This window comes from Pseudoalteromonas luteoviolacea NCIMB 1944, assembly GCF_001625565.1.
GTDB lineage: Bacteria > Pseudomonadota > Gammaproteobacteria > Enterobacterales > Alteromonadaceae > Pseudoalteromonas > Pseudoalteromonas luteoviolacea_F.
The window spans coordinates 1-115,343 of sequence record NZ_AUXS01000013.1 but is presented as its reverse complement, the minus strand read 5'-3'; the positions used below and the strand labels follow the sequence as shown (position 1 = coordinate 115,343).

The window sequence follows — 115,343 nt, the reverse complement described above, 5'->3', positions numbered from 1 at the left end:
CATCACCTCTGCACCTTTGAGCTTTTCAACCCAGATATTCAGTTGTTCAGACGTTAAGATGGTTTCGTAATTACCAACAATTTCAGGTTGAGGTGCCGAAGTTGCTGATGGTGCCGCACTTTGCGGTGCCGCTTTGCCGTCAAGCAACTCTGCAAGCCAGCGTTTAAACTCGCATTGACCATACAGCTCAATCAAGCGATCTTTATCCACTGGCTGGATCTTAAATGTGTCTAGATCTTCTTCTACGTCACAATCGAGCTTGATGGTAGCCAATTCATAGGACAGCTCTAACTGTGCTTTATGCTCTTCTAGTTTTTTCGCCATGCTCTTTGAGCCGCGAAAGCCTAGCGGCGCAATTTGCTCTAGGTTGGCATACAACTCTTTGATGGAGCCCAAGCCTTGCAACATCGCCAGCGCGGTCTTTTCCCCTACACCAGGGACGCCTGGGATATTGTCGACTTTGTCACCCATGAGAGCTAAAAAGTCGATGATAAGCTCTGGACCGATGCCAAATTTGCCTTCAACGCCAGCCGGATCCAACACTGTATCTGTCATGGTATTGATTAAAGTAACGTGCTCATTAACCAGTTGAGCCATATCTTTATCGCCAGTACTGATCAACACATGGCGTTTTTGTTCCGTAGCAATACGGGAAAATGTACCGATCACATCATCAGCTTCAACGCCAGCAATGCTGACCAAGGGCAGACCCATCGCTTTAATAATTTCATGAATAGGCTCAATTTGGGTACGGAGATCATCAGGCATCGGAGGTCGATTGGCCTTGTACTCTGAGTACATGTCGTTTCTGAAAGTTGGCCCTTTAGCATCAAAAACAACCACCATATGGCTAGGATCAAACTGCTTAACCAAGCTTTTCAGCATATTGATTACGCCATAGATCGCACCAGTTGCTTCACCCTGAGAATTCGTCAAGTGCGGTGGCGCATGATAGGCGCGGAATAAATAGGAAGAACCATCCACCAAAATTAAAGGGTTTTCTGGGATCTGAGGCATAATATTTGGGATCCTAATTAAAGAGATTTAAAAACTCGCTAAGAATGCCACAAGGCTTAGCATAAAACGAGAGGAGTGCAATGAAACTTTACAAGGAAAAACTGTGGATAACTTTGTAGATAAACACAAGAAAAGCACCGGCGATAAAATAAAGCCAGTGAAAAGAAATCATAAAACTCTGATTTTTATAACAAAATACATAAGCTAATTTTTATTCTTTATAAAATGAGTTTGTGGAAATCTCACAACTCATGTATTTTTCACCATTGAAAAGTGGTGATAAAACGACCCGTTTTTTCGAGCGGACGCGTATACTAACATAAATGATCAAAGATCAAAGCAGATCCTTTATATTTTTTTTCACACTCGACATTCTTACATTGAATATAGCAGGCAGAATCAGCCTTAGGAGATTAATAATGAAACAAGTAGCAATCATTTTTAGTGGTTGTGGGGTTTTTGATGGTGCAGAAATTCATGAATCTGTACTGACCATGCTGCACCTTGAGCAACAAGGTATTCAGTACCGCTGTTTTGCACCCGATATCGAGCAACATCATGTTATCAATCACTTAACGGGAGAAGAACAGGCTGAGACACGCAATGTCTTGACTGAAGCGGCGCGTATAGCGCGCGGTGATATTCAAAATCTTGATCAACTTAACGCTGATGACTTTGCAGCACTTGTTATCCCTGGCGGATTTGGTGTGGCTAAGAACTTATCTGACTTTGCCTTCAAAGGCCCTGAGTCTCAGGTGCTAGACGCTTTGAAAAGCGTTTGCCAACAGTTTAATACTCAACAAAAACCAATCACCTACCTGTGCATCGCACCAGCGCTGATTGGTCATATACATCAGCCTGGCACTAAAGCAACAATTGGCAATGATGCCGACACTGCCGCAGCGGTTACGGCACTGGGCGCAGAACATGTGGAGTGTGCAGTCACTGATATCATTGTAGATGAACAGCAAAAAGTCATCAGTACACCGGCCTATATGTTAGCTGGCAATATCAGCGAAGCCTCTGCGGGTATTGAAAAAGCGATTAAACGTCTAGCTCAACTTATCGATTAACAGCTCGATTGACTGCTCATAGATAATTTACTTGATTTTAAGCACAAAATGCCAAATCTTTGCCCTAACGCAATAAAAGATGTTTTTTATACGCTTAAGATCAAGTTTAAATTTTAACTAATTTGGTGGTGACGTTATACTCAATTAGGAACCGTCATCCGTCGTGCTTCGTGATCGAAGACATTAAATTTGAAGTGAGCAAGGTAAATGAAGAAACTGTCAGCAGCACTCTTAATGCTATCCACGGCCGCCGTTGCCCAGCCGTATGATAATTCTCTAACCGAAGAAGCCATCAAAAAGCGCTTAGCCCCAATAGGTTCTGTGTATTTGGCTGGTGCCGAAGATACTGCTGCCGCGGCTCCAACTGGACCACGCTCTGGCGAGCAAGTATACCAAGCATCTTGTTTTGCTTGTCATGGCACTGGGGCGCTCGGTGCACCAAAGACCGCAGATGAGTGGGCTACCCGTTTGTCTAAGGGCTCAGACGTCTTACTTGATCACGCAATTAAAGGATTTAATGCGATGCCGCCAAAAGGCACCTGTATGGACTGTAGTGATGAAGAGATCGCAGCTGCTATCGAGTTTATGATCAAATAGCTGTCGTATAAAAAACGGAGACAAATACTCGCTTATTTGTCTCTATTAAGGCAAAATGTTTATCCAAGAACTGAATTAACATTTTACACTTGACCCTCCAAGTCAAAAGTGAAAATATAAAGTTTAATAAATAAACAATAATAGCCTTTGGTTTAATCATTGGAAGATCCAAACGACGTTGCAATTCGCAAGCTTACTCGTAAGAATCGCCGCTTAGAGTCCTTGCTGAAAAAATACAAACAAAACTATCACTTGCAACATGCCTTGATCCAGCTCTCTGAACAGGCTAGTACGGTTGCCGAGCTAACTCTTCTATACCCCGCAATTCACAGCATACTTGAGCAACATTTGCCGAGTAAGAGCTTTTATGTTGTGTTGCAAAATCAATTTACTCAAACTCTAGAATTGTCTTATTTTGTCGATGAAAAAGATGGCATCTCCGTACCACTTCACGAATCACACCATTTTGATCAAGGTGTTACAGGGTATGTCTTTAAGACTAAAAAAGTGCTGTATTTAAGCAAAGATGAAATGCAGCTGATGATTGACGACAATAAATTCAAAGCCTTGGGTAGCCCTGCTGAACACTGGGTTGGTGTGCCTATATTCAGAGATAAAAACATCATTGGCGTCATGGTTTCCCAGAGCTATCAACCTCAACAAGCTTATAACGAGCATCAAATAGAGCTTCTTGAGGTGATGTCTCTATATTTGGCAACCGCCATAGAAAGAGTTAAAAAGCGAGAGTTACTTGAATCAGAAGTCAAAATCCGCACACGTGCTTTGATGCAGAGTAATGACGCGCTTAACAAAGAAATAGAACAGCGTAAACGCGCCTTAGAAAGACAGCAAATACTGTTTAAGATTTCTGAATTAGCAACACAATTCAGTGACATTGACGATGTTTACAAGCAGGTTCATAAAATCATTCGCTCTATCACGTTTGCCAATAACTTGTACATCGCGCTACATGATACCGGCTCCAACTGGCTGAGCTTCCCCTATTGTGTGGATGAAGTGACGGAATATCGCCCTCGACCCTTTGCCAAAGGCTATAGTGAACTGGTGATAACCACTGAGCGAAGCCAACTTATAGACACCAATCGCGCTGATATACTTATCGATGGCGGTGTGGTGAAACGCCCTCCTGATTACGATGACTTAGAAACGGCAACAAGCTGGTTGGGCGCACCTCTAAAGACTGCGAAAGGGGTAATAGGGCTAATTGCTTGCCAAGCTTACAATCATGAATACGAATACAATCATGAAGATGTAGAACTTATTTCTTTTGTCTCCAATCAGATTGCCTCTGTTTTACAAACACATCTGGCTAACCAAGCGCTCAAAGCAAGTAACCAAGAGCTCGAACACCGGGTTGCTGAAAAAACCAAGGCATTGCGACAAACCAATTTACATTTGCAAATGCAAATTGAAGAGCGTAAAAAAATCGAGCAACAGCTCTATCACGACGCACATCATGATCCACTCACCTCATTACCCAACCGAAGTCTGTTTTTGACTCAACTAGAAAAAACACTGCAAAAATATCAGCGCTACCCTGAGCACAACTTTGCGGTATTGTTTATCGACCTTGATAAATTTAAAGTCATAAATGACGAATTAGGGCATCAAGCTGGCGATCAATTTTTAATTTGGGTTAGCTCTGCGTTTTCTGAGTGCATTCGAGAACACGACTTATTAGCGCGCTTGGCTGGTGATGAATTTGTGATCTTGCTCGATCACCTTACCGACAAACAGCAAGCTGAAGACGTTGCCAAACGCCTTATTCGCGTCATGCAACAGCCATTCTGCATGAAAGGAGTATGCATGCAAAGTGGTGCCAGTATTGGTATTACGTACAGTAATAAAGAATATAAAAATACCGATGAGATCATTCGTGATGCTGACGCAGCCATGTACTATGCAAAAAATGCAGGCCGTGGTCGCTACGAGTTTTATCATCCATTGCTCACAGCTTCGTCTGGTAGTGCAACAAAAGCAGAAGAGCAACACCACTTGACCGCGCTGCCAACCCACTTTAGAAGCACAGAAATCGTTGATTTTGGAAATCAAGCCACACAAATCGTGACGCTGGAAGCCTTTGGCGAGCACCCCGTATTGGGCAGTACTAGCTTCGATGTCTTGAAAAAGTTTGCCGCGGCCAAAGATGAGCAATTGGATATTGAATTAGGGTTACTAGAAAAAGCACTTAAGATTGCACAAAGTTACAATCAAGATGTCCTACTTGCTTGTTCTACCATCGTTTTAGAGTCTTCTGCCTTCGTTACCTTAAAACATATGCTCAGCCAAAGTAACACACAGCTGTGTTTAATGTTTGATGAAAATGAAGTGCGATACGCCTCCAGCGTGCAATTAGAAAACCTCAAAGAGTTACCTCTGCTGGGCGTAAATATTGGCCTCAACGACTTTGCCAAAGATCGCTGTGACTTAGCCTTTTTAAGCAGCATTGATTTCAAATACGTATTGTTGAGTTCGGTATTTAGTAAACGCGTATTGCAACAAAACAGCTATGATATTCAGCTACAGGGGATTTTGGCCATAACCCATTTGAAATCAATTCAGGTCATTGCTAAAGGGCCCGCCATCTTGAACTTTAGAAGCCTCTTAGAAAAACATGGATTGCAGTTATTTTTTGGCAAGCAACAAAATTTAAAAAGTGCTCGTCAAAGCAGCAACTGCGTCAACGAGCACGAAACTCTAACGTTTTAACATCGCACGTAGATTAGCGACTCTAGCTTGTCCTTTTTCCATTCTCTCTGATTGCGACACAACTGCTTTTTTTCCTTCGAACTGCAAGTCATCTTGAGGTAGCTCTTGTACAAAACGGCTAAGTTCTGGCGTAATTTGCTCGCCGAATTGGCGGCGGCTTTTCGCATATGTTAACGTCAGAGTCTGCTGAGCACGAGTGATCCCAACATAAGCTAGACGTCGCTCTTCTTCGACGTTATCTTCATCGATGCTGGTTTGATGCGGCAACAAGCCCTCCTCCATGCCAACCATAAAGACATGAGGGTACTCCAAACCTTTCGAGGCATGTAACGTCAACAGTTGAACTGCATCACTCTCATCTTCCTCCTCGTTGCGCTCAAGCATATCTCTAAGTGTCAATTTGGTCACTACCTCAGACAGTGTCATTGGCGGATTGTCAGCATCGCCGGTCAACATATCGCTGATCCAACGGTATAACTCAGAGACATTTTTCATTCTCATTTCTGCTGCTTTCGCGCTAGTCGATGACTCATATAGATACGTTTCATAATTGATCTCACGGATCATATCTTTAACTGCTTCCAGGGTATTTCCGCGCACGGCTCGATCACTCAACTCCACAACCCAACGCGCAAAGCCCGCTAATGCATTAAACCCTTTGCCTGTCAGACGTTGAGTCAAATCTGGATCAAAGCATGCCTCAAACAAACTAATGTGCTTGTCATTGGCCAAGCTTCCCAGCTTTTCAAGGGTGACAGGGCCTATTTCACGTCTTGGCGTATTCACTATGCGCAGAAACGCATTGTCGTCATCTTGATTCACCAACAGACGTAAATAAGCCATGATGTCTTTAATTTCACTGCGCGCAAAAAACGACATCCCCCCGCTTATTTTGTAAGGAATGCGGTTCGCCATCAAGGCCTTTTCAAATACCCGTGCTTGGTGATTGCCACGATACAAAATCGCATAATCTTTATAGCTAGTGCGCTTCATAAATTTGTGAGAAATGATCTCTGCAACCACGCGCTCAGCTTCATGTTCCTCGTCACGAGTGGCTATGACGCGCAGTGGATCCCCATATCCCAATTCACTGAATAACTTTTTATCAAATTCGTGAGGGTTATTGGCTATCAAAATATTAGCGGATTTCAAAATACGCCCTGCACTGCGATAGTTTTGCTCTAATTTTATTAAACGCAGTCCAGGGTAGTCTTTGCTCAAGAGTACTAAGTTTTGTGGCTTTGCCCCCCGCCAAGAGTAAATTGATTGATCGTCATCACCTACCACTGTAAATCGTGCACGTTCGCCAACTAATAGCTTTACCAGCTGATACTGGCTGGTATTGGTATCTTGATATTCATCCACCAACAAATACCTAAACTGATTTTGCCAGCGCTCTCTCACGTCTGCTGAGCTACCAAGTAACAACGTAGGGATCATGATCAGATCATCAAAATCTAGGGCATTGTAGGCTCTAAGCTGAGTTTGATAACGCGCATAGAGCTGAGCAAACAACGCCTTTTGCGGCTCTCGCGCTTCTCTAATTGCACGTTCAGGTAAAATCAGGTCATTCTTCCAGTTGCCTATTTGCATCTTGAGTAAGTTCAAAAGATCTTTGTCTTTCTCTAGCTCTTTCTCTGTTAACTCAGCCAGTAACTGGTTGGTATCTTGATCATCAAAAAGTGAAAAACCAGGTTTAAAACCGAGTGTTTTCACCTCTTTTTTAATGATATTCAATCCCAAAGTGTGAAATGTAGAGATCCACAACCCTTTGGCATCTTGTTTTCCTAAAGTTTGCGATACACGTTCGCGCATTTCCTTTGCGGCTTTGTTGGTAAATGTCACCGCAGCGATATTGCGCGCTTTATATTCACAATGCTGCACGAGATAAGCGATTTTATTTGTGATCACGCGAGTTTTTCCGGAGCCTGCGCCCGCTAATACGAGGCATGGACCACTAATATACTTAACGGCTTCATCTTGTTTGGGATTGAGTTTCATAAAAGGCGTGTATCCTGACCAACTGGAACCGCCTAGTTTATCTTATTCATACCATAATACCAATTTGCAAAGTTTTGATTATGATTAAACAACGCGGTTGATCCCGATGCCAAGGGCACTAAAATACTTTTATAGAGCCAACGGTTTACGGTAAGATATCCGCAATAACTAGCTATAAGGCACTGACATGATAAACCCAGCAAAGATCGAAGAGATCGCAAAGCAGATCTCAAGTAACATGCCACAAGGTGTGCGTAATTTAGCAGAAACATTTGAAGCGAAAACCAAACAAGCCATTCAAACAAAATTGACAGAAATGGACTTTGTAAGTCGCGAAGAATTTGATATTCAAAGTAAAGTTTTGATCAGAACCCGTGAGAAACTGACTGAGTTAGAGGCCAAAGTTGCCGAGTTAGAAGCTAGACTGGAAAAGCAAAACGACGCAGAATAATCGCTTCATCTTTACTTCATGTAAAAAGCACACAACTCTGTGTGCTTACATCCAATCGATTAAACTGCTTGTTGATCGCCACGGTCAACGTACCGGGTCACTAGTGACAGTAGTGCTTGCTCATAGCTTGATGACAAACCAGGGTCTGAACTGACGCCAGGAACAAGCTCATGTAGTAGTCCATCTTCAAGTCCATATACCCATCCATGAACTTCTAGCTTTTGTCCTCTGTGCCATGCATCTTGCACTATGCTTGTGCGACACACATTGCGAACTTGTTCTATGACATTAAGTTCACATAAAACATCACTACGCACAGAGGCGCTTACCTCTCGTAATACTGCTTGATGCTTCTCTTTAATATCAACAACATGTCTAAGCCAGTTGTCGATTAACCCAAACTTAGCACCGTCCAATGCTGCTTTTACTCCACCACACCCATAGTGCCCAACAACCATGATATGGCTCACCTTCAATACTTCTACAGCGTATTGCATGACCGAGAGACAGTTGTGATCCGTATGAACAACCACATTTGCAACGTTGCGATGAACGAATAACTCGCCAGGAAGTAAGTCAACGATCTCATTGGCCGGCACTCGGGAATCAGAGCAACCAATCCATAAATAATCTGGGTTTTGTTGCATTGACAACGTTTTGAAGAACTCTGGGTCACGTAATTGTGTTCGCTCGGCCCACTGGCGATTATTTTCCAGCAAGTGCGCTAGATGACTTTTTTGTTGTTGGCACATATCTATCCCCTTACCTACTGGCGCTTTGTCGCCTGTATCAATAAATTCCTTGGTGTCAGTGACTTTTCACAGAACTGTTCAAGTGTCACATCATACCCAGCCGATTGTAAATATAACACTCTATCTAGCACCAGCCACAATTCTATTGCACGCCTAAAACCATGGCGAACTAGCTCGATGCGCTCGGTGACTTTTTGCCGTTTTTGAGCCTGAGCCAAGTAATGTTGATAATCAATTTGTTGGGGCAGCTTTAGTTCTTTTTGTTCAGCCGCCCAGTGACAAAACTCGTGGAATTCACCAGAGAATATTGCTTTATTTACCGAAGGGACACTAACATAATTTGTACTTTGTGTAATATCACGCCTCAGCGCATCAAATGCTAATCGCCATAAAACTTCTTTTTTACGCACTTTTGCCACCCGAGAAGGCGCAGTAACCGTTTCTTGAAGCGCAAGTTTCATGTCGTTGTGAGTTAATCGCAGTTGGCTCTTCTTGCCCACATCACTCATAGCTTGATATTCATCACTGGTGAATAAATGATAACAACAAGGCGATAAGCTAATTTTTTCACAGCCCACTTGCGTAGCTTCGCGCATAAAGTTTTGATGCAACTTACCACATGCATGCAGTGCGACCGCGTGCTGGTGCGGTTTAAAGTGGTGACCCACCGGCTCTGTCAAGACATTCGCGCAGTGGAACGTCATCGCTAGCTTTTGATGCGCAGCACTGTGCGCGCCCTGCTCACACAAATGCACCTGTAGCTCAATGCTATCGACATGAGGCACCCCTCGATACGCCAATATCCTGCCTAAATGCCCCTTGCCAGCGCACCATTCTAATATTGGCAACTCTCGCTCATCTAGCGCAGCGACAAAGTCTTGCAATTGTCCGACTTTGCGCCCTTTAATGCCATTACTTAACCAAAATGGGAGTTCTGGACGGTCCCGAAGTGGCATATTAATTTTCGTTAATTCACTGATCTGCGTCAGCTGTGGTATATGCGCTGACAACGCTTGCTGCAGTGCTGTTTGGTCCCTATCCAATGCACTCAACGTGGCTTCATCGAGTTGCAATAGATAATCATCCAATTCTGGCCACGGCGTTGTCAGGTGATCAAAAGCCAATAGCTGCCAGTATTGTCGGGTTTCATAGAGTAGTCTATCCAGTGACTGAAAATGCGAAGTGTAAGACGAGATCATAAGCAATAGAGGTTACTTCAAGTCACGCTATTGTAATCTATCCGAGGCAGATTAGAAAATCCTCACGCCTTCATTTCAATCTTGCAAACTATAGCTTTTCCGCTGCAAAACTAAACTAATGTACATTGGCACACACAAAATGCTTAGCACGATAGCTAGGATCAACATCCAAGACCAGTTAATTTCTGTTTTGCTACCATCTGAATACAAAAAAGCATTTTTGTGTTCATGAAAGCTCGCAAGGTCAAGATGGTACAACTGTGCGATCCATTGCCATCTTGCCAATGACATATTGCCAACCGGTATCCCTGGCGCCTTAATAAAAGGCAGTAATTTATCTGCTTCATTAGCTAGTTCTTCATAGCTTTTATGCTTTGCATATAGCTTAGTGATCTGTAGCGCTTCATCTAAGTTTGCCAAAGCGTATCGCCATCCGCGCAAACTGGCACTGCGAAATTTCGCGACCATTTCCGGTCGATATGTGTATACATCTTCAGACGTAAACAATATATCCGCATACACATTGATCCCGTAGTGCTTTGGACAGATCTGCCTGGTCGCTATACCCTGCTGCGCCATTTTGAACGGTTCATTGGAGATATATACTTGCAATGCATCAAACTTACCCATTTTGAAGTCCTGTAAAGGTGACAGTCCTGAGTAAATTGGCAATTGACTTACATCTATACCCGCACGCTCTAAAATGAGTACAAGCTCAGCCCCCTCTGAACGGCCTAAATGACTAATTCTCTTACCTTGAAAATCTTTGGGAGAGTAGATATCACTATCGGCGTGTACCATCCAGCAATAAGGGGAAGATTGAAACACCGCGGCAAGAGCGACAAGCGGTTTTCCGGACATGCGCTGTTCCAACAAACCTGAATGTGTCACGCCAAATTGTGCCTGACCGGTGAGCACTTTGAATTGTTCATCAGGTTGGTGCATTTGAGCTGGCATGATATTGACATCTAGCCCAGCCTCTCGATAAAAACCTTTTTGTTTCGCAACATAGTAGCCTGCAAATTGAAATTGATGCACCCATTTCAATTGCAGAGTCACAGGCTCTAGCACGGTGGCATGTGCACCACCACAAACAAATATAAGTAAAATGAGGCAACGGAGCATAAGCTATCCTTAGTCTTTCTATATTGAATATAGAAGGCTAAGGACAGAAAAGACAGTCAGAGCATCAAACTCAACTTACTTTGCGGGCGTAGTCCTGATCTGATTTGAGGTATTGGCTAAAACAGGGGTTATTGGTCTCATCTTGATAGTCATAACCCAAGCGGCACAAGTGCTCTTCAAATTTAGCATACTCTTGCGGAGCCATTTCAAACCCGGCTAAAACATGCCCTTTTGCAGCGCCATGATTGCGATAGTGAAATAGCGTAATGTTCCACTCACAACCCAGCATTTCTAAAAACCTCAATAATGCACCTGGGTACTCTGGGAATTCAAAGCGCAATAACCTTTCCTGAATAGCCACAGGCGGTTTTCCGCCAACCATATACCGAATATGTAACTTGGCCAACTCATTGTCTGACAAGTCGGTAAATTCATATTCATTCTCTTCCAAACTCGCTTTTAACTCTTGCAACTCTTCATCTGCACTGCGCAGCCCTATCCCGACAAAGATCTGGGCCTTATTGCCGCCAGCAAACCGATAATTAAACTCTGTAATTGAACGCCCGCCAAGCGTATTACAAAACTGCTTAAAACTCCCTTTTCGTTCATCTATGGTCACACCGAGTAGAGCTTCGCTTTTTGCACCAAGGGCGGTTCGCTCTGCAATATAGCGCAGCCGATCAAAATTGAGATTTGCCCCCGACAATACTGCAGCCAATGACATCGATGACTGAGAGTGCTCGGCACTCCATTTCTTTAATCCAGCTAGAGCAACCGCACCTGAAGGCTCAGCAATTGCGCGCGTTTCGATAAAGATATCTTGCACTGCCGCACAGATCTCATCTGTTGTCACCAACATCACTTCATCACAGTATGTTTGTGCTAGTCGAAAAGTTTCCTCTCCAATACGTTTGACGGCAATACCATCGGCAAAACATCCGACTTGTTCTAACTCAACAGGTTCACCTTCCTGCATTGCTGCGTACAAACAAGCACTTTCCGTGGCTTCAACACCAATTACACGAATATCTGGACGCAGGGACTTAATATATACCGCCATTCCCGCTAACAGACCACCGCCTCCCACTGGGATAAATACAACATCCAGTTTATCCAGTTGCTGCATCATTTCTCGTGCCACAGTGCCCTGCCCAACAATCACATCTTTGTCGTCAAATGGCGGTACAAACACACCGCCTTGTTGCTGACACAAAGCTTGTGCATGAGCGTTCGCCGCATCGAAGTGATGGCCATGCAATACAACGTGACCACCCATATTCCTCACTGCGTTAACCTTAATTTCTGGCGTAGTCACAGGCATCACAATAGTTGCTTTATGCCCCAAATGAGCTGCACTCAGTGCAACCCCCTGAGCATGATTTCCCGCAGATGCGGTTACCACATGCGAATTTGTAGGTAGTTGACGCAACTTATTAAACGCACCTCTGAGTTTAAATGAATAAACAGGCTGCTGATCTTCACGTTTTAGCCAAACTTGATGGTTGAGCCGCTCAGACAACCCCTTTAAGTGACTCACATCCGTTTGCTTCACCAGTGGTGCCATATTTGCTTGAATTATAGCCCTAAAGTAGTCTAGCTCTTGTGCCACCATAGCTAACTGAGCTCCTCTAATTTTTCCAGGTCTCTTACAGCGCCTTTATCAGCACTGGTTGCCAATAGCGCATATGCTTTTAGTGCTGGCGTAACCACGCGCTCGCGATTGAGCGGCTTATAGGCTTCTTTACCACGTGCACTTTGCTTTTCACGGCGCAGCGCTAACTCAGTATCATCCAACAATACATCGATTGAGCGCGTGTGAATGTTAATCGCTATCAGATCTCCATTTTCTACTAGTGCTAATGTCCCTTCGCTCGCCGCTTCTGGTGATACATGGCCAATCGATAATCCTGATGTACCACCTGAAAAGCGTCCATCAGTTAAGAGCGCACAATCTTTATCTAATCCCATCGATTTAAGGTAACTAGTTGGATACAGCATTTCTTGCATCCCGGGCCCACCTTTTGGACCTTCGTAGCGGATCAAAACGACATCCCCTTTTTTGACATCGCCGCCTAAGATCCCTTCTACCGCATCGTCTTGTGATTCATACACTACCGCAGGTCCAGTAAATTCCAGCATTTCATCAACCACACCGGCACTTTTCACAATGCAGCCATCTGGTGCTAAGTTACCAGTTAAAACCGCTAAGCCTCCGTCTTGACGAAATGCATGTTCGACACTGCGAATACATCCACCTTCGCGGTCTAGGTCTAACGTATCCCAGCGATACTCTTGGCTCATTGCTGTCGTTGTACGGATCCCCGCAGGGCCGGCACGATAGAATGTTTGAGCCTTTTCATTTGTGCTGTCATTGGCATCCCAGCGCGCCAATACATCACCGAGTGTGCCACCAGCCACATGACCAACAGAAAGATCCAACTTACCGGCTTTTGCCAACTCGTTTAGAATCGCCATAATGCCACCAGCTCGATGCACATCTTCTATGTGGTATTGCTGAGTCGCCGGTGCAACTTTGCACAAGAATGGCGTATTTCTCGACAACTGATCGATATCTGCCATATCAAAGTCGACACCCGCTTCTTGTGCTGCGGCTAAAATGTGTAGTACCGTATTTGATGAACCACCCATCGCAATATCCAGCGTCATTGCATTATTAAAAGCGGCTTGGTTGGCAATATTTCTCGGTAGCACTGCTGCATTATCTTGTTGATAATACTCATCACATAGCGCGACAATGCGTTTTGCTGCGCCATCATATAGTTGCCGTCTATCTTTGTGCGTCGCAAGTGTTGTGCCATTGCCAGGCAAAGCAAGCCCAAGAGACTCAAGAAGACAGTTCATTGAGTTCGCAGTAAACATGCCTGAGCACGATCCACATGTCGGGCAAGCAGAACGTTCAACCTGTTCTGAATCTTCATCGCTCACAGTTGGATCAGCGCCTTTTACCATCGCATCGACCAAGTCGAGCTTCAAATCGATATCTGCTAACCGGGTTTTGCCCGCTTCCATCGGACCACCTGAAACAAAAATAACTGGGATATTGAGTCGTAAAGCGGCTAACAACATGCCTGGAGTGATTTTGTCACAGTTAGATATGCACACCATCGCATCGGCGCAGTGTGCGTTTACCATATATTCAACGGAGTCAGCTATTAGATCTCGTGAAGGTAAAGAATACAGCATACCCCCATGGCCCATGGCGATCCCGTCATCAATGGCTATCGTATTAAACTCACGCGGCACACCGCCTGCTTCTCTGATGGCATCAGCCATTAAATCACTGAGCTGATTAAGGTGTACATGACCAGGTACAAATTGCGTGTATGAATTGACTACCGCGATCATCGGTTTATGGAAATCTTCGTCCGTCATACCTGTCGCACGCCAAAGTGCTCTCGCGCCTGCACGTTTACGACCTTCTGTCGTTGTTTTACTTCGTAACTTAGCCATGTATACCCCTTTTTCTCATTTTTACCGATACCCGGTAATACCTCATTCCCAAAAATAAATAATCTACAAAGTTTTAGCTATTCACGTAATCTAGCCAACCCTCTGGATCTTTCGCTTGCCCTTTGACTAAATCAAAATAAGCTTGCTGTAGCTCTGCCGTGATTGGTCCGCGTTTACCTGCTCCAACTTGGATCTTGTCAACGCTGCGCACAGGGACTACTTCCGCCGCAGTTCCCACCATGAAAAACTCGTCTGCCAAGTACAACGCTTCACGAGCAATTGGCTCTTCTCTGACTTCATAGCCACGCTCTTTTGCTAAATGAATAATGGTATCGCGGGTTAAGCCAGGTAATATACACGCTGTAGTTGGGGGTGTATAAAGCACGCCCTTTCTAACCATAAAGAGGTTTTCACCAGCACCTTCACTTAAGTAACCGTTCACATCCAGTGCAATGCCCTCTACATAGCCATTGCGTTTTGCTTCACCTGAAATCAACTGTGAAGAAAGGTAATTTCCCCCCGCTTTTGCGGCAGTTGGCATGGTGTTTGGCGCAAGGCGACTCCAAGATGACACGCACACATCCACCCCTTCAGCCAAGCTATCTTCACCAAGGTATGCCCCCCACTCCATCGCCGCGACTGTTACATCAGCAACATGTGATTTAGGGTTAAGCCCTAGCCCGACATGGCCTAGAAACGCAAATGGTCTCAAGTAAGCATTGCTGAATCCATTTTCTTTAACCGCCTGCTTACAAGCTGCTTTAACCTCTTCTTGAGAAAACGGGATCTCCATACGATAAATTTTCGCGGAGTCAAACAAACGCTGAATATGATCGTCCAAGCGAAATATGGCAGGACCATTTGGCGTATCATATGCTCTGATCCCCTCGAATACCGAACTGCCATAGTGTAGTGCATGGCTCAATACATGCGTTGTCGCCTCTTGGTAAGGGATCATTTCACCGTTGTGCCAAATAAGTTCTGATGTTTGTGTCATTCTTTAAAACCTTAATATTGTTATATTGCCTGCTGCTGTAATGTATGCAAATCAACCGACTGCACATCCACTAGCTTATTTAATTGTGATGTTAATAGATAGATAGGTTTCTCACTATCTACTGTCATTTTGACGAGAAACAACTCATCCTGCCCCTCTAATTGCAGTTGCATTAGACGAAATCCACGGTGTCGAGCCACACGTAGAAAACGCTCAACAGCAACGCTTTGATTTTTTACAGCCACAGTTAATTGATGTTTCATTGTGTGTTCTCCGTTAACATTTCATCATTTGCCGCACCCGGCGGTACAAGAGGCCAAACATTTTCTTTGTCATCAATACAGGCATGTAAAATGTAAGGACCAGAGCTATTTACTAGTTTTTCAATTGCATCATCTACTTCCGATGCATGTGTGATAGTTTGTCCAGGGATACCAAACACAGCGGCCAGCTGCACAAAATCAGGGTTATCCGACAAGTTTGTTTCACTATATCGCGCCGAGAAAAATAACTCTTGCCACTGTCTCACCATACCTAGCCTTTGGTTGTCTAGAATAACTATCTTGACGGCAAGGTTATTTCTTCTGATGGTCGCTAACTCTTGGATATTCATCATGATGGAACCATCGCCTGAAACCGTGATAACCATATTGTCCGGGCGAGCAATTTTCGCCCCAATTGCCGCCGGTAGGCCAAATCCCATAGTACCAGCGCCGCCACTGCTGAGATGGTTGCTCGGATGACTGAATTTCATATGCTGTGCAACCCACATTTGATGCTGGCCCACATCGCAACAAACAACCGTATCTTGAGGTACATCTTGGCTCAATTTATTAAGCAAATAAGGCGCAAAAACTTTCTCCCCAGGGTAGTCATAGCGCCAAGCATACTCTCGCTGCATATGGCTGATATGCTCACGCCAATCCGCAGGCGCCAAAACTCCCTGTAATAGAGGCAAAGAGACATTTAAATCAGCCACCAATGAAGCCGCTGCTGGCTTGCGTTTGCCTATTTCTGCAGCATCAATGTCTAAGTGGATCACTTTTGCTTTCGCCGCAAACTTGGCCAAATTTCCCGTCACCCGATCGTCAAACCGAGCACCGATACATACTAGTAAGTCACATTCTTGCACAGCCAAGTTCGCCGCCTTGGTCCCGTGCATACCCAGCATGCCCAAATCGTACTCGTATTCAGGTAAAACACTGCCAAGCGCTTTCAAAGTGGACACTGCAGGCATCTGGGTTTGCTCCAAAAATGCCATCAATGCAGGTTGTGCATCTGCGCTATGAACGCCACCACCGACATACGCCACTGGCTTTGAGGCTTTTCTCAATAGCTCATTAGCCAAAGCTAGATCATTTAATATCGGTGCTTCTTGCGTCTGAGTGTCTGCACTCCAAGGAGAAAAAGGCACTAGTGCTTGTTGAATATCCTTTGGAATATCAACTAATACAGGTCCAGGTCTACCAGATACCGCTAAGTGCATCGCCTGTTGCAGTACTTCAGCCAAATCCTCTGCACGCTCTACCATAAAACTATGTTTCGTACAGGATAAGGACATCCCCAAAACATCAACCTCTTGGAATGCATCTGAGCCAATCGCCGCAGTAGGAACTTGTCCAGTGATTGCCAAAAGCGGAACCGAATCCATCATTGCATCAGCCAGTGCCGTCACTAAATTCGTAGCGCCAGGCCCCGAAGTAGCAAAACAAACACCTAACTTACCCGTGCTGCGTGCATAGCCAACTGCCGCAAACCCTGCTCCTTGCTCATGGCGAGTTAAATAATGCTTGAGTGGCGCACCATACAACGCATCGTAAATCGGCATAATTGCCCCGCCTGGGTAGCCGAATACGTCTGAGATCCCCTGTTTAACAAGGATATCGATTACCATTTGTGCGCCTGTCATTGTTTTGCTCATTGCCCTTTGCTCTGTTTTTTTGCCCTAAAACGAAAAAGCCCCCCGAACTTTTCAGTGCGGGGGGCTTTTAGCTGATTCTTTTCTTACAGCACTACAAAGCCCCCGCGGTAATAATAATCACCACGTTGATAATCACGACTAGTAGTTTTGCTGTTAGTAACATAAATCCAAATCCAAAAAATTGTACTGTGCTTGATTGCATCCACTGGCAGACGAATACTGTCTGCCTGTTCTTTATTCTATTAGTAACCTGCGACAGGTGACATGTCAACCATAAAAACTATGCCATTTCATTGTAAAAAAACAGAAATAGAGAAGTAAAAAACCCAAAAACAACCCATTTACGATATTTTAATTCAAAACAATAGGGGCAAACTTACATTAGGGTAAACTACCTCAATATATCGAAGACAATTATGCATGTCAGATTTCTGTATTAAATTTTTGTGATTTACTTATTCAATTGATTATGATGTTTAATCCAAGACATAAAAGGACCACCGCAGTGAAACACATTTTGTTTTTTAAATTAGTCTCGTCATTTTGCTTATTGCTGTTTTTTAGCACACTAAGTCAAGCTGCTCCAGCACTGTGGAGCGTAGAAAAAAACGGGGTGACTTCCTATTTATTCGGTACTGTTCATGTTGGTGATCCAAGTATGCAAGGATTGCCTGGCAAGGTTAAAAGTGCCATTGAGCAGGCTGAGAATACCGTTGTAGAGCTCAATATGAGCGCGCTGTCAGCATTTGAAATTCAGACTAAAACAGCCGCATTTATTGCCAATTCCAATAGCCGCCCTCTGCCACTGGCAGTCTCCCAAAAAGTTTATAAACAACTCGAAGCCTATTTTACCAAGCGGGGGATCAATATCGCACTATTCAACAGTACGCCAGCGTGGGCTGTTATGCTCACAATTGTGCAACTTGAATATCAAAAAGCGGGATTAACTGATACTTATGGCATAGATAAACAAGTTATTGCACACGCAATTAAACATAAAAAAAACATTAAAGAGCTGGAGTTATTTGAGCAACAATTAGAAATGTTCAGCCAGATCGCGATTATGAGCGATGAGATGGTGACGCAAACTCTCTCTCAAATGGAAGAAGCTGATAAATTCATTAAAGATATGATAGAAGCCTGGAAAACAGGTGATGATGCTAAACTGGGCAAGTACTACGAGCTGAGCTTTGATGACTCAAAATATGCACGGCTTGCCGAACAAGTTCTCGTAATTGATCGCAACCATACCTGGGTTCGCACTCTTGCCCCCAATATGGGTAAAACATCGCATTTCATTGCCGTAGGTGCACTGCACTTGCCCAAACAACACGGCCTGATTGAATTGCTAAAAGCGCAAGGCTTTAAAGTGAAGAGAATATAAATTGGTCGGTGTAAGGATGCCTTGCACCGCTCCTTTTATCTACCAAGAAAACTCCGCCACCTAACCTAACCATCTTAAAAACCGTTAATTATTACAGTGAGTCGTTCACTACCGAGGGGGTGATTAGCAGTTCGACCTTTTCTCGTAAGGTTTTTAAATCCACAGGTTTAAATAAATGGGCATTCGCACCTAATTCATACACTCTATTAATAGCCTGCTCCGTGGTATTTGCGGTAAGCACCAAGATGGGCAACTCTAGTCCAAGGTTATGGCGGATCATTTTTATTGCCGTGAAACCATCCATCACAGGCATATTTAAATCCATCAATACCAAACTAAACTCTTGCTTTTGTAGCTCAGATAGCGCTTCTTGCCCATTTACTACATGTATTACTGACAGGCCCAACTTTTCCAATAATGTCACGACAACACGCGCATTTAGTAAGTTGTCCTCCACCAATAAAGCCGGATTTTCTCGACTCAATTCAAACGGTGTCAATGCAGCTGATTTAGCCACTTTCACCGGGATCTCTAATAATACCTGCGTACCGCTTGGTATATTATCCGTAAAACTCATTTCGCCACCGAGCATATTGATGATGAGCTGTGCGCGAGTCAGCCCCAACTGCATACCTTGATAATTCTCCTCTTCATCAATTTTGGCTTGGGTTTGACTTATACCTGGCCCGGTATCTGTGATCAGGCAGTGAAAGATGGCTTCTTCTTCACTCCTTTGATGACAATCCGCTTCTAGCCTCACTTCTCCGTATTCAGTGTATTTCACAGCATTATCTAATATTTGCCCAACCAACCAAGCTAACCGATTGTGATCACAATCGACAACTTGAGATAAACCAGACCCTAAGTCCGTTGTAAAATTTAATGATTTTTGCTGTAGCAGAGGCTTATAAATTGCTAACGAGTGAGACAAAGTATCAAATAGACAAGCGGTTTTATTGTCTAACTTAATTTCTTTATTCTCTGATAGAACATTGTAATCATCTATTGCTGAGAGCAGAATATTGAGCTGCTTTGCAGCGTGCTCGACAACCTCTAAATGAGCAGGTTGAGCTGATTCTTTAAACAGCGCAAGATACCCCATAACGGCTTGCAGTGGTGTACGCATCTCGTGACTTGCTCGCGCCAAGAACTCACTCTTACTACGCTTCAAGCGATTGGCTTCAATGCGCAGTGTCTGAAGCCGCGTAATTTTATTTTGAATGCTTTTTTCCATCGGATAGAAAATCCAACGCGCTTCAATAATGAGGATCAGCATGCCAAATAGCCAAATAAATAACTCGACATTTTGCAGCTTCTTTACTTTGTTAGTAGCAACTAACTCATGTAGTGTAACCGCCTGATCTAGTGCAACTAAAAGTTCGTTAGCTCGAGATTGCACTTGGATTAATTTTTCGACTTTCAAATTGCCGACAAGGGCTAGGCTATGCGCAGTTTTGACTAAATCAATGTACTCTTCAACCCGTGCTGCCAATGCAACCGGGGGGTGAAAATAAAACTGTTGCAGGTCAGAAGATAAATGACTATATCTACCACCCGACTTTGCTAATAAAAAAGCTTGGTTTTCAGCCATTTTATCTAATGCATCACGCAGCATTTGCTGTTCATCAAACGTACCTGGATGCTCGCGTATGTACTCAGCCCCTAATAGTAACGCCGTTTTTTGCGACAGCATTCTCTGCATCCCCGCCGTATTGATCACGTAAGTACTGGCAGCTTGCTGAGACAAGAGTATCTGCATTGTTGCCATCGCCGTAGTGATGACAATGATCATAATAGAAATCGCTAAAATATACCTGAAGCGAAATGTTTTCAATATCTTAAGCAACCGGCTGCCTCCGTGTTTGGCGCAAAATAATAGAGATAAAATTGAGCTGTATACAAACAGAAGTGTAGCTTAATTTCAGTCTTTTACAGATTGGAGCTTGACACCTAGACGGCCAAAATGTTTCAATCCCGTCTGACCCTATTATCGCAAAATAGCTGTAATGGCTATTTTGAGGGCTGGAAGAGGTGCGTTATTCAGGTAGCTAAATTGAGGAGAGCAAACTCCGATGACATTTAGTGAGGGGAATTAACGCCGAGAAGAAATCATCTTTGCTAATTGATTTTTTCGGGCGCATGGGCTGAATCCCAGCGACTGTCACCAACATATTTGGTGGAGAGCTTCTGGTCTTAGAAAGATAAGGCCATGCCTTATGCTATTTTAAGTCCATTGCTCTTCGAATTTTAATTGTTCGGAAGCTGGATTTGCACTTCAAGTCACCTTCCGAGCTGCATTTAAGTTCGGTAGAGATGAAATCTAAATACAACTTATCTGACTACCCGTTATGGACAGCGCTTGTTACGCCGTTCGACGATAACAACCACGTTGATTTTCACACGTTAGCGCAACTAGTACTTGCACAACAACAAGCTGGTAATGGCATACTTTTACTCGGTAGTACCGGTGAAGGGCTTGCACTGTCACAGCAAGAGCAGCGCGACATTGTGCGTTATGTTTGTGAGCTGTCGCCAACGGTGCCATTGATGGTTGCTATTGGCGGCCATGATCTTGCGTTACAACTCGACTGGGTTGAATTTTGCAACACCCAACCGATCGATGCCTTTTTGGTTGGCTCACCGCTCTACGCGAAGCCAGGTAACGTGGGCCTGACACACTGGTTTAAAACATTATTGGATGCCAGTAATCACCCATGCATGTTGTACAACGTTCCTGGACGCAGCGCTGTTTCAATAAGCCCAAATGTTATTGAAAATCTTGCTTCCCATCCCAAACTATGGGCGCTCAAAGAAGCCAGTGGTGATATTGCTACCTTTGAATCTTTCCGCAAAGCATCACCTGATCTCGCTATTTATAGTGGAGACGATGGATTGATGCCGTACTTTGCACAAGCGGGCGCAGCAGGCCTTGTCTCTGTTGCTGCCAATGCTTGGCCTCAGCAAACAGCAGAGTTTGTAAAGCGCTCGCTTGCTGGCACGTTTCCAAATTTATTTACCACTTGGACAGACGCGGTAAACAGCTTGTTTAGCGTAGCCAACCCGATCCCCGTCAAGGTCTTAATGCACTTGCAAGGACAGCTGGCTTCGCCGCGTCTTCGCCCACCACTGACCCACTTAGAGCTCAGTGACACAACGTTTATCAAAACCGCAAATTCAACTATTTTATCTTGGAGTTAAGGAAGTATACATGAGCTGGTTAACCCTATTAAACAACCTAGAAAATGGCACTGTTCGCGCAGCGACACAGGATGAACAAGGCAACTGGCATGCCAATGTCGAGGTCAAAGAAGGTATCCTAGAAGCCTTTAGAAACGGTACAAATACAGAATACCCAGGAGGCTTTGTCGACAAAGATAACTTAGCACCTCAAGGATTCGCGGCTGAAGCCGGTGTGAGAATGGTCCCAGGTGGAAGCAGCGTTCGACGTGGCGCATATGTCGCTTCAGGCACAATTATTATGCCACCAGCTTACGTGAATATCGGTGCGTATATCGATGAAGGTACTATGGTAGATAGCCATGCTTTGGTTGGCTCTTGTGCACAAATTGGTAAAAATGTGCATCTCAGCGCGGCCGTACAGGTAGGCGGTGTATTAGAGCCGGTCGGGGCAAGCCCAGTGGTCGTGGAAGACGATGCTTTCATTGGCGCAGGTTGCGTTTTAGTTGAAGGCGTTGTAGTGAAAAAAGGCGCTGTATTGGCACCTGGCGTTCGTCTCTCTGCAAGTATTCCTGTGTATGACTGCGTTAACGAAAGGGTATTAGAAAAAGGCGAAGCAATCCCTGAAAATGCCATTGTTATCCCAGGCTCTCGCCCTGCAAATGGTGAATGGGCACAACAGCAAGGTCTAAGCTTGTCCTGTGCTCTTATCGTCAAATACCGCGATGAGCAAAGTGATGCAGCCCTTGAGTTAGAAGAGGTGCTGCGCTAATGTCTGCTTTGAGTACGCCAGTAAAAACAGCGATTTCTGCTCTGGCGCAGAACCAGCATGAACCGTTCTATTTTTACGATTTAGATGCGTTGCACGCTCACCTGAGACAATTAAGTGAACAAACCGTTGTGAAACTTTGGTATGCAGTCAAGGCAAACCCATTGTCTAGTATTATTCAAACATTAGACCAAGCGGGATTTGATTTTGATGTTGCCAGTAGCGGCGAATTGCAACAGGTTTTAGCACAAGGCATCGATGCGAACCGCGTACTCAATACAGGACCAGCTAAGTCCAAACGCCAAATTGAAGAATTCTTAAACTCAGGTGTAACCACCTTTGTAGCGGAAAGCCTCAATCAGGTTGCTTGGCTGCAAGATGCAGCCAAGCGTCATAATGCTCAATTACGTATCTTGCTACGCGTTCAGTTACGCTGGCCCGATAATGAAAAAAACCCATTAGGCGGAGATAGCTTAACGCCATTTGGTTTAGGAACACAGGAATGGTCATCACTGTCTATCAGTGAATATGATCATTTGGATTTTGTCGGTCTGCATATCTTCCAGTGGGGTAATATGCTAGATGCGGCAAAATTAGCTTCTCTATGGCAGCAAATGATAGACCCACTCGTGACTTTAGCCGAACAACTCAATATCAATTTGCGTGTTTTAGATTTAGGTGGAGGCTTAGGCATTCCTTACACCGCATCTCAATCTGCGATTGATTGGTGTGCTATTTTAGACAGCTTAGAAAACATTAAGAAACAAGCCAATGTAGATGAGCTGTGGATGGAGCTAGGTAGGTATGCGGTGGGTGAATGCGGCTATTATATTAACCCTGTTGTGGAACAAAAGCGCAACTACAGTAGCAATCAGTTGATACTAGCAGGCGGCATAAATCATATTTTGCGCCCGGCCGTAACCGCACAGGCATTTCCCGCCGAACTGTTACGTGACAGCAGCTCTGCGCCGAAGACGTTTACCCTGCACGGCCCACTATGCACAGCCTTAGATCACTTGGGGGAACATACACTTCCAAGCGATATATCCGAACAAGATTGGATTGTATTTAGTCAGTGTGGTGCCTATGGTTTCACTGAAAGTATGCCCTACTTTCTCTGCCATACCCTGCCAAGCGAGTACACCTACCAGTCCGGTCAAACACGCTGCGTTAGACCCCCACTGACACCGCAGAATTATTTGAGGTAACCATGAATCAGATAACCCAAACATCCATTCAAGTTGCAGAGCTGGCTAACGGCCAAGCTATGTCGATCCCTGTTTTTACTGTTGGTGATCAGTGCGAAGGACCCAAAGTCTACATTCAAGCAAATATGCATGGCGCCGAAGTGCAGGGCAATGCCGTGATCTATGCTTTACTAGAAAAGCTAAAAACCGTTCAATTGCGCGGTTCAATTACCTTGGTTCCCTATGCAAATCCGATCGGATGTAATCAAAAGTCAGGAGAGTTTACACTGGGCCGCTTTGACCCCATCACCGGAGAGAATTGGAATCGCCTGTATCATGATCATACTCATCTGGTCGCTGACTTTGCCGAAAAGTACGTTGATGCTTCTGAGCAAGTGATCCGCAGAGAATTTAAACAGCTATTAATTAGTAAAACGGATGAGATACTTACCCAACCGTTACACCAGCTCAAAACCGGCAAGCGCATTGCAGTCAATCTTCAACGCCTTGCTCATGAGGCTGACTTAGTCCTTGATTTACATACGGGACCTGTTTCTGCAAAACACTTGTACTGCCCAGAATATGCACAGGCGAGCGCTAAATACTTTGACATTCCTCACACATTACTGATCCCTAATGAGTTTGATGGTGCAATGGACGAAGCTTGTTTTTGTCCTTGGTGGCAACTCAGCGAGGCGTTCAGCGCACTAGGTAGAGATTTTACAACGGCAAATGAGGCATTTACTGTAGAGCTTGGATCTCAGGAGCACATTGACCTGAGCGAAGCACAACAAGATGCCAATAGCCTCCTGAGCTATCTAACTCATAAAGAAGTGATCCTAGACAGTACGTACCAACCTAAACCAATACAACGATATGCTTGCTATTTGCAAGACTATGTAGCCTTTTACGCCCCGATAGGCGGTATGGTGGAATACCAAGCTGCGCTTGGTGGACATATTAAAGCCGGAGAGACACTCGTCAATATTTTGCGTATGGACAAATATGCGCAAGGCGAGGCTTTAAACCCGATTACGTTTGACAGTGATGCCATTGCCATATTGCACTTTGCTTCTGCAAGTGTAAACCAAGGTACCGAACTGTATAAGTTATTTACTAATTACTTTGAACTCTAAAAAATTGCGTGAGAGTAGGTAGGTCTGAGACTTACTTGCTAAGGTGTGGTGACATGGTCGCCACCCTTTTTTTAATTTTTCACCATATCTCTAGTGCCTACCATCTTTAGAAATCCTTTTGCGTATTTGAATTTATCTCACTTTACAAGCGGTTGAATTTTAAACAACCTATTAATTCGTTAATGCAGATTTTTAAAAGGAAATAATGATGAAAATGCAAATAAATAAAAAACACCTAAAAACCCTGTCACAAGATAAACAATTGCTACCTAATGAAAACACGCCCCATGTAGCTGGCGGTACAGGGTCATGGCCGACACCTGCAACTACTACAGTTAGACAGAGAACTTGCCCGACTGGCGATGCTTGTAAGACTAATCAGGGGATTTACTGCGTTACACGTTAGGCCCCCCCCCCTTAAAAGTAAAAAAGCCAACGTGTGCACACGTTGGCTTTTTTGTCATTTACACTCGGTAAGCTATGGGCGAGGAATAAACCCTAATGCGTCATAAACCGATTTCAGTGTTTTTTCGGCGCGTTCACCTGCTTTTTCTGCACCACTGCGCATAATATTGTCAAGAAGCGCCTGATCAGCTCTAATTTCTTTAAAGCGCTCTTGGATTGGCGTTAACATTTCAACCACAGCAGCAGCCGTATCCTTTTTCAAATGGCCATACATTTTATCTTCGTATTCTGGCACAAGTGCTTCTACTGAACGGCCCGTTGCAACTGACAGTAAAGTTAGCAGATTAGATACACCCGGTTTCTCTTGTCGGTCAAAATAAATACGCGCCTGTTCGTCCGAGTCCGTCACGGCTTTTTTGAGTTTTTTCTCAATCTTTTTTGGTTCGTCTAATAGCAAGACAAACGCATTTGGATTGTCATCAGACTTTGACATCTTTTTCAACGGATCTTGCAAGCTCATTACGCGCGCGCCTAGCTCAGGAATGTACGGCTCTGGTACTTTGAATACATCACCATAAATATTGTTGAAACGCGTCGCTATGTCACGTGTGAGCTCTAGGTGTTGCTTCTGATCCTCACCCACTGGTACTTGATCTGCTTGATACAATAAAATATCGGCAGCTTGTAACACTGGGTATGAGAATAAACCGACGTTGACATTATTCGCATGCTTCGACGACTTATCTTTGAATTGGGTCATGCGATTCAATTCACCCATTTGTGCATAGCAGTTTAGTACCCAGCCTAACTGCGCATGTTCAGGTACTTGAGACTGAACAAAGAGTGCCGACTTCTCAGGGTCGATACCACATGCTGTGTACATAGCAATGCCATCTAATACACGCTCGCGCAAAGCGGCAGGGTCTTGGCGCACAGTAATGGCGTGAAGATCAACTAACATAAAGAAACAATCGTGATCTTCTTGTAGCTTAAGCCACTGGTTTATGGCACCTACGTAATTGCCTATTGTCATACCACCGGTTGGCTGAATGCCACTTAATACTACTGGTTTTGTCATCTTGTTCCTTTATCTCAATTATGGTTTGTTAAAATGGGAATTATATCTGAGAACTGCTCACAGAGGTACTGTGGATTAAATTGCGAGAGTGCTTCCCCCTGATTATACCCATAGTTCAAAGCGATCACAGGCATATCCGCACTGTGTGCCGCTAAAATATCACTTTTGGAATCACCTATCATAATGGCTTGAGAAGCGCTCACACCGAGTTGTTCACACGCTTTCTCAAGCAATTGAGGATCTGGTTTCTTGTTTCCATCATCACCACATACGATAACATCAAAATGCTTGGTAATGTTAAGTTTTTGCAAAAGTTGTAATGTAAATACTCTATCTTTGTTCGTCACTAATGCTTTTGGTACACTCCCGAGTTCATATAGGCCTAATTCTACACCGGGGTAAAGCTCGGCATACTCACCGACTAACTCTTGGTAGTGTGATTTAAATCTCTCTGTTGCTTGTTTGACAAGCGTCGCTGAGAGATCAGGGTTAATCTCACTATCACAGCTCAGTCCACGCTGGACGAGCTTGTCTATGCCATTTCCAACCCATTGTTGTACCTGCATTTGTGAAACAACAGGAAAAGCAACATCTGATAGCGCCAAATTGAGCGCTAAGTGCATATCTTGAATACTGTTGACTAAGGTGCCATCAAGATCGAATAAAATCCCTTCGATATTCATTAGCGTACCTTAGCGAGCTCTTGACGCATTGCATCAATAACCGATTTATAGTCAGGTTGATTAAAGATAGCTGAACCCGCCACAAACATATCTGCGCCAGCTGCTGCAATTTGCGCAATATTGTCTACCTTCACACCGCCATCGACCTCTAAGCGAATTTTTTTACCTGATGCTTCGATACGCTCTCTTACTTGTTTTAGTTTATCGAGTGTATTGGGAATAAAGCTTTGCCCACCAAAACCTGGGTTCACTGACATCAGTAATATTTGATCAACTTTGTCCATAACATAGTCAAGGCAATGTAATGACGTAGCAGGATTAAGTACCAAGCCTGCCTCACACCCCTGCTCTTTGATCAAAGCAAGACTGCGATCAACATGTTCACTCGCCTCTGGGTGAAATGTAATGATGTCAGCACCTGCTTTGGCAAAGCTTGGGATCAACGCATCTACCGGTTTAATCATTAAATGCACGTCAATTGGCGCTGTAATACCATAATTTCTTAGTGCCTCACAGATCATTGGCCCAAATGTCAGATTTGGTACATAGTGATTATCCATCACATCAAAATGCACGACGTCTGCACCTGCATTAATTACTTTTTCAACATCGCTACCTAGACGTGCGAAGTCGGCTGACAAAATAGATGGTGCAATTAGAAATTCAGGTTGTGCATTTACTGAAGACATGAGTTCCCCTTAAAGTTAGCTTCCGCCGCTACTTTAACTTAAATTGCCCGGAAATACACGGGCAAGCAATTGCCAATTTGCGAGCAACTTACAGAGAAAAGAGATAAATCGATTGTTTAATAAATATCCATAGTGTACTATTTAAGGATAGCTAATCGCTGAGGGGATGGTTATGGTAACATGGCTTCAAACACGGACAGTATTGTTGGCAATCGCAGCTGTGGTTTCGGTAGGTGTATTTTCATTTGGAGATAACGATATTGAAACGGCTCAGTTTAGTCAGTGTGAGTGTGTCGACTCAACTTACAATTATAATGAACAGCACTGCAAACGCGAAGCACATACAAGTTGGTATGCGTGGTTAACTGGTGGTAGCAGCAATGCACAGTTTCACTACCTAGATTTATTAGAGCTTTTAATTGGCTCTGATGACCAACAAGACAGTTCGAGCATTTCTAAAATTTAATTGACAGCATAAAGGACGCATCATGATGGTTTTCTTAAGCATCTTTCAGAGCGTCCTCGCTGCTATGTTTGGCGTACAGAGCAGCAAAAAATACCACCGCGACTTCAAAAGTAGTCACTTTTGGCCATACGCCGTCATCGCAACCCTTTTCGTAGTCATCTTCGTTGTTAGCTTAATTTTTCTTGTTGATGGTGTTATTGCTACCGCACAAAATCATTAATTACGTGATGAATGTGCGCTATACAGCGCCATCAGTTCATTGACTTTATTGCGCCCATTCCCTTTTGGACTGATTGTCCTTTTTACTTGAATTACATCCAAATGCGCCTCACTGTATATTTTTCTCGTCCATACAGTTTCATGATTTGAGATAAGTACAGGTTTGTTGTTATCAAATGCGGCACGCTCAGCTAGATTTGCCAGCTGGGCTTGATCATCAAGGTTAAATCCACCCTTGGCATAGCTTGTAAAAGAGGCTGTTTTGCTCAGAGGTACATAGGGAGGATCACAGTAAATCACTGAGTTTTTAGGTAACTGTTTAAACACTTGTTCATAGCTTAAACAGGTGAAGGTTGCATTTTGGGCCTTCTCGGCAAAATGGTATAACTCATTTTCTGGAAAATAGGGCTTTTTGTACTTACCAAAGGGCACATTGAATATCCCCTTTAAATTATATCGACACAGCCCGTTATAGCCATGGCGATTCATATAAAGAAACAAAATGGCCCGTTCATAAACATCAACGCACTCGTTAAATTGCTGACGATATTCATAGTAAGCATCCGCACAGTTATTTTGCTCAACAAATAACTTTTTCGCATCTGCGATAAACTCATCCGGTGCACGCTGAATTTCTTTATACAAGTTAATTAAATCGGCATTGATGTCATTCAACACATAACGCTTAAAATCGCTATTTAAAAACACAGAGCCAGCACCCACAAAAGGCTCAACCAAAGTTTCTGCCTCACTGTTTGCACTGCGCAATCGTTTAGTGATCTCTTCCACTAAACTATATTTTCCGCCTGCCCATTTAAGAAAGGCTCTGGTTTTTTTCTGCATGATCGATCTAATTACTCAAAAGTAGCGGGATTTTACACTATTTTTTTTACTGTGACTGTTGGATTTGCTGCTTTATTTGGGAGATCCGTTTAAAAAAGGGCTTAGCAGCCAATAATTCAGCATTTAAATTACCTCGAGCCAATTTAGCGTCATCTAGCTGAGCAAAAGGTGCCAAAGTAACAAACCACCAAACCTTGCCATTTTTGTTCACTTCAGCCACTTTAATGTTAGGCAAAGCATGTTTAGCAATGAAATCATCGGCCACTTTTCTTTCCGTCACAGCCAACAACTGAATGCTCCACTCCGTATCAGATCTTAATAAAAACCACTGATTATCATGAGATATATCTACTCTGTGATCGGTATTTTCAGACACTACTTGAGCGCTTGCTTCTGTTTGAGTCTCTGCGCGTTTGTTCGGCTGTAATGCTGTAACAACTTGCGCTACATCTTGCTCGCCAAGTTCAGGACCGAGCTCTGTGGCACTAGTTTCACTGCGCTGCATAGTATCGACTGCCACTTCACTATTAGTTACACTGCTCGACGGCGCTGATAACAATGCATTCAATACAGCTGAGACTTGTTCTTGCTCTGGCTTATTTTGTACCTCAAGTTCGCTTCGAGCAGACTTAGATACCGCCTCAACTTCTGGTTGCACTTGCTTTGCTTCAAGCACATGCTCTGCCTCAAGCACAGTCGGCTCAGATAAAATAGCGGTCTGTTGCTTCGCTATTTCTTGCTTTGTTCCTAATAGATCAAGTAACTGCTTATTGTACAAAGCAGCTACCAAACACAAAGTGAGGATCAGTGAAAAGGCAGCAATAAAAAAGTGCTTTTGTTTCAACCTTGGCTGCAAACCCGCTCTTAAATCAAGCTGCTGCTCTTCTTGTTGCCAATCAAGCAGTACACTTGGGTTGCCCCGAGCTTCGGTTAAGAATGTTTTAAATATAGGATCATCATCAGGCGGCAACTGCGTAAAAAACATTTTCATCAATTGCTTGGATTCAGCATGCGACAGCGGCTCCAAATGAATATCCAATGCATTCGGCAACATATTGGGTGCTTGTGCAGTGACTAATATGTAAAGGGTGTTTGGCGCTCTTACTGCGAGATTTTGCAGCTCCTGGATCAGTTCATCACTGAGGTGTCTTGCACCATCAAGTACCCATAAACACGGCTCTGCTGGTTGCTCGCTGTTTAAAACGAAAAAATTTTCCGTCAGTGAAAGTTTTTGATCTACCAGAGGCGCTCGAAAAGTGTGCTCCATCAGCTGTCGAACAATATCGACATCTTTGGTGTGTGCACTTAATTGAATAAAGGCTTTCGAAAAATCACTGTATTTATCTGTTATAAAGCTTTCAGCCAAATAGCTTTTACCCAAGCCTGAATTGCCGACCAGACAAATTAAGCTCTGCCCATATTCAAATTGCATTGCAATTCTATCGACCAAGGCAGAACGGCTTGGCAATATTTGAGACTGCATTACTGCCCTATTAAATGACCTACATTAGCATCAGACACGTCATCTACCAGCTCACATACACCTAGCGAAGTTGGTACTATAAATCTGATTTTACCTTTTTTATTTTTCTTGTCTTTGCGCATATGGTGAATAAACTGCTCAGACGTCATTTCTGTTGGGGGTGAAGTTGGCAAATCATATTGAGCCAGCAAGTTGCGAACACGTGTTACTTCTGCTTTGTTAATGTCACCTCGCTGTTGCCCAAGCTCCATGGCCAGTGCAATGCCCGCCGCAACCGCTTCACCATGCAGCCAATTGCCATAACCCATTTGCGCCTCTATAGCGTGGCCAAAGGTGTGTCCCAAATTAAGCAATGCACGCAAACCCGCTTCTTTTTCATCTTTAGCAACAATTTCTGCTTTGATTTCACAGCAGCGATAAATAATTTGATTAAGGCTCTCAGTATTGAGCGATTTTAATTGGGTCGCATCACTTTCTAACTTTGTTAGAAAATCAGCATCATAGATAAGACCATATTTTATCACCTCAGCCATGCCGGCAGAAAACTCCCGTGCGGGCAAAGTATTTAACGAGTTGGTATCGATAAAAACGGCTTTAGGTTGATAAAACGCACCAATCATGTTTTTCCCAAGAGGGTGATTAACTGCCGTTTTACCACCCACAGATGAATCTACCTGAGAAAGTAATGTTGTTGGTATCTGAATGAATGGCACACCACGTTGGTATGCTGACGCAACAAACCCAGTTAAATCTCCGATAACACCGCCGCCTAAAGCGATTAAACAAGTATCTCTGCCACAGTTATTTTCGAGTAGGAAGGCGCAGATTTTCTCAAACCAATCTAAGGATTTGTACTGTTCGCCATCTGGAATAACAAAGTGTAGTGGAGATAAGTCGCTGAGTTGAGATTCAATGACTTCGAGATAAAGAGGTGCAACTGTTTCATTGCTAATGATCACAGGGCGACTTTGACCTACGTGTTCAATTAATCGCCCTTTGTCCGATAGTAGATTTTCTCCAATATAGATGGGATAGCTCCGCTCGTTTAAATCCACATTCAATTCAAGCATCACTACACCCTCCTTTTTATATTGGCAATTAAAAATCTAATTTATCGATAATTTGATTTGCTACTACTTTGGCACTTTGCTCATCAGTGCGTACAACAATGTCAGCCACTTCGCTATATAAGTGGTTTCGTTGCTCAGCCAAATCTTCTAAAATTTTTCTTGAGTCTTCACCAGTCTGCAATAAAGGACGGCGCTTATCTCGCTGTGTTCGAGCCACTTGTTTTTCAATGGGTGTTTCTAAATATACTACAATCCCACGAGCTGACAGTTTGTTGCGCACTTCTTTACTGATCACCGAACCACCGCCTGTCGCCAGTACGATACCCTGCTTCTCAGTTAAGTCTGAAATTACAGTTTCTTCACGCTTACGAAAACCTTCTTCTCCTTCGATATCAAAGACCCAAGCAATATCAGCACCCGTGCGGCGCTCTATTTCCTGATCCGAATCAAAAAACTCAAGGTGTAACTGATCGGCAATGTGACGACCAATTGTGCTTTTACCAGCCCCCATAGGGCCTACTAGAAATATATTACGTTTCTCAGCCATATCTATTTAGTACAAACGAACTCTAAAATTTGAAATAAAACCCCGCCTAACGACCTGGCCCCAAAATTAAGGAGGGGATTATCTCAGTATTCTATTCAACATTTCAAGTCAAAAGGCGTAAAATCCGCCTTTATTTGTTAATTTGTCACCATTACAAATTGTCATTCATAATTCTGGGCGTGACAAAAATCAATAACTCTCTCTTTTCATTAATCTCTTTGGTGTTTCTAAACAACACCCCAAGATACGGCACATCTCCAAGAAGTGGTACTTTACTCACCGCATTTGTTGTTTCTTGTTGGTAAATACCGCCCAGAACAACAGTTTGGCCGTTGTCGACCAACACTTGGGTCTGGATTTGTTGGGTGTTAATTGCCACAGCAGGACCATTGGCGGTTTGTACTGTATCACCTCGCGTATCTTGAGTGATAATTAAATCTAAAATAATTTTATTATCTGGTGTAATTTGCGGTGTTACTTCCAAACTTAACACGGCCTTTTTAAATTCAACAGACGTTGCCCCACTAGAGGACGCTTCAACAAAGGGGATCTCGGTACCTTGCTCTATTCGGGCCGTTTTCTGGTTGGCCGTTGTGATACTCGGCGTGGCAATGATTTCACCTTTATTTTCTTGCTCAAGTGCCGACAACTCTAAGTCTATTAACGTGCCGTCAGACAGCTTGGCAATGTGCATACCAACACTCGCAGCAGTAGCAGGCGCGGGTAAATTCACATTCAATCTATCTTCCAGTCCCGGGATCGTCCCGCCAGACAGTAAATCAGCAGCAGTTAAATTACCAGATAATGCATCATTGCCCTGCTGATCGCTAAATCCCCAACGGATCCCCAAATCTTCTTGAATATTATCCGTCACGGTCACCATACGAGACTCAATACGTACCTGTTTGACAGGTACATCGAGTTTCTCAACCATCCGCCTGATACTTTCGATACTACGTGCGGTATCTTTAATTAATAATGTATTTGTTCTCGCATCGACAGAGACGCTACCACGTAAACTGATAATTGAGTTTACGTCAGTTTTAAGCAAGTCGGAAAACTCTTGTGCCTTTGCATAGTTCAACTGAATATATTCAGTATACAAAGGCTCTAGTTCCTCTACTTGTTTTCTCGCTTGCAACTCTTTTGCTTCTCGCGCACTCAACTCCTCAGAAGGTGCAACCATCAAGATAGAGCCTTCCATGCGTTTATCAAGGCCTTTAACCCGTAACACCACATCTAGCGCTTGATCCCACGGAACACCATCTAAGCGCAACGTAATATTACCCGATACAGAGTCACTGGTTACCAAGTTAAAATTATTGGTATCCGCAATTATCTGTAACACAGAGCGAACCGGGATATCTTGAAAGTTTAAGGTGATAGGCTGTCCCTGATAGGATTTGCTTTCACCAAATTGAAATTCATTACTGTCTTTCTCAACTGTCAAAGTGAAAATATTTTCTAGCTGCTGATAGTTGAATTTAAACGCAGAATTTGGCTCAATCACTATTCGCGTTTTAGTATCTTCTCGGAACGTTTCAATTTTACCAACGACTGTGCCAAAGTCTGTTACGTCCAACTCATATAAATGTTCATCCGGAATACTTATATGATGGAAATCAGCGATGATCTTATCACCCACTTGTTGCACATCTATTGCACTTTGCGCCGAATCTAAAAATGCGAGGATCTGTGCCGCCCCCTCTGAGGTGCGTTTAAAGTCAATACTCTGAATCCCATTAATATATTGACTTGCTTGCTCAACTGAACTCTCGTCTGGAATTGGTTGATCTGACACCTGCAGATACACCAAGTTATTTTTGACCGTTGTCTTATATAACTTTAGCTCTTCCAACATGATAGTAATTTTAAAGCCGTCAGACTCCATATTACTTTTAATTGCTCGGATCCCAGCTTTGTTAATTGCCAATTCCTTGAGGCTTTCTTCGAATTCCGCACCGACAAAAAACAGTTCCAATCGCGCTGGTTCACTCAAAACTTGTACTTGAGGCTCGGTTTCAAGCTGCTCATCGAACACCAACTGTAATTCAGTCTCTCCCGAGGCAATTGGGTTGTAACGTACATCATAGAGCATGGGGATAGCATGAGAGAGCATAGAAGCTCCTAAAAATGCACCGCCAATTAATGTTTTCGCAAAACTATTTGCTAGGTTGCGCGTCATAGTCGTATCACCTTTTTATTATTCACTCGCGCCCATTTCTTCAGCTTCAGGCATCTCAACTGTTGTGAGTCGCTCTTTCCAACAACCAGTACCGTCAGGGATAAGCTCCATTAACTCAATTCTATCAGAGTGCACACCTACTACTTCGCCATGATAGAGCCCCATATATTGCCCCTCTCGGATCCTATACAAACCTTGGTCAGCCGCTTTGATCAATGCCCAAGTTGTTACTTCTGTTGCAATTATGCCTTTCATAATAAGGTTGTCCAATGGGTATTTTTCCAGTGGATCTCTCAGTCTTTCGGGATCAGGATGAAGACAATTTTTAATTTGTACTAACCGACTCTCAATCACCTCAGGCTGCGGGGCAACAAAAGGACTTCGCAGATCAGATGCCTGATATTGGAAATGTTCAAAGCTCATCATTTCAGGAATTGGCTCTATATAAGGCGTTGCACTGGCTTGGACCCGATCAATAAACTCTTTTTGTTCTGCGGTATCATCATTGCATCCGGCAATAAGCAGTAAAGTGAGCAAGGTTGGCGCAAGCCGAATCATTGACTCTCTCCTTGCTCATATCGATAGGTTTTGGCGACCACACCAAAAACCAATGCGTTATTTCCCGCGTTTTCAATTCTAAAATCATGCAAGCTCACTATTCGAGGTAGCTGCGCAACTTTACTGACGAATTCGCCAAATTCATGGTAAGTACCGACAACTTCAAGATTTATTGGCAGTTCTGTATAAAATTCTTTTTTAACTTCTGGCAACCAACCTATTTTTAAAAAGGTTAAACCACTGGAAGTACCCACATAGGTTAAATCATCCAATAAGCCGGGAGTTTCATTAGAAGTCGGTAATTTTCTAAGCAATTGGGAAAATTGGTCTTCCATATCCAACATTTGCTGTCGATACAACTCTAAATTATTTGCTCGGCCATACTTGATGCGGTAATTCTTACGTAGCTCTTGTTCTTTGCTTACTGCCGATTCGTACCTGTCTATCGACGTTGAAACCAACATAGTGTAACCAATAATCAGCATCACCAATACAACCAGCGAACAACAGATGATTTTAACGGGTAGTGGCCACTCACCTATATTATCTAGCTCAACTTCATTCCAGTCGATTTCTTGCAATGCTTTGATATCAAGCTTCACGATTTAGGTACTCCTGATTCGGCGCTGCTATTTTGTTGACGCTCAAGCTCCATCTGTTCAAAAGATTTAACGTAAAAGTGCATCATAAAATCACTCAGTAATCTGTCGTCATTACTGCCTGCCACGATGCCTTGAATAACCGGTTTTTCTAATAAGTAAGATGACTCCACTGCGCGAAGCATTTGCGATAAACGATTATTAGATTCACTGCGCCCGACAACTTTAATCATATCTTCAGTGCGCTCCAAGCTTGTCAGATAAACACCAGCTGGCACTACCCGAGCCACTTCATCAATAATCTGAGTACCTAAGTTTCGGTTGCTTTGTAATACTTCGATTAATCGAATTCTGCGCTGCAAATTTTCTTTTTGTTTATTCAGTCCTTCAATCTCGCCAATCCGCTCATCTAATTTAGCTATTTCACCTTGGAGGTAACGATTTTTTATTTCCTGACCCTGTCTTAGGCCATCGTAAAACGTGCCCATTAGATACATAAGTGCCAAACTGGTCGCGACAATGACGGCTAAAATTGTCAAAAACTTTTGTTGTGATGCCTGTCGTTGCTGCTCTCGCCAAGGGAGTAGATTTATATGTGGCATGCAGAAAAGCTCCTCAATGCCAGTCCCGTCGCTATCGAGAATTGCGCACTATGGCGGTTAAGTACACTTCTATCTACTTTAGGAGCAATTTCCATATTCGCAAATGGATCCCCAATAATGCTATGCACACCCAACTCATCAACTAGTAGTCTGTCCAAGCCTTCAACGAGTGCAGTTCCACCAGTTAAAATAATGTAGTCCACTTGGTCATGCCCACTGGTGGTCATAAACATTTGCAGCGCTCTCCTTATTTGCTGTAAGAGAGAAGTTTGAAATGGCGCTAGTACTTCAAAAGTATAGTTTGGAGGAAGATCACCTGTTGTTTTTGCAAGTTCAGCCTCATCAAAAGTTTTATTATAGTAAGCAACAATGCTGTTAGTATATTGTTCACCGCCGAAAACTTGGTCTCTTGTATACAAAGTTTTGCCCGACTGTACCACACTAATCAAGGTAACAACCGCACCGATATCAATAATCCCGACAACTTTGTCATATGCATCTGAAGGCAATTGCTCATAGAGTACATCCACTGAGCGTGCCAAGGCATAGCTTTCAACATCAACCACCTTGGCTTTGAGCCCAGACTCTTCGAGTGCACCAACCCGGGCCTGCACACTTTCTGTTCGAGCAGCAGACAGCAGTACATTCACTTTTGATGGATCCGCTTCATTTACTGACAGCTTTTCGAAGTCCAAACTGACTTCATCCAGTGGATATGGGATCAAGCTATCCGCTTCAATTGCAATTTGAGACTCTAGTTCAGCATCAGTTAACGAAACATCCATAAAAATCATTTTCGTGATGACTGTTTGACCAGATACAGCAACCGACGCAAACTGTGTGCCTTTGGGAAGACGCTTTTTTAGTTTAGCGATAACACGACCAATTGCTTCGATATCTTGAATAGCGCGCTCTTTCATTGCACCTTTTGGTAAAGGCTCTATCGCGACAGCTTCGACTCGGTAACCTGCACTGGACTCGGCTAGCAACACGGCTTTTACACAGTGTGAGCCAATATCTACTCCAACCATCATTGGTGCGTGCTTTTTAAATATTTGATCGAACATGCAATTTACCCAAGTATTTAAATTAGTCGTTATTTTGGCGCTCTCGGTTAGAAGTTAACATTTGATACGCCTTAAGTATTATGCATTATACTTACCAAACAACAACGGTGCATTATTTAACACCTGTTCGGGTTGAAGAATTTACGCAAAAGTTATTAATCGTTTTTTAATCAGGATATACTAACAGCGTCCACTTGCAATTGGGAGTCTCACTAGGGATAAATTCGTGAATTTATTAAAAAGATTATTACAGACTGTTTTCGTTTTTGGCCTTTTTGGCGTACTGATTCTAATCGGCTTGTATTTCTATGTGAAATCCGATATTCCCAGCGTCAAAGTACTCAAAGATGTTCAGCTACAAACTCCAATGCAGGTCTTTACACGCGACGGAAAACTCATCAATCAATTTGGTGAAAAACGCCGTATACCAGTTAAAATCACTGATGTCCCAGAGCCTATGCTCAATGCATTCTTGGCGACCGAAGACAATCGTTTTTACGAGCACTTTGGTATTGATCCTATTGGGATTGTGCGTTCGTTTATTGTCTTAGTTAGCACAGGGCAGAAAAAGCAGGGGGCAAGTACCATCACCATGCAGCTTGCAAGAAATTTCTTCTTGACCCGAGAAAAGGCTTATATACGTAAAGTCAAAGAAATCTTTATTGCATTGCATATTGAACGATTGTTGAGTAAAGATGAAATTTTCGAGCTCTACCTCAACAAAATCGAATTAGGCCACCGCTCATTTGGTATTGGGGCTGCTGCACAAGTTTACTATGGTAAAGAACTCAATGAGTTGACCTTACCTCAAATGGCCATGATCGCTGGTCTACCAAAAGCCCCCTCAGCACTAAACCCGATACGCAACCCCACCCGAGCCAAAGCGAGACGAAATGTGGTATTGGGCAGAATGCTTGCCGAGAAATACATTACACAAGCCGAATACCATGCCGCTATTGATGCGCCAATTACAGCAAAACGACATGGTGCCGAAATAGAGCTATACGCCCCGTATATTTCAGAAATGGTGCGCGCATACATGGTTGAAAAGTATGGTACTGACACTGCCTATAATTCAGGTTTCAGGGTCTATACCACTGTCGATGCAGCCGACCAAGCTGCAGCGCAACAAGCACTCATCAACAATTTACACGACTATGATAAACGTCATGGCTTCAGAGGACCCAATGCCCGATATTGGCAACCGGAAGAGACGCCGTGGACAACACAGCAGATCACCGCACGACTGAAAAAAGTGAAAGCTATCGCGCCACTTCATGCAGCTGTGGTAACGGCACTAGAAGAGCAAACAGCCTCCGTTGTTATGCCTTCGGGCAACACCGTCACGCTAGACTGGGCCGCAATGAATTGGGCTAGGGCATATATCACAGAGCGACGTCAGGGTAGAGCGCCAAAAGTTGCCAGCGATATTCTCGCTCCCGGTATGCAAATATGGGTGCGTCAAGTCGAACAAAAATGGGTTCTCAGTCAACTTCCACAACCGGCCAGTGCACTCGTGTCTCTTGACCCTCAAAGCGGTCAAATCAAAGCGCTTGTGGGTGGTTACAGCTTTAAGCAAAGCCAATACAATCGGGCAGTTCAAGCAAAGCGCCAAGTTGGGTCAAACATTAAGCCTTTTATCTACTCCGCAGCCTTAGAAGGTGACTATACCCTTGCCACAATCATTAATGATGCGCCTATCAATCACTGGGATAACAGTCTAGGCGTGGCTTGGCGACCTAAAAACAGCCCGGATGTATACAGTGGCCCAATTCGTATTCGAAGAGCATTGGCGCAATCTAAAAATGTTGTGTCAATCCGCTTAATGCGTGGCGTAGGATTAAATAACACTGCAGATCACATTCTCAAGTTCGGATTTAGTGACGAAGATGTGGTACGTAGCGAATCTCTCGCCTTAGGTAGTGCTGCGATGACCCCCCTTGAAATGGCAAGAGGAATGAGTGCATTTGCCAATGGTGGGCATTTGATTGAACCATATTTTATTGACAGGTTAACCGATGCGTTTGGCAATGAATTAGGCACGGCAAGTCCATTGCGTGTATGCAGTGAAGAAGCACTGGAAGCCGATCCATATACATGCGCACCCAGGATCATTTCGGAAAAAAATGCCTTTTTAGTCGCCGATGCCTTGAAAAGCGCTATCTGGGGCGGCGGCAGTTGGCGACATAAAACAGGTTGGACCGGCACAGGTTGGCGAGCTCAGACACTGAAGCGAAAAGACTTAGCGGGCAAAACCGGTACAACAAACAATGCCGTTGATACGTGGTTTACCGGATTTAACCAAAATATACTTACCACAGTTTGGGTTGGGTTTGATGATGCCAGCAAACCACTCGGTCGCGCGGCTTACAATACTAACTTGGGCAAAAAGCAGATTGTGGGTGGAGAAGCAGGTGCTACGACGGCGCAGCCTGCCTGGGTGAGCTTTATGCGCCATGCGCTCAAACAAGAACCATTGGCGCCCATTGAACCGCCACCTGGGCTTGTATCAATACGTATTGATTTAAAAACGGGTCTACTGAGTGAAAAAAATGACTACACCAGCCGCTTTGAGTATTTTGAACGAGGAACCGCCCCGACAAAATATGTTTTAGATTCAGGCAGTAGCACACCTTTTGATGATAGCCTGCCAGCGTCAGAAGAATTATTTTAGACAACAGAAAAACAAAAAGGCCATGCAGTGCATGGCCTTTTAAATTGGCAAAATATCGTTTAAGTAAACAACTCTATTATTTGAGCTTCTGTGTTAACCAATATAAATCAGAGTGGATCCCAGCTGCAGTCACCTCTTTACCAGCGCCCGGACCTTGGATCACTAACGGGTTACTTTCATACCACTGGCTGGTGATCACAAAAATATTGTCACCAGGGGTTAAATTCGCAATTGCACTGCCAGCCTCAACATAGGCGATACCAACTTTAGCGCTAACCTCACCTTGCTCATCGATATCTAAAGCCCCAGTATAACGCAGCGCCTTACCTTCAGATTGCGACTGCTCATAACGAGACTGATAGAATGCATCTAAGTCCTGACGCTTAGCGAGAAAAGAATCCCAATCACCTGTCGCCAAATGCTCCGGCATCAACGGTTCTAGTGCAATATCTTCAACATCTAATTCAAGCCCTAAATCTCTGGCCAAAATAAGCAATTTACGCTGCATATCTCGACCTGATAAGTCTTCTCTCGGATCCGGTTCGGTATAGCCCATGCCCTGCGCTTCTATCACCAAATCAGAAAAAGGTTTAGAGCCGTCAAAACTACTACACAACCAAGACAGAGTTCCGGAGAACACCCCCTCTATGCGCGTCACCGCATCACCGCTATTTTGTAAATCAGCCAATGCAAAATTGATCGGTAACCCGGCACCAACACTCGTATTATAACGCCAGTGTAAGTTGCGCTCTTGTAATTGCTCAAGTAGTTTTCCATACCAAGCTTGTGCTGCCGTCCCAGCATATTTGTTGGCACTTATCAAATGACAGTCATGTGCCACAAAACTCGGATACATATCGCTAAAAGCATCACTGGCTGTAATATCAATCACCACTTTGTGCTCGTAGTCTAGTTCACCGATACGCTCCAGCAGATCTGACTGCTGATAGCTTTGTGCTTCGCTTCGCCATTGCTGTTGCCAGTTTTGAATATTGATACCACTTGGGCAAAACAACATTTCTTTAGAGCGAACCAAAGCTACAATCTTGAGATCAAAGTTTGCCTGTAACTTTTCAACTTGCTTTTGACATTGCTCAACGAACACTTCGCCCACATTGCCAAGGCCCGCGATGATCACAGCTAATTCTCGACCTTTATTGACGACCTTGTCATGTAAAATAGCGAGCACATCGCTATCGATAGATTGATCTGTCAAAAATAATGCATAACGCCCGTCACTGTGTGTAAAACGCACCACCACATCTTGCTGCTCTAAAACCGCAGCCACTTGCTGAGTTAACTGATGTGTTTCATGGCTCGGTGCCACAATTGCCAATCCTCTCAAGTGAGACTCAACGATATTCCCCCTGCCTTGCAAGTGGCTAGCTACGGCATGGGTGTCATTGCTCGGCACTAGGAGATAATCTTCACCACCTTTGCTAAAGTGGTGAATACTATGTTGTATTAATTGGCTTAAGGTCCGCACCTCACCTGTAGCAAGCCCTTCAATTCGAATTAAATCGAGTTCCTCGAATGTGGTTATAAACCGCTTATCTTTGCTATAACCTTGTTTAACAATTTCCGTGCCTACGGCCTCAGGGTCATAACTGCTACGCACTTGAAGTTTAATGTTGGTATCTTTCAGTGGTGATAACGTTTTTGCATGCAGTACTGGATTACCCAAACGAGCTAGCAGATTCGCTTGCGCTCTACAAACCTTAGGGTATTTAATTGCTGAACTCACTTTACGCGGATCGGTGCTGAACACACCATGGGTATCTGTCCAAATTGATACTGCCTGCGCATCAATATAATTAGCCAACAGGGTTGCGCTATAATCACTGCCATTGCGGCCCAGAGTAATGGTATTACCATCACAGTCTGAGGCAATAAACCCAGTCACTATGTGAATTTTATCGCCACTTAATTGTTCGATACACGCTTGTTTATTCTGTGCATGTAATAATTGACCTTGATGCTGGGTAAATAAGCTTCTCGCATCCACATCAAGCGCACTGACATTTAATGTCGACAATAAATGTGCTAACAGACGTGCAGACCATACTTCACCATGTGCCAATAACGATGCTTCATGCAAGTTAAGATCTGCTGCCGCCTTTGCAATGCTCTGTAATTCATCTTTTAATTTTTCTAACAGAGTACTTGCCTGCTGACTTGTAAACAACTCTGTCAGCAGTTGATTTTGATGGTTTTCCACCTGCAATAAAATGTCATTAAAGGCATTGTCATCTTTTTGTAAATAACTTTGCCATAACTTCACAAGCGTATTTGTGGTTTTACCCGCCGCTGACACAACGACACAATCACCTCTTTGGCATTGGCCTAAAATGATATTAGCAACCGCTTGATAGCGCGCTGCAGAACTAAGGCTAGAGCCGCCAAATTTGTGTACTACTTTTGTCATATTGTTACCATAAAACCGTATGTGCAGGGGATAATTTAAAGTCTTTGGCATCGTCAGAATTACCGCTTACAGGACTGTACACCTTTTTAAACGCTTGCTCAAGATCTGCTAACAAATCCTCAACGTCTTCAATTCCAACGGAAATTCGGATTAACGTATCGCCTACGCCCGCTTCAAGTCTAGCCTGCGGATCCATGCCTGCATGGGTCATCGTAGCTGGGTGACAAATCAAACTCTCTACACCACCCAAAGATTCAGCTAGCGAAAATTGGGATAAAGAAGTTAAAAATGCAGCCGAATCTTTTAGACCCCCTTTGATGTCAAAACTCACCATGCCACCAAATCCATGCTGCTGCTTTTTAGCGAGCGCATGCTGTGGATGGGAAGCCAAACCAGGATAATAAACTTGTTCAACGTATGGAGAAGACTCTAAATACTGAGCTATCGCCAGCGCATTGTGCTCATGCTGCTTTAAGCGCACTTTTAAAGTTCTAAGCCCACGCAGTGTTAAATAGCTGTCAAAAGGAGAGCCTGTAATGCCGATATTGTTTGCCCACCAAGCAAGCTCTTCACCCAATTCTTGCGTGCGAGCAATGACAGCTCCACCAACAACATCTGAGTGACCATTGATAAACTTAGTCGTAGAGTGCACAACAATATCCACACCAAAGGCAATAGGGTTTTGCAGCGCTGGTGACAAAAATGTATTGTCCGCAGCGACCAAAGCGCCACAACCGTGCGCTGCTGTCACTACCGCTTCAATATCTGTCAGTCTTAATATTGGATTACTCGGAGTTTCTATCCAAACGATCTTAGGTGCAATATCCGCAATTTTTTGCAGACTCTCAGGCTGAGTTAAATCAAGTACTTCTACTTTTAATAAGCCACGCTTTTCTAAAGAGGTAAATAATCGATAACTACCACCATAGCAGTCATGCGGGATCACCAAAGTATCGTCATGGTTTAATAACTGTGTCACAAGGTGAACCGCTGCCATGCCAGTTGCGGTAATAATGCCTTTTTCGCCACCTTCTAGCTGAGTGAGTGTATCGGCTAAAATATCTCGATTTGGGTTGCCACTGCGACCATAATCATAATCCCGCTTTTTATCAAAATCAGCAAAAGAATAGGTCGTAGAGAGATATAAAGGAGGCACAACTGCACCATGATGCTTATCTGCATCTATGCCATTTCTCACGGCAATCGTTGACTTGTTACTTTGGCTCATAGGTCACCTAGATACTTGGATGTTTAGACGTCTAAAAGGTTAGATGAACAATTGTGAGATGTCAAAACATTTATACTTCTATATGGCTAAATAACTAGTATTTGACTATCTTATTCAAACCGATAAAATTTCGCCACGAAAGCGATAAAGGATGCCAATAAGACTGAATCTTTGACCTAATATGGCAAAAGACCGAGTATTCTGCCAATTTCCTGTACAGTACACAGCGATTAGCTTGGTATATAGTACAAACCGTCAGCAGTGCACTCAGCAAACAAAATCCAGTCTTATTCACATTCAAGGTAAACACTGAGGCAAGTACACAATTATGGCTAAATGGAACGGTGAATATGTTCACCCATATGCAGAACACGGTAAAAAATCAGAACAGGTGAAAAAAATCACTGTTTCAATTCCTTTGAATGTACTTAAAGTACTGACAGATGAACGGACTCGTCGACAGGTCAACAACCTGCGCCATGCGACAAATAGTGAATTATTGTGTGAAGCGTTTTTACATGCGTTTACTGGCCAGCCTTTGCCAAATGACGAAGACTTAAGAAAAGATAATCCAGAAAAGATCCCAGCAGAAGTTCGCGAGATTATGGAAAAAATGGGATTGGATATCCCTGAGATAAACGAAGAATAATAAGTTCCTTTTAAGTATAAAAAAGCCTCACGAATGTGAGGCTTTTTTATATCACGTAATACACACTAAGCCTCATTCAAGACTTAGCTGTAAAATTTATGCCATGTAATTTTCAGGTAGTTCAATCTGTGCAACACCTGAGTCAATTGCAGCTTGTGCAACTGCTTTTGCAATACGAGGTAGTAAACGTGGATCCATAGGCTTTGGAATGATGTACTCTGAGCCAAATTCTAAGCTTTCTACTTCTGCTGCAACCAATACTTCTTCCGGTACAGGCTCTTTTGCAATACTTCGAATAGCTTCTACCGCCGCAATTTTCATTTCATCATTGATAGCAGTAGCGCGTACATCTAATGCACCGCGGAAAATAAACGGAAAGCACAGCACGTTATTAACTTGGTTTGGATAGTCAGAGCGGCCTGTCGCCATGATTAAATCGTCACGAGCACCATGTGCCACTTCAGGGCTAATCTCTGGATCTGGGTTCGAACAAGCAAAAACCACTGGCTTATTAGCCATCAGTTTAAGGTCCTCTGGTGAAAGCAGATCAGGGCCTGATACACCAACAAATACGTCGGCCTCAGCAATAACATCCTGCAGCGTGCGCTTATCTGTGTTATTAGCAAATAGCGTTTTATACTCATTTAAGTCATCACGACGAGTATGAATAACACCTTTGCGGTCTAACATGTAAATGTGTTCGCGTTGAGCACCACACTTTATTAGCAGTTCCATACAAGCGATTGCGGCTGCACCAGCACCCAAACAAACAATGATCGCCTCTTTGATGTCTTTACCTTGGATTTCCAAAGCATTTAACATCCCAGCAGCAGTTACGATAGCCGTACCATGCTGATCATCGTGAAAAACAGGAACATCACAACGCTCAATTAAAGCTTTTTCAATTTCAAAACATTCTGGCGCTTTTATGTCTTCTAAATTAATACCGCCAAACGTGTCTGCAATATTTGCAACTGTGTTGATAAAGTCTTCGGTTGTGCGGTGTTTTACTTCGATATCAATCGAATCTAGACCTGCAAATCGCTTGAATAAAAGCGCTTTACCTTCCATTACAGGTTTAGACGCCAAAGGTCCTAGGTTACCCAGACCTAAAATAGCAGTACCGTTACTGATAACAGCAACCATGTTGCCTTTACCTGTGTATCGGTATGCATTAGCAGGATCTGCTGCAATTTCCCGCACCGGCTCTGCAACACCTGGGCTATAAGCTAAGGCAAGATCTTTGACGGATTCAGCAGGTTTTGTCAGTTCAACACTGATTTTACCTGGGACGGGGTGAGCGTGGTAATGTAATGCTTTTTCACGTAAATCTGACATGACGCGATTTTTTCCTACGAGAAGTTAAAAGTGAGAGTGAGATAAAAATTCGCTAACTGCTTTCAACAATACCTCTTTTGAAAATTAATTCAAGCACTATCAGGTCTATCCTGTTAGACGATATTTTTTGGTATTTAGCGACTTTTAAGCTACTTTTCATCAAAATTTACAGCAATAAATTAACGGTAACATCCGCATTTCTTGGCCATGAAAGGTTAATTTATATGCAAAAAAACCATATATAACGAACAAGAATCAATTCACTAACAAAACCATACAGTTAAAAGAAAATAACTACATTTAGTGACATTTAGATGAATTTAACTAACTTTAATTAAAAATTAAATAAGCATAACTATTCAAAACAAAGACAGTTTTAAACACACATCTCACATTTTGCTTCATAATTTCAGTGCAAAAAACACATTAGAGTTGTGCCAATTAAACAGTTTAGTTAGACACATGCTATAGAACAAATATGGCAACTTTTTAATACAATACCAAATTGCACATTATTTTTATTGGTAGGAGTTATGGGATCGCTGGAATGAGGGAAACAAGTGGTAGAACGAAAAAAGCACCCGTAGGTGCTTTCTTTCACTTACTAAGCAGTGATTAACGCTTAGCAGATAGCGCACCGAAGCGCTTGTTGAAGCGATCAACACGACCACCAGTATCAAGGATCTTCTGCTTACCAGTGTAGAACGGGTGGCAAGAAGAACATACGTCTAGGTGAATGTCTTTACAAAGTGTTGAACGCGTCTCGAATTTGTTACCACAAGAACAAGTTGCTGAGATCGTCTCGTACTTAGGATGAATACCTTCTTTCATAGGAAACCTCTAATTTAAGGCCGTATCGCTCTCCAAACCCGAAGTTTGGCACCATACGTCGTTATACAAATAAATTGGACGCGTATTTTAGGACTTTCATGCTCAAACTACAAGCAATAAATTAGTATCTAACTAGATTTTTATTATTCCTGTTTGCTATCCGGAATTTACCCTCACAAGTAGAAAGTGATGAGGTATACTCTGGCACTTCGCATTCTTACTTTTACGCAATAGGCGGATCACTTGGAGAGCACATGCCATTTGCAGCTGTCGCAATAAAAGTCCCTTTACACAAGACTTTTGATTACACCTACCAATCCTCCATGACCCCTTGTGTAGGCGGTCGAGTTTGGGTCAAATTTGCCAACCGGCGTTGTGTCGCTGTCGTCACCGAGTTAAAAAAACACAGTGACGTCCCTGAAAATAAAATTAAGCCGCTTGAATCTGTCATTGACAGTACACCCATTCTAGATAGTGCTCATTTGAATTTTTTACTTTTTGCTAGTCAATATTATTGCTACCCATTCGGTGAGACAATATTTACCGCATTGCCAGGCGCACTGCGTGACGGCCATAATGTAGACAAAACTCAGCTCCCCTTTTTAACACTCACCGACGAGGGACGAGAAACCACACAATTGAGAGCCAAAAAGCAACTTGCCTTACTAGAACAATTGCGCAGTGCAGGGGATGCGACACACAGTGAACTCAAAACTTTGGGCTTTACACAAGCACAAATAAAAGGCTTGCTGGAAAAAAAACTCATCTGTGAAGAACTTCGTCCAGATACTTCTTGGCAAAACCAACCTCTATCTATCGGTACTAAACCCATTTTAAATGAAGAACAAGCAACCGCTTGCAGTGCAGTAAATCATACCGATGGTTTTCGCACGTTTTTAATTGAGGGGATCACAGGCAGCGGTAAAACCGAAGTGTATTTGCAGTGCTTAGAAAAAGTACTCAATGCAGGAAAACAAGCTTTAGTGTTGGTACCCGAAATCGGTCTAACCCCGCAAACAGTCAATCGATTCAAGCGTCGCTTTCCAGGCCTTCCGATTGATCTATGGCATTCGAACCTCACTGATAACGAGCGCTTGCATACGTGGCGTCGTGCTCAGCAAGCCACCACAGCGCTTGTAATTGGCACTCGCTCTAGTATTTTTTTACCGTTTCAATCCCTCGCTATGATCATCGTTGATGAAGAGCATGATCACTCGTTTAAACAACAAGATAGTTTGCGCTACCACGCTCGAGATTTGGCCGCTTACCGTGCTCACCAAGCACAGTGTTCGCTGCTTCTAGGGACAGCAACACCCGCGCTGGAAACCCTGAAAAAAGCACTCGACAACAAGTTTCAACTGCTGACACTAAGTAAACGTGCGCAAACCAGTCAAGACAATCAATTTTTACTTGTCGATATGAAAGCCCAACAAACGCAAGGTGGGTTCGCCAGCACAAGTTTAAAAGCAATTGAACGCACTCTGGCAATGGGTAAGCAGGCAATGATCTTTCTTAATCGCCGAGGTTTCGCGCCGACATTGATTTGCCATGAGTGTGCTTGGATAAGTGACTGTCAACACTGTAGTACCAGCGCCACCTATCACAAATCAATGCAGCGCTTGGTGTGCCACCACTGCGGTGAACAGCAATTTGTTCCTCACCAATGCCCTGATTGTGGTAGTACGCAAATTATGCCCACAGGACTTGGTACAGAGCAACTGGAAGAGTTTATCGCTGCTCAATTTGAGGACGTCCCTATCTGTCGTATTGACAGAGATTCAACCAGAAGGAAAGGCAGCTTAGAAAGTGCCCTTGAGCAGATCCACCAAGGTGGGGCTCAAGTGCTGATCGGCACACAAATGCTGGCGAAAGGTCACCACTTTCCCGATGTTGCGCTCGTGGTCATTTTGGATGTCGACAGTGGATTATATTCAAGTGACTTTAGAGCAACCGAACACATGGCCCAATTGATAACCCAAGTGGCAGGTCGAGCAGGTAGAAGTGGAGAGCCTGGCACTGTGATACTACAGACTCACTTTCCCGAACACCCACTGCTGCAAGATTTAGTCAACAATGGCTATCAAGACTTTGCGCGCTACGCACTCACTGAACGCCAAGAGACAATGCTTCCACCCTACACGCACCTCGCGTTGGTCAGAGCAGAAGCAACTTCCGCGCACCTTGTCATGACATTTTTATCCGATTTGGTTCCAGCGCAGCCATTCTCTGGTATACAATTGCTAGGTCCGATCCCTGCGCCCATGGAGCGCCTAGCGGGAAAGTACCGTTATCAATTACATATACAGGCAACGCAACGCAATGTTTTGCATCAATATCTCATGCAACTTAAGGAATATATAAGCAGCCACAAACTTGCCACACGGGTGCGCTGGAATATTGATGTTGATCCTATGGATACCTATTAAACTGATATGGCACAACACGATTATATAAACAAAACCCCGAAGAAAAAGGGACAAAAGAAACAACAACCTAAAACGCAGAAACCTTTTCCGAAAGTCCTCGCGGCATTCGCACTGCTGCTGATTGGAGGGTTCGCCTATGGCTTGTGGTTTATCAAAGAGCATGCTGATCCTGCCAAAGTCCAACAGGCACAAACACCGGCAGAACCTGCTGCTGTGGTTGAAAATAAAAAAGAGCTGCCTCGTCCACCTCCGTTCATCGATGATATGAAAAGAGCGAAAGTGGAAGCTGAGGTAAAAGTCATTAAATCACGGGGTCCATTTCAAATGCAGTGTGGCTCTTTCAGAACCTATGAACAAGCGGAAAAGCGCAAAGCGCGCATCGCCTTTGCAGGCCTCTTATCTGAAATTCGCCGCACTGAAGGAAGCAACGGAGTTTGGTACCGTGTGCGTTTAGGGCCCTATGACAAAAAGCGCGATGCTGAAAGCGATAAAAATAGATTGCAGCGCATCAAAATCGTTGACTGCGGAATTTGGGGCTGGACTTGAAATTAGCCTAGCTGCCCTCATTTAAGCATTTATTGATATAATTATCCGAGGCAAAGGCCTCTTTTAAGGAATACTATGACTACTATCGTAAGCGTTCGTCGTGATGACAAAGTTGTTATCGGTGGCGACGGCCAAGTGTCTCTTGGCAATACGGTGATGAAAGGCAATGCCAAAAAAGTGCGTCGCCTTTATAACGGTAAAGTACTGGCAGGTTTTGCCGGTGGTACTGCCGACGCATTTACATTATTTGAGCGTTTCGAAACTAAATTGGAAATGCACCAAGGACATCTCACTCGTGCGGCTGTTGAAATGGCCAAAGATTGGCGAACAGACCGCGCGCTCAGAAAGCTCGAAGCGCTGCTTGCTGTAGCGGATGAAACGGCTTCACTGATCATCACAGGTAACGGCGATGTTGTACAGCCAGAACATGACCTTATTGCCATTGGTAGTGGCGGTAACTTCGCCCAAGCGGCTGCAACAGCGCTGATTGAAAATACCGACTTGAGTGCACGCGAAATTGTCGAGAAAAGCTTGAAAATTGCGGGTGATATTTGTGTATTCACAAACAACTTCCAGACCATCGAAGAATTGTAATAGGAAAATCCATGACAGCAATGACACCTAGAGAAATCGTTCATGAATTGGACCAGCATATTATTGGTCAAGACAAAGCCAAAAAAGCAGTTGCGATTGCTCTTCGAAACCGCTGGCGTCGTATGCAACTCAATGACGATCTGCGCGCTGAAGTTACCCCTAAAAACATTCTTATGATTGGCCCAACAGGTGTAGGTAAAACTGAGATCGCACGCCGACTCGCTAAACTTGCCAACGCACCATTTATCAAAGTTGAAGCAACCAAGTTCACAGAAGTGGGCTATGTGGGTAAAGAAGTTGAAACCATTATCCGCGATCTAGTTGAAGTCTCTTTCAAAATAACGCGTGAGCAGCAGACTAAAAAGCACAAACACCGTGCAGAAGAAGCTGCTGAAGAGCGCATTTTGGACGCGCTATTACCACCTGCTAAAGACGCATGGGGTGAAGCACAGCCAGCTGAAAATAGCTCAACTCGTCAAGTGTTCCGTAAAAAGCTACGCGAAGGTCAACTAGACGACAAAGAAATCGATATCGATATCGCGGAAACATCACCGCAAGTTGAGATCATGGCGCCTCCTGGTATGGAAGAAATGACCAACCAGCTACAAGGCATGTTCCAAAACTTGTCTGGCGACAAGAAAAAGAGTCGCAAGCTTAAAATTAAAGATGCCTTTAAGCTGCTCATCGAAGAAGAAGCCGCTAAGTTGGTAAACCCTGAAGAGTTAAAAGAGCAAGCTATCTTCGCCGTTGAACAAAACGGGATCGTGTTTGTCGATGAAATCGACAAAATCTGTAAACGTGGTGAAGCATCGGGTCCTGACGTCAGTCGCGAAGGTGTACAACGTGACCTATTACCTTTAATTGAAGGTTCTACTGTCAGTACAAAACACGGCATGGTTAAAACAGATCATATCTTGTTTATTGCCTCTGGTGCATTCCAAATGGCTAAGCCTTCTGATCTGATCCCTGAGTTACAAGGCCGTTTACCTATTCGTGTAGAGCTTGAAGCTCTGACTGCAAAAGACTTTAAGCGTATTCTGACTGAGCCTCATGCATCACTCACTGAGCAGCAGCAAGCGCTGTTACAAACAGAGCAAGTGACTGTCGATTTCACTGAAGATGCGATTGAGCGTATTGCAGAAGCTGCATGGCAAGTAAACGAAAAGACTGAAAATATCGGTGCAAGGCGTCTACATACTGTGATGGAAAAGCTGATGGAAGAGATCTCGTTCGATGCCTCAGACAAAGCAGGTCAAGCATTGAAAATTGATGCGAAATACGTTGAACAGCACCTTGATATGCTAGTTCAAGATGAAGACTTAAGCCGCTTCATTCTATAATTCGGAGACTGGGTCAGCGATGCTGACCCAATTTTTATGTATCAAGTAACCAAACTCCATTACCATCGACTAAGTAATCAACTCGACATTAGTTTTGACGATGGCATGAAAGTCACGCTCAGTACAGAATTTTTACGTACGCACTCCCCGTCTGCGGAAGTACAAGGACATAGTCCTGAACAAGCGCAACTGGTATTAAACAAGCAAAACGTGACCTTAAACGCAATTGAGCCAGTAGGGCATTATGCCGTAAGGCTGTGTTTTGACGATGGCCACAACTCCGGCTTATTTAGTTGGCAGTACCTACGTAAGCTATGTACAAATCACCAAGTGTTATGGGCACAATATCAAGAAAAAGTGCAGCAACACCATAAGAACAAAGACAGCGTACCGATTAAATTTGTCCCTTAGGCCTTATAAACAAAAACAGCATCACATGGATGCTGTTTGCAAGAGAGCGCCTAAACTCCTCTAGACGCGCTTTAGTTATCACACCTTATATTTATCAATGGCATTGTGCAGTGCCCGAGCCTGTTCAGACAGCTCTTCACTACTTTGCGCATTGGAAGCAGCGTGTTCAGATGCATCTTGCGCAATATCGCGGATTTTAACGACATTTTTATTTACTTCTGACGCAACCTGATTCTGTTCATCAATGGCAGTTGCAATGTGCGTACTCATATCCATAATGTTTTGCACATCTTCTGTGATCAAACCTAAAAGCTCTCCAGCACGTTCGGCTTGCTCAACACTCTCATTACTTTGGCTTCGGCACTCTTCCATAATACTTACAACATCTTGGGTACGCTGTTGTAATGTCGAAATGATACTTTCAATCTCTTGTGTCGAGTCTTGCGTACGCTGTGCCAAGGATCTAACTTCGTCGGCAACCACTGCAAAACCTCGGCCTTGTTCGCCCGCTCGAGCTGCCTCAATCGCCGCATTCAGTGCTAACAGGTTTGTTTGTTCGGCTATTCCTCTGATCACATCAAGTACCGAACCGATGGTTTCACCATCGCGCTCCAACTGACCAACAACTTCAGAGGCACCACTGAGTGAGTGAGACAATGCCATAATGTGATCTATGGTAGAGGTCACTTCACTGCGGCCTTGCTGTGCATTGTTATTCGTCGATTCTGCTTTTTGCGCTGCGGCTTCCGTATTGTGCGAAATGTCCTGAATCGTCGCTTGCATTTCTGTGGCTGCAGTTGCCACCATATCCGCCTCATGCAATTGCTCATTCATACCAGCACTGGTTTGCGCTGTGGTCGCAGAAAGGTGTGATGTGGCATCATTGATGGTCACTAAAGCGCGATTAACATCTGCGATCAAGTTTTTGAAGTCTTCAATTAAGCTATTGAAGTCGCGTGTCATGATGGTAATTTCATCATTGCCACTGTGCTCAATCAAAATACCTAGGTTGTTCTCTCGTCTGATCCGCTCTATCGTCTGATAAACACGCTCAACAGGGCGAATAATAGATCGGCTGGTCGACCATACCAATACCATCACAATGGCGGCTGCGGCAAAGAAAATTAGAATTGCAATCGACTTGGCAAATTCTGCGTTTTCTGCGATCTCACGCTTGGTCTGCTCAACAATGGCGACAACCACCGCATCGCTTTTCTTTACCACGGTACGCATATCGCCCAGTGCACCGCTATTTAAATCGACACCCAGTGTTACCTGTGCATCCACCAAGCCTTTGAATTTGACTTGATACACACCGAGTAAATCAATGAGCTCTTGCTGGTAAGCGCGGCTATGACTGGATGCACGGATCTGAGACTCAAACGTCTCAATGTGCTTATTAAACTTACCTAGATATTTGGTATCTAGACGCAACATAAAATCTTTTTCTGCGCGTCTGAGTTGCAACATGGTCGTCAGCAACTTGTAGTCTTCTTTTTGTTTTAGCAGTGTTTCTACCCCATGCACCGCTTTTCGCAGTTCACCATACAAGGCATCTTTTGGATGCATACCTATGGTCTTTTGTAAGTCGACAACGCGATTAAATTCAGCGTGATATTGGGTAACCAACTGTTCAAACTGATTTAATTGCGCTAAATCGATGCCAAAGTCGATAAAAACAGCTTCAAGTTGCGACTTTTTTTGTTTAAGTTGTTTATATTCCTTTTCAAACTGTTCCAGCGCCGCTGTGTCTTTGTAAAATAGAAAGTTTTTCTCATACTTTCGCATGGACAACTCATGAACATCCAGTTCTTCTGCGTATTGAATGGTCTCATTCAACTGGCGCATTGTATTGGCTTCAGTGATGATCACAGCTAGCATAACCAGCAAAGCAACACCGACAACAACAGCATTGAGCTGCAAACGCCTTTTTATGGTTAGATTTTCAAGTAGAGCCATACAGTTACCTAATTATTACAGAACCTGCAATACAGTATAGCCAAACTCACCTTGCGCTGAAATTGAATCTACAAGTTTAATCAAAAATATTTCATGTTTTTCACATGCTATGCAACTTTGTTCCTATTATAGAGGATTGGTTGCCACAAACTGTCATGTAAACTGCCGTAATCTTGCCATTGGCCTTTTGCAAGCCACTTTGCCAGCGGCGTCGCATCTGAAGGAAAATCGATCATTTGCCCCTCTGGATGTTCCAACCATTCCCCCAACGCTTCGGAATTTAGATAGTTCATCACCTCAGCCAAGCCTAATGACTGCAGCGTCATAGCATTGCTTAATTGTTCGAATTGTCCTTGTAAAGGTTTCAATAATAACTTCTTGCCAAACTTGAGCGCCTCGCTAGAAAGCTCAAACCCTGCATTGGCAACTACCCCAGATGCACTTGTCAGATCTTCTAAAAACCCCGTTCTGGACGGCGCGCGCAAATGAATATGATTGATCGACTGATCAACCGCATCAGGGTGATAACAATAAAATTCTCTATCAGGAAAATCCCCAAGCAATTCAACAATGCTATTCAGATCTTCGAAAGGCAGGTAAACCAGTATTTTGTTCGCAATTGATACGGTTTGATTACCATGAAATGCGATAAAAGGCGGCAAAATATTTTTTGCAAAAGGTTGCCAATGCACCCCTAAATGCACATTTGCAGGCGCAAACCAGCGGATCAAAGCTCGTTCCATAAAACCTGCGCCAAATAAAGGCACTTCTGGAGATAAAAATGCCGCTTGATGGCTCATCGCGACAACAGGCACTTTCGCCAATTTGGCAGCCCATGCGGACACAGGTTCAAAGTCGTTAAATACAAGATCATATTGCTTGATATCCAGCTGCCGAACATCGCGTAAAAAGGTGCCAAGTTTAAGCTGCTTTACGGTTTCTTGATAATTTAGTTTGCCGCCTTTGGTAATAAAGCTTAGCCCGCGTCTCACCTGATATTGACCAAATACCCCCATATCAAAATACTGGTTAGCATCCCTTCCGGAAAACAAATAATCAACATCAATTCCGAGTTTGGTAAAACATTCCGCCATTACACGCGCACGTGTAATGTGGCCATTGCCCGTCCCTTGGATCCCATATAATATTCTCATAACTCTCCTAAAATGCCGATGGCCAATAATGCGCACCCACTGCCCATCACGGCGCCGAGCACAACATCTATTGGATAATGTACTCCAACCAAAACGCGTGACAACGAAACTCCTGCTGCCCATATCAGCAGAGGGATGGTCAATACCGGGTAAACATCAATCAGGCACGTTGCGTATAACCACGCACCTGCGCTATGTCCCGAGGGCAAACTAAACTTATCACTGGGTGTAAGCATTGCCTTAACAGCCAAACAATCGCACGGTCTTATTCTGGCAAAGTGCTTTTTCATCACAAAATACAATGGCCGCTCTATGGCAAACGCAACCAGTACCATTTGTACAAATGCACTACCATCACTGCCCATAAAGTAACCATTTAATAATGCCAAAATGACGTATAGACCACCGTTGCCACTTTTAGACAGCATTAACATCAACCAGTTAAACCATTTTCGCCGTTTTGGCTTGTACAGTGCAAAATAGAGCGCCGTGTCTAGTTTAATTATTTGTGCTTTCATCATAGTTGCTTACATTTGTTCACAATTTCAGCATAGAAGAGCTTAATAACAATACCGCGACATTTTTGTGACACAATTATGTAAGTTTATTCAAAGCATTGCGCAGCTTCTCAATGGGAGTATACTGACAACAGTTTAGCCATTCTCTGAGGATACTATGATGGATTACAGCACGTCTGATCTGTGTGATCACTTCGCCGATGCCATTGACGTACTTGAGCCAATGTTTATTAACTTTGGCGGACAACATGCCTTTTGTGGTCGTATAAAAACGGTGAAATGTTTCGAAAACAACGAAATGATCGCCGAAGTACTACAACAAGATGGAACTGGTAAAGTTTTATTGATTGATGGTGGAGGCTCTACACGACGCGCCTTAATCGACATTGATCTCGCTGAGCTTGCCTTGGAGAACAACTGGCAAGGCATCGTCGTATACGGCGCAGTACGTCATGTCGAAGAGCTCGAAGAATGTGAGCTTGGCATTCAAGCCATTGCATCTATTCCTGTCGGCGCAGACAGCGAGGGCACGGGCGTACAAGGCATCCCTGTCAATTTTGCAGGTGTCTCTTTCTTTGATGATGATTTCCTGTACGCAGACTCGACTGGTATCGTTATTTCAGCTGAAGAGTTATTGCTCGAAGTAGACGAAGACGACGCCTAACCACTAATTAAGACCATCACCGAGCCACTGCGCATAACGCGTAATGGCTTGGCGCTGTTTACCCTAACCTGCTTTTAATACCTGAAACACCATGACTGCACATAACTGGATCAAGATTTATAACGAATCAAACATCAGCGAATACACAGCTACACGAGAAAACGAAACACGATTTTGGCAATCATTGTCTTTTTTAAAGTCGCAATCCCCGCTGCCTGAAGCACTAAAAGATGCCGCCGAGTTTGGTATCAAATATGTCCTCGTTGCCATCAACGAAGACATAGGACCGCGCGGTAATTGCGGTAACGGTGGAGCAACAGATGGCTGGCATGCGTTTTTAAAGCGCTTTTTAAATTTACCTTGTAATCAGTTTCTCACTCCCAGCAATGTGTTGTTACTGGGAGAGGTCATCACCGAAGATCTACAACAACAAAGTGAGGCGCTAGATAACAACATTAATGCCGACCTCACTCAACTTAGAGTATTGTGTGAAGAATTGGATGTGCGTGTCAGTGCTGTGCTAAAAGCCATATTTGATGCCGGACTTGAACCAATCGTGATAGGTGGCGGACATAACAACAGCTTTGGCCTGTTGCAAGCACTGTCACACAGTCAACAGAAACAATGTCAGGCAATAAATTTTGACCCCCACGCTGACTTTAGAGCCATTGAAGGCAGACATTCAGGTAACGGGTTTAGTTACGCACATCATGCAGGTTACCTTGCTGATTATCACGTTGTCGGTATGCATGAACAGAAAAACAATGACACCATCGTTGCTTCATTACAAAGTGCAGGGTTCACTTATACTACATACCAAGACATCTTAGTATCTCGCAACACATCACTCACCGATGCTATTAAGGTTGCAACTACGCGTTTTGATCCAAATCTTCCCCTTGGTATTGAGGTGGATGTCGATGCTATTTCAGGGATGCCTGTCAGTGCATATACCAATTGTGGCTTCAGCGTTAATGATGCAGAGCACTTTGTTTACCTGAGTGCCAAACAAGCAAATACACACTATTTGCATCTGTGCGAAGCTGCACCAAAAAATCACCCTCAGGGGGCTGCTCAAGGACATATCGAGGCGGGGCAAGTATTGTCCGGTCTAGTATGTAGCTATTTAAAAGCGAGACAAAATTAACTCGCATCTGAGGTGTTGGGACTATCTCCAATGGGGTGCTCCCAACGCCACTGCTTCAGCCAACTGATCATGCCGATACTACTCAGAGGCCGCGTAAATAAATAGCCCTGTGCAGCAAAAGCATTGAGGTTTTGGGCAAACTGCAACTGCTCTTGAGACTCCACTCCTTCGCATATCACCTTACACTCTTGTACGTTCTGCATTTCAACGATGCCACGCACCACAGCCTTAAAGTTCCCTTGGCTCTGATTCGGCGTAGTCAATGAACGCCCAAGTTTCACATAATCCACTTCTAATTTTGGCAGCTTTGCCAATAACAATGGAGATTCTCCAAAACCATCTACACAGAGCTTCACACCCATAGTGCGCAATCTAGCCACCATCGCGACACCTTGTTGATCAAGTGTGGTAAACATCTGTGATGGGCACTCAATGATAATATCTTGCGGCATCAGCTGATGTTCGACCAAAATTCGATCAACAAACTCGATAAACTCTTCATGCAACATCTCAGGCCCAAACAAGTTGATACCAAGTGGCATTTGGATCCCTTCAACCCTTAGCGCCAGTGCGATTTCAGCGGCACGCTCAATAACATACTGCGCCAATGGCAATGCCAGTCCAGCAATACGAATATCTTCGATGAACTTACTCGCAGCCAAGATCCCCTGCTTGGGGTGCTGCCAGCGCAAAAGTAGCTCAACATACTCGATATCGCCGTCACTGTTTCTAACGATCGGTTGAAAATACAGCTCTAACTCATTTTTAAAGTCAATATGCGCGAGCTCCGCCAATCGTGCTTGTTGCTCTAATCTATCGATTTGCATTTTTTGCTGATAAGGTGCGATGGTTTTGTCCGGACTGCTATCCAGCGCTAAAAACACACAAGTAAGCAGCTCATCAAATTGACCCAACTCTTCATCACAGTTGACATAACTTGCCCTTGCACTGACCTCAATAATACAGTTACCAACATTGAACGGTTTTAATGTACTCTCGATTATTTCTGCACATAAATGCTCGTGAAGATGCTGTTGGTGGGCTAGGCTACACACAAATACAAAGTGTAATCCACCGAGGTGCGCCAATCGCTCAACATCATTGCCCATCGCAATGGGCATAATATCGTGGCATTGCAAATGTTGTTTCATGCGATTTGCGGATTGCGCGAGCAACAAGTCACCAAACTCACGACCAAGGTGAAAGTTAACTTGTTGAAACCCTTCAAGTCTCACCATCACCAACATAGCAGTGCCAGGCTCACGTGCTCGATACTCATTAAATGCTTCTCGGATACCCGCTCTATCAGGCAGACCCAATATATCTGCATTGGAGTCTAAGTTAGACTCCATAGGGGCTCTGTCTTCTAGTCGCGGTACCTCAAGAAATAATTCGCTGATAAACACAGGAAGCAGAGTTAAAACCACATAAACACTTGGTAAATGCCACCAAAAATGACTGACAGTCAATAAGGTCGCTGCAACGGCACACAGTGCACAGATCACAATATGACGGCCTTGACCCAGCTTATCACTTTGCCATATATGCACTAGTAAAATGGCCACCAAAACGTACAGTGCGATATCACCCACTGAAGCGAGTATAGCCAGCCCTGTGGCACCAAGTAGCGCGTGAAGAATGCGATTGACAGCAAAATGTGAACGCGCGATGGCAACTAAGCTCAAGCTCACCACCACCCCTGCGTAAAATGCCACCGCTAGCGGTGAGTATATGACGGTATGTAGTGAGAGATCAGCTAGTTTCGTTGCTCCCCAAGTTGGAAATACCCAACACATATTGAGCAATATAAAGAGATATTTTATCAACGAAAATTTAGCCATCACACGACCACTACTGACCTTTAATATTGAGTAAGTCTACCCGATATCCACAGATTTAACAGATCGTTTACGCCAAACTGGTAACTTAATTCAGCGGGATGCTGGATTTGCCACATTGCGATATCTGCTTTAGCGCCGACTTTCAATACACCCCTGTCAGAAAGCCCAAGCGCTTTTGCGGCGTGTCTAGTAACACCTAACAACGACTCTTCTGGCGTCATTTTAAATAGAGTACACGCCATATTCAGCATTAGACGTAACGAGCATAGAGGTGCAGTGCCTGGATTAAAATCACTGGCAATTGCAATCGGTACCTGATGCTTGCGCAGCAACTCTATCGGAGGGTGTTGCGTCTCTCTGAGGAAGTAAAACGCACCAGGTAAAATCACAGCCACAGTGCCTGATTTCGCCATTGCTATCACACCGCGCTCATCTAGGTATTCGATATGGTCGGCTGATAGCCCACCAAATTCAGCAACTAACTCACTGCCATATTGATTTGAGAGTTGCTCTGCATGACACTTAACCTTTAAACCCAATTCCGTTGCACGTTCGAAAACACGTTTTGTTTGAGCGTGGCTGAATCCGACATTTTCACAAAAGACATCAACTGCATCAGCCAAACCTCGCTGTGCAACTAGCGGTAGCATTTCATCGCAAACAAGATCGATATAACCATCACTATTCCCTTTATATTCAGGCGGTAATGCATGTGCGCCTAAAAAGGTGCTTTGAATTTGAATTGGGTGATGGTCATCTAATATCTGGTTTACTTCGAGTAATTTAAGCTCGCTTTCTGTATCTAGACCATAACCAGACTTGCTCTCTACGGTTGTTACCCCTTCTTTGAGCAATGCATTTAGGCGCTGTTTTGCAACAACAAAAAGCTCTTCTTTAGAGGCCAGCCTCGTTGCCTTTACCGTAGTGGCAATACCGCCACCTTGTTCAGCAATTTGCTGATAAGAAACCCCATTTAAACGCTTTTCAAATTCCTCCGCGCGCGAGCCAGCAAATAAAATATGGGTATGACAATCGATCAGTCCTGGCGTCAACCAAGCCCCTTTTGCCGATGTAACAGGCGTTGCTAGTACATCAAACTCAGGCATCTCAGACCCTTTGCCTAACCAAACAATGGTGTCGCCTTTTATCATTATTGCGGCATTTTCTATGATGCCATAAGCGCCTGTGACTTGATCGTCCATTGTGGCTATATTTGCATCAGTTATTACTAAATCTACTTCAATCACTGTCTACACTCAGTTGGAGAAAATTGATACAAGTTTAGCAAGAATACTTGTATATACAAGATAGCTATGCCACCTTTATGAATAAGCTTTTATTACACGGTAGCAGACAGTGACAGAACAACCTAAGTTTGCACAAATTAAACAACACATTATCGATCAAATTCGCGCTGGAACTTGGCAGGAACATCAACGCGTGCCCTCTGAAAATGAGCTATCCGATCAATTTAAAGTAAGTCGTATGACCGCAAGACGCGCGCTGAGCGAGTTAACCGAAGATGGCGTGCTCACCCGCAGCCAAGGGTTGGGGACTTTTGTGGCGAGTCTCAAATCTCAGTCTTCACTGCTAGAGATCCGCAATATCGCTGATGAGGTTGAAGAGCGTGGTGGCAACTATAGTTGTGTTGTTTTATCACTAGAGTCAATGTCTGCTATCGCGCCAATTGCAATCGCGTTGGGTGTAGAGATAGACAGTCAAGTCTATCGCAGTGTTATTGTTCACCACGAAAATGAAGAGCCTATTCAAGTTGAAGAACGTTTTGTTAACCCGGCACTTGCGCCACAGTATTTACAACAGAACTTTACCACTTTGACGCCTCATGAATATTTGACTCATGTTGCCCCGCTCACTGAAGCTCGCCATACTGTTGAGGCCATTATGCCCAATGAAGAAGTCTGCCAATGGCTGAACATGTTTAACGAAGAGCCATGCCTACAGATGATCAGAAGAACATGGTCCTCACAAGGGATCGTCAGCTTTGCACGGCTTATATCCCCTGGTAGTAAATACCGCCTTGGTGGACACCTCACGTTCAAAAAGTGAAGGCGCTCAAATCATATGACGATATTGAAAGCCCAGTTCAGTGATCGCTGCGCCATCGATAACTCTAGACACAACCTCGTCACTGGCAAAGTTTGGAAGCTCACTGCCATAGGCCTCACAATGGCCTTGATAATATTGCTGCTTCGTAGGATGAGAGGGATGGCACAAATTGTAGATTGACTGTGCAGCATGCCAACTTGTCAAAAGACACATGATCCCTTCTACAACATCTTGTTGATGCACCATATTAACCGTAGCATGGGCAGAGCTTGATAAATGTTTACCAGCTATAAAACGACCCGGCTCTCTACCTGGGCCTACTAAACCAGCCAAACGCGCGACTTTGCCGTTTTGTGCTAGTACCATTTGTTCTGCACTTTGTAATATCTGCTGCCGTTTTGAATCTTGTGCAGCCAGTGGCGCTTGCTCATCAAATGTGCCCGCTTCATTTCCATATACAGCTGTTGATGAGCACAGTAAAAACCCTTTGCACCGCATTGATTTTGCCGCTTCGAGTGCGCACGTTAAAGTTTCTAAATAATGGCTGTCGCTTTGGCGCATGCGCGGGGGAATGGCGCACACCCAATAAGCATCGGTTAGCGAGAGTGAATGATGAAGTTTAGTATCAGTAACACAAAAGGCTTGGATATCCGCTGTAGCATCTGCCTGTCTTCGCGTCGCCTGAACATCCCAACCGCAAGATTTGGCGCTGTGTACTAGGGCGTTGCCTAACCACCCAGCCCCTAAAACGACCAATTTATTATTCATCATATTTTCTTAATTTTACCTATATTGGGTCATAATGTTAGTACAGCATGATGAAAAACGCTATCGGCATTTCCTCAGCTTTAGGTTATAAATTTGCAACTGCAATTTGATGATTCTTTACTATTTTTTTATTTTTGTTGGAGCGATATGATAAATACTCATGTCTCGCCTTGCTCACACTCCGTGTAAATTAGGTAGATCTATCAATTGAGATATGGTTTTATTATGTTAGCGCTGTCCCAATAAAAAGAATATGTCATGTTTGAAAACTTATCTCTTCGTAAAAAAATTCTCATCTTAATCGGCGGCACAATCTCTGTGCTACTTATGCTGGCCTCTACTTATTTTGTTAATCATATCGCAACAATATCGCGTCAAGGTATCGAGCGCGAAGCACAGAGTTATATCTACTCTGAAAAGTTGTCTATGGAATCTTTTTTCGCCCAATACGGCAAAGTAGTTGGCACATTCGTAACCAATCCGCACAACGTGAATTGGTTTGACAATTATTCTGTTAGGGAACAAAGCCTCTCAGGAGATAAAGGCTACAGCGAAGTAAATGAAGACTTTCAACGCATCAGCCAAAGCGACGAAAATATTCTTTCAGCTTTCATGGCCTCAGCCAGAACCGGTGAATATTTCAAAGAAAATGAGCGTACGTCTAATTTCGCCGATGGACGCCCTTATTACGCCTACAAACGCCCTTGGTGGCAAGACGCTTTGAATCACGGCAAGCTCTATGTTGGCGCACTCTCTGTTGATATCAACACTGGGGATGTTTCAGCCGTTGTACAACAACCTATTTATAATAAACAAGGTGAATTAGTCGCGGTAGGTGGCGTAGACTTACAGATAAACAAAATTAGCGCCATGGTCGAAGATATTCAGTTCGACGGCGAGGGCTACGGCTTTCTACTAGATAACGAATTAAAAGTCGTTCACCTATCCAAGCGTACCGGCCATAATTTGTCTACAACTGACGCAGGACCACGAGGTAAAGAAGGTTTAGCAGGCCTTGAGCAGCAATTCCAAGATACCAGCGGCTTTACAGAGTTAACCCGCCTTATTGACAGACAGGACGATGGCACTGCCACAGTAACCCTACAGGGCCAAGAGTACTACGTGGTGTTCAATAGTGTAAAACTAGATACCCCAGTACTTGACTGGCATGTCGGTATTTTGATACCGGTAAGCCTGATTGACGAGCCAGTCAATGAGGCTGTCATGAGCACGGTAACTGCTGTGATTGTGATTTTATCTATCATTGTCGCGATGATTTTACTCGCCGCGCAAATGATCACTCGCCCCATTATTACCCTGACTGACACGATGCGTGACATTGCATCTGGTGAAGGCGACTTAACGCGTCGTATCAATATTTCAAGTCAGGACGAAGTGGGTCAATTAGCCATGCATATGAACACCTTTATCGACAAGTTACGTTCGATGATGATTGATACCGCAGCGCAAGCCGAACAATTAAGTGGTGCATCGGCCCAATTACGCGATGTCTCTAACAATACCAATGCTGAGATACAGCAAGAAAAAGAACAGGTTGATAGTGTGTCAGCGGCTGTGACCGAGATGGCTGCAACCGTTACCGAAATCTCTCGCAATGCCCACGAAACTAACCGTGCTTCAGATCTTGTACAATCCATGACAAATGATGGCTCACAGCGTTCGAGTCAAGCACAAGAGGTGATGACTGAACTGGCCAGCCACATCGGGGATGCAGCAAAAGTCGTAGCGGGGTTAGAACAAGAAACCAGTAATATTGGCGCTGTTATTGACGTCATTAACGGCATTGCAGAACAAACTAACTTACTCGCCCTAAACGCTGCCATTGAGGCTGCCCGTGCCGGAGAACAAGGTCGAGGCTTTGCTGTGGTTGCCGATGAAGTGAGAAGTCTTGCGAGCAGAACACAGGAGTCGACAGATGATATTCGAAATATGATCTCACGACTGCAGCAAATTGCGCAGCAGGCATCAACCATGATGCAGCAAGGTCAAGAACGAGCACAAAGCTCTGTGGAACAGACACAAGAAGTGTTAGACGCATTACGCAATATCACAGATTCGGTTAATACTGTACAAGACCAGAGCCATCAAATCGCAACCTCTACGGAAGAGCAGACGGTGGTAGCTGAAGACATCAACAATAGCCTTAACTCTATTAATGATCTAGTGAATAGTACAGCTAACCATGCGCACCTATTAGCTGATGAGGCAAGAGACTTAAACGATTTAGCCAAAGCACTTAATGCCACAGTAAATCAATTTAAACTTTAATCTCCAAAAAGTTTTGGTACGACACAACATGGTGTCGTACCAAAATCACTTCAATTTTTCTCATATTGCAACACAGCAAACTTGCTCAATTTACAAGCAAAAACAACTTGTTATCTCGCCTATTGCAACAAATATCATTAGTTATCAGCAGTTAAGGAATTAGATGAGACTGTTGATCACAATCAAACAATTTCACCCTCAAACCTTTACTTGGGTATTTTTTTTCGCCAAATTAATAATAAAATACTAGAAAATTAAGTATATTTAAAAGAACCATTTGTTACCTTTATGCAATTAAACTCATAGCTCGTGCGAGCTTGTAGGGTGTTATATGATAAAAAACTGGCGTTTAAGCCAACAACTTAACGGCGCCTTTGGCGTAATGATATTGATGATAATCGTACTCTCTATTACGGCTTATTGGGGATTGAGCAGCGGATACAATAATTTTGTCGAATACCGTACCAAAGCAAGGGACAGCAATTTAGCTGGACGTATTCAAGCGAATTTACTGGAGGTAAGATTACAAGCCATTAAATACTTAAAGCATCAAAGCGATGCAAATATCGCCCAATTTGACCAGCGATTAGAATTACTAGAAACGCTACTCGATAAAGCCCAAGCCCAATATTCTGACACCTCTCAACTCAGCATCATCACTGATAGCCAAAAACAAATAGAACGATATGAACGCAGCTTTAGACAAGTTATCACTTTATATGAGCGTCGCCACCAAATAGTTAACAGTACGTTGAATAAACAAGGACCAGAGCTGGATAATCAACTACGCACCATGATGGATAACGCGCAGTCCATTGAAGAAGTAAATAAAATCAGTGCGCTGCGAAGCTTGCTGCAGCAAGGCCGATTATCCACAAACCAGTTTTTAGTCGCCAATGCTGAGCGGGATTACCAAATGGCGACAGACACACTAAATAGGTTAAACACGCAAGCAACACAATTGCTGCAACAATCTCAAACAGGTCAATATCAGCGCTTTATTACCCCTTTAGAAGCTTATCAAGCTGGGCTAGAAGAGGTTTATCAGGTCATCATCAAACGTAATACGGAAATAACTCAGTCACTGGATAAAATCGGCCCAGACGTCGCAGCCCAAGTTGAAAATATCAAATTAGATATCAAAGCATCACAAGATGAGTTAGGGCCAATAGTGCAAGCAGCCAGCGCCAATGCCAAGTTTATTGTCATCACACTCGCGTTGCTTATCATTGTCTGTGGCGTATTTTTTAGCTGGTTTATTAGCCGAATTATCAAACTGCCAATTGGTGGAGAGCCGCGAGAAATTGAAGCTATGGCAAGAAAGATTGCCACGGGCGATCTGACTGTTCACTTCGATCAAAGCCAAACCAATAGCGGTATTTACCAAGCGATGTCAGAAATGGTGTCGAATCTGCGGACATTTATCGAACAGATCCACCAATCCACAGACACGTTGACTGCGACAGCACACAATATGAGTGCTATCACAACACAGGCAATGCAAGGTGCTGAGCAACAAATGGCGCAGTTAGAAAGTACCGATAGAGCAATGGATGAGATGGCTCAGACCGTATCAGATATAACCCAAAGTACCCAATCTGCTGCGGATACAGCGACAGCCGCGGAAGAGTCTTCACAGCATGGACTAAATGCTGTCGCACAAACAACGACTTCAATCACTACATTAAAAGCAGACATTGACAATGTCAGCCAAACCATTTCAAAACTTGCTGAAGAAACCCAATCGGTAGGATCTATCCTTGATGTCATCCGTGGTATTGCAGATCAAACCAACTTGCTTGCACTCAATGCTGCCATTGAAGCGGCCAGAGCCGGAGAGCAAGGCCGCGGATTTGCGGTAGTGGCTGATGAGGTACGTAGCCTAGCAAGTCGCACACAGCAAAGTACAGAAGAGATTCAAGCCATGATCTCTAGGCTTCAACAAGAAGCACAGCGTTCTGTAGAGCTCATGGGAAGTAATGTCGATAATGCTGAAACCACTGCTGATCAAATTCACCAAGCGGGACAAACTTTACAGCAAGTGTCAGACTCTGTTATCGCGATCCGTGATATGAGTATCCAAATAGCCAGTGCCACCGAACAGCAAAATGCCGTAACACAGCAGGTCTCCCAAGGGGTTCGTGATGTCACCGGGACAGCAAAAGAAACGGCGCAAGGCGCAGAAAAAGCGTCCAATGATGCAACTGTGCTTGCCACACTAGCCGAGGATCTCGCTGCCACGGCCAAGCGTTACCAACTTTAGCGCGCTTTTAGGCAATACAGGGCCCTTCTGTATTGCCTAATAATCACCCCATTGCGTCAGATCAAACTCTGCTTATGTAGTAACACCTATACTGAGCAAGTGTAATATTATTTGAGTGCGATCGTGATTAAACTACCTCATTGGGAAGATTCCCTGATCCAGAAGTATAATATTTCTGGTCCAAGATATACCTCTTACCCCACCGCTTTATCATTGACCTCCGGATATGACCAAACTGCATTGACCAACGCCATTGCCAATTCATCTAATCGTGCGTTGTCGCTGTATATCCATATCCCTTTTTGTCATCAGCTATGTTACTACTGTGGCTGCAATAAGATTATTACCCGCCATCAGTCAAAAGCCGATGTTTATCTTGATCATCTCGTTCAAGAAATCGAGGCACAAGCGCCATTGTTTAAGGACTATCATGTCGAACAACTACACCTAGGTGGAGGTACGCCGACTTTTTTAACCACAGCTCAAATGGCACGGCTCATTGCGGCCCTCGAACAGCACTTTGATTTTACCCATACTGCACAACGCGGTATTGAAATAGACCCTCGCTCGCTGGCAGATGGCATGTTAGTGTCACTGAAAGAAATGGGGTTCAACCGCGTATCATTTGGCGTTCAAGACTTTAATGATGAAGTACAAGCTGCTGTTAATCGCCCGCAGCAAATTGACGAAGTACTCTCTGTTTTGCAACAAGCACGAGCTCTCGGCTTTAAATCCATCAATATGGACATGATATACGGCTTGCCACACCAAACCCCAGAAACTTATCAAGCGACTATAGCGCAGCTTATCGATCTGGCACCAGACCGTGTTTCTCTCTTTAACTATGCGCACTTGCCTGACAGATTTGCAGCCCAGCGAAAGCTCAAAGAGCAAGATATGCCAACGCCAGAGCAAAAGCTAACGATCTTCAAAGCGACTCTTGAGTGCATGACACAAGCGGGATATCAGTACATTGGTATGGACCATTTTGCAAAACACGATGATGAGCTAGCTATTGCACAACGGGAAGGCCAACTACACCGAAACTTTCAAGGCTATACCACTCATGGCAACTGTGATTTATTAGGCTTGGGTGTGTCGTCTATTTCACAGATTGGCAATGCCATATTACAAAATGAAAAAGAGTTAAAACCTTATTATCATGCAGTCTCAGAGCAAAGAAATGCTATCAGTAAAGGGATATCACTGACTCAAGATGACCTCATTAGAGCAGCAGTTATCAAGCAACTTATCTGTCATTTTGAACTAGACAAAGCATCTATTAGTGAGCAGTTTAATCTCGACTTCGATGAGTACTTTGAGCACGCATGTATCGCACTTGCACCATTAGAAAAAGATGGCCTTGTTATCAACAATCAAAACACCATCACCGTGACAGCCAAAGGCACACTATTTATCCGGATCATCTGTATGTGTTTTGACGCCTATTTACAACAGCAGATTAAAAATACCCGTTTTTCACGTGTCATTTAGAGCAACGCAGCCCGCCTTACTCTGTGCGGGCTTTACAGTTTTTCTGTAATTGTGAGCCACTAAACTGGTTAATTGACAGCACTCATCGTCCAGTTGCTTTCAAGTTCATTCACATGCCTTGTCAATGAACCTAGTCATACTCCTTGTATACTATCGGGCTAAAACATAACAAGGCTACTGGCAATCTGCTATGTCGATGTTTGATTACCCCTTCCCCCTTGGCACACTCTTTTACTGGCTTAAAGTGTGTTATCTCAGCTTATACTCACCTTTTCTTTTTGCTCATTTTAGATATTTATCAAGGGATTGTTTTAGAAGGGATTCATTATTTGAGAGTTCACCTGGGCAGGGCCTACCAGAAGATGAAGGGAGGCCAGCTTGAGCCATCTCTGATGTATCTTCAAACAAATAGCACTTACCTTTCCATTTCACTAGACGCCTGCCTTGGCTACGATAGATTTCTTCTGTTTCTCCAGACAAAAATTGAGTGTGTGCTTTTGGTGTTTTCATTCGCTCTATCGGTGCGCCTGCCTGTGTATCAAATTGCCTGGAGCCAAAATAAGCCTCTTGCTCTTTTTGTTGAAGCTGCTGAATACCTTTGTGCGGGTTAAACTTGAACACTTTTACTTTGTTTGAAGCATTTGCATCTTGATGATTCTCTGGCTGAAGCGCTTCATGCATTTGCACCGCTTCTGGCTGCTCTAGCGACCTTTCAAGAGCGTTATACTCAGGCTCGTCTGCTGAAATAATGGGTTGCTTGTCTGATATGGGTTCACTTACGTTCTCTTCACTTAAGTGAGTATCAACGGCCTCGATAACTGGTTTACGCGGTTCATCCATTGACACCACATATACTTTGAGTGGCTTTTCTTGATTTGCGATAGGTAATGGTGGTGTTACTGAAAACAATATATAGCCAATCACGCCGTGTATTGCCAGCGACCCCAGCACAGCCCCCCTTATAGAGCGCATTCATAATTTCCTTTAATTTATTGCCTTGGGTGCTTGGAGGGGCTTTTTCGATGAAAGTTCAAAGTGGATTAAAGAGATTAGCTAGAGATATATAGCGGCCATTAAAAAACAAAAACCCCGGCCAAGGCCGGGGTTTTAATAAGTAAACTTAATTAAAAATTAAGCTTTCTTAGGACGTTCAATCACGTCAACTAGCGTCCAAGATTTTTTCTTAGAGATTGGCGCACATTCGCGAATAGTCACGACGTCACCTGCTAGTGCTGTGTTGTTTTCATCATGTGCGTGCAACTTAGTTGTACGCTTGATGAATTTACCGTAGATCGGGTGTTTAACCTGACGCTCGATAGCAACAACGATTGACTTGTCCATTTTGTCGCTAACTACACGACCTTGAAGAGTACGGATCTTATCGCTCATTATGCACCTGCCTTCTGGTTAATAACCGTTTTAACACGCGCAATATTGCGACGTACTTTTCTCAGCTCGTGAGTTTGAGCTAGCTGACCAGTGCTCGCTTGCATGCGCAGGTTGAACTGCTCACGAAGAAGCTCTAGAAGTTCAGCTTTAAGCTCTTCTACGCTTTTGTCTTTTAATTCGCTAGCTTTCATTACATTACCGTCCGAGTTACAAATGTTGTTTTGAAAGGTAATTTACGAGCAGCTAGGTCGAATGCTTCACGAGCAAGCTCTTCTGAAACACCTTCCATCTCGTAAAGTACTTTACCAGGCTGAATTTCAGCAACCCAGTATTCAACAGAACCTTTACCTTTACCCATACGAACTTCAAGCGGTTTCTCTGTAATTGGCTTATCTGGGAATACACGGATCCAGATTTTACCTTGACGCTTGATATGACGCGTCATAGCACGACGAGCTGCTTCGATTTGACGAGCAGTCATACGGCCACGGCCAGTCGCTTTCAAGCCGAAAGAACCGAAGCTAACTTTGTTACCGCTAGTAGCAAGACCACGGTTGCGGCCTTTGTGTACCTTGCGGAATTTTGTACGTTTTGGCTGTAACATTAGTCGCTACCTCTTACTTAGCACTTTTCTTAGCTTTCTTCGGTGCACGTTTAGCTGGCTTCTCTTGCTCTTGTTTCAGTGGAAGACCACCGATAACTTCGCCTTTGAAGATCCAAACTTTAACACCGATGATGCCGTAAGTAGTCAAAGCTTCTGAAGTAGCGTAATCGATATCAGCACGTAGAGTGTGTAGAGGTACACGACCTTCACGGTACCACTCAGAACGTGCGATTTCAGCGCCGCCTAGACGACCACTAACTTCAACCTTGATACCTTTAGCACCTAGACGCATTGCATTTTGAACTGCGCGCTTCATAGCACGACGGAACATAACACGACGCTCTAGCTGTGAAGAGATACCGTCAGCAACTAATTGTGCATCTAGCTCAGGCTTACGTACTTCTGCAATGTTGATTTGTGCAGGTACACCAGCAAGCTTAGTTACAGCTTGGCGAAGCTTTTCAACGTCTTCACCTTTTTTACCGATAACAACACCAGGACGAGCTGTGTGAATTGTTACACGGATCGATTTAGCTGGACGCTCGATAACGATTTTAGACACAGAAGCGTTTTTCAATTCCTTAGTAAGGTATTGACGCACTTTGTGATCGCCAAAAAGCTGCTCAGAGAAATCTTTTGTATTCGCGTACCAAGTAGATACCCAAGGCTTTGAGATACCTAGGCGAATACCAGTAGGATGAACTTTTTGTCCCATTACTTATATCTCCTAGCTATCTGAAACCACAACAGTGATGTGGCTTGAACGCTTAAGGATGCGGTCTGCGCGTCCTTTAGCACGTGGCATAATACGTTTCATTGTAGGACCTTCGTCTACAAAAACTTTAGCCACTTTAAGCTCATCAATGTCAGCACCTTCGTTGTGCTCCGCGTTAGCGATAGCAGACTCAAGTACTTTTTTAACCAATACAGCCGCTTTCTTTGGGCTATACGCTAGGATTTCTAGCGCGCGATCAACCGGAAGTCCGCGGATCTGATCAGCAACTAGACGTGCTTTTTGCGCCGAACCAGAGGCGAATTTGTGTTTAGCTAATGCTTCCATCATACCCTCCGATTAACGCTTCTTAGCTTTCTTATCCGCAGCGTGACCGCGGTAAGTACGTGTAGGTGCAAATTCACCTAGTTTGTGACCGATCATTTCGTCTGTAACGAATACAGGTACGTGCTGACGACCATTATGGACAGCGATGGTCAATCCGATCATGTTAGGGATGATCATTGAACGACGGCTCCAAGTCTTTATAGGCTTCTTGTCACCGCTTTCCAACGCCTTCTCTACCTTCTTCAGCAAGTGTAGGTCAATGAATGGACCCTTCTTGAGAGAACGTGGCATGGCAATTCCTCAACTATTACTTAGTACGACGACGTACGATAAATTTATCAGTACGCTTGTTCTTACGTGTCTTAGCACCTTTAGTAGGCTTACCCCATGGAGACACAGGGTGACGACCACCAGATGTACGACCTTCACCACCACCGTGTGGGTGGTCAATCGGGTTCATGGCAACACCACGAACTGTAGGACGGATACCACGCCAACGATTAGCACCAGCTTTACCTAGTGAACGAAGCATGTGTTCAGCGTTACCTACTTCACCGATAGTTGCGCGGCAATCCGCTTCAACTTTACGCATTTCACCTGAACGTAGACGTAGAGTCACGTACTGGCCTTCACGCGCTAGGATCTGTACATATGCACCAGCAGAACGTGCAATCTGAGCGCCTTTACCAGGCTTAAGCTCAACATTGTGTACTGTAGTACCTACTGGGATGTTACGCATTGGTAATGTGTTACCAGCTTTGATTGGTGCATCAACACCAGACTGGATTGCATCACCTGCTTTAACACCTTTAGGTGCGATGATGTAACGACGCTCACCGTCTGCATATAATACAAGAGCGATGTTTGCGCTACGGTTAGGATCGTACTCTAGACGCTCAACAACAGCTGGAATGCCGTCTTTTGTGCGTTTAAAGTCAATTACACGATAGTGATGCTTGTGACCACCACCGATGTGACGAACCGTGATACGACCGTTGTTGTTACGACCACCTGATTTAGAGTTCTTCTCTAGTAGCGGAGCGTATGGCTTACCCTTGTGTAGATCAGGGTTAACCACTTTAACGACGTGACGACGACCCGCAGAAGTTGGTTTACACTTTTGAAGTGCCATAATTCTAACTCCCCTTATTACTCGGCGCCGCCGACAAAGTCTAGCTCGCTGCCTTCTTTAAGAGTAACGTAGGCTTTCTTCCAGTCTGAACGACGGCCGAAACGCATGCCTGTACGCTTTGTTTTACCCTTAACATTTAGAGTGCGAACACCAGTTACTTCTACTTCAAAAAGCTTTTCAACAGCTGCTTTAACTTCAGCTTTGTTTGCATCTTTTGCTACTTTGAACACGATAGTGTTGTTCGCTTCAGCAGAGATAGTACTTTTCTCAGAGATGTGTGGAGCAAGAATTACTTTTAAAAGACGTTCTTCACTGATCATGCTAATGACTCCTCAAGTTGCTTCACAGCACCTGCAGTAATTAGAACCTTATCGAAAGCGATTAGGCTTACTGGGTCGATGCCAGCTACGTCACGAGTATCAACCTTGTACAGGTTACGAGATGAAAGGAATAGATTCTCATCTACTTCTTCAGTCACGATTAATACGTCTTTCAGCTCAAGCTCTTTAAGCTTAGCTACTAGCTCTTTAGTCTTAGGTGCTTCTAAACCGAAGTTTTCAACAACAACAAGACGCTCTTGACGAACTAGTTCAGATAAGATGCTCTTGATCGCACCGCGATACATCTTACGGTTAACTTTTTGGCTGTGATCTTGCGGCTTAGCTGCAAAGCTCACACCACCGCTGCGCCAGATTGGGCTGCGGATTGTACCAGCACGTGCACGGCCAGTACCTTTTTGGCGGAATGGTTTCTTACCACCACCACGTACTTCAGAACGCGTCTTCTGAGCTTTAGTACCTTGACGAGCACCTGCTGCGTAAGCAACAACTACTTGGTGTACTAATGCTTCGTTAAACTCACGTCCAAAAGTAGCTTCGGAAACTTCAAGCGCACCAGCGCCTTTAATTGCTAATTCCATCACTAAATCTCCAGGACTTATGCTTTAACAGCAGGTTTAACGATAACGTCGCCGCCGATAGCGCCAGGTACTGCACCTTTAACTAAAAGCAGGTTACGCTCAGCGTCAACACGAACTAGTTCAAGGTTCTGTGTCGTAGAACGAACATTACCCATTTGACCGGCCATTTTCTTACCTTTGAAAACTTTACCAGGAGACTGGTTTTGACCGATTGAACCAGGAGCACGGTGAGATAGAGAGTTACCGTGTGTAGCGTCTTGCATGCTGAAGTTCCAGCGCTTAACACCACCTTGGAAACCTTTACCTTTTGAAGTACCAGTAACGTCTACTTTTTTCACTTCAGTGAAAAGTTCAACAGTTAGTTCTGAACCTACTTCAAACTCACCTTCTCCGCCGTTAAGACGGAATTCCCACAGGCCACGACCCGCTTCAACGCCAGCTTTTGCGAAGTGACCCGCTGCTGGTTTGTTTACACGGCTTGCTTTTTTCTCGCCTGCAGTAACTTGAAGCGCGTTATAACCGTCTGTAGCGTCAGATTTGATCTGAGTTACACGGTTAGGCGTCGCTTCGATAACTGTCACAGGGATAGATACACCATCTTCAGTGAAGATACGTGTCATACCCACTTTACGACCGACTAGACCTAATGCCATTTTCCTAAAACCTCTCTAATCTTTCGATTAACCCAGGCTGATTTGAACATCAACACCAGCAGCAAGGTCTAGGCGCATTAGAGCGTCTACAGTCTTGTCAGTTGGTTCTACGATGTCGATCAGACGTTTATGGGTGCGGATTTCATACTGATCACGCGCGTCTTTGTTTACGTGCGGAGAGATCAATACAGTGAAACGCTCAAAACGCGTAGGTAGTGGGATTGGACCACGTACCTGAGCACCAGTGCGCTTCGCAGTTTCCACGATTTCCGCCGTTGATTGGTCAATCAAACGGTGGTCAAAAGCTTTTAGGCGAATACGAATGCGTTGATTTGACATTCTTAAACCTCAATTAAAAGAGCATTTAAAAAGAGCATAAAAAAACCGCCGAAACTATCTTATAATACCTAAGAAGTCGGTTGTTCTTTTATTTCTACCATCGAACTCCAAATCGGAGTTCCTGTTTAATAGCCTGAAATCCAGACTTTCATTTGTACTTTCAGCGGCCAGAAGCCGAGAAAGTTCGCACATTATAATGATACTGGTGATAAATGCAACAACTAAATGCAATAAATTTGCCTCACCTAACTAACCGTCTGACTCTCTAATATAAGGTAATTGTATTGCTCCAAATTATTGTCACAACTTAAAGAAATAAAGGGTCACTACGTCCTAATTAATAAATGTGTTCTACTGTGCATCTACTATACTAATCAACACATTGGCTACCCAGGATCCATGCTAATCAGCAACCCTGCCAATACACAAAGGTAGCAAACATCTGGGGACGGAGCACACTGGACAATGGTCAGTCCAGTTAATCCTTGATATTCTATTGCAAAAATTACTATTTGGTACTGCGTATGCGCTTTATATCCCAAAGTCTCAACGTGCTCGCACGCTGGACTAATTGGCTTTTAGTTAAAAGTAAACTGTTGCCAGAAAACCCGATCGAACAGTTCGACCTAGATCCAAACCTGCCAACTTTTTATGTCACGAGATTAAACTCACATTCAGATCTCGCAGCCATTGATCGCATGTGCCAAAAACTGGGGCTACCGAGTCCAATGCAAATGCAAAAGATTGGCAATTCAGAGGTACCGCGTTTTATCGCGATGCAAAACCCAACGCCACTTTTTTCAAAATCAGCGAAACCCAGTAATGCGCTGCAATTAAGTAAAGAAATCTTTCACGCTTTGAAAGCTAACCCAGAAACACAAGCACAAATATTGCCTGTATCGGTGTTTTGGGGCCGGGATCCCGGTAAAGAGAAACCGGGGTTGGCAACATTATTAGGCCACTCTCTCACACCGAGTTGGTTGCGAAAAGCACTGGTCGTTTTGTTCTCAGGTCGCGACAATCTAGTGCGATTTTCAGCGCCCATCGCCATCGAACAGCTGATGAACGACAAAGCCGATGTCGAAGAATTACCACAAAAATTACTGCGCGTTGCCCGGGTTCACTTCCGCCGCCAGCAACTCGCAGCAACAGGTCCTAAACTGCCGTCACGCGAAGCGCTGTTTAATTCTATTCTCGCAGCCCCGAGTATTAAAAAAGCCATTGCCGAAGAGGCCAAAGCTAAAGGTTTAAGCCACCACGAGGCAAGACTCAATGCTCAGGAGTTACTTGACGAAATCGCCGCAAACTATTCCGATGCGATGGTGCGCGTCGCGGATCGAGTGCTCACTTGGCTGTGGAATAAACTATACAACGGAATTGATGTAAAAAATGCAGATGAAGTCCGTACTCTCGCAGATAAAGGTCACGAGATCATTTATGTGCCATGTCATAGAAGTCATATGGACTACCTGTTGCTAACGTATGTTATCTATCATCAAGGTCTTGTTCCACCGCATATTGCGGCAGGTGTGAATCTCAACTTTTTCCCAGCAGGGGGGATCTTCCGCCGCTCAGGCGCTTTTTTCATCCGCCGCTCATTTGCAGGCAACAAACTCTACTCAGCCGTATTTAAAGAGTACTTGAGCCAGCTATTTATTAAAGGCTACTCGGTGAAGTTTTATACCGAAGGTGGACGCAGCCGTACAGGTAGATTATTGCCACCCAAAACGGGCATGTTAGCCATGACCATGCAATCTATGCTCAGAGGCATAGATAGGCCAATTTCTATCGTGCCAGTCTATATTGGTTATGAACATGTGATGGAGATCAATACTTACCTCAAGGAACTTGCCGGAAATCATAAGAAGAATGAATCTGTTCTTGGGGTTTTCAAAGCGATTAAAAACCTCCGTAATTATGGCCGTGGCTACCTTAATTTTGGTCAACCTATACATCTAAACCAGTACTTAAATGAACATCAGCCAGACTGGCGTCAAGATATTAGTGCCGATGAGACAACCAAGCCCCATTGGCTGAATGGCCAAGTGGCAAATGTTGCTGATCAGATCATGACCAACATCAATGCCAGCGCCGCACTAAACGTGATTAATGTGCTGGCAACAATCTTACTCAGCAACGAGCAATTTGCGCTGAGCAAGCAAAAGCTACTTGAGCAACTGCGCTTTTATTTGGCGCTGCAAAAGCACGCCCAATACAACGAGCATATCACGCAGCCAGATGAAGATGCTGAAGCACTGCTGGCCCATGCATTAAAGCTTGATAAATTTGATGTCTTGCAAGATGGGCTGGGTGAGATCATCACCATTAAGGAAAAAGAACGCACCCTATTCAATTATTACCGCAACAATATATTACACCTTTTTGCGGTGCCCAGTGTGCTGGCCCAAATGCTCTTCAACCGCTACAGCATGAGTGTAAAAGACGCAGAGCAAAAGTTAAAAACGCTGTATCCACTGTTTGCCAAAGAGTGGTTTTTAACCCCTATGCGAAATGGCTATATCAACGAAATATTAGAAAGCTTCGCACAGCATGAGTTGATCACCTTTGACGGAACTAATGCCGTAGCCAACAAAGATAATCGCGCACTGGCAAAACTCGAAATGCTTGGCAAGGTATGCCATTTAACATTAGAGCGCTATGCCATTACCAGCAGTTTAGTGATCAATAACCAAGGGATCAAGCGTGTTGATTTAGAGCGTGAGAGTGATATTTTGGCCAACCGTTTAGGTACGTTACATGGCATTAAGAGCCCAGAATTCTTCGATAAGAAGGTTCTGAGCAGCTTTATAAATGCACTGCGCGAACAGAGATTTATCAGTATTTCTGAGCAGCAAACCATCCAGGCAGAAACACAGCTGGAAGAGCTGCAAGCTTTTCTTACTGAGTTACTACCTGCGCGGATCTGGCAGTCTATCAACGATACTGTGTAGCTGTGAATAATGCGCCAAACTAGCGTTGGCGCATTACGCCCTCTTGAATCGTCGATGCGACTAATTCACCTGTGCGGGTAAAGAATTGTCCACGCACCAAACCTCTTCCATTGCTCGCACTAGGGCTATCGACACTATAAAGCATCCAATCATCCAGTCTAAACGGGCGATGGAACCACATTGCGTGGTCAATCGTAGCAACTTGCATATTGGGCTGCATAAATGACAAGCCATGAGGTTGTAGCGCGGTAGGCAAAAACTCGAAATCAGACGCATAGGCCAACAAGTAATTGTGGATCCGCCTTTCGTCAGGCATTTTACCATTAGCTTTAAACCACACATGACGCTTTGCTTGCGCCTTTTGCGGTTGGAACGGGTTTTGAAAGTTCACAGGGCGCATATCGAGGGGCATTTCTTGCGTAAACTTCGGCCTCAACGCCTCAGGGATCAAATGTGCATTGTCTTGATAAAACTGTAATGCCGATTTAAGTGTTTCAGGCTCTGGTACGTTAGGCATTTCCGCCTGATGAGACAGCCCAGGCTCATCGCCTTGAAAAGACGCAGTCATATAAAATATCGGCTTGCCATACTGGATGGCACTCACTCGACGAGTGCTAAAGCTGCGCCCGTCACGAATATTTTCAACATCATATACGATAGGCTTGCTCGCATCACCTGGACGTAAAAAGTATGAGTGCAATGAGTTTATATAACGGCCTTCAGGCAATGTGTATTTTGCGGCAGACAGTGCTTGACCCATCACTTGCCCGCCAAAAACCTGAGGAAAGCCCAAGTCTTGACTTTGTCCGCGATAAATCCCCTGCTCAATCTCTTCTAAACTTAATAAATCAAGCAAATTTTGTAAAACCTGACTCATTCGCTACCTCACCATTGTAGTTACTGCGATTAGTGATAATAATACACTAATCTACTTTTAATTGAGTACTTATAATGGCTTATTGGTTATTCAAAACTGAACCCGACGCATATTCTCTCGACGACCTGAAAAATGATGTACAACAAAGTACGTTTTGGGAAGGGATCCGCAACTACCAAGCGCGCAATTTTATGCGCGATCAAATGCAAGTAGGCGACAAAGTCTTTATTTACCATTCAAGTTGCAAAGTCCCTGCAGTGGTAGGTATTGCACAAGTAACCAAAGCTGCTGAAACGGACCCCTATCAGTTTGATGCCAGCAGTGATTACTATGATCCAAAGTCCACACCAGACAATCCAAGGTGGATAGGTGTAACCGTGCAATTTATAGAACAGCTTTCATCACCAGTGACACTCAAAGCGATTAAAGCAGACGATGCGATTGTCGAGCTTGCACTAAAAAAAGCGGGAAGACTCTCAATTATGCCAGTGACAGAGCAGGAATGGATCCACATCGTAGAAATGTCAAAAAGATGACCTAACTATGCTTTTTGCCACGTGGTTTTACTCGCCCTGTTTTGGGGATCATGGTGACATATAGCAACAAGGCAATCCACGAGAAGAACAAGGTGCCTATTAACCAACCGTTCTTCTCATGACCTTTGGAGCGTTTACTGCCTGCAACCAGAGCAATGGGTACCAGATAAACACACACAACCCCCACCATCAACATCAATTCGCTCATAACTGCTCCCAGGCTACCTCTTTCTCTAAAACCCGTTGTGGTGCAATATAGTGAATAAAATCCCCGCCCGTAAGCCCATAACTGAGCGGTGGGTTCAGATCCATATTTTGACCACTTCTGTCGTGTGCAACTCCTAGTAAGGTGGCATTGTGATGCTCTTTGAAAAACATAAACAATTGGCCAAACTTACAGCTCGTTACCGAGCTTGGTATTTGCAGACTAAACTGTGTATCGCCACGCAGTGTCGACAACAATTCTTCTTGAATACGACTCGAGCCAGGATCCTGCATAGAACGCACCAATATTTCCGCTGACATGGCCGTTGAACACTCTACATTTTCGCAATGTAAACGCAGTAGCTCTGCCTTAGTTTCATCGATGAAGTGAGCACAGATATGGGCACTAGACTGCACAATTGGGCTCAACTTGAGTGCTGTGGTAAATGTGTGATCATCATCTTTGCCGTCAACTATCACTTTGGCAGCAGTGCCGATAGCAGTGCGAGACAGTTCAATATCATCAGTAAAGCTGGCTAGACGCACAAAATCCACTTGAGGGTAACGCAGTAAAGGGTGCTCCATGTCTTCATGCACAGCAAGTACAATTCGCCGCTCAATCCGTTTGTTGTCGGCAAGAATAAACTCGATCATTTTTTCAGTGCGCGTTGGGTGCCAGCCAAAAATGATGATGTGATCGTTTAAATGAGAGAAATCTTTATCGCCTTTCATTGCTCTTTTTACCCATATTGTAATTTCTTGACCAACTTTTCCTAACAACACACCAAATAGCGCCAGCCCAAACGGAATTTGCACCAATGCGACAGCCCACCTACCCAGCTCGGTAGTCGCGCTGAAGTCTCCGTACCCCACTGTCGATGTGGTCACAACATAATAATAAACAAAGGTACTAAACGGTAACAGCGCGTGCTCTTTTGCAAACCATAACATTCCCCAAGTCAGCAGCATATGGCATGCTGTGGCGAGTACAAGGATTTGCCAACTGGCGCGATTGATGTGATTTTGGATTTGTAACAGCATGCGCTTTATTACGATCGGCATTTATTATCCCAAAACTGTGTATTGATCCCTGTATGACATCATCTATCAGTCAAGCAACAAGTCAATGCTTTCATGGGAAAAAGTTGATTTATTCAGAAATTTTCAGCAAATATTGCATTTTTGCATTACTGTGGTAAAGAACTCGTAATTTTAACAGTTATATGTGTATACTTTGAAAAGCAGCTAGATGACGAGGTGAAAGTATGGCGGGTGTGTTAGCTTCAGTTGATCAACGCACACAGTTGGTGGGTGAAAACCGACTTGAATTATTGCTATTTCATTTACACAGTAGACACCTGTTTGCATTGAACGTTTTTAAAGTTAAAGAAGTTGTCAAACTACCTCACCTGAACAAAATGCCCAATGCGCATCCCAAAGTGGCAGGGGTAACCAATATTCGCGGTGAGTCGATCCCAGTTATCGATTTGCGCCAAGCCATTTGTATGCCTCCCACAGAGTATGACGATGACAGCAACTTGGTTATCACCGAATACAATCGTACCGTCCAAGCCTTTTTAGTTGGCAAAGTTGATCACATCGTAAATACGACTTGGTCAGATATTATGCCAACCCCGAAATCAGTTGGCCGCAATCATTACCTGACAGCATTAACGAAAGTACAGCGAGATGGGGCTGAGCACATCGTCGAAATTATTGACGTTGAAAAAGTTTTGGCAGAAATAATAGATTACGATGTCGAGATCCCAGATGGGGTGCTAGACAACACCATTTTGAGTGAGTTTAAGGGGCGCAAAATCCTCCATGCAGATGACTCCCCCACAGCACGGCGTCAAGTATCTGATACGCTTGCCCAAATTGGTATTGAAATCATTCCCGCAACTGACGGTCAAGAAGCCTTAAACCTGCTCAAGCACTGGGCTGATGAAGGCATCGATGTTAACAAAGAACTCATGGCAGTCATCACAGATGCTGAGATGCCTGTGATGGATGGCTATCGGCTCACCTATGAAATTCGCAACGACGAGCGGCTCAAAGACCTGTATGTCATATTGAATACTTCATTGAGCGGCAGCTTCAACCAAGCCATGGTTGAAAAGGTCGGGTGTAATGCATTCCTGTCCAAGTTTCAGCCCGATTTATTAGTCCAAGAAATGCAAAAACGGTTAAAAGAGATTTTAGGCTAAAAAACTGTATAAAAAGACAGTAAATAAAAAATTAAATCTCTTTTAAATTCAACAAAATAACTAACACCCTTATCAAATTACACTTTGAAAACTGGGCTTTAAATAAGACGCTAGGTATACTTTGCCCTCACTTTTCGAATTAGGCGCAAAGATGGACGTATCTGAATTACTTGATGGCTTAAATGACAAGCAGCGTGAAGCGGTTGCTGCACCACTGAGCAATATGCTTATTCTGGCGGGTGCAGGCTCCGGTAAAACTCGGGTGTTAGTGCACCGAATCGCGTGGCTTATGCAGGTAGAACACGCCTCCCCCTACAGCATTTTTGCCGTGACTTTTACCAATAAAGCCGCCAAAGAGATGCGTTCACGTGTCGAAGAAACACTACAAAGCCCAGTCGGCGGCATGTGGATTGGCACTTTCCACGGCTTGTCTCATCGAATTCTGCGCGCCCATCACCGCGAAGCAAACTTGCCAGAGTCATTCCAAATATTGGACTCAGATGATCAACAGCGCATGATCAGACGCTTACTCAAAGCCATGAACATTGATGAGAAGAAGTGGCCTGCAAAACAGCTGAGCTGGTATATCAGCGCGCGAAAAGATGAAGGTTTACGTCCCAAAGATATCCAAGCTTATGATGCCAGTGAACAGCTTATGCTCAATGTTTATACCGCCTATCAAGAAGCTTGCGATAGAGCTGGTTTAGTTGATTTTGCGGAGATATTGCTGCGTTGCTATGAATTGCTACAGCAGCAACCCACCTTACTACGCCACTACCAACAGCGCTTTAAACATATGCTGGTAGACGAATTTCAAGATACAAACAGCATTCAATATCAATGGCTGCGTTTACTTGCCGGTGGCGATAACAACATCATGATCGTTGGTGACGACGATCAAAGTATTTATGGATGGCGTGGCGCAAAAATCGAAAATATTAAACGCTTCTTAAAAGACTTTGATGCCGATACAATTCGCCTTGAGCAAAACTACCGTTCCACGGGTACGATTTTGAAAGCATCCAATGCCCTCATTCAAAATAACTCCGAGCGTATGGGTAAGAGCCTTTGGACGGACGGCACCCAAGGTGAACCTATCTCAATTTATGCCGCTTTCAACGAATTAGACGAAGCACGCTTCACCATAGGTAAAATTAAGTCCTGGCTGCAAGATGGTAACGCGCTGACAGACTGTGCCATTTTATACCGAAACAACGCCCAATCTCGTGTACTGGAAGAGGCACTTCTGCAAGAGGGACTCAAATACCGTATTTATGGCGGCATGCGCTTCTTCGAGCGACAAGAAATCAAAGACGCCCTGTCATATTTGCGTCTGATCAGCAATCGCAATGACGATGCCGCCTTTGAGCGTGTTATTAATACACCTGCGCGTGGGATTGGTGACAAAACTTTGAGCCATATTCGCGACTGCGCTCGCAATGAGTCTCTACCTCTGTGGTATGCTGCCAAAGCGGTTATTGAGCAAAAACACTTAGCTGGACGCGCTGCAACGGCCGTAACACGCTTTATTGAATTGATAGAACAACTCGATGAAAAACTGGTCGAGTTGGAACTCGCTGAGCAAGCAAAAACCACCATAGAGCACTCTGGGCTATTGGCCATGTATCAAGCAGAAAAAGGCGAAAAGGGCCGCGCACGCGTGGAAAACTTGGAAGAATTGATCAATGCCTGTGGTCAGTTTGAGTTACCTATTGAAGAAGAGTTTACGTCACCATTGCAAGGTTTCTTGGCTTATACCTCACTGGAGTCTGGCGAAGGGCAAGCCGACGAGCACGAAGATGCGGTACAGATGATGACGCTGCACTCAGCTAAGGGCCTTGAGTTCCCGCTGGTATTTATGGTGGGGGTAGAAGAAGGCATGTTCCCATCGCAACAAAGCCACGAAGAATCTGGCCGTTTAGAGGAAGAGCGTCGCCTATGTTATGTTGGCATGACACGTGCGATGCAAAAGCTTTATATCAGTCACGCCGAAAGCCGCCGCCTTTATGGCCAGGAAAAGTATCATAGCCCCTCTCGATTCTTACGTGAATTGCCTGAAGACTGCACTGAAGAGATCCGCATTAAAACCCAAGTATCCAGACCCGCTACCACTAATCGCTTCAGCGCCTCGGTCAGCCATGCAGCATTTGAAGACAGTGACTTCAACTTAGGGCAACGTGTGCTACACGCAAAGTTTGGCGCAGGTACCGTGCTCAATTACGAAGGGGTTGGTGCGCAATCCCGTATACAGGTCAATTTTGACGATGTGGGTACTAAGTGGCTGGTAACGGCTTATGCAAGACTGCAAGCCATTTAGTTTAAAACCCCAATTGGCGGGGTTAAGATCAGCAAGGCACCGTCAATTGCTGCTGTTGTGTGGCAGCAGGGATTGGGGGGTGCGTTGCTTTTTGCAGCTTGCTCAATCCGCTGAGCAATTGATACTCAGCGATGATACCAGTTGGCATGGGGCCATATGGCCACAACACTTGCACCAAATACTTGGTCAAGAGTTCGAGTTTGTTCTGTATGATGGCTACAGCGGTATCGTTCCCAACAAACTGGCAGCTTGCACAGGCACAGTCAAAGCAGGCGGACTACTTGTATTATTGCTACCGGAATTATCAGCACTTTCAACATGGTGCGATCCAGCACTAGCACGCTGGCTATCTGAAGGTGAACAAGCACACCAGAGTCCCTTTTTGACACGCTTAGCACACCATTTGCAGCGGCAGCAGTGCTGGCTGCTCAGCGAACAGGGTGGACCCAAATTACCCACCACCTACAGTGCCTCGTGTCAGACACTGAACTTAACATCACAATCTCAAGCTGTCAGCCAAATAGTCACCCATTTACAACAACATCCAGACACCCCCGTCTTATTGAGTGCAGACAGGGGTCGAGGCAAGTCAGCCGCGCTCGGATTGATAGCAGCACAGTTTGCTGGCAAAAATATCGTTTTATGTGCCCAGCAGCGCCGTGCAGTGCAAAATGGCTTCCTCCACTTTTGCAATGCACTTGAATTGGCGCCACCTGAGATAAATCAAAACCAAGTCAGTACGCTGAGCTATATTCCACCTGATATCGTGTTGGCCACACAGCCTGAAATCGATATTTTGTTGGTTGATGAAGCGGCGGCCATTCCCGTGCCTATCCTAAAACAGTTGTTGGCTCACTACCCCAGAGTGATTTTTGCGAGTACCTTGGTTGGCTACGAAGGCAATGGCCGCGGTTATACATTGCGCTTTCAAGACTACCTAAAAGCTCAACACCCTGACTATTTAGATCGGCATTTGGCTGACCCCATACGTTACGCCCATGGCGACCCGTTAGAGCAACATATGCGCCAATTGCTGGCGCTCGACTGTCAGTATGCAACCCTTTCACCTCAGTTAGATCAAATTGACTACCTCAACGTCGACAGCCAAGAGTTAATTCAAAATGAGGCATTGCTAGAGCAAGTCTTTGCACTGCTTGTATTGGCCCACTATCAAACCTCAGTTAATGATCTGCGACAGCTGCTCGACAGCCCAAGTAATCGCTTATTTGTGGCCTTTCAAAATAACCACCCAGTCGCAGTTTGCTTGGTGAATTTAGAAGGCGCTCTTGATCGCGACTTGGCCACCCAAATTGCATTGGGAGCTCGACGGCCGGCAGGTCATTTAATGGCGCAACAACTGAGCCAACTATTGGGTAACAGTGAGTTTTGCACTCGTCGAGGCGCACGTATTGCACGTATCGCTGTGGCACCATCCCACCAAAAGCACGGTATTGGCAGTGCCTTGATCCGCTTTTCTATGCACCAACTTGCCGATAAAGTCAGTTATTTTGGCAGTAGTTTTGGCGCGCAAGCGAATTTACTCGATTTTTGGCAAAACTTAGGGTTTAAGCCGTTAAAGCTCGGCTTCAAACAAGATAAAGCCAGTGGTGAATTTGCGGTCTTGGTGGTCCATAAAGATAGCCAAATCGACATCAGGCTAGAACAGAGTACATTTGCAGATCAGCTGTATTTTGCGCTCAGTGGATTATATGCACAACTTCCTTGGCAACTGGTATGCAGCTTTCTCAGCTCTGCACCAAACAAGGGTCTCAGTGACTCGCAGCTCAAACACCTCACCTACCTGAAATCTAAACTTGCCAATGAGCAACAAATTGCGCCGTTCATAGAGCAGATCATAAAATCACAACCTAGCATCATAAATTCCTTGTCAAAGATTGCCCAACAATATGTAATTCTACTATTATTACAGCGACATCAGCCAAAAGAATTACCCCAAAAACTAAGGTTGCAATCTAAGAAACAAGTACAACAGGTCTATCAGTCACTGTTATCGGAAGTTTATGCTGAAATTATTTCTAAAAGCGATCCTCACTAGCACAGCTCTATTACAATCATGGTTGTGTTTTGCGACCTCCCCTAATACAACAATAAAACTGGGAATGAGTGTCGCTTTGAGCGGTCCAGCGAGTCATATTGGCCAACAGCTTAAACAAGGCCATGAACTCTACTTCAATTATGCCAATCGGGAAAAACGACCTGGCCAGCCGCATATTAAATTACTGGTTTTAGATGACGGATATGAACCAAGTCGTGCTGTCGATAATACGCACTATCTAATAAAACACCAAAACGTTGATGCCCTCATTGGGAACATGGGCACGCCCACTACCCATGCTATTAAAGACATATTAAAAAAGCACCAACTGCCGTTATTAATGCCTTATACTGGCGCTGAGTTTTTATATCAAAATCCAGGGTTTCCGATCTTCAAACTTCGGGCGAGCTATTTGGATGAAGCCAAGGATCAAGTGAAATATCTTGTCGAAGAGTTAGGACACAAAAACATAGCCCTTTTTATTCAAGCGGACGAATTTGGTCTAACGCTAGAAAAAAGCCATCGTCAAGCGCTCAAAAACCAAGGGATTGAGCCTGTCGTGATTGCGCGCTTTAGACGCAATACCAATGATGTTGCCAAAGCCCTAACACAGATATTAACCACCCAAGTCACAGCCATTGCAATGATAGGTACTTATGAACCATTATCTGCATTCATTAACCAAGCCTATAGAGCTGGCTTTAGAGGCTCCTATACCAGCGTTTCATTCGTCTCTTCAGCATCCCTGTTCGAGCATATCACCGTACCTGCCAATATAATGGTCACCGAAGTGCTGCCTGATCCTCAAACCTGCCAAGGCCAAATCTGTGCGTTATTTCGCGCACAAGCCACCGCACACGCCAAACCCATCAGCTACCAATCTTTCGAAGGGTTTGTAAATGCTTACTTGTTTACCACTGCCTTGCAATACTGTAAGCAAACTCAATTATCAGACTGCATAAGCACTGCTATTGATCGCACATTAAAGACCGACCCGGCGCTGCAAACCCTTCTCAAATTACCACAAAAAAACACGTCTCAAAGGCAGGTATATAGGTCTTATTTGAAATATTGATCTATGCTTAGCTCATGCAACTATTGTTTGAGGCGAACATGGACCTGATTAACTTTCGAGTAGGAAAAAAAACAATATCACTCAAAATTTTAGATATCCTATTAACTGAGCGCTACGAGGGCAATCTCACATCACTGCCAAATGACAACCCAAGCTTTTTAGGTGTCAAAGACTATATGGGCACACCCACTCCCATTTTTGATTTGGGCCTAATCTTAAATAACAAGTCATCATATGAAACCAACCAGTCTTTGGTTGAACTGTTACAACAAAAAGAGCAGGACCAAAAAGCATGGCTAGCAGAACTTGAACTCAGTGTGCACAATGACGTTCCATTCACCAAAGCCAGAGACCCCAAACAATCAGAGTTTGGCATGTGGCTGTATAGCTTTAAAACAGACAATGAAGATTTAAAAGCTATTTTGGCGCGTTTTGAAGAACCTCATTCTAGGCTGCACACTGTAGCAGATGAAATATTATCTCTGTGCAGCAAAGGTAATAAGGAACAAGCAATTGCTCTGTTAGACAAAGAGAAGCTCACCACCTTTACAAAGTTGATTCGGTTGTTTGAGTCCGCAAGGGATCAAATCATACTCGACCACAAACCAATCATCGTCTTTACCACCGAAAATGGACAACAACCGCATATTGGCTTACTTGTCGATAGAGTTGAAGATAACATTCACTGTGAAGCGTCAGATATCAAACCACTACATGAAATGACCAATGTTGGTTTTGATATTGATCCGCAAACCAAGAAAATGATGAAGGGATTGATAAAACAAGGGGATAATCACAGTTTGGTGTTAGATCCAAGCGCGATTTTTAGGCCAGAACATCTACAAGGCTATGCGCCAGAAGAAACCGAAGAGTACGGTTTGTTTTAAAGCAATTAGCTTAAAAACAAAAAACGCCGCTACAGAGCGGCGTTTTTTTATAGTATTAGCAATTAAGCTTTTGCTTGACGGCTTGCGCGCTTACGCTCGCTTTCAGTCAATAGCTTCTTACGAATACGGATGCTTTCAGGCGTTACTTCTACCAGCTCGTCATCATCGATGAACTCAAGCGCTTGCTCAAGTGTCATAACGATAGGTGGTACAAGGTTTTGCGCTTCATCAGTACCTGATGCACGAACGTTAGTTAGCTGCTTACCTTTAAGCGCGTTAACTGTTAGGTCGTTATCACGTGCGTGAATACCGATGATCATGCCTTCGTATACTTCAACACCGTGACCGATGAATAGCTTACCACGGTCTTGTAGGTTGAATAGTGCGTTAGTCAGTGCTTTACCTGCCGCGTTTGCGATAAGTACACCGTTCTTACGCTGACCAATGTTACCGCCTTTGTGTGGGCCGTAATGATCAAACGTGTGGTACATTAGACCAGAACCAGACGTCAGCGTCATAAAATCAGTTTGGAAACCGATAAGACCACGAGAAGGCATCATGAAGTCCATACGGATACGGCCTTTGCCATCTGGTGCCATGTCAGTCATTTCCGCTTTACGAAGACCAAGTTGTTCCATGATAGAACCTTGGTGCTCTTCTTCGACGTCAACTGTTACCGTTTCGTACGGTTCTTCTAACTGACCGTCTACTTCACGAAGAATTACTTCTGGACGAGATACAGCTAGCTCGTAACCTTCACGACGCATGTTTTCGATTAGGATACCTAGGTGAAGTTCACCACGACCTGATACGCGGAAGCTATCTGGGTTGTCAGTTTCTTCAACACGCAGTGCTACGTTGTGTACAAGCTCAGCTTGAAGACGCTCAAGGATATTACGTGATGTTACGAACTTACCTTCTTGGCCTGAGAACGGAGACGTGTTTACTGAGAACGTCATCGTTACTGTTGGCTCGTCAACAGACAGTGCAGGTAGCGCTTCAACTGCGTTTACATCACATACAGTATCAGAGATCTTAAGTTCACCTAGACCTGTGATCGCAATGATATCGCCCGCTTGCGCTTCTTGCGCTTCATGACGGTCAAGACCTAAATAAGTCAGTACTTGGCCAACTTTACCGTTACGTGTTTTACCATCAGCGCCAACAATCGTTACCTGCTGATTTACTTTAACAGTACCGCGCTTGATACGACCAACACCGATTACACCGATGTAAGAGTTGTAGTCTAGCTGAGAGATCTGCATTTGGAAGTCGCCAGCTGGATCTGCGTCTGGCTGTTCTACCTGCTCTACAATCGCTTCAAACATAGGTTGCATGTTGTCAGACGGCTCGTCTAAATCAAGCGTTGCCCAACCGTTGATTGCTGATGCATAGATAACTTGGAAGTCAAGCTGCTCGTCTGTTGCACCTAGGTTATCGAATAGGTCAAATACCTGATCCATTACCCAGTCAGGACGTGCGCCTGGCTTGTCAATTTTGTTGATAACAACAATAGGCTTAAGGCCAAGAGCAAATGCTTTTTGCGTTACGAAACGCGTCTGAGGCATAGGGCCTTCTTGTGCATCTACTAGTAGAAGTACAGAATCAACCATTGATAGTACACGTTCTACTTCACCACCAAAGTCGGCGTGTCCCGGGGTGTCTACGATATTGATGTGGTAGTCGTTCCACTCAATGGCGGTGTTTTTCGCCAAGATTGTGATACCACGCTCTTTCTCAATATCATTTGAATCCATTACACGCTCTTCGTTGCCACCGCGTGTCTCTAACGTGCCAGACTGTTCTAGCAGCTTATCGACTAGGGTAGTTTTACCATGGTCAACGTGTGCGATAATCGCAATATTTCTTAACTTTTCAATGCTCATTACTGTTACTCAGAGAAGTTGGCCTTCAGTGATCCTAGTCGATCCACGCAAAATTGCGCACCTAAGATACCGTTCCACAATTAAAGGTCGCGTATTATCCCCTAATAATGTGACAGATGAAAGTTTATCCAGAGGATTTTTTTCCCCTTTACCGCAATTTACCGCCGAAATCAGATACTTTTTTGTCTATTGTTTGTTCCTGTACAAAGTACTAAACTGCCTGATAAGCCCATAGCAAAATGGGTAGTAAGAAAAACAAAGGAACGAAACATGAAATCACAGTCTTTAATTCTGATTGTGGAAGATAATCGCGAAGTCAGGCTCGCAGCGCGGTTTGTCTTGGAAGATTTTGGCTATCAAGTCGAAGAAGTGGAAAACCCCGTACAGGCACATGAGTTTCTCCACCATACCCAGCCAGCCTTGATCATGCTCGACATGAATTTTGATTTGGACTCCACTTCGGGTGAAGAAGGATTGCGATTTTTGCGCAACCTAAAAAGAGATGAAATCGATATCCCTGTCATTGCGATAACAGCCTGGTCAAACACCGATTTAGTAGTGCAGGCAATGCAACTTGGGGCCGTCGACTTTATTGAAAAGCCTTGGCAAAACCAGCGCCTCGAGCAAGTGATTCAGCAGCAATTAAAAATTTCTGGACTGCAAAAAAACAACACCGCCCTCAAACAAGTACTCAAACCCAATTGCGATAAGCCCATATGGCAAAGCGCCGTCATGCAACACCTGATGGCACAGCTCAGCGCTGTGGCCCAAACCGATGCAAATATTCTTATCACTGGCGAGAATGGCGTAGGAAAAAGTCATATTGCGACTTGGATCCACAATCAATCGCAGCGCAATACACACCCATTTATTTCACTCAATATGGCTGCAATTCCAGAACAATTATTTGAAAGCGAATTATTTGGTCACGTCAAAGGCGCATTTACTGATGCAAAATCAGAACGTGTTGGTCGTTTTGCATTGGCACATCAAGGCACCTTATTTTTAGATGAAATAGGCACCTTACCACTGGCTCAACAAGCAAAATTACTCCGGGTGCTTGAAACTGGTGAATTTGAAATGGTGGGGTCAAGCAAAACCCTTACCAGCGATGTTCGGCTTATCAGCGCAACCAATGCGGAGTTTGAGCAACTCATCGCGAAGAATGAGTTTCGACAAGACTTGTATTATCGTCTCAATACATTCGCATTTACTATCCCCGCTTTACGTGAACGTATTGATGATATCGTGCCACTTGCCGAACACTTTTTAACTAGCCACGGTGCCAAATATAACAAGCCAAATCTCACTATCGGGCCCTGTGCTAAGCAAGCATTAATGCGATATGGCTGGCCCGGCAATACGCGAGAGTTAAGTCACTTAATGGAAAGGGCTGTATTGCTCTGCCAAAACAGTGTCATTCTCGCCAATGATTTACACCTGCCCCATGCTCAAGGAAATAAGCTCACAGATACATTGCCAGAGATGACGCTAGAACAAGCTGAAAAACACCTTATTGTGCAAGCTCTGAATAAATTCGACGGCAATAAAAACAAAGCGGCACAACAGCTTGGGATCACGAAACAGGCGCTGTATCGGCGGTTAGAAAAATATGCATTGGAAGAATAATAGCCTCGAAGGATTTTGGAAAAGACAGTGCCTACTGCTAATCCTAATACAAATAAGCTTGCTCACAATTTGCTGGCAGTTTGGTCTGGTTCAGGAAAAACCGCTTTTAAACATTGTAACCATAAGCTGCTTGGTAACTTGGGTCGGTGTAACTATTTGGACATTTTACCGTATTGTCACACAAGTCAAATCCTCTTATTTACGCAGCACAATCCAGTTGGAGTCATGTCGAAAGCAAGACTTTAGCCAACAGGCAAAAGCCCGTTTCCCTACCGGGGTAGTCGGTCAATTCCACCACCAGCTAAACAAACTAAGTGATGACTTACTTTCAACAAAAGAAAGTGAAGACAAAGATTCAATACTACTTCTTCGCTTGGTCAAACAGCTAAACACCCCTATTTTAGTGTTTGACGAACGCTTACAATTAAGTTTTGGCAACCAGGCCTGCAGCGCGTTATTTGATAAGCCTTGGCAAACACTGCGTTTTACAACTGCCGCACGACTTGGCTTGGATCACCAGCCCGATTGGCACTTTAAAGATGAGAAACATCAGCAAAGATGGCAAGTACGCCATAGTAACTTCAACCACAACGGACATACCTATCACTTGCTGGTCATGACAGATATCCAAATTGCATTAAGAGAGCAAGAGCTCAAAGCTTGGCAAAGATTGATCCGGGTCATAAGTCATGAAATCCGCAACTCCTTAACGCCCGTCAGTACAATGCTAGAGAGACTCAAACACAGAGCAACAAGCGAACGCGATAGCGCCGCTTTCGAGGTAATTGTAGAACGCTGCGAACACCTAGCTGAGTTTGTCAAAAGGTACGCGCAGCTACAGCAAAGTGTCACTGTCAAAGCCTATGAGCAGCCTTTTGAGCAGGTATGCACGGAGCTCACCTCCTTATTTCCTCAAGCACATTGGCAACTAGAAGGTCAACATTTACCATTGCATTGCGATGCAACACTACTTAAACAAGTACTTATCAATTTAACCAAAAATGCTTTGGAAGCCTGTACAGATCGGCCCCAGCTGACCCTGTCACTGAAGCTTAAAAACCACTCTGCGACGATAAGCCTCACTGACAATGGCCATGGCCTAAGCAATCCAGATAACCTATTCGTTCCCTTTTATTCCACAAAAGATCGCGGTGAAGGTATTGGTTTGATGTTGTGCCAACACCTCACAGAGCAAATGAATGGCCAGTTACAGTTAATAAATCGAGCCGATGGACACCGTGGTGCCTGCGCGGTGATCTCATTGACGCAACCTACCCCTTGAGTGTCCGAATTTAATATAGTGAGGTCCGGTTTCGGACTTCACTGTTTTAAAATAAGAGAACAAAAACACAAAAATAGAATAAAATCAAAGCATTAAAGTTTGGCATATGGCTTGCTCAATCCTTTACATCATCAATAAATCATAAAGATAAATATGGACGTCGTTAGATCAAAAACAGTAACGCCAAAACACTCTCTTAAGAGAAAAATTACGGCACTAGTTGTCTGTACCGCTGTGCTAGGCGGTGTATTTCACTTCACTTCATCATCTAGTTCCACCAGCTTACAACAGAGCGGCTTAATTATCGCGACGGTACAACGGGGTGATTTGGCTATCCAAGTTGATGGATATGGCGTACTGCGTTCCAATCAGCAAAAGCTGTTAACTGCACAAAGTAGTGCCACTGTCAGCGAAATACTACTGCGCCCTGGAGCGGTTGTATCATCCGACTCTGTGATCTTAAGAATGCAAGATCCCGACCTCAAACAGTCGATCGAAACTGCTCGTATGGCACTGCAAGAGCAAGAAGCCAATTTACGTCGTCAAAAACTCGCCAACCAACGGGAGCGCCTCTCTGAAAAAGCCACTCAAGCACAGCTTGAGAGTGAGTACCAATCGCTGGTATTACGCCGCCAAGCACAGCAAGTGCTGCGTGACCAAGGCGTAATACCTGCTATAGATGTGCAAACCGCAGAGCTAGAAGAGCAACAGCTAGGTGCGCGCGCCGAATTGCAGCGTCAGCGTATAACTCAGCTTGATCAACTACATCAAGAGGATATTGAAATCTCTCAGCAACAAGTGAATCAAGCGCGCTCTAACTTAGCCAGATTGGAGCAACGCGCTCAGCAACTGGAAGTCACAGCGGGGATCAGCGGCACCATCCAACGCCTAGCTGTTGAGCTTGGACAAAGTGTGTCTGCTGGTCAAGAACTGGCACAGGTAGGGAGTAATTCGGACTTACAAGCGCTGATCCGCGTACCGCAGTCAAAAGCAGAGCAAATCAAAGTCGGACAATCAGCAACTATCGATACTCGCCGTGAACGTGTTCCAGCCACCGTGACTCGCATCACGCCACAAGTTCAAGATGGCACCATCGAGGTTGAGCTGTCATTTTCCGAGGGCGTACCTGAGTCTGCAAGACCAGAATTAAGCGTAGAAGCCGAGATCCTCACCAACCAATTAAATAATGCTTTATATGTAGAACGTCCAGCTAATAAGCAAGCCCATAGTGCGGCAGAGTTATACGTAATCCAAGGCGAGCAAGCCGTTGCAACCACAGTACGATTTGGCGCAGACGCAGGTCGACACTTGCAAGTTTTAGAAGGTGCGCAGGAAAACCAACGAGTCATTCTCTCAGACATGACACAACACAGTGAACATAAAACCATCACACTACTTTGAACCCGATAACAAAAATAAAAAGCAAGGAATTAGACATGAAAGAAAGTGTATTAACAATGTCAGGTGTAACCAAAGTATTCTGCACCGAAGAAATGGAAACCCATGCACTTAGAGGCATAGATTTGACCATTTATCGCGGTGACTTTGTGTCAATCTGTGGCCCCTCTGGCTGCGGTAAATCAACTTTACTGTCCATTTTAGGGCTACTGGATATGCCCAGCTCAGGGAAGTATCAAATTGAGGGCGAAGAGGTCAGCCAGCTTACTTTGGCACAATCAGCTTATATTCGTAATGAAAAAATCGGTTTTATATTCCAGTCATTTAACCTGATTGATGAACTGACAGTCTACGACAATGTAGCGCTGCCACTGAGGTATCGAAAAGAGCCGTTGCCAGAACAGCAAATCAAGCAAGCAGTGGAAACTTGCCTAGCTAAAGTCGACATGAGCCATCGTGCCAGCCACAAACCCAATCAACTTTCCGGAGGCCAACAACAACGTATCGCCATTGCCAGAGCACTGGTTGGTCAGCCGAGCATGTTGTTAGTCGATGAGCCAACAGGAAACCTAGATTCAATCAACGGCGATGCGGTGATGGCCATGTTGCAACAGCTCAATGCTGAAGGCACCACCTTGTGCATGGTGACACATGATCCGCGCTATGCCGACATGGCTACTCGGCAGTTACATTTGCTCGATGGCAAAATCATCGATAGCGAAGAGCATAGCGACACTAAGCTTGCGTTTGAAATTCCACTAGCACAGTAAGTAGGTGCCATTATGTTGAAACACAATTTATTAATCGCTATCAAAAGCCTAGCACGAGTTAAGAGCTATGCACTTACCATCATCATGACCTTAGGCGTCACTTTAGGTGTGATGGTGGCTATGTATAACTTGAACTACCAAATCATTGCCGCCCCGCTGCCTTACCCTGATCAGGATAGGCTGATCCTAGTGCAAGGTCAGCTACTCGCTGACGGTGAAGTAAAGCGTGAAAATTACCTGCCCTTTCTCGGCGCAATTGAAGCCTATAAAGATCAACACCCTGGGATCGAGACTTTCGCGCTACACAATATCAGCATAGATGTTGAACAAAGCTTGCCAAACAGTCCAACCTTTAATACTGGCGCCATCACACCCGAGTTTATGCAGATCATCGACGCACCGCTGGCACTAGGGCGTCACTTTACAAAAGATGAAGGACTCGACAGCAATCAGCCTGTTGCCATTATCTCATATGATGTCTGGCAAACTCACTTCGGTGGCAGTAGTGAAGTGCTATACCGTTCTGTGACTTTCAAAGGCATCAGCTTTATCATCGTTGGCGTGACTGCAGAACACTTCGCTGAGCCTGTATTGGCAACCCCCACTTGGCGCACCGATGTGTGGTTCCCTTATGACTATCGCGATACTCCAGATCCAGTTTGGACATTTTCCTCCAATCAGGTGCACTTGGTAGGTAAACTAGCCAAAGATGCAGATATCAACCGTACTCAGCTAGCACTCAATAATTGGGTGATGGCACGCTATCCAGCAGCGGTTGCGGATGATCCCACTGTAGCAAATACCGAAGTTAAATGGCGTTTTACAACGTATAAAGAGCGCATTATTGGCGATGCAGGCAATACCAGTATCATGATGTTAGCAGGCAGTGTGGTGCTACTTCTTATCGCCCTCAGTAACATAGGTAACCTCGTCTTATCTCGTGCTGTTGAGCAACAACGCGCTTTTGCTATTCAAGCAGCACTGGGCGCACAACCTCACCACTTATTCAAACAAGTACTGGTTGAATTATCCTTGCTATTCGCTGCCGCACTCATTGTTGCCACCGGTATTGTAAGCCTTATTTTGGGCTTATTAAAAGCTGGATATGCAGGTCCACTTGCACGTTTAGATGAACTCAGCCTCAACATGAACACAGTGCTATTTGCGATTGTTTTAACACTCATTCTTAATTTCGCGCTCGCTTGGGTGGTCAGCAAGCAACTGAATTACAATGCCATTATTGGTGCATTGCAAAGCAGTGGCAAGGGTTCTGGCGTACAAGTCTCTAAGCGTACGCGCCAAGTACTGGTATCAATGCAGGTATTTTTTTGCATCTCATTGCTGGTGTTATGTGTGAGTATTTTCAAACAAAGCTGGGCACAGCTCACAGCACCAACTCATATCAATACTGAAAATACTGCACAGATCGCTTTAAACGTTGGCACCTTGCTCACTGACATGTCGCCGGAACAGCGCGCCACACTTGTGCTAGACGCGACAGAGCAACTTAATCAACACAGTGACGTTGTGCGTGCAGGTGTTGGGAGTTATCCACCTATCTCTTATTGGTTAGAACAGTTCTCCTCATATCATTCGCAATTAGAGCCCGGGATGGATAAGCCTATCGTGACACACAAGCGCGTTTGGGGTACACGCGGCTATTTTGAAACATTCGGCCTAACTTTAACGCAGGGGCGACACTTTACTGACGCTGAAGCCAGAGATAGAGCACCTGTTGTGATCATCAACGAATTTATGGCGAATATGATCAAAGCCTCTGGAAAAGAGCCGATTGGCGCTAAATTGTATGCACGCAACTCAAATGAACCCATCACCGTGGTGGGTATCGTAGGTGATTTGAATTTGCCAAACCAACCTCCAATCTCTAGGACCTATCGTCCTCGCGTAAATACTGGATACCCTATTATCGTGGTCGAAACAAAGCCCAATGTGCAACTAACTCGACAAAGCATCAATGATTTGCTGGCGCAAGTACACTCACAAATACGCGTTTATGACTTACAAACCACGGAGCAAATTTTGTCCTCACACCTCAAATCACAGCGTGTCGCTAGCATCTTTACTATTGTGCTCTCAGCCGTGGCGGTGATTTTAGCAGGTATTGGGATTTACGGCGTATTTAGCTATGCAATTGCCCTAAGGCGTTATGAGCTCGGTATTAGAATGTCAATTGGTGCAACGCCTTTGGCCATTTTCAAATTGGTACTTGCAGAAAACATGCTGCCATTTTTAATCGCAGCCACTTCGGCTACCTGTGCTTTACTTATCAGCTACTTTAGCGCAGCTTCAACGCCTATTATGCAAATGATGACTGTATGGAGTTGGTTTATCCCGGTCGCTCTAATAGCAAGTCTAGTCATTGGTATCACCTTGCTATCAACCTGGAAAATCATTCGCCGACCGGCACAGTATGCATTAAAAGGGGCCTAATTATGGTTCAAACCAGCCGCCAGCCCAAATATAGCGTCACGATAATTTCCTTCCTGAGACGTTGTTTTTGGCTTGTCGTGGCGGCTGGTTTATTTGTACTACCAATAAGTCACATAGATATGCTACACATCATTTGTAACTACGACCCCGCTACTCAGCCAACATGTACTAGTCACGCATTTTTGCATACACTCAAAGTATTGGAGTGGCTGGAATAGTCAATGGCACAACCAGCCACAGCAAACGCACCAAAATAGTGCAGCCCGTACTTAATTGGTGCACCTATTTAGTTCAATTGTCCATTACTTGCTATATGAAAAACAATTAAATATTAATTTTCAATAACTTAAAATTCTGGCACAGATCACGCTTAGAGAAGCGCAGTTAAGCAAATTATTGCAGCAAAAAATAACCCACGAGTCGGAGGACACATGTCACAATCGGTTTTAGATTTTATTAAAGAGAATGAAGTTAAGTTTGTAGATTTACGTTTCACGGACACAAAAGGTAAAGAACAACACGTTTCAATCCCTCATCACCAAGCCGATGAAGACTTCTTTGAAGACGGTAAAATGTTCGACGGCTCGTCAATTGCTGGTTGGAAAGGCATTAACGAATCTGACATGGTATTAATGCCAGATGCAAGCACAGTTAAGCTTGACCCATTTGCTGAAGAAACGACTATGATCGTACGCTGTGACGTACTTGAGCCTTCTACAATGCAAGGCTATGAGCGTGACCCTCGTTCAGTTGCCAAGCGCGCAGAAGACTATATGCGCTCTACAGGTATTGCAGACACAGTACTATTCGGTCCTGAGCCAGAATTCTTCTTATTCGACGATGTTAAATACAAAACTGACATGTCTGGCTCTATGTACTCTATCGACTCAGAAGAAGCATCTTGGAACTCTGACAAGAGCTACGACGAAGGCAACACAGGCCACCGTCCAGGCGTGAAAGGTGGTTACTTCCCAGTTGCACCAGTAGACTCTTCACAAGACTGGAGAAGTGCTACTTGTCTAGTACTTGAAGAGTTTGGTCAAGTTGTAGAAGCACACCACCATGAAGTAGCAACAGCAGGTCAAAACGAGATCGCTACGCGCTTCAATACTATGGTTATTAAAGCGGACGAAATCCAAGAGATGAAGTACGTTATCCACAACATGGCACACCACTACGGCAAAACAGCGACATTCATGCCTAAGCCAGTTGTAGGTGACAATGGTTCTGGTATGCACTGCCACCAGTCTCTAGGTAAAGATGGTCAAAACATCTTCGCAGGTGACAAATATGGCGGTCTATCTGAAGATGCACTTTACTACATTGGTGGTATCATCAAGCACGCTAAAGCAATCAACGCGTTTGCAAACGCTTCAACTAACTCATACAAGCGTCTAGTACCAGGGTTTGAAGCGCCAGTAATGCTTGCATACTCTGCACGTAACCGTTCAGCTTCAATCCGTATTCCTGTTGTGCCTTCAGAGAAAGCACGTCGTATCGAAGTACGTTTCCCTGACCCAACAGCTAACCCATACCTTGCGTTTTCTGCAATGCTAATGGCTGGCCTAGACGGTATCAAAAACAAAATCCACCCTGGCGATGCAATGGACAAAGATCTTTACGATCTACCTGCTGAGGAAGCTGCAGAAATCCCAACTGTTGCAGCATCACTTGATGAGGCGTTGGCATCTCTTGACGCTGACCGTGAATTCTTAACTCAGGGCGGTGTATTCACTGATGACTTAATTGATGCTTACATTGCACTTAAGTCTCAAGAAGTTGAAAAGCTGAACATGACAACTCACCCTGTTGAGTTCGAAATGTACTACAGCGTATAACGAAAAGTATGCTCGCAGCGAACAGAGGTAGCTCGTTACCTATGCGCAATGTTCGTTGCATTTAATAGTGTAAATGCGCGCTTAAATCATATGTGTTCTCAAGCCCGCAATAGCGGGCTTTTTTATGGCAAAATCGCGGTAAAACCTCTACAGTTAAACAGTGAGTAATAGCGCTTGCACAATGTTGAGAATGAGACAATGATAATGTGCTTTAACACTGTTCAATTTTTAGGGTGAGGTTGTGGTGAGTCGACTGTGGTTAGTAATAATATTATGTCTAGCGAGCCATGCTGCCTATGCTGATAAAAAGGTGTACCGCTGGAAAGATGAAAATGGTAATTGGGTCTATTCAGACACACCGAGAAAAGGCGCTGCGGAAGTCAAAATTAATACGCACTTCCTAACGATGCCAGCAACAGACACCTCAGTTTTAGGAAACAGTTCAACACAACAAACCGCAACTGAATACAAAGCAACCATTATCGCCCCGAATCACAAACAAACGCTACGTGATAACACAGGTAGCGTGTATGTAAGTGGACAGATCACCCCAAGATTTGCAAAAGACTTTACTGTGCAACTTTATCTAGATGGCAAGCCAACAGGGCCAAAACAACATACGATCACTTTTGCTTTGCGCAATGTGCCTCGAGGTGAGCATTCAATTCAGCTGATGGTTTTTAACTCCAAAGGTAAGGTTGTTACTAAAAGTGATGAAACCATTTTTTATTTGCACAAAGCCAGAGCAAACCAATAAACACAAAATTGATACCACAGCGTGAGCAAGCCAATAACAACAGCACACTGTTCATTTTTGTGTTAAATTACTATGCACCAACTTGGTGCAAGGCGACCCATAATGGAACACCTCAATTCATCGATATTGCCTGAACTGTGGCAAAACTTATCAACGTCAGTCATTTTACTCGACGAAGACTTCAAGATTCACTATGCCAATAACAGCGCCAGCGAATTATTAGGTCTAGGACAAAAGCGTCTCATCGAACAGCCTTTTGAAAGCATCTTTCATCACCATTTAATCGATCTAAAACGGCTCAAGCGCTATGTGCTTGAAGATGGTATTGATTGCCAACAACATAAAGTAGACGTTGTATTCATTGACAATAGAGCCAGCACTATCAATTTGTTCGCTCGCAAATTACATATTAACAATCGTAATTTCATTCAATTGGAGTGCCGTCGAATTGATGAAGAACTACGCTTTGACAAAGCATTTAATCAGGACCACCAATATCAGGCAGCTCGCAATCTGATCCGTGGATTAGCGCACGAGATTAAAAACCCACTCGGTGGTATACGCGGAGCGGCGCAATTATTGCAGTATGAAGTTGAACAACAAGAGCGAGATGAGTGCGCGCAGTTGATTATCGCACAGGCAGATCGGTTAAGGGAGTTGGTTGACAGGCTACTGGGACCAAATGAGCTACCAAAGCGTACACTGTGTAATATTCATAAAGTGCTTGAATCAATTTTGAAGCTCAGTGCATTGGAAACCGAGCATGCACTCACGCTGCGCAAAGATTACGACCCCAGTATTCCGGATATTTGTGTGGACGAATCAAAAATTCAGCAAGTGGTACTGAATATAGTGAGAAACGCACAGCAAGCGTTACAAGGCAAAGGAGAGATCTGTGTCACAACCCGAATTTGTCACCGGGTTAGGCGCGGTAAATTAATCCTCAGAAAAGCGTTGCTCATAAAAGTTGCCGATAACGGACCTGGCATAGATGAAGCGTTGAAAGCGACGCTTTTTTACCCCATGGTTACCAATAAAGAAGGTGGATCAGGGCTTGGGTTATCCATTGCGCAAACCTTGGTCGAGCAGCATAACGGCTTTATCGAATGCGATAGTTGGCCAGGACATACAGAGTTTTGTATCTACTTACCCTTTGAAAATGAGCTAGGGAGCAAATAATGAAAAGTGTGTGGTTAGTTGATGACGATGCTTCTATCCGATTTGTATTGGAAAAGGCTTTATCTAGAGCAGGCTTTGCAACGGAGAGCTTTGCCAATGGCCAAGACGTCTTAACGGCCCTCGAATATGGTCAGCCTGCTGTCTTAATGTCAGACGTGCGCATGCCTGGCCTCGATGGAATGGCGTTGCTTGAAGAAGTGAACCGCCTGTACCCCTCACTACCAGTGATCATTATGACCGCCCATTCTGATTTGGACTCCGCCGTCAATGCATTCCAAAAAGGCGCGTTTGAATATTTAGCAAAACCATTCGACTTAGATGAAGCAACATCACTGGCTGACAGAGCTTACCGAGCGGCACAACAAAACGCCAAGACTAAACCACAAGAGACACTGACCGATCGCCCTGACATCATTGGCGAAGCCCCCGCTATGCAGGAGGTGTTTAGAGCCATAGGCAAATTGTCTGCATCCAGTATGAGTGTATTGATCAATGGTGAATCTGGCACCGGCAAAGAGCTGGTAGCAGGTGCATTGCACAATCATAGCCCCCGTAAAGACAAAACATTTATTGCGCTCAACATGGCTGCTATTCCCAAAGACTTAGTGGAGTCAGAACTCTTTGGCCATGAGAAAGGAGCATTTACCGGTGCGGACAGTGTCCGCCGTGGTCGCTTTGAACAGGCAAATGGCGGCACACTCTTTTTAGACGAAATAGGTGACATGCCATTAGATGTGCAAACGCGATTGTTGCGAGTATTGGCCGATGGTGAGTTTTACCGCGTAGGTGGTCATCAAAGCGTTAAGGTTGATGTGCGTATTCTCGCGGCGACCCACCAAGATTTAGAAAAGCTTGTCAGTGAAGGTCAATTTCGTGAAGATTTATTTCATCGCCTTAATGTCGTTAGATTGCGTATTCCTCCGCTGAGAGAAAGAAGCGTTGATATCGCAAAATTGGCAGAGTATTTTCTCGCCAAAAGTGCAAAAGAGCTTAAAGTGCCTAGTAAAGTACTCACTGATAAAGCACTGGCACAAATGTGCGCATTTCATTGGCCAGGTAATGTCAGACAGCTAGAAAATACCTGTCGCTGGCTAACCGTTATGGCACCCGGTGACATGGTTGGCCCGCAAGACTTGCCACCAGAGCTGATGCAACCAACTGGCACGGAGACACTTGAGCAAAACCAAGACTGGCTGGATGCATTTCAACTTTGGTTAGATCAACAACTAAAGCTAGGAGAAGATCACATTTGGCCGCAAGTACAGGCACAGCTTGAAACAAGACTCATTAAATCAGCACTTGCTGCATGCCATGGCCATAAACAAGATGCAGCCTTAAAGATAGGCTGGGGACGTAATACATTGACCAGAAAGCTGAAAGAGCGCAATATGCTAGAAAATGACTAGTAGGTCGACTGAGCATGAAACTGTTAGAAAATATCACCACCATAAAGCAACTTGAAATTATTAATCGCTTGGATTTTTTTACTGAGTTCACACTGGCTGAGCGGCAAGTGCTATTGGAATCATTCAGTCACTTATATCTAATTAGTAAAGATCGCTACGCATTTAAACGTTTTGAGCAAGATAACCGACTTTATATTATTTTAAATGGTGAATTACGTATTTTTGCCGAAAAAGATCACGTTGATATAGGCCACGTCGGACCGGGAGAGTTCGTCGGAGAAGGGGCATTTATCTCCAATCGCGAGCGAAGTACCAGCGCACAAGCCATCTCAGATACCATTGTATTGGCCATCACCTCTGAAGCTCTAACTAAGTTACCTGCCGTCATACGAGAAAAAATAAAAGACAAAATTATTGCGGGGATGAGTGAGCGTATTCACAAACTCAATCACTTTATCGAAGAGAAACTGTAAGTAAACGGTTTTTGAACTACAGAACATACCCTGTTCTGTAGTCACCTTCAGCCTAACAATTGTACATTGAATTACATGTCCAGCCATTGTAAGAAATGCAGCCTGGTACATGTGGCGAACTTGCATACATACCACCAGCCACTTGCGGCGTTTGCTCTGCATTTAGCTTTTTATTGTTACTTGTTAACTGTTTTACCGAACGTTTATTAAGTGCGATTTTCATCGTTATTTCCTTTTTATATGTTGATATTTTTCACACAGGACGCGCTTGCATCCTGATTAATAAATAACCACCAACAAAGCTTAAAAGCAACGATTTCAATCTGGATATTATTTCATTACAAGCCGTAATAATTGTGTGAGATAGTAAAGAGTTAACCTATTTAAAAACCAAGCACCTAATCCGGTCCATTCTGAAACAAAAAAGGGTGCGAGGCACCCTTTTATTAGTTGAGTAGTTCACTAAACAAATCAAACAACCTGTCTAATTCTTCAATGGTGTTGTAATGCATACAGCCAATACGCACTACACCGCCTTTGTCCATCACACCAAGTTGCTCACACAAACCTTGAGCATAAAAATTACCATCCCAAACACAGATATGATGCTGACCAAGAAATTCTGATACTTTACGTGGCTCAATTCCGTCAAACGTCAATGCAAACGTTGGCGTGCGCTGCCCTAAACGAGAGAGGTCATTGATCCCATACAAGGTGATCTGAGGAAAGTCAGCTAGTTTTGTAAGGAAATGTTGGCTCAGGGCCATTTCATGTGCTTTGGAGTTAGCAAATGCTTGCTCTAGTCTTACTCTTAAAGGCTTCGAGTCAGGTAACTCACTGAGTGATGCAATATATTCAATCGCAGCTATTACGCCCGCTAGCCCTTCAAAGCTTTGCGTGCCAGTTTCCCAACGACCTGGGATCACATCTTTTGCAGGCTCTACTTTGTAAGGTGTGAACCCTTCTAAATGCTCGCGCTTACCGTATACGATACCAACATGTGGGCCAAAGAATTTATAAGCAGAACATGCTAAAAAGTCGCAGTCTAAAGCTTGCACATCGATTAGCTCATGTGGTGCAAAATGCACGGCATCCACATATACTAAAGCACCCACTTCATGGGCCATCTCAACAATTTTCTTAATATCATTGATAGATCCTGTGGTATTTGATGCATAGGTCACCGCAACCAGCTTGGTATTGGCATTCAATAAAGATGCATAATGCTCTAGGTCAAGTGTGCAGTCTGATTCATCGATGCGCACAGCGTGTACCTGTGCACCTTTGTCTTCTGCAGCCTGACGCCAAGATGATACATTTGAATAATGATCGGCATTGGTGACTATCACTTCATCACCAGCTTGCCACTGCCTTGATATCGCTCGGCTAAAGCTAAACGTCAAGCTTGTCATATTCGCACCAAATACGATCTGATCGCTGCTTGGAGCATTAAGCAACTGTGCGACAGAGTGTCTAGCTCGACCCATCAGTTCAACTGTTTTATCACTTGAGAAAAAAGCACCACCAAGGTTTGAGTTAAAATAACCAAGGTATGCTGACATTGCACTCAGCACCGACTGAGGTACTTGAGAGCCACCAGGGCCATCTAAAAATATTGGAGCGACGCCAGATACTTCTTGCATCAGCGCTGGAAATTGGCGGCGAATTGGCATTAGATTCATAGAGACCTCTTTATGCGGTAAATACGAAACAATCTAAATAACCAACCTCTTCGGCATTTAGCTTATTCATTGGCGTAGCGTTGTGCCAGACTTCACGATCATTCACAAGTGCAAACAAACCGTCTTTTATTTCCATTTTAAAACATGGCTCAGCTTCTTTGTGTTCGTAGACCAATAACTCACCACCAGCAATATTTTCATGCGAAACACCGCATACACACACGTGATCAAAGCCATCTTGGTGTACACCTTCTGGTGCAGGAGGCGTATCACTTTCAATCGCCAACATTCTAAATTGATGTACTTCAATATCGGCATCATCTGCAACACCTGTCATCGCTTTAAATTCTTGCAATAGATGTTTAAACCCATCACTTTGTAATAAATCCGACTCCAAATTCTCATAAACACGCTCAACGTTGCCTTGGAAATGATTGATTGAGTCATCTTGAACAAAGGCTTTTGTTGGCTGTATTGAGACATTACCTGCGGCAAACTTCACCACCGAATAACGGCGTTTGCGAAATGCACCATCAGCGTAAGGATTGTCCGGCAAGCGGGAAAAAAAGGGTTTGACCGAGTCAATATGCGACTGTTGAATAAAACGAAGTTGAAGCAAATTCTGGTTGTTTACTGCTGTCATGCTTGCTCTTGCCTGTAGATGTAAAATTGGCAGAGATCTTAATCTATTTAGATGGAAATTTTGATTTTGAATAACTTGTTTTTATCAAAAGACAAGAATAAATATGCCATCTACAAACAATTGTTAGATTAATATGCCAATAATTTCAAATTTGGCAACTATTGCCTTGTAAGGCGATGGGCATTTTTGCTTAATCAATCGTTCTCAGTGCATGAATATTTACACAAGCATGGTACCGTACCATCAAAAATGAACTGAGTACCATGCCTTAGCAAACAATCTGGGAATTAAAGCTTTTCTTTGACTGCAGCAAGCTGCTCGGCAAAGCTCAGGTGACGTAAATCGCCTAAACCGACTTTTTCCGTTAAGGCCAATAAGTGACTTTCCAACTCAAGGAGCTGCGCCTCAACTTGATTACTCTTCAGTGCCTCTTTGCGCGAGATATGCTCTTGGTAAAGACTTTCCACTCTTAATAGCTGCAATTTAGCTAGACGAACCTTTTCTTCAATTTGCTCATAATCACGGACATTATTGCGAATATACACCTTGGCATATTCACTAGTATTACTCGCATCTAATGCAACGCTTGGCAATATCTTAGCCTTTGTTGATGCCGATATAGCACGCAATTGTGACAAGATTTCACCTAAGTAATAAAGCTCAACAGCACTTACTTCTAATGCTGTCAACTGTACATTAAAGTCAGCAAGCTCGGCTTCAACTTCTGGTTGCTTGCCATCGACTAACATCGCACGATACTTTTTATGGGCCTCACTTAACTTGCGGTATCGAGCAGGAAAATGCTCTTGCGCCGCAAATTTATCTAGAACAGCAAAGTGAGAACGAACAGGCTCCAAGACAGATAAGATCAATTTCTTTGCCGCCTGTGCGCCACCGACTAGGGCCAATACCTCTTGGCTGAGTTCAATAATTTCACCACTGACAGTCTGAGAAGAAAAGAACGAGGCACTATCTAGTGCTTCAAATGGCTTGGCTTTTAAATCAGCAAAGTTTTTCTCAAGTTCCTGCCATTCTTTTTGCGCTTGTTGAACTCGTGTACGGTCGTAATCAATCAGTGACTCAGTATTAGCCAAATACATTGCCTGCTGTGCTTCCTGATAAGCAGTTTCAGCACGACTGTATGCCGCTTGTACTTGTTCATTAGAAGGTGAAGACCCTCCGAGTGATTGCACTGAATCAAGTGTTTTGCACCCCGTTATGTTTAAAAGCACAGCCCCAAAAACTAAGCCAAACTTCATTCGCATTAGTAACTCCATTGTAATCCTGCGGTCAGAGAGACATTAGTATACTCTATTTCGGGGACACGCAAACGTCGGCCGTTCACTTCCTCTGTTACGGTATCTCGCTCTTTGTAATAAGCATCCACCCCAAACATCACAGCAACATGCTCAACCACCTGATATCTCACTCCCGTCCTTGCCATCATCCCCCATCCATTAAAGTTATCCGTCAAGGTTGTGGTTTCAAATTGCGTATTCTGAATTCGGCTGTACATAGGGCTACTCAGCTCACCTTCAATATACCAACTAAATTTATCTTCTGGACGCACCAGCTTACTATCGTAACGCGCACCTATTGTGGCTAAAATTCCCATTTGATCTTCTGTCACAGAGATCACAGGCACTAACGAAGCAGGGTTGTCTTGCAATACGTCATCCCCATCTTTGGTTTGACCAGGCAAATCAAAACGAGGCACAGGATCCCCGTCTTCACGCGGCAGCGCTTTGAGTGCGTCGTCGAATCGAGTGGCACCCGGATTAACGAATTTAAAATTTGAACGAGTAAAGCTAGAAGTAAAAATTTTCATCCCAAACGTCAACTGAAGCGCACGTTGGTAGTTGTACGCTGCGGTAAACGCTAATTCGTTGGCTTTTACTTTAAAGTCATTCTGCTGGATCGCACCAAAGTCTTTTAATGACCAAGTCTCTTGATCTATCTCTGTCGAAATTGTTGCTGCACTGCCAATGTAAAACCCCCAACGTTCGTCAATCCCTGTATATGATAGCTGTCTAACTGCAGGGTTAGACACTGAGATCGATTGAGACAATTGGCCAAACCCAGCAACATCTGCAAGTGATTCGTTATAATCTATAGACTCAAACCCCAATCGAATTTCACTGAAAGAAGGTAGTGGAGCTGCAGATACGCAGCCGCTAAATATCCCCAGCAAGGCAAATGTATATTTCATGGTTTTCCCCGATAATGTTCTTGTCTTGTATAACAAGGCACAACATTACAACCCCTTGCTTACAGGCCGATTGAAACGGTTTCATACTGACTATTGCATGTCAGTGGATGATATAAACATTAGTACAGACGTCTTTATAGTCAAGGACATAGACAAGACACCATCAAGTCACAGTGAGGCTTTGATTGACCTGATATATGAAAAAAGCTCGCCAAATGCGAGCTTTTTAAACCTTTACACCGCTTGTTGAATAATTACGCTGTCGGCTTTTTTGGTATAGTGCGACATTTTGTGGAAATTTAAATACCGATAAGTATCCGCCGCTGTTGCATTAATCTTCGCGGCAAACTCTTGATACTCATCTGGCGAGGGCAACCGGCCTATGATGGCTGCCACAGCAGCCAGTTCAGCCGAAGCCAAAAATACATTCGCACCTGTTCCCAAACGATTGGGAAAGTTACGTGTCGACGTAGATACGACCGTTGCGCGATCTGCGACTCTCGCTTGGTTGCCCATACATAGCGAGCATCCAGGAGTTTCAATTCGCGCGCCAACCCGACCATAAATTCCGTAGTATCCTTCATCGGTCAATTGATCTTTATCCATTTTGGTCGGTGGTGCTATCCACATTCTAGTGGGTAATTGGCCGGTGAAATTATCAAGCAGTTTGCCGGCTGCGCGGAAGTGTCCAATATTGGTCATGCACGACCCGATGAATACTTCGTTAATTTCTTCGTTTTGAACTGTTGATAATAATCGGGCATCATCAGGGTCATTAGGAGCGCATAGTATCGGTTCTTTGATCTCGTTTAAATCGATCTCCAATACATGAGCGTATTGAGCATCCGTATCCGCTTCCATCAGATGGGGCCGCTCCAACCAAGCCTGCATTTTTGCAATTCGGCGTTCTATGGTACGTACCTCACCATAACCTTCAGATATCATCCATTTTAACATGACAATATTTGAATTAAGGTACTCTTCTACTGATGCTTGTGACAACTTAACAGTACATCCCGCAGCAGAGCGCTCCGCTGAAGCATCAGATAATTCAAACGCTTGCTCAACGGTTAAATGTTCAACCCCTTCAATTTCGAGGATCCGCCCTGAAAACTCATTGACTTTGCCTTTTTTCTCTACCGTCAATAAGCCTTGTTGAATCGCGTAATATGGAATGGCATGAACAAGGTCTCGCAATGTGATCCCAACTTGCATATCTCCTTTAAAACGCACCAAAATAGACTCTGGCATATCCAGCGGCATAACCCCTGTCGCAGCTGCAAATGCAACTGCGCCGGAACCGGCCGGGAATGAAATCCCTAAAGGAAAACGTGTATGGGAATCACCGCCGGTTCCAACCGTATCAGGCAACAACATACGATTGATCCATGAGTGGATAACACCATCACCAGGGCGAAGAGAGACACCCCCACGATTCATCATAAAATCAGGTAGCGTATGGTGCGTATTCACATCAATAGGTTTAGGGTAGGCGGAAGTATGGCAAAAAGACTGCATCGTGAGATCAGCTGAAAAGCCAAGGCATGCTAGGTCTTTCAATTCATCACGTGTCATTGGGCCTGTGGTATCTTGGGAACCGACAGTAGTCATCACAGGTTCACAGTATTGCCCGGGTCTCACGCCGTCAACACCACATGCTTTACCCACCATTTTTTGTGCCAGTGTATATCCTTTTCCCGTTTCGCCTGCTTGTGCAGGCTTTTTGAAAATACGCTCTTGCTCTAGGCCCAAAGAAGCCCTAGCTTTATCTGTCAAACCTCGGCCAATGATCAGCGGAATACGCCCTCCTGCCTGAACTTCATCTAAAATCACTTCTGATTTAAGCGTAAATTGAGAAATGATTTCATCCGTACCATAGCGTTTAACTAGGCCTTCGTAGGGGTAAATGTCGATTTGATCACCCATATTTAGCTTATCGACGGGTAACTCGATGGGCAGTGCACCAGAGTCTTCCATGGTGTTGAAAAAAATAGGTGCTATTTTCCCACCCAGACAAATCCCACCTACACGTTTATTAGGCACAAAGGGAATATCTTCACCCATAAACCAAAGTACCGAATTCGTAGCTGATTTACGAGAAGAACCTGTACCTACGACATCACCTACGTATGCCAGTGGTAAACCTTGGCTTTTTAGCGATTCGAGTTGTGCTACTGGGCCTATCTCTCCTGGTTTTTCAGGTACGATCCCGTCGCGTTCAATCTTTAGCATCGCCAGCGCATGCAATGGAATATCGGGACGAGACCAAGCGTCCGGCGCAGGCGAGAGATCGTCAGTATTCGTTTCACCAGTCACTTTGAATACAGTAACTGAAATTTTCTTTGCTACAGCAGGTTTTTCAGTAAACCACTCAGCTTTTGCCCAAGACTCTATCACCTGCTGTGCATATTGATTGCCCTGTTGCGCTTTTTCTTCAACGTCATAAAACGCATCAAACATTAATAATGTATGCGATAGCCCCTTGGCGGCAATGGGAGCTAGTTGTTTGTCATCAAGCAGCTCTACCATAGGTGCTATATTGTAACCACCTAGCATAGTACCTAGTAACTCTACTGCATACACTTTTGAAATTAGGGGTGATGAGGTTTCACCTTTGGCGATGGCAGCAAGAAAACTCGCTTTTATATAGGCAGCATCATCAACGCCAGGCGGAACTCGATTGACCAATAAGTCTAAAATAAACTCTTCTTCTCCTTCCGGGGGGCTTTTTATTAAGGTAATTAAGTCTGCGGTTTGCTGGGCATCTAATGGTTTAGGGACGATTCCATTTTCCGCACGCTCTTCAACATGATTTCGATACTCTTGAAGCACGGTTTTATCCTCTTGGTGACGTGTTTTAATAAGCATTTTAGTATTTTTGTATATAACTGCTTATCTTTTAATCTAGCTATTTGATTATAAGGGCTTAAGACAAAGATGAAAATCTTGCAAGTTGTAGTCGGAAGGAATAATGAGTATTAATTGAATGAATGCGCTTAGGCTTAACACATAAATTGAAGTCACGACTATTCAATAACATAGCGTGATAGCCGGACAACAAGATGTCGCCCAGCTGACTTGTAAGGGCTATCTCTTAACTTTCACTCTTTCTACAGAAATAACCTTTGCTTCAACACGGCGGTTCGCAGTGTGCGCTTCTTGTGTGTTACTGCTATCTAACAAACGCTCTTCTCCATAGCCAATGGTGGAGATCCGCGATTGGGCAATCCCTTCATCAACCAATTGCGCCGCTACCGCATCTGCACGTTTTTTAGATAACCACATATTGTAGTCTGCTTTCCCTAAACTCGATGTATGCCCCTCAAGTACAACGGTAGTCTCTGGGTGAGCGCGCAAAAACTCTACAACCGCGGTGATATCATCTAGGTATTGTTGAGACACTTGCGAATTATTGTTCGGGAAGCGCACTAACAAGCTGACTGTCACTTCTTTATCTTCATATAAGCTACAGCCCATCGCATCTACAGCATCACTCATTGGTGTATTTGCACAGCGATCGTCACGGTCCCATACACCATCACCATCACTGTCTTTTGGCTTGTCGACGACAACAGGTTGTGGAGCTGGCTGAGGGGCTGGTTCAACCTTAGCCGGGCTACTCGAAGCTTTACCAAACATATAATTGATACCAAGTTTTGCGCCGACATCGGTATAGCCACGCTCTAACCCCTGATAAATAGCGGTCTCAAAATTAGCTACAAAGTTGTCAGTGAAATGATGACGATAGCCAACCCCTGCATTGGCAAATAAATTACTATCGAATATATCAATCGATTTCAAGCCCGCAAGTGCATAAAATGGCCCGCCATTAAAATGGTATAAACCATCAATGCCGAGTCGGTCACCATCTTGAGAACCAACACCTGCGCCTTCCAAATCAAAGTCCATGTCGGCATACTCTATACGCGCACTCCAATATTTGTTAAAGCGGTAACCTAACTCAGCGCCCCAACCAGTAGAGTTGTCAATGCCTACACCGCCATTCCCAACCCCTCGAATATTTTCCCAACTCGCGTCGTAATAGTCACCAAACACACCAATATAAGCACCTTCCTCTACTTCGCTTGCTTGTAACGAAGATGCTGTCGCCATTGCCACAATAATACTTAGCATTTTAAGTTTCATCGCTTTTTTCCCTCTAAAATCTAGACTGATTAATTTTGATAGCCTGATAATAGTAGTCGATGTCTTAATAATTACTTAACACTATATAAGTATTTTTAATTAAGAAATGTAGCTGAACCTAGCCTTGATGACCAAATAAAACTTGGTATAAACCATCTTCTTCAAGCAATGAGTGATGGTCTCCCGACTGCGTCACACGGCCATCATCTAAAACATAAATTATGTCCGCTTGACGGATAGCACTTAACCGGTGGGCAATGATGAGAGTTGTACGCCCACTGAGAAATTGATTCAAGTTTTTGTGGATCCGCGCTTCGGTTTCTACGTCAAGTGCAGAAGTTGCTTCGTCTAAAATGACCATTTTAGGGTTTGCTGCAACCATACGTGCAATAGCCAAACGTTGTTTCTGTCCGCCTGACAGTTTAACGCCATTTCGCCCTACAATGGCATCTAACTTTCCTTCCATCGTTCTGACATTGTCTGCCAACTCAGCAATTTCTAGAGCATGCCACAACTGCTCATCAGTACATAAATTACCTAAGCTCAAGTTTTCACGAATGGTGGAATTAAATAAGATAGGCTGTTGTAACACAGTTACTGCATGCTCTCTGACTTGGTCATAGCCAACATCCTCTACCGCCACACCATTGATTAAGATGTCGCCACTAGATTTTTGGTACAGACCAAGCAATAGCTGCACTAAAGTCGACTTACCTCCTCCAGACACAGCTACCAGCGCTACTTTCTTTCCTTTGGGAATATGCATACTGACGTTATTAAGTATCGGTTGTCCATCATTGTACTCAAAGTTTACATGCTTAAATTCAATGGCGATTTTTTCAGCATTGAATACCTTGCGGGCTTTTTCAGTTCGATGTTCAGTAGATGACTCGGTTTCAAAATCGAGTACTTGATTCAGTCTTTGTAATGCCGCTGATGCACTGTAATATGAGTATTGAATGCTCAAGATTTCTTGAACAGGCCCCATCATAAACCAAAGGTAGCCAAATACGGCAAAAATCTGACCAACTGATAGACCAGAAAACACCACCATGAGCATGGCAATGGCACGAAAAACTTCAAATCCAAGCAAAAACACCGTGAAGCTCAAGCGATTAACAGCATCTGTTTTCCATTGTGATTGCACGGAGTGATACCTGAGCTCTTTCGCTGCATTTAGTACATTGTCAAAATAGCCATGCTCGCGCCTCATTGCCTTTAATTGGGCAATAGCGTCCAACGTTTCGACCAATGCAGTCTGAAAAGCTTCAAATGCGTTGTTCTTTTCTTTAGTTAAGTGTTTTACCTGTTTACCAAACTGGCGTGAAAAATAAATAACTGCAGGGTTTAAGGTCAGAATAATCAAACCTAATGTAAAATCAATCCACAATAATACGATGGCTGTTCCCACTATGGTTAGTAAACCAATGAGAAAGCGCGACATTGTCTGGCTGATAAACCCATCTAACGTCTCAATATCTGTGACACATCGAGAACTGATTGCAGCGCCCCCCTGTGTTTCAAACTCCTTTAATTGCACTTTGGATAGGTGAGAAAGTAAGCGTTGACGAATATTCAGCGACACATCTTTACCGATAATTGTAAACTGACGAGATTGAGCAACGCCAAGCAATAACGCCCCAACGCGCATCAACATGACAACAAATAAAATCGACAGGATATACCCTGTCGGCCCTTGCCAATCAGACGGTAATAACCCATCCATAAACTCAACAGCCACACCTGGTTTTTCAAGCAATACTTCGTCAACCAATAAAGGCATCATAAGTGGAATGGGCACACTCACCAAAGCAGCCATCAACGCAATCAAATGTGCATAAATTAATGGCTTTTTATGCCTCAACACTTGTCTTTGGATCTCTTTCCACGTCAACGGACCTGTCATATTTTTACTCGGCATTTAAGTACCACAAAAAGTTTGATAGCTCTTGGTATTGGTTTGAGATAACAGCCACTTTTCAGGGTAATTATCATAGTTGTACGGCGCACTTAAAGCTGCCAACCAACTATCTAAAACGTCGCTGTTACCATATTGATAGAAGTCACGAATCACTTCCTCCATTAAATCATTACGAGGAATAATCGCCGGATTATGGCGCTGCATGACTGCCGCGATCTCGCTTGACTCATGATATTGAATGCGTAATTGCCATTTTTTTACCCACTCGTCCAATTCGTGGGGAGCTGGGTACTGAGCCTGCTGGCGATTGATCTTTATCGCAGTCAGTGAGGCAAAGGTGTTCGTGAAATCGAGTTCATTACGAGTCATGATTTCCAATAACTCAGTCACTAACTCTTGATCACCAGGCTGTTCGTCAAGTATTCCCAGTTTATTACGCCAAAGTTGCGTATAACCTTGATTAAAACGCTCCGAAAACCCGACTAATATTTTTGAAAAGCGATCTATTGCCACTTGTTCATCTTCAACAAGCAGCAATAGAGACTCCGCCAATCGACCACAATTCCAACTCGCCATATTTGGCTGTTGGCCAAATGCATATCGCCCCTGCCGATCTATTGAACTAAAGACACGGTTAAACGAAAATGACTCCATCATTGCACAGGGGCCATAATCGATGGTTTCTCCATTGATCAGAGTGTTATCAGTATTCATCACACCATGAATAAAACCAACTTGTAACCATTTCAGCATCAAATCACATTGAGCATCACATACAAACTCAAAGAAGGAAAAGATATCTTCTTCTGCAATTTCATTACTCTCTAAGCCAACGTCTTTCATTGTCAACTCTAACAATTTTAACATCGCCTGTGAGTCTTGCTGCATTGCCAAATACTGAAAGGATCCAACTCGAATATGACTGTGTGCAACGCGCGCCACAACAGCGCCTGGCAATTCGCCTTGCCGATACACTGAGTCTCCAGTCGACAATACCGCCAAACATTGTGTAGAAGGTACGCCTAAACTCGACAAAGCTTTGCTCATTACAAATTCCCGAATAGCGGGGCCAAGCGCACATAACCCATCACCGCCTCTCGAAAATACTGTCGCACCTGAGCCTTTGAGTTGAATATCAAAAACCTCATTACCATTTGCTATAAACGAACCTATTAAATGCGCTCTACCGTCACCCAAAGTTGGATTAAATTGACCAAACTGGTGTCCAGAGTAAGCTAAACAAACACTTTGTGCTCCCGGTAAAGGTCGGTTACCTGACAAATAGGACCGTGCAGTGTCTAAGTCCCAATTCAACCCCAACTGAGTATCCAGCTCGGTATTGAATAATATAACTTTGGCATTGCTAAAATCGTTAGGTTTCGCAGGTACTGCAAATTGTTCACCTATTGGAGCGTATCGTGAATAAAACATAACTTAACTACTCTGTATTATATTATCGCCGACACTGAAGGCGATAAGCTGGCTAAGTGCAGTCATTGATAGACCGCTCGATTGTTGAAGCTCATTAAAATGCTGCTGTGCAGCTTTCAATGATTTAAGCGACTGTAAGCCTCCATCAATTATGTGATTGGCACGCAAGTAAGACTCAACATCTTTGGTAAGTAAAAAGGTATCCTTGCCCAGTGCTCGTAATGCAAATGGTCCAGTGTTACCACCTAAGCGGTTACCTCTTTTTCTAAGTAATAGCCACAAATTAATAATATCGCTACTTGGCCAGTTTGCTACTAGAGTTGAAAATGATCCGTGCTCTTGTTGTAATTCATAAATCATATGGCAGTTGATAGCGATACTTTGTACTTTTTTATAGTTGCGAATAATACGCTCATCTTGTGCACGCTGTTCGTACATCTCTGGCGACATGTAAAGCAGTTTATCAATTGAAAAATTCCAAAAGACTTCTCTAAACCCATCCCATTTAGCATTTACAACTGACCAATAAAATCCAGATTGAAAAATTTTACGTGTGAATTCTTCTAACCATTCATCGTCAGTGCGCAGGCTAAGTGCATTACACGAATGTGGCTCATTCAACAAAGTATGTATATTCGCTTCGCCACCTTTTCTTTCGCATGCTCTGTCATAAATTTCATTAAATTGAGTCAATGGCGCCCCTATATCACATTAATCCAAATCTCAATATTAATAATAGTCTCACATATTGTGCCTACTAAACACACTAAAGATATAAGGGTATTTATTCGCAGCTGACCAATAACAGGGCAGCCCCATAGCTACAAATGAAGTAAAGTGGTTTCCTCACACTAAATTGGTGTAAAAGGTTGGCGGCATGAGCGCAGTGAATGCGTTTGCTTTGAATGAGGTGAGGTGAGCTATTTTGA

101 protein-coding genes and 1 riboswitch (1 of these 102 running past the window's edge) are annotated in these 115,343 nt (G+C 44.1%); of the genes, 42 read left to right on the top strand and 59 right to left on the bottom strand.

Going from position 1 to position 115,343, the window contains the following annotated elements; all coding sequences use genetic code 11:
* Positions 1–1,017, bottom strand: partial view of a DNA polymerase I gene (gene polA / locus N483_RS02435; protein ID WP_023397718.1) — the 5' portion only. It extends 1,734 nt beyond the left edge of the window; only the first 1,017 of its 2,751 coding nucleotides appear in the window; its start codon is at positions 1,015–1,017; its stop codon lies beyond the left edge, outside the window.
* A gap of 419 nt (positions 1,018–1,436) precedes the next feature.
* Between polA and elbB the strand changes: the two genes are divergently transcribed.
* The 3 genes from elbB to N483_RS02420 all read left to right on the top strand — a co-directional run bounded on the left by elbB (position 1,437) and on the right by N483_RS02420 (position 5,417).
* The gene (gene elbB, locus N483_RS02430; RefSeq protein WP_023397717.1) at positions 1,437–2,090 is read left to right on the top strand and encodes an isoprenoid biosynthesis glyoxalase ElbB; all 654 of its coding nucleotides are present in this window, start codon (positions 1,437–1,439) and stop codon (positions 2,088–2,090) included.
* Positions 2,091–2,297: 207 nt separating this feature from the next.
* Positions 2,298–2,687, top strand: a complete 390-nt coding sequence (locus N483_RS02425) for a c-type cytochrome (protein ID WP_023397716.1) — start codon at positions 2,298–2,300, stop codon at positions 2,685–2,687.
* Positions 2,688–2,846: 159 nt separating this feature from the next.
* Positions 2,847–5,417 carry a diguanylate cyclase domain-containing protein gene (locus N483_RS02420; protein ID WP_023397715.1) on the top strand — a complete coding sequence of 857 codons (2,571 nt, stop codon included), beginning with the start codon at positions 2,847–2,849 and terminating at the stop codon, positions 5,415–5,417.
* Here the strand turns inward: N483_RS02420 and rep are convergent.
* The gene (gene rep / locus N483_RS02415; protein ID WP_023397714.1) at positions 5,406–7,418 is read right to left on the bottom strand and encodes a DNA helicase Rep; all 2,013 of its coding nucleotides are present in this window, start codon (positions 7,416–7,418) and stop codon (positions 5,406–5,408) included. The two genes, N483_RS02420 and rep, sit on opposite strands and share 12 nt — an antisense overlap.
* Positions 7,419–7,605: 187 nt before the next feature.
* Here rep and ubiK point away from each other — a divergent pair, with 187 nt between their 5' ends.
* Positions 7,606–7,869: a ubiquinone biosynthesis accessory factor UbiK gene (ubiK, locus tag N483_RS02410; RefSeq protein WP_023397713.1), complete on the top strand. Its 264-nt coding sequence runs from the start codon at positions 7,606–7,608 to the stop codon at positions 7,867–7,869.
* A 59-nt stretch (positions 7,870–7,928) separates the two neighbouring features.
* Here ubiK and can read toward each other — a convergent pair whose 3' ends face one another.
* The 8 genes from can to ilvG form a co-directional block, all read right to left on the bottom strand.
* On the bottom strand, positions 7,929–8,621 hold the full coding sequence (gene can, locus N483_RS02405; RefSeq protein WP_023397712.1) for a carbonate dehydratase: 693 nt from the start codon (positions 8,619–8,621) through the stop codon (positions 7,929–7,931).
* 14 nt (positions 8,622–8,635) lie between these two features.
* Complete coding sequence (locus N483_RS02400; RefSeq protein WP_023397711.1) at positions 8,636–9,820, bottom strand: methyltransferase; 1,185 nt, start codon at positions 9,818–9,820, stop codon at positions 8,636–8,638.
* A 75-nt stretch (positions 9,821–9,895) separates the two neighbouring features.
* Positions 9,896–10,945, bottom strand: coding sequence for an ABC transporter substrate-binding protein (locus tag N483_RS02395; RefSeq protein ID WP_023397710.1), 1,050 nt, complete (start codon positions 10,943–10,945; stop codon positions 9,896–9,898).
* A gap of 70 nt (positions 10,946–11,015) precedes the next feature.
* Complete coding sequence (gene ilvA, locus N483_RS02390; RefSeq protein ID WP_023397709.1) at positions 11,016–12,557, bottom strand: threonine ammonia-lyase, biosynthetic; 1,542 nt, start codon at positions 12,555–12,557, stop codon at positions 11,016–11,018.
* Between the two features lie 2 nt (positions 12,558–12,559).
* The gene (gene ilvD, locus N483_RS02385) at positions 12,560–14,416 is read right to left on the bottom strand and encodes a dihydroxy-acid dehydratase (RefSeq protein ID WP_023397708.1); all 1,857 of its coding nucleotides are present in this window, start codon (positions 14,414–14,416) and stop codon (positions 12,560–12,562) included.
* A 73-nt stretch (positions 14,417–14,489) separates the two neighbouring features.
* Positions 14,490–15,413, bottom strand: a complete 924-nt coding sequence (locus tag N483_RS02380) for a branched-chain amino acid transaminase (RefSeq protein WP_023397707.1) — start codon at positions 15,411–15,413, stop codon at positions 14,490–14,492.
* A 20-nt stretch (positions 15,414–15,433) separates the two neighbouring features.
* Positions 15,434–15,676: an acetolactate synthase 2 small subunit gene (gene ilvM / locus N483_RS02375; protein WP_023397706.1), complete on the bottom strand. Its 243-nt coding sequence runs from the start codon at positions 15,674–15,676 to the stop codon at positions 15,434–15,436.
* Positions 15,673–17,322, bottom strand: a complete 1,650-nt coding sequence (ilvG, locus tag N483_RS02370; RefSeq protein ID WP_036975099.1) for an acetolactate synthase 2 catalytic subunit — start codon at positions 17,320–17,322, stop codon at positions 15,673–15,675. The genes ilvM and ilvG overlap by 4 nt, the downstream gene beginning before the upstream one ends.
* A 517-nt stretch (positions 17,323–17,839) precedes the next feature.
* Between ilvG and N483_RS02365 the strand changes: the two genes are divergently transcribed.
* A complete protein-coding gene (locus N483_RS02365; RefSeq protein ID WP_023397704.1) occupies positions 17,840–18,718 on the top strand; it encodes a TraB/GumN family protein in 879 nt (292 codons plus the stop codon).
* 91 nt (positions 18,719–18,809) lie between these two features.
* Here N483_RS02365 and N483_RS02360 read toward each other — a convergent pair whose 3' ends face one another.
* On the bottom strand, positions 18,810–20,510 hold the full coding sequence (locus tag N483_RS02360; RefSeq protein ID WP_023397703.1) for a hybrid sensor histidine kinase/response regulator: 1,701 nt from the start codon (positions 20,508–20,510) through the stop codon (positions 18,810–18,812).
* A gap of 226 nt (positions 20,511–20,736) precedes the next feature.
* Positions 20,737–20,913: riboswitch (Lysine riboswitch) on the top strand.
* A 118-nt stretch (positions 20,914–21,031) separates the two neighbouring features.
* On the opposite strand from N483_RS02360, the gene dapA reads away from it, so the two are divergent.
* The 5 genes from dapA (at position 21,032) to N483_RS02335 (ending at position 25,393) form a co-directional block, all read left to right on the top strand.
* Positions 21,032–21,916 carry a 4-hydroxy-tetrahydrodipicolinate synthase gene (gene dapA, locus N483_RS02355; RefSeq protein WP_036975095.1) on the top strand — a complete coding sequence of 295 codons (885 nt, stop codon included), beginning with the start codon at positions 21,032–21,034 and terminating at the stop codon, positions 21,914–21,916.
* A gap of 10 nt (positions 21,917–21,926) precedes the next feature.
* Positions 21,927–22,667, top strand: a complete 741-nt coding sequence (locus N483_RS02350) for a 2,3,4,5-tetrahydropyridine-2,6-dicarboxylate N-succinyltransferase (protein ID WP_023397701.1) — start codon at positions 21,927–21,929, stop codon at positions 22,665–22,667.
* On the top strand, positions 22,667–23,872 hold the full coding sequence (locus N483_RS02345; protein ID WP_023397700.1) for a PLP-dependent decarboxylase: 1,206 nt from the start codon (positions 22,667–22,669) through the stop codon (positions 23,870–23,872). Before N483_RS02350 ends, N483_RS02345 begins: the two co-directional genes overlap by 1 nt.
* 2 nt (positions 23,873–23,874) lie before the next feature.
* The gene (locus tag N483_RS02340) at positions 23,875–24,987 is read left to right on the top strand and encodes a succinylglutamate desuccinylase/aspartoacylase family protein (RefSeq protein WP_023397699.1); all 1,113 of its coding nucleotides are present in this window, start codon (positions 23,875–23,877) and stop codon (positions 24,985–24,987) included.
* Positions 24,988–25,195: 208 nt separating this feature from the next.
* Complete coding sequence (locus tag N483_RS02335; RefSeq protein ID WP_023397698.1) at positions 25,196–25,393, top strand: hypothetical protein; 198 nt, start codon at positions 25,196–25,198, stop codon at positions 25,391–25,393.
* A gap of 72 nt (positions 25,394–25,465) precedes the next feature.
* Here the strand turns inward: N483_RS02335 and trpS are convergent, their stop codons facing one another.
* From trpS to rpe, 3 genes are read right to left on the bottom strand one after another with little or no spacing between them, the layout of a single operon-like run.
* The gene (trpS, locus tag N483_RS02330) at positions 25,466–26,470 is read right to left on the bottom strand and encodes a tryptophan--tRNA ligase (RefSeq protein WP_023397697.1); all 1,005 of its coding nucleotides are present in this window, start codon (positions 26,468–26,470) and stop codon (positions 25,466–25,468) included.
* A gap of 14 nt (positions 26,471–26,484) precedes the next feature.
* Positions 26,485–27,153, bottom strand: coding sequence for an HAD family hydrolase (locus tag N483_RS02325; protein WP_023397696.1), 669 nt, complete (start codon positions 27,151–27,153; stop codon positions 26,485–26,487).
* Positions 27,153–27,842 carry a ribulose-phosphate 3-epimerase gene (rpe, locus tag N483_RS02320; protein WP_023397695.1) on the bottom strand — a complete coding sequence of 230 codons (690 nt, stop codon included), beginning with the start codon at positions 27,840–27,842 and terminating at the stop codon, positions 27,153–27,155. The genes N483_RS02325 and rpe overlap by 1 nt, the downstream gene beginning before the upstream one ends.
* A 172-nt stretch (positions 27,843–28,014) precedes the next feature.
* Between rpe and N483_RS02315 the strand changes: the two genes are divergently transcribed.
* A complete protein-coding gene (locus N483_RS02315; protein WP_023397694.1) occupies positions 28,015–28,308 on the top strand; it encodes a hypothetical protein in 294 nt (97 codons plus the stop codon).
* A gap of 22 nt (positions 28,309–28,330) precedes the next feature.
* A complete protein-coding gene (locus N483_RS02310; protein WP_023397693.1) occupies positions 28,331–28,528 on the top strand; it encodes a DUF2970 domain-containing protein in 198 nt (65 codons plus the stop codon).
* On the opposite strand, the gene N483_RS02305 is transcribed toward N483_RS02310, so the two are convergent.
* From N483_RS02305 to N483_RS02265, 9 genes are all read right to left on the bottom strand, one after another.
* A complete protein-coding gene (locus N483_RS02305; RefSeq protein WP_023397692.1) occupies positions 28,525–29,370 on the bottom strand; it encodes a Dam family site-specific DNA-(adenine-N6)-methyltransferase in 846 nt (281 codons plus the stop codon). The two genes, N483_RS02310 and N483_RS02305, sit on opposite strands and share 4 nt — an antisense overlap.
* A gap of 46 nt (positions 29,371–29,416) precedes the next feature.
* Complete coding sequence (locus N483_RS02300; RefSeq protein WP_023397691.1) at positions 29,417–30,853, bottom strand: AAA family ATPase; 1,437 nt, start codon at positions 30,851–30,853, stop codon at positions 29,417–29,419.
* Positions 30,853–31,923: a 3-dehydroquinate synthase gene (gene aroB / locus N483_RS02295; protein ID WP_023397690.1), complete on the bottom strand. Its 1,071-nt coding sequence runs from the start codon at positions 31,921–31,923 to the stop codon at positions 30,853–30,855. The genes N483_RS02300 and aroB overlap by 1 nt, the downstream gene beginning before the upstream one ends.
* Positions 31,924–31,951: 28 nt before the next feature.
* Positions 31,952–32,470 carry a shikimate kinase AroK gene (gene aroK / locus N483_RS02290; protein WP_036975093.1) on the bottom strand — a complete coding sequence of 173 codons (519 nt, stop codon included), beginning with the start codon at positions 32,468–32,470 and terminating at the stop codon, positions 31,952–31,954.
* A gap of 151 nt (positions 32,471–32,621) precedes the next feature.
* Positions 32,622–34,655 (bottom strand): type IV pilus secretin PilQ family protein, encoded by a 2,034-nt coding sequence (pilQ, locus tag N483_RS02285; protein ID WP_023397688.1) that lies wholly within the window; start codon positions 34,653–34,655, stop codon positions 32,622–32,624.
* Between the two features lie 18 nt (positions 34,656–34,673).
* Positions 34,674–35,213: a pilus assembly protein PilP gene (locus N483_RS02280; protein ID WP_023397687.1), complete on the bottom strand. Its 540-nt coding sequence runs from the start codon at positions 35,211–35,213 to the stop codon at positions 34,674–34,676.
* Entirely contained in the window at positions 35,210–35,815 is a 606-nt protein-coding gene (locus tag N483_RS02275) for a type 4a pilus biogenesis protein PilO (RefSeq protein ID WP_023397686.1), read from the bottom strand. Before N483_RS02275 ends, N483_RS02280 begins: the two co-directional genes overlap by 4 nt.
* Complete coding sequence (locus N483_RS02270; protein WP_023397685.1) at positions 35,812–36,414, bottom strand: PilN domain-containing protein; 603 nt, start codon at positions 36,412–36,414, stop codon at positions 35,812–35,814. Before N483_RS02270 ends, N483_RS02275 begins: the two co-directional genes overlap by 4 nt.
* Positions 36,402–37,481: a pilus assembly protein PilM gene (locus tag N483_RS02265; protein WP_023397684.1), complete on the bottom strand. Its 1,080-nt coding sequence runs from the start codon at positions 37,479–37,481 to the stop codon at positions 36,402–36,404. Before N483_RS02265 ends, N483_RS02270 begins: the two co-directional genes overlap by 13 nt.
* 226 nt (positions 37,482–37,707) lie before the next feature.
* Here N483_RS02265 and N483_RS02260 point away from each other — a divergent pair, with 226 nt between their 5' ends.
* Entirely contained in the window at positions 37,708–40,155 is a 2,448-nt protein-coding gene (locus N483_RS02260) for a penicillin-binding protein 1A (protein ID WP_023397683.1), read from the top strand.
* Positions 40,156–40,231: 76 nt separating this feature from the next.
* Here the strand turns inward: N483_RS02260 and metL are convergent, their stop codons facing one another.
* Together metL and metB are read right to left on the bottom strand one after the other, a co-directional pair.
* Entirely contained in the window at positions 40,232–42,580 is a 2,349-nt protein-coding gene (metL, locus tag N483_RS02255; protein WP_023397682.1) for a bifunctional aspartate kinase/homoserine dehydrogenase II, read from the bottom strand.
* A 4-nt stretch (positions 42,581–42,584) separates the two neighbouring features.
* The gene (gene metB / locus N483_RS02250) at positions 42,585–43,808 is read right to left on the bottom strand and encodes a cystathionine gamma-synthase (protein WP_023397681.1); all 1,224 of its coding nucleotides are present in this window, start codon (positions 43,806–43,808) and stop codon (positions 42,585–42,587) included.
* A 328-nt stretch (positions 43,809–44,136) separates the two neighbouring features.
* On the opposite strand from metB, the gene metJ reads away from it, so the two are divergent.
* Positions 44,137–44,457, top strand: a complete 321-nt coding sequence (gene metJ, locus N483_RS02245) for a met regulon transcriptional regulator MetJ (RefSeq protein ID WP_023397680.1) — start codon at positions 44,137–44,139, stop codon at positions 44,455–44,457.
* Positions 44,458–44,553: 96 nt separating this feature from the next.
* On the opposite strand, the gene N483_RS02240 is transcribed toward metJ, so the two are convergent.
* Complete coding sequence (locus N483_RS02240; RefSeq protein WP_023398432.1) at positions 44,554–45,795, bottom strand: malic enzyme-like NAD(P)-binding protein; 1,242 nt, start codon at positions 45,793–45,795, stop codon at positions 44,554–44,556.
* 615 nt (positions 45,796–46,410) lie between these two features.
* A complete protein-coding gene (rpmE, locus tag N483_RS26520; protein ID WP_023398433.1) occupies positions 46,411–46,626 on the bottom strand; it encodes a 50S ribosomal protein L31 in 216 nt (71 codons plus the stop codon).
* 254 nt (positions 46,627–46,880) lie between these two features.
* Between rpmE and priA the strand changes: the two genes are divergently transcribed.
* The 5 genes from priA to N483_RS02215 all read left to right on the top strand — a co-directional run bounded on the left by priA (position 46,881) and on the right by N483_RS02215 (position 51,943).
* Positions 46,881–49,052 (top strand): primosomal protein N', encoded by a 2,172-nt coding sequence (priA, locus tag N483_RS02235; RefSeq protein WP_023398434.1) that lies wholly within the window; start codon positions 46,881–46,883, stop codon positions 49,050–49,052.
* Between the two features lie 6 nt (positions 49,053–49,058).
* Complete coding sequence (locus tag N483_RS02230) at positions 49,059–49,598, top strand: SPOR domain-containing protein (RefSeq protein WP_023398435.1); 540 nt, start codon at positions 49,059–49,061, stop codon at positions 49,596–49,598.
* A gap of 75 nt (positions 49,599–49,673) precedes the next feature.
* Entirely contained in the window at positions 49,674–50,192 is a 519-nt protein-coding gene (gene hslV / locus N483_RS02225; protein ID WP_023398436.1) for an ATP-dependent protease subunit HslV, read from the top strand.
* An 11-nt stretch (positions 50,193–50,203) separates the two neighbouring features.
* The gene (gene hslU / locus N483_RS02220; RefSeq protein WP_023398437.1) at positions 50,204–51,532 is read left to right on the top strand and encodes an HslU--HslV peptidase ATPase subunit; all 1,329 of its coding nucleotides are present in this window, start codon (positions 50,204–50,206) and stop codon (positions 51,530–51,532) included.
* Between the two features lie 36 nt (positions 51,533–51,568).
* Complete coding sequence (locus tag N483_RS02215) at positions 51,569–51,943, top strand: gamma-butyrobetaine hydroxylase-like domain-containing protein (RefSeq protein ID WP_023398438.1); 375 nt, start codon at positions 51,569–51,571, stop codon at positions 51,941–51,943.
* A gap of 78 nt (positions 51,944–52,021) precedes the next feature.
* On the opposite strand, the gene N483_RS02210 is transcribed toward N483_RS02215, so the two are convergent.
* The 3 genes from N483_RS02210 to N483_RS02200 form a co-directional block, all read right to left on the bottom strand.
* Positions 52,022–53,902, bottom strand: coding sequence for a methyl-accepting chemotaxis protein (locus N483_RS02210; RefSeq protein WP_023398439.1), 1,881 nt, complete (start codon positions 53,900–53,902; stop codon positions 52,022–52,024).
* Between the two features lie 107 nt (positions 53,903–54,009).
* Entirely contained in the window at positions 54,010–55,056 is a 1,047-nt protein-coding gene (locus N483_RS02205) for an MJ1255/VC2487 family glycosyltransferase (RefSeq protein WP_023398440.1), read from the bottom strand.
* Entirely contained in the window at positions 55,053–55,577 is a 525-nt protein-coding gene (locus N483_RS02200; protein ID WP_023398441.1) for a phosphatase PAP2 family protein, read from the bottom strand. The genes N483_RS02205 and N483_RS02200 overlap by 4 nt, the downstream gene beginning before the upstream one ends.
* Positions 55,578–55,734: 157 nt before the next feature.
* Between N483_RS02200 and rraA the strand changes: the two genes are divergently transcribed.
* Together rraA and N483_RS02190 are read left to right on the top strand one after the other, a co-directional pair.
* Positions 55,735–56,238 carry a ribonuclease E activity regulator RraA gene (gene rraA / locus N483_RS02195; protein WP_036975546.1) on the top strand — a complete coding sequence of 168 codons (504 nt, stop codon included), beginning with the start codon at positions 55,735–55,737 and terminating at the stop codon, positions 56,236–56,238.
* Positions 56,239–56,329: 91 nt separating this feature from the next.
* Positions 56,330–57,385 (top strand): formimidoylglutamase, encoded by a 1,056-nt coding sequence (locus N483_RS02190; RefSeq protein ID WP_023398443.1) that lies wholly within the window; start codon positions 56,330–56,332, stop codon positions 57,383–57,385.
* Here the strand turns inward: N483_RS02190 and N483_RS02185 are convergent.
* Both N483_RS02185 and hutI read right to left on the bottom strand, forming a co-directional pair.
* On the bottom strand, positions 57,382–59,226 hold the full coding sequence (locus N483_RS02185; RefSeq protein ID WP_023398444.1) for an EAL domain-containing protein: 1,845 nt from the start codon (positions 59,224–59,226) through the stop codon (positions 57,382–57,384). The two genes, N483_RS02190 and N483_RS02185, sit on opposite strands and share 4 nt — an antisense overlap.
* Before the next feature lie 20 nt (positions 59,227–59,246).
* The gene (hutI, locus tag N483_RS02180) at positions 59,247–60,428 is read right to left on the bottom strand and encodes an imidazolonepropionase (protein ID WP_216594442.1); all 1,182 of its coding nucleotides are present in this window, start codon (positions 60,426–60,428) and stop codon (positions 59,247–59,249) included.
* Between the two features lie 154 nt (positions 60,429–60,582).
* On the opposite strand from hutI, the gene hutC reads away from it, so the two are divergent.
* Positions 60,583–61,293 carry a histidine utilization repressor gene (gene hutC, locus N483_RS02175; protein ID WP_023398446.1) on the top strand — a complete coding sequence of 237 codons (711 nt, stop codon included), beginning with the start codon at positions 60,583–60,585 and terminating at the stop codon, positions 61,291–61,293.
* A 6-nt stretch (positions 61,294–61,299) separates the two neighbouring features.
* Here the strand turns inward: hutC and N483_RS02170 are convergent, their stop codons facing one another.
* The gene (locus N483_RS02170) at positions 61,300–62,064 is read right to left on the bottom strand and encodes an NAD-dependent epimerase/dehydratase family protein (RefSeq protein ID WP_023398447.1); all 765 of its coding nucleotides are present in this window, start codon (positions 62,062–62,064) and stop codon (positions 61,300–61,302) included.
* A 255-nt stretch (positions 62,065–62,319) separates the two neighbouring features.
* Between N483_RS02170 and N483_RS02165 the strand changes: the two genes are divergently transcribed.
* From N483_RS02165 to hemN, 3 genes are all read left to right on the top strand, one after another.
* Positions 62,320–64,350 carry a methyl-accepting chemotaxis protein gene (locus N483_RS02165; RefSeq protein ID WP_023398448.1) on the top strand — a complete coding sequence of 677 codons (2,031 nt, stop codon included), beginning with the start codon at positions 62,320–62,322 and terminating at the stop codon, positions 64,348–64,350.
* 331 nt (positions 64,351–64,681) lie between these two features.
* Positions 64,682–66,613 carry a HAMP domain-containing methyl-accepting chemotaxis protein gene (locus tag N483_RS02160; RefSeq protein ID WP_023398449.1) on the top strand — a complete coding sequence of 644 codons (1,932 nt, stop codon included), beginning with the start codon at positions 64,682–64,684 and terminating at the stop codon, positions 66,611–66,613.
* Positions 66,614–66,736: 123 nt separating this feature from the next.
* Positions 66,737–68,107, top strand: coding sequence for an oxygen-independent coproporphyrinogen III oxidase (gene hemN, locus N483_RS02155; protein ID WP_023398450.1), 1,371 nt, complete (start codon positions 66,737–66,739; stop codon positions 68,105–68,107).
* Between the two features lie 282 nt (positions 68,108–68,389).
* Here hemN and N483_RS02150 read toward each other — a convergent pair whose 3' ends face one another.
* The 12 genes from N483_RS02150 to rpsJ form a co-directional block, all read right to left on the bottom strand.
* On the bottom strand, positions 68,390–69,079 hold the full coding sequence (locus N483_RS02150; protein WP_023398451.1) for a hypothetical protein: 690 nt from the start codon (positions 69,077–69,079) through the stop codon (positions 68,390–68,392).
* Positions 69,080–69,238: 159 nt separating this feature from the next.
* Positions 69,239–69,496, bottom strand: a complete 258-nt coding sequence (gene rpsQ / locus N483_RS02145) for a 30S ribosomal protein S17 (RefSeq protein ID WP_023398452.1) — start codon at positions 69,494–69,496, stop codon at positions 69,239–69,241.
* The gene (gene rpmC, locus N483_RS02140) at positions 69,496–69,687 is read right to left on the bottom strand and encodes a 50S ribosomal protein L29 (RefSeq protein WP_023398453.1); all 192 of its coding nucleotides are present in this window, start codon (positions 69,685–69,687) and stop codon (positions 69,496–69,498) included. Before rpmC ends, rpsQ begins: the two co-directional genes overlap by 1 nt.
* A complete protein-coding gene (rplP, locus tag N483_RS02135) occupies positions 69,687–70,100 on the bottom strand; it encodes a 50S ribosomal protein L16 (RefSeq protein ID WP_023398454.1) in 414 nt (137 codons plus the stop codon). The genes rpmC and rplP overlap by 1 nt, the downstream gene beginning before the upstream one ends.
* A 13-nt stretch (positions 70,101–70,113) precedes the next feature.
* Positions 70,114–70,815 carry a 30S ribosomal protein S3 gene (gene rpsC / locus N483_RS02130; RefSeq protein WP_023398455.1) on the bottom strand — a complete coding sequence of 234 codons (702 nt, stop codon included), beginning with the start codon at positions 70,813–70,815 and terminating at the stop codon, positions 70,114–70,116.
* A gap of 12 nt (positions 70,816–70,827) precedes the next feature.
* Positions 70,828–71,160: a 50S ribosomal protein L22 gene (gene rplV, locus N483_RS02125; RefSeq protein WP_010386167.1), complete on the bottom strand. Its 333-nt coding sequence runs from the start codon at positions 71,158–71,160 to the stop codon at positions 70,828–70,830.
* 12 nt (positions 71,161–71,172) lie between these two features.
* Entirely contained in the window at positions 71,173–71,451 is a 279-nt protein-coding gene (rpsS, locus tag N483_RS02120) for a 30S ribosomal protein S19 (protein WP_010367084.1), read from the bottom strand.
* Between the two features lie 16 nt (positions 71,452–71,467).
* Positions 71,468–72,292: a 50S ribosomal protein L2 gene (rplB, locus tag N483_RS02115; RefSeq protein WP_023398456.1), complete on the bottom strand. Its 825-nt coding sequence runs from the start codon at positions 72,290–72,292 to the stop codon at positions 71,468–71,470.
* A 17-nt stretch (positions 72,293–72,309) separates the two neighbouring features.
* Positions 72,310–72,612, bottom strand: coding sequence for a 50S ribosomal protein L23 (gene rplW / locus N483_RS02110; RefSeq protein WP_023398457.1), 303 nt, complete (start codon positions 72,610–72,612; stop codon positions 72,310–72,312).
* A complete protein-coding gene (rplD, locus tag N483_RS02105) occupies positions 72,609–73,211 on the bottom strand; it encodes a 50S ribosomal protein L4 (RefSeq protein WP_023398458.1) in 603 nt (200 codons plus the stop codon). The genes rplW and rplD overlap by 4 nt, the downstream gene beginning before the upstream one ends.
* Positions 73,212–73,228: 17 nt before the next feature.
* Positions 73,229–73,864: a 50S ribosomal protein L3 gene (gene rplC / locus N483_RS02100; RefSeq protein WP_010376387.1), complete on the bottom strand. Its 636-nt coding sequence runs from the start codon at positions 73,862–73,864 to the stop codon at positions 73,229–73,231.
* 27 nt (positions 73,865–73,891) lie between these two features.
* Positions 73,892–74,203 (bottom strand): 30S ribosomal protein S10, encoded by a 312-nt coding sequence (gene rpsJ, locus N483_RS02095; protein ID WP_005495349.1) that lies wholly within the window; start codon positions 74,201–74,203, stop codon positions 73,892–73,894.
* Positions 74,204–74,727: 524 nt separating this feature from the next.
* Between rpsJ and plsB the strand changes: the two genes are divergently transcribed.
* Positions 74,728–77,154, top strand: a complete 2,427-nt coding sequence (gene plsB / locus N483_RS02090; RefSeq protein ID WP_023398459.1) for a glycerol-3-phosphate 1-O-acyltransferase PlsB — start codon at positions 74,728–74,730, stop codon at positions 77,152–77,154.
* A gap of 19 nt (positions 77,155–77,173) precedes the next feature.
* On the opposite strand, the gene tesB is transcribed toward plsB, so the two are convergent.
* Positions 77,174–78,031 (bottom strand): acyl-CoA thioesterase II, encoded by an 858-nt coding sequence (gene tesB / locus N483_RS02085; RefSeq protein WP_023398460.1) that lies wholly within the window; start codon positions 78,029–78,031, stop codon positions 77,174–77,176.
* Between the two features lie 74 nt (positions 78,032–78,105).
* Here tesB and N483_RS02080 point away from each other — a divergent pair, with 74 nt between their 5' ends.
* Positions 78,106–78,567 carry an EVE domain-containing protein gene (locus N483_RS02080; protein WP_023398461.1) on the top strand — a complete coding sequence of 154 codons (462 nt, stop codon included), beginning with the start codon at positions 78,106–78,108 and terminating at the stop codon, positions 78,565–78,567.
* Position 78,568: 1 nt separating this feature from the next.
* Here the strand turns inward: N483_RS02080 and N483_RS02075 are convergent, their stop codons facing one another.
* Positions 78,569–78,775, bottom strand: coding sequence for a hypothetical protein (locus tag N483_RS02075; RefSeq protein WP_023398462.1), 207 nt, complete (start codon positions 78,773–78,775; stop codon positions 78,569–78,571).
* A complete protein-coding gene (locus N483_RS02070) occupies positions 78,772–79,833 on the bottom strand; it encodes a potassium channel family protein (protein ID WP_023398463.1) in 1,062 nt (353 codons plus the stop codon). The genes N483_RS02075 and N483_RS02070 overlap by 4 nt, the downstream gene beginning before the upstream one ends.
* A 203-nt stretch (positions 79,834–80,036) precedes the next feature.
* On the opposite strand from N483_RS02070, the gene N483_RS02065 reads away from it, so the two are divergent.
* From N483_RS02065 to N483_RS02045, 5 genes are all read left to right on the top strand, one after another.
* A complete protein-coding gene (locus tag N483_RS02065; protein WP_023398464.1) occupies positions 80,037–80,978 on the top strand; it encodes a chemotaxis protein CheV in 942 nt (313 codons plus the stop codon).
* A 151-nt stretch (positions 80,979–81,129) separates the two neighbouring features.
* Positions 81,130–83,295, top strand: coding sequence for a DNA helicase II (gene uvrD / locus N483_RS02060; RefSeq protein WP_023398465.1), 2,166 nt, complete (start codon positions 81,130–81,132; stop codon positions 83,293–83,295).
* Positions 83,273–85,351, top strand: a complete 2,079-nt coding sequence (locus N483_RS02055; protein WP_023398466.1) for a GNAT family N-acetyltransferase — start codon at positions 83,273–83,275, stop codon at positions 85,349–85,351. Before uvrD ends, N483_RS02055 begins: the two co-directional genes overlap by 23 nt.
* The gene (locus tag N483_RS02050; protein ID WP_023398467.1) at positions 85,317–86,426 is read left to right on the top strand and encodes an ABC transporter substrate-binding protein; all 1,110 of its coding nucleotides are present in this window, start codon (positions 85,317–85,319) and stop codon (positions 86,424–86,426) included. Before N483_RS02055 ends, N483_RS02050 begins: the two co-directional genes overlap by 35 nt.
* 38 nt (positions 86,427–86,464) lie before the next feature.
* Entirely contained in the window at positions 86,465–87,313 is an 849-nt protein-coding gene (locus N483_RS02045; protein WP_023398468.1) for a chemotaxis signal transduction protein, read from the top strand.
* A gap of 62 nt (positions 87,314–87,375) precedes the next feature.
* Here the strand turns inward: N483_RS02045 and typA are convergent, their stop codons facing one another.
* Complete coding sequence (gene typA, locus N483_RS02040; RefSeq protein WP_023398469.1) at positions 87,376–89,199, bottom strand: translational GTPase TypA; 1,824 nt, start codon at positions 89,197–89,199, stop codon at positions 87,376–87,378.
* Positions 89,200–89,469: 270 nt separating this feature from the next.
* Here typA and N483_RS02035 point away from each other — a divergent pair, with 270 nt between their 5' ends.
* The 10 genes from N483_RS02035 to N483_RS01985 all read left to right on the top strand — a co-directional run bounded on the left by N483_RS02035 (position 89,470) and on the right by N483_RS01985 (position 102,382).
* Entirely contained in the window at positions 89,470–90,828 is a 1,359-nt protein-coding gene (locus N483_RS02035) for a sigma-54-dependent transcriptional regulator (protein ID WP_023398470.1), read from the top strand.
* Positions 90,812–92,110: a sensor histidine kinase gene (locus N483_RS02030; RefSeq protein WP_023398471.1), complete on the top strand. Its 1,299-nt coding sequence runs from the start codon at positions 90,812–90,814 to the stop codon at positions 92,108–92,110. Before N483_RS02035 ends, N483_RS02030 begins: the two co-directional genes overlap by 17 nt.
* Positions 92,111–92,263: 153 nt before the next feature.
* Positions 92,264–93,511 (top strand): HlyD family secretion protein, encoded by a 1,248-nt coding sequence (locus N483_RS02025; RefSeq protein WP_023398472.1) that lies wholly within the window; start codon positions 92,264–92,266, stop codon positions 93,509–93,511.
* A 35-nt stretch (positions 93,512–93,546) separates the two neighbouring features.
* Positions 93,547–94,278 (top strand): ABC transporter ATP-binding protein, encoded by a 732-nt coding sequence (locus N483_RS02020; RefSeq protein ID WP_023398473.1) that lies wholly within the window; start codon positions 93,547–93,549, stop codon positions 94,276–94,278.
* 12 nt (positions 94,279–94,290) lie between these two features.
* Positions 94,291–96,729 (top strand): ABC transporter permease, encoded by a 2,439-nt coding sequence (locus N483_RS02015; RefSeq protein WP_023398474.1) that lies wholly within the window; start codon positions 94,291–94,293, stop codon positions 96,727–96,729.
* A 431-nt stretch (positions 96,730–97,160) separates the two neighbouring features.
* A complete protein-coding gene (glnA, locus tag N483_RS02005; RefSeq protein WP_023398476.1) occupies positions 97,161–98,567 on the top strand; it encodes a glutamate--ammonia ligase in 1,407 nt (468 codons plus the stop codon).
* A 241-nt stretch (positions 98,568–98,808) separates the two neighbouring features.
* On the top strand, positions 98,809–99,324 hold the full coding sequence (locus tag N483_RS02000) for a DUF4124 domain-containing protein (protein ID WP_063383308.1): 516 nt from the start codon (positions 98,809–98,811) through the stop codon (positions 99,322–99,324).
* 102 nt (positions 99,325–99,426) lie between these two features.
* Complete coding sequence (gene glnL, locus N483_RS01995; RefSeq protein ID WP_023398478.1) at positions 99,427–100,503, top strand: nitrogen regulation protein NR(II); 1,077 nt, start codon at positions 99,427–99,429, stop codon at positions 100,501–100,503.
* Positions 100,503–101,909, top strand: coding sequence for a nitrogen regulation protein NR(I) (ntrC, locus tag N483_RS01990; protein WP_023398479.1), 1,407 nt, complete (start codon positions 100,503–100,505; stop codon positions 101,907–101,909). The genes glnL and ntrC overlap by 1 nt, the downstream gene beginning before the upstream one ends.
* Before the next feature lie 14 nt (positions 101,910–101,923).
* Positions 101,924–102,382: a Crp/Fnr family transcriptional regulator gene (locus N483_RS01985; protein ID WP_023398480.1), complete on the top strand. Its 459-nt coding sequence runs from the start codon at positions 101,924–101,926 to the stop codon at positions 102,380–102,382.
* Positions 102,383–102,434: 52 nt separating this feature from the next.
* Here the strand turns inward: N483_RS01985 and N483_RS26835 are convergent, their stop codons facing one another.
* From N483_RS26835 to N483_RS01935, 10 genes are all read right to left on the bottom strand, one after another.
* Positions 102,435–102,605 (bottom strand): hypothetical protein, encoded by a 171-nt coding sequence (locus N483_RS26835; protein WP_023398481.1) that lies wholly within the window; start codon positions 102,603–102,605, stop codon positions 102,435–102,437.
* A gap of 223 nt (positions 102,606–102,828) precedes the next feature.
* Positions 102,829–104,064, bottom strand: coding sequence for a cysteine desulfurase-like protein (locus N483_RS01980; protein WP_023398482.1), 1,236 nt, complete (start codon positions 104,062–104,064; stop codon positions 102,829–102,831).
* 10 nt (positions 104,065–104,074) lie between these two features.
* A complete protein-coding gene (locus N483_RS01975; RefSeq protein ID WP_023398483.1) occupies positions 104,075–104,707 on the bottom strand; it encodes a 2OG-Fe dioxygenase family protein in 633 nt (210 codons plus the stop codon).
* A 287-nt stretch (positions 104,708–104,994) separates the two neighbouring features.
* Positions 104,995–105,972 (bottom strand): hypothetical protein, encoded by a 978-nt coding sequence (locus tag N483_RS01970; protein ID WP_036975559.1) that lies wholly within the window; start codon positions 105,970–105,972, stop codon positions 104,995–104,997.
* The gene (locus N483_RS01965) at positions 105,972–106,916 is read right to left on the bottom strand and encodes a hypothetical protein (protein WP_023398485.1); all 945 of its coding nucleotides are present in this window, start codon (positions 106,914–106,916) and stop codon (positions 105,972–105,974) included. Before N483_RS01965 ends, N483_RS01970 begins: the two co-directional genes overlap by 1 nt.
* 234 nt (positions 106,917–107,150) lie before the next feature.
* Complete coding sequence (gene acnB, locus N483_RS01955) at positions 107,151–109,748, bottom strand: bifunctional aconitate hydratase 2/2-methylisocitrate dehydratase (RefSeq protein ID WP_036975575.1); 2,598 nt, start codon at positions 109,746–109,748, stop codon at positions 107,151–107,153.
* A gap of 255 nt (positions 109,749–110,003) precedes the next feature.
* A complete protein-coding gene (locus N483_RS01950; protein ID WP_023398487.1) occupies positions 110,004–111,062 on the bottom strand; it encodes an OmpA family protein in 1,059 nt (352 codons plus the stop codon).
* 118 nt (positions 111,063–111,180) lie between these two features.
* Positions 111,181–112,983, bottom strand: coding sequence for an ABC transporter ATP-binding protein (locus N483_RS01945; RefSeq protein WP_231105418.1), 1,803 nt, complete (start codon positions 112,981–112,983; stop codon positions 111,181–111,183).
* On the bottom strand, positions 112,984–114,414 hold the full coding sequence (locus N483_RS01940; protein ID WP_023398489.1) for a protein adenylyltransferase SelO: 1,431 nt from the start codon (positions 114,412–114,414) through the stop codon (positions 112,984–112,986). It abuts the gene before it with no gap.
* Positions 114,415–114,417: 3 nt separating this feature from the next.
* Positions 114,418–115,107 (bottom strand): DNA-3-methyladenine glycosylase I, encoded by a 690-nt coding sequence (locus tag N483_RS01935; RefSeq protein ID WP_023398490.1) that lies wholly within the window; start codon positions 115,105–115,107, stop codon positions 114,418–114,420.
* Positions 115,108–115,343 lie beyond the last annotated feature (236 nt).

What these genes read in the sequence shown, in the direction of transcription:
- N483_RS02170 (WP_023398447.1), bottom strand. Translation starts at nt 62,064, where the DNA reads ATGATGAATAATAAATTGGTCGTTTTAGGGGCTGGGTGGTTAGGCAAC.
- metJ (WP_023397680.1), top strand. Translation starts at nt 44,137, where the DNA reads ATGGCTAAATGGAACGGTGAATATGTTCACCCATATGCAGAACACGGT.
- uvrD (WP_023398465.1), top strand. Translation starts at nt 81,130, where the DNA reads ATGGACGTATCTGAATTACTTGATGGCTTAAATGACAAGCAGCGTGAA.
- N483_RS02305 (WP_023397692.1), bottom strand. Translation starts at nt 29,370, where the DNA reads ATGCAGAAAAAAACCAGAGCCTTTCTTAAATGGGCAGGCGGAAAATAT.
- pilQ (WP_023397688.1), bottom strand. Translation starts at nt 34,655, where the DNA reads ATGACGCGCAACCTAGCAAATAGTTTTGCGAAAACATTAATTGGCGGT.
- elbB (WP_023397717.1), top strand. Translation starts at nt 1,437, where the DNA reads ATGAAACAAGTAGCAATCATTTTTAGTGGTTGTGGGGTTTTTGATGGT.
- rpe (WP_023397695.1), bottom strand. Translation starts at nt 27,842, where the DNA reads ATGTCTTCAGTAAATGCACAACCTGAATTTCTAATTGCACCATCTATT.
- N483_RS02025 (WP_023398472.1), top strand. Translation starts at nt 92,264, where the DNA reads ATGGACGTCGTTAGATCAAAAACAGTAACGCCAAAACACTCTCTTAAG.
- N483_RS02035 (WP_023398470.1), top strand. Translation starts at nt 89,470, where the DNA reads ATGAAATCACAGTCTTTAATTCTGATTGTGGAAGATAATCGCGAAGTC.
- ilvA (WP_023397709.1), bottom strand. Translation starts at nt 12,557, where the DNA reads ATGGTGGCACAAGAGCTAGACTACTTTAGGGCTATAATTCAAGCAAAT.
- rpmE (WP_023398433.1), bottom strand. Translation starts at nt 46,626, where the DNA reads ATGAAAGAAGGTATTCATCCTAAGTACGAGACGATCTCAGCAACTTGT.
- hutI (WP_216594442.1), bottom strand. Translation starts at nt 60,428, where the DNA reads ATGGACGATCAAGTCACAGGCGCTTATGGCATCATAGAAAATGCCGCA.
- N483_RS02080 (WP_023398461.1), top strand. Translation starts at nt 78,106, where the DNA reads ATGGCTTATTGGTTATTCAAAACTGAACCCGACGCATATTCTCTCGAC.
- can (WP_023397712.1), bottom strand. Translation starts at nt 8,621, where the DNA reads ATGTGCCAACAACAAAAAAGTCATCTAGCGCACTTGCTGGAAAATAAT.
- dapA (WP_036975095.1), top strand. Translation starts at nt 21,032, where the DNA reads ATGAAATCTAAATACAACTTATCTGACTACCCGTTATGGACAGCGCTT.
- N483_RS02215 (WP_023398438.1), top strand. Translation starts at nt 51,569, where the DNA reads ATGTATCAAGTAACCAAACTCCATTACCATCGACTAAGTAATCAACTC.
- N483_RS02045 (WP_023398468.1), top strand. Translation starts at nt 86,465, where the DNA reads ATGGACCTGATTAACTTTCGAGTAGGAAAAAAAACAATATCACTCAAA.
- N483_RS02075 (WP_023398462.1), bottom strand. Translation starts at nt 78,775, where the DNA reads ATGAGCGAATTGATGTTGATGGTGGGGGTTGTGTGTGTTTATCTGGTA.
- tesB (WP_023398460.1), bottom strand. Translation starts at nt 78,031, where the DNA reads ATGAGTCAGGTTTTACAAAATTTGCTTGATTTATTAAGTTTAGAAGAG.
- N483_RS02070 (WP_023398463.1), bottom strand. Translation starts at nt 79,833, where the DNA reads ATGCCGATCGTAATAAAGCGCATGCTGTTACAAATCCAAAATCACATC.
- hslV (WP_023398436.1), top strand. Translation starts at nt 49,674, where the DNA reads ATGACTACTATCGTAAGCGTTCGTCGTGATGACAAAGTTGTTATCGGT.
- N483_RS02310 (WP_023397693.1), top strand. Translation starts at nt 28,331, where the DNA reads ATGATGGTTTTCTTAAGCATCTTTCAGAGCGTCCTCGCTGCTATGTTT.
- priA (WP_023398434.1), top strand. Translation starts at nt 46,881, where the DNA reads ATGCCATTTGCAGCTGTCGCAATAAAAGTCCCTTTACACAAGACTTTT.
- metB (WP_023397681.1), bottom strand. Translation starts at nt 43,808, where the DNA reads ATGAGCCAAAGTAACAAGTCAACGATTGCCGTGAGAAATGGCATAGAT.
- N483_RS02380 (WP_023397707.1), bottom strand. Translation starts at nt 15,413, where the DNA reads ATGACACAAACATCAGAACTTATTTGGCACAACGGTGAAATGATCCCT.
- N483_RS02280 (WP_023397687.1), bottom strand. Translation starts at nt 35,213, where the DNA reads ATGATTCGGCTTGCGCCAACCTTGCTCACTTTACTGCTTATTGCCGGA.
- N483_RS02300 (WP_023397691.1), bottom strand. Translation starts at nt 30,853, where the DNA reads ATGCAGTCTCAAATATTGCCAAGCCGTTCTGCCTTGGTCGATAGAATT.
- N483_RS02205 (WP_023398440.1), bottom strand. Translation starts at nt 55,056, where the DNA reads ATGAGAATATTATATGGGATCCAAGGGACGGGCAATGGCCACATTACA.
- N483_RS01970 (WP_036975559.1), bottom strand. Translation starts at nt 105,972, where the DNA reads ATGCGAATGAAGTTTGGCTTAGTTTTTGGGGCTGTGCTTTTAAACATA.
- N483_RS02270 (WP_023397685.1), bottom strand. Translation starts at nt 36,414, where the DNA reads ATGCCACATATAAATCTACTCCCTTGGCGAGAGCAGCAACGACAGGCA.
- N483_RS02350 (WP_023397701.1), top strand. Translation starts at nt 21,927, where the DNA reads ATGAGCTGGTTAACCCTATTAAACAACCTAGAAAATGGCACTGTTCGC.
- N483_RS01980 (WP_023398482.1), bottom strand. Translation starts at nt 104,064, where the DNA reads ATGAATCTAATGCCAATTCGCCGCCAATTTCCAGCGCTGATGCAAGAA.
- N483_RS01975 (WP_023398483.1), bottom strand. Translation starts at nt 104,707, where the DNA reads ATGACAGCAGTAAACAACCAGAATTTGCTTCAACTTCGTTTTATTCAA.
- plsB (WP_023398459.1), top strand. Translation starts at nt 74,728, where the DNA reads ATGCGCTTTATATCCCAAAGTCTCAACGTGCTCGCACGCTGGACTAAT.
- rplD (WP_023398458.1), bottom strand. Translation starts at nt 73,211, where the DNA reads ATGGAATTAGCAATTAAAGGCGCTGGTGCGCTTGAAGTTTCCGAAGCT.
- N483_RS02325 (WP_023397696.1), bottom strand. Translation starts at nt 27,153, where the DNA reads ATGAATATCGAAGGGATTTTATTCGATCTTGATGGCACCTTAGTCAAC.
- rplC (WP_010376387.1), bottom strand. Translation starts at nt 73,864, where the DNA reads ATGGCATTAGGTCTAGTCGGTCGTAAAGTGGGTATGACACGTATCTTC.
- N483_RS01950 (WP_023398487.1), bottom strand. Translation starts at nt 111,062, where the DNA reads ATGAAACTTAAAATGCTAAGTATTATTGTGGCAATGGCGACAGCATCT.
- N483_RS02200 (WP_023398441.1), bottom strand. Translation starts at nt 55,577, where the DNA reads ATGATGAAAGCACAAATAATTAAACTAGACACGGCGCTCTATTTTGCA.
- N483_RS02340 (WP_023397699.1), top strand. Translation starts at nt 23,875, where the DNA reads ATGAATCAGATAACCCAAACATCCATTCAAGTTGCAGAGCTGGCTAAC.
- N483_RS02020 (WP_023398473.1), top strand. Translation starts at nt 93,547, where the DNA reads ATGAAAGAAAGTGTATTAACAATGTCAGGTGTAACCAAAGTATTCTGC.
- rplV (WP_010386167.1), bottom strand. Translation starts at nt 71,160, where the DNA reads ATGGAAGCATTAGCTAAACACAAATTCGCCTCTGGTTCGGCGCAAAAA.
- N483_RS02335 (WP_023397698.1), top strand. Translation starts at nt 25,196, where the DNA reads ATGAAAATGCAAATAAATAAAAAACACCTAAAAACCCTGTCACAAGAT.
- ilvG (WP_036975099.1), bottom strand. Translation starts at nt 17,322, where the DNA reads ATGACAGGCGCACAAATGGTAATCGATATCCTTGTTAAACAGGGGATC.
- N483_RS02210 (WP_023398439.1), bottom strand. Translation starts at nt 53,902, where the DNA reads ATGGCTCTACTTGAAAATCTAACCATAAAAAGGCGTTTGCAGCTCAAT.
- N483_RS02065 (WP_023398464.1), top strand. Translation starts at nt 80,037, where the DNA reads ATGGCGGGTGTGTTAGCTTCAGTTGATCAACGCACACAGTTGGTGGGT.
- rpsS (WP_010367084.1), bottom strand. Translation starts at nt 71,451, where the DNA reads ATGCCACGTTCTCTCAAGAAGGGTCCATTCATTGACCTACACTTGCTG.
- rpsJ (WP_005495349.1), bottom strand. Translation starts at nt 74,203, where the DNA reads ATGTCAAATCAACGCATTCGTATTCGCCTAAAAGCTTTTGACCACCGT.
- glnA (WP_023398476.1), top strand. Translation starts at nt 97,161, where the DNA reads ATGTCACAATCGGTTTTAGATTTTATTAAAGAGAATGAAGTTAAGTTT.
- rep (WP_023397714.1), bottom strand. Translation starts at nt 7,418, where the DNA reads ATGAAACTCAATCCCAAACAAGATGAAGCCGTTAAGTATATTAGTGGT.
- N483_RS02345 (WP_023397700.1), top strand. Translation starts at nt 22,667, where the DNA reads ATGTCTGCTTTGAGTACGCCAGTAAAAACAGCGATTTCTGCTCTGGCG.
- N483_RS01985 (WP_023398480.1), top strand. Translation starts at nt 101,924, where the DNA reads ATGAAACTGTTAGAAAATATCACCACCATAAAGCAACTTGAAATTATT.
- N483_RS02265 (WP_023397684.1), bottom strand. Translation starts at nt 37,481, where the DNA reads ATGTTCGATCAAATATTTAAAAAGCACGCACCAATGATGGTTGGAGTA.
- typA (WP_023398469.1), bottom strand. Translation starts at nt 89,199, where the DNA reads ATGAGCATTGAAAAGTTAAGAAATATTGCGATTATCGCACACGTTGAC.
- N483_RS01945 (WP_231105418.1), bottom strand. Translation starts at nt 112,983, where the DNA reads ATGCCGAGTAAAAATATGACAGGTCCGTTGACGTGGAAAGAGATCCAA.
- N483_RS02150 (WP_023398451.1), bottom strand. Translation starts at nt 69,079, where the DNA reads ATGCGCTCTATAAGGGGGGCTGTGCTGGGGTCGCTGGCAATACACGGC.
- N483_RS02230 (WP_023398435.1), top strand. Translation starts at nt 49,059, where the DNA reads ATGGCACAACACGATTATATAAACAAAACCCCGAAGAAAAAGGGACAA.
- N483_RS02055 (WP_023398466.1), top strand. Translation starts at nt 83,273, where the DNA reads ATGCAAGACTGCAAGCCATTTAGTTTAAAACCCCAATTGGCGGGGTTA.
- N483_RS02165 (WP_023398448.1), top strand. Translation starts at nt 62,320, where the DNA reads ATGTTTGAAAACTTATCTCTTCGTAAAAAAATTCTCATCTTAATCGGC.
- rpsQ (WP_023398452.1), bottom strand. Translation starts at nt 69,496, where the DNA reads ATGAGCGATAAGATCCGTACTCTTCAAGGTCGTGTAGTTAGCGACAAA.
- rplW (WP_023398457.1), bottom strand. Translation starts at nt 72,612, where the DNA reads ATGATCAGTGAAGAACGTCTTTTAAAAGTAATTCTTGCTCCACACATC.
- aroB (WP_023397690.1), bottom strand. Translation starts at nt 31,923, where the DNA reads ATGCTTGAATTGAATGTGGATTTAAACGAGCGGAGCTATCCCATCTAT.
- glnL (WP_023398478.1), top strand. Translation starts at nt 99,427, where the DNA reads ATGGAACACCTCAATTCATCGATATTGCCTGAACTGTGGCAAAACTTA.
- N483_RS02425 (WP_023397716.1), top strand. Translation starts at nt 2,298, where the DNA reads ATGAAGAAACTGTCAGCAGCACTCTTAATGCTATCCACGGCCGCCGTT.
- N483_RS01965 (WP_023398485.1), bottom strand. Translation starts at nt 106,916, where the DNA reads ATGAAATATACATTTGCCTTGCTGGGGATATTTAGCGGCTGCGTATCT.
- N483_RS02185 (WP_023398444.1), bottom strand. Translation starts at nt 59,226, where the DNA reads ATGGCTAAATTTTCGTTGATAAAATATCTCTTTATATTGCTCAATATG.
- rplP (WP_023398454.1), bottom strand. Translation starts at nt 70,100, where the DNA reads ATGTTACAGCCAAAACGTACAAAATTCCGCAAGGTACACAAAGGCCGC.
- rpsC (WP_023398455.1), bottom strand. Translation starts at nt 70,815, where the DNA reads ATGGGACAAAAAGTTCATCCTACTGGTATTCGCCTAGGTATCTCAAAG.
- N483_RS02160 (WP_023398449.1), top strand. Translation starts at nt 64,682, where the DNA reads ATGATAAAAAACTGGCGTTTAAGCCAACAACTTAACGGCGCCTTTGGC.
- N483_RS02240 (WP_023398432.1), bottom strand. Translation starts at nt 45,795, where the DNA reads ATGTCAGATTTACGTGAAAAAGCATTACATTACCACGCTCACCCCGTC.
- trpS (WP_023397697.1), bottom strand. Translation starts at nt 26,470, where the DNA reads ATGACAAAACCAGTAGTATTAAGTGGCATTCAGCCAACCGGTGGTATG.
- N483_RS02360 (WP_023397703.1), bottom strand. Translation starts at nt 20,510, where the DNA reads ATGATCATTGTCATCACTACGGCGATGGCAACAATGCAGATACTCTTG.
- metL (WP_023397682.1), bottom strand. Translation starts at nt 42,580, where the DNA reads ATGACAAAAGTAGTACACAAATTTGGCGGCTCTAGCCTTAGTTCTGCA.
- N483_RS02395 (WP_023397710.1), bottom strand. Translation starts at nt 10,945, where the DNA reads ATGCTCCGTTGCCTCATTTTACTTATATTTGTTTGTGGTGGTGCACAT.
- hslU (WP_023398437.1), top strand. Translation starts at nt 50,204, where the DNA reads ATGACAGCAATGACACCTAGAGAAATCGTTCATGAATTGGACCAGCAT.
- ilvD (WP_023397708.1), bottom strand. Translation starts at nt 14,416, where the DNA reads ATGGCTAAGTTACGAAGTAAAACAACGACAGAAGGTCGTAAACGTGCA.
- rpmC (WP_023398453.1), bottom strand. Translation starts at nt 69,687, where the DNA reads ATGAAAGCTAGCGAATTAAAAGACAAAAGCGTAGAAGAGCTTAAAGCT.
- rplB (WP_023398456.1), bottom strand. Translation starts at nt 72,292, where the DNA reads ATGGCACTTCAAAAGTGTAAACCAACTTCTGCGGGTCGTCGTCACGTC.
- N483_RS02315 (WP_023397694.1), top strand. Translation starts at nt 28,015, where the DNA reads ATGGTAACATGGCTTCAAACACGGACAGTATTGTTGGCAATCGCAGCT.
- rraA (WP_036975546.1), top strand. Translation starts at nt 55,735, where the DNA reads ATGGATTACAGCACGTCTGATCTGTGTGATCACTTCGCCGATGCCATT.
- ubiK (WP_023397713.1), top strand. Translation starts at nt 7,606, where the DNA reads ATGATAAACCCAGCAAAGATCGAAGAGATCGCAAAGCAGATCTCAAGT.
- N483_RS02015 (WP_023398474.1), top strand. Translation starts at nt 94,291, where the DNA reads ATGTTGAAACACAATTTATTAATCGCTATCAAAAGCCTAGCACGAGTT.
- N483_RS02190 (WP_023398443.1), top strand. Translation starts at nt 56,330, where the DNA reads ATGACTGCACATAACTGGATCAAGATTTATAACGAATCAAACATCAGC.
- N483_RS02030 (WP_023398471.1), top strand. Translation starts at nt 90,812, where the DNA reads ATGCATTGGAAGAATAATAGCCTCGAAGGATTTTGGAAAAGACAGTGC.
- aroK (WP_036975093.1), bottom strand. Translation starts at nt 32,470, where the DNA reads ATGGCTGAGAAACGTAATATATTTCTAGTAGGCCCTATGGGGGCTGGT.
- ilvM (WP_023397706.1), bottom strand. Translation starts at nt 15,676, where the DNA reads ATGAAACATCAATTAACTGTGGCTGTAAAAAATCAAAGCGTTGCTGTT.
- N483_RS02400 (WP_023397711.1), bottom strand. Translation starts at nt 9,820, where the DNA reads ATGATCTCGTCTTACACTTCGCATTTTCAGTCACTGGATAGACTACTC.
- N483_RS01940 (WP_023398489.1), bottom strand. Translation starts at nt 114,414, where the DNA reads ATGTTTTATTCACGATACGCTCCAATAGGTGAACAATTTGCAGTACCT.
- ntrC (WP_023398479.1), top strand. Translation starts at nt 100,503, where the DNA reads ATGAAAAGTGTGTGGTTAGTTGATGACGATGCTTCTATCCGATTTGTA.
- N483_RS26835 (WP_023398481.1), bottom strand. Translation starts at nt 102,605, where the DNA reads ATGAAAATCGCACTTAATAAACGTTCGGTAAAACAGTTAACAAGTAAC.
- N483_RS02050 (WP_023398467.1), top strand. Translation starts at nt 85,317, where the DNA reads ATGCTGAAATTATTTCTAAAAGCGATCCTCACTAGCACAGCTCTATTA.